Here is a 113,007-nt window from a genome sequence, read left to right as displayed (position 1 = left end):
TCTTTAACATACTTCTGGTACTCCGCGAACATCTCCTGTGACCTTGCAAACGAGCCGCCAACAGCGTTTCTGAGCCAGTGAACTTTGAAGCTCAGATCGATATTTTCCGGGTTAATTTCTTTCTCTTTGCACAGACGTTCGATTGCATTGAAGTAATCGATCATCGCGATAGATGAGTACCTTGAACGACCCATTTCCTTTGATTTTTCAGTGGATTCGCTGCGGATGTCATTCTGCACCTCTGGCGGGGTAGCATCGTTCAGGCTTTTTTCTTTATCATTTTCAATCATCATTTTTTTCCTGCGGCCGGAAGCTGGTTTGCAAAATATATGCTGATAAGATCGTTCAGAGCATTCAGAAGCGAGATACTGTCGATGCAAATATGAACGTTTCCATTCTCAAACAGGCGACACCGCCAGCCATTCTCATCACTGAACTCGCCTGTGAATTCTGTATTTCTCATGGCCGTCAGCCTGTCGACCATACTCAGCCCACCGCCGGTTGCAGGTGTTGGAGTATCAGAACAGATGCATACAATATTCTCAAAGTCGCGTAAACAAAAGTGATTGTCCTGCGAGAAACCGTTGTACCTCAGCACGTTCACACCAGGAAAAATCCCCCGAAGAACAAGCTTTTTTGGCATTGTATATTGCCTGGCATTGCTTTTGAAACTTCGGTCAAGCTTGTTGAGAACATCAACGAAACCTTCTGCAAGGGTGTCTCGTCTGTTAGCCAGTGCATGCTGTAATGTTCCCTTAACAATCTCCAGGGAAGCGACGGGCGGATCCGTACGAAGGGATTCGTTAAAGGCTTCTTTTTGCTTATGGTTCCAGTACCGGTCCATACCTGTTTCTTCAAAGAGCCTTTTCCACGTTTTACGGTCAATTTCCTTACGCCCCTCCTCGATGGTGCGATCCAGTGACGACGGAAGACCAAATGCGTTGGGCTGCATAATTCTGCTGGTGAAGAGAGAGAGACCGCACAGTTCCGACGCTTCCGAGATTAACCGCATCCCTTCTTCGAATTTCTGCATGGCCATATCCCGGGCGCTGATGAGCTGCCCTGTCCGGCTCGCCGGTACTGGCTCAGAACCCTGGTTTTGAGTCATTTTACACTCCATTTTGGTATGTCAGAACATTTTGATTTGAGCAAAGGTAGGTGTACACAGACATTAAAGTTGTCTCCTTTAACATGAAAAAGACTTTAAAGTTGTCTACTTCTTCAGATAGACCTACTTAACAGGATACTAAGTAGGTCATCTCCTTTCTCGCGTAGCATCTCTCGACGTTCACAGCAGAGGACACGTTTCAAAATGTCATCCAAAATTTTTTTCCATTATCTGACGTTGGGTGATTTTGATGGTCAGCGAGTAGAGGCTTTAACAATGTGGGTTGCCCTGAGCAAAGTAAGGGAAGTAGATGTACCAGAAATGTACGCGTTGCCTTGCATGAAGGGGGGCATCTTAAAGCTCATTGATTAAACAAACTCACTATGCCGCTACAAACAGCCCAAAACCGTCACTTGATAACGTGTTATTTAGATAAATTAATGCTCAGGGCTTTTAGCCAAACTGTCACTTGATGTAAGAATCCAGAACCTTCAGCACAACGTCCAGGTCTTCTTCTCGTTTCTGTTCTTCACTTTCATGAACAATATGTTCAGTCAAATGTCCTTTAATCACTTCACGCAATAAACCATTCACGGCACCACGTATGGCGGCTATTTGTTGCAGTACAGCGGCACATTCGTGAGGTTCATCAAGCATTTTTTTCAGCGCAGCAACCTGCCCCTGGATCTTGCTTGTACGTGCTTTCAGTTTTTGTTTATCGCGGATGGTATGTGACATGTGGGCTCTCACTCTCCTGGATATTTTATGTAACTATACCAGCGTTATTCTACTGGGGGGTAGTATATTTTACTGGGGGGGAGTAGAATCCGGCCTACACTTAATAACCAAGAATGATTCTCATGAACGAATTTACGACACTTCTTCAGCAAGGCAACGCATGGTTTTTCATCCCCAGCGCCATTCTGCTTGGCGCGCTTCATGGACTGGAGCCCGGGCACTCCAAAACAATGATGGCAGCATTCATCATTGCTATAAAAGGCACCGTACGTCAGGCCGTGATGCTGGGTGTCGCGGCAACATTGTCGCACACTGCAGTCGTATGGCTGATTGCTTTTGGAGGGATGTATATCAGTAATAAATTTACCGCAGAATCAGCCGAACCCTGGCTACAGATGGTCTCTTCAGTGATCATCCTTGGTACGGCTTTTTGGATGTTCTGGCGAACCTGGAGCGGTGAGAAAAACTGGCTGGAGGGAATGCAGGAGAATGAACATCATCACCATGACGAAACAAGGTTGATCGATACTGGCCATGGAAAAGTTGAACTGTCCATTTTTGAAGAAGGACAACTTCCCCACTGGCGGCTACGCACTCTTAGTGGCCAAAGATGGGCTTCTGAAGATATCTCATTAACCACACTTCGGGAAAACAGTACGATCTCTCAGACTTTTGAATTTGTTGATCATGGTGATTATCTGGAGTCAACATCTCCCATCCCTGAGCCTCACAGTTTCAACGTACGTCTGTCTCTGGGACATCGTGGTCATGTCCATGACTATGATGTGGCGTTCGCTGAACACGACCATGACCATGACCACTCTGAGCTTGATGGGCTGGATGTGAATTCGAAAGAGTATCAGGACGCTCACGAACTGGCTCATGCCAATGACATAAAACGCCGCTTCGACGGGAAAGAAGTAACCAACGGGCAAATCCTGATATTTGGACTGACAGGAGGGCTTATCCCTTGCCCGGCAGCTATAACTGTATTGTTGATCTGCCTTCAGCTTAAAGCGCTTACGCTGGGTGCCACACTGGTTGTTTGTTTCAGTATCGGCCTGGCATTGACCCTCGTAACGGTTGGAGTGGGTGCGGCGATCAGCGTTCGTCAGGTCGCCAAACGCTGGAGTGGCTTCAATACCATCGCCAGAAGAGCCCCCTATATTTCAAGCGCCCTGATTGCTGCTGTTGGGATTTACATGGGTATACATGGCTGGAATGGGCTGGTGCATTAACACCGGTACTGATGACACACACTCTGGGTACTTACAAAGTACATCCTAAGCGCCACCGTTGAGGTTATGAGCAGAAAAACCCGGAATATAAAGCTGCTCTTTCCGGGACTTGTTGCTGAGGCAGGGATTAAGTAACTGATTAAATCCATTCCCATAAGACTCAATGATAAATGAAAGAATAAAAAAAACGCTCCCGGACGGGAGCGTAAGCCAGTGACTTCGGCGTCAAATGAGGGTCTAACAAGTGGAGCTGCGGGTTAATTCTGGGTGATCTGGCTGCGATGCTTTTCAGCCTGCTGCTGATGAATAACGGAAGACTGACCATTATTCGCCTTCTCGTGCACAACAGCGGCTTTTTCATGCTCGTTCATTTCTGAAAATGACGTTGCTGATTCGTTGGTGGCCCCTGGTTTGCCTTTCATCATTTTTTTATGCATCTCCGCCATGTCCTGGTGGGCAGAAGCGTTGCCGTTTTGCATCATTTCATGGGACATTGCAGCCTGATCGTGTCCGCTCATATCCATCATTGTCATACTGTCTCCCTGAACAGCGCTTTTTTCAGAGGTTGACTGCATCTGATGGGCGGGTGCCTGGGCATTATTTACCTGGTCATGCATGTTCATTGTCTCTGCAGCCATGGCGGATGAAGCGACAGCCATAATGGCAACAAATGATACAAGGATCTTTTTCATGGTTGGGTCTCCGGTGTTTTCATACCCAAACAATCAACGGCTTATAACAGAGAAAGCATTTGATCTCAGGGCGGGTTATTCATCACTCCAGGAACCAGGCGATTGCGTTATCACTCTGTCCTGATTTATGTATGATTATAAAAAACCGCCTCTGTTTATCGCGTGACTGAATGATGACAATTTTGTCACCTTCCAGGTTTCTCCTGAAGAACGGGATTAATCCATTAACAGACGCACACTGAACACAATTTCCCGCCCCTGCTGTTCTGCTGACAGCTCGCCGCCGTGAGCATGAATGATCGACCTTGTAATTGATAATCCCAGCCCCGCGCCTTCCGTGTTGTAGAACCTTGATGAGTCTGCGCGATAGAACCGGTCAAACAAACGTTCCAGATTAGCGGGAACCTGGCCGGACATCGTATTCGTAATCATCACGTTCACACAGTCACTGTCACGCTCAAGGTGTATCGCTGTACAGGTGTTATCGGGAGAATACTTGATTGCATTGGAAAGCAGGTTACTGAAAGCACGTCGCAGCATATCGCTGTCTCCGGCAACAACGCCCTCTCCTTCAACGGTGATTGTCTTTCCTGTTTCGTCTGCCAGAGGCTCGAACAGCTCACGTAATTCATTCAGTTCGGCGGCCAGATCCACATCATGTTTATCCAGCTGCAGCAGACCATGCTCTGAACGTGCCAGAAAAAGCATATCACTGGTCATTCGTGACAACCTTTTCAGTTCTTCCAGGTTAGCGAATAAAATTTCGCGGTAATGCGAAACATCCCTTTCCTTAGCCAGTGCAAACTGCGTCTGCATCATCAGATTACTGACTGGCGTGCGCAGCTCATGCGCGATGTCAGACGAGAAATCTGACAGTTTCCGGAATGACCCCTCCAGGCGATCGAACATGTTATTGAACTCCTGCATGGTCTCAGAAATTTCCGGCGGAGCCAAATCGGGATTAAGACGCTGATCCAGGCTGTGTACGGTCATGGAGGAAGCCAGACTGGTCATTTCCCGTAGCGGTTTCAGACCAATACGTGTGGTCAGCCAGCCCAGAAAAACAGAAATAAAGACCAGACCGATATTGAACCAGAACAGCCAGGTACTGAGCTTATCCATAAACAGGGTGTGATACCCAGTATCCGTGGCAACCGTAATGATGACATGTTTGCTTTTACCCTGTTCCGGCGTCACGGCAACCCGCCGCGAGATACTGCGGTACACGGTGTTATTTTCTTCCGTCTGGATCATATAGTCGAGAATATCACCCGACTTATTAAGCAGGACCGCTGGAACAACAGAATTTTTGGCATAGAGTTCAACAATTTTTTCATTTTCCATGTTTTTTATAGAAATGAATAAACCATTGTGCCCTACCATCGCATCGTTTATTTTTTCTGATAATGACTTAATATCCGTTTTGTTCCGGAACGTCTCTGTTTTAAGAAACTCTTCGGTGAGCTGAAGTTTACCTGTCAGAAAATCGCGGTCCTGATTATCGAAATAGCCATTAAGGGTGCTAATCAGGATAAAACTTGATAACCACCATACCGTAAGCATCACCGCGGCTTTGTTGAATAAATCGAACTTTTGCTGAGTTGAAGGATCAGATCACGCATCTTCCCGACAACGCAGACCGTTCCGTGGCAAAGCAAAAGTTCAAAATCACCAACTGGCCCACCTACAATAAAGCCCTCATCAACCGTGGCTCCATAACTTTCTGGCTGGATGATGAAGCTATTCAGGCCTGGTATGAGTCAGCAACACCTTCTTCACGAGGCAGACCTCAGCGCTATTCTGACCTTGCCATCACGACTGTGCTGGTCATTAAACGCGTATTCAGGCTGACCCTGCGCGCTGCGCAGGGCTTTATTGATTCCATTTTTTCTCTGATGAACGTTCCGCTACGCTGCCCGGATTACAGCTGTGTCAGCAGGCGGGCAAAGTCGGTTAATGTCAGTTTCAAAACGCCCACCCGGGGTGAAATCGCACACCTGGTAATTGATTCCACCGGGCTGAAGGTCTTCGGTGAAGGCGAGTGGAAAGTCAAAAAGCATGGCCAGGAACGCCGCCGTATCTGGCGTAAGCTGCATCTCGCCGTTGACAGTAAAACACATGAAATCATCTGCGCTGACCTGTCGCTGAACAACGTTACGGACTCAGAGGCCTTCCCCGGGTTAATCCGGCAAACCCACCGGAAAATCAGGTCAGCCGCCGCCGATGGCGCTTACGATACCCGGCTATGTCACGATGAACTGCGGCGTAAGAAAATCAGCGCGCTTATCCCTCCCCGAAAAGGTGCGGGTTACTGGCCCGGTGAATATGCAGACCGTAACCGTGCAGTGGCTAATCAGCGAATGACCGGGAGTAATGCGCGGTGGAAATGGACAACAGATTACAATCGTCGCTCGATAGCGGAAACGGCGATGTACCGGGTAAAACAGCTGTTCGGGGGTTCACTGACGCTGCGTGACTACGATGGTCAGGTTGCGGAGGCTATGGCCCTGGTACGAGCGCTGAACAAAATGACGAAAGCAGGTATGCCTGAAAGCGTGCGTATTGCCTGAAAACACAACCCGCTACGGGGGAGACTTACCCGAAATCTGATTTATTCAACAAAGCCTCGTTAAGGTTAACCTAAGATTTCAGAATGATAATCTCTGCTTTGCAGCGAATAAGGCAATCATAATATTAGATTGAATTGTTGTAATTATCATCAATGTTTTTACTGGTTTACTATTTTCCGGAGGTGTTAATGCCTGTACTTTTCAGGGTGAAAGTTATTCCGCTGGTTTTACTTCTGGCAATGATCTTTGCGTTTTTACTTAACTGGCCAATATTGCTGCATTTTTACGAGATTTTGTCGCATTTAGAGCATGTCAAAATTGGTTTTGTCATTTCTATTCCCTTTGTTCTGGTTGCGGCGCTTAACGTTGTTTTTATGCCTTTCTCAGTTCGTTTTCTGCTGAAACCTTTCTTTGCTTTACTGTTTATCACTGGCTCACTGGTCAGTTATTCGACACTAAAATATAAAGTAATGTTTGATCAAACGATGATTCAAAACATTATTGAAACTAACCCCCAGGAAGCGCATTCCTATCTTAATGGCTCAATTATTATATGGTTCGTCTTTACCGGTATCCTTCCTGCCATCCTCCTTTTTTCAATAAAAATTCAATATCCTGAAAAATGGTATAAAGGCATTGCTTACCGTTTGCTCTCCGTGCTGGCATCGTTGAGTTTGATTGCAGGTGTTGCCGCACTTTATTATCAGGATTATGCCTCTGTCGGCCGCAATAACTCGACATTGAATAAAGAGATCATCCCGGCGAACTACGCTTACAGCACTTTCCAGTATGTTAAGGATACGTACTTTACGACTAAAGTGCCTTTCCAGACGCTGGGGAATGATGCTAAACGCGTCGTCGCTCACGAAAAACCCACGCTGATGTTCCTGGTGATTGGCGAAACGGCACGCAGCCAGAATTTCTCGATGAACGGTTATTCGCGTGATACCAATGCCTTTACCAGCAAATCCGGCGGCGTTATTTCGTTTAAAAATATGCATTCCTGCGGTACCGCTACCGCAATATCCGTTCCGTGCATGTTCTCGAATATGAATCGCACCGAGTACGACAGTAAAAAAGCATCTAACAGTGAAAATTTCCTCGACATCGTGCAGAAAACCGGTGTCTCGCTGTTATGGAAAGAGAACGATGGCGGTTGTAAAGGCGTATGTAGCCGCATCCCGACTGTCGAAATTAAGCCTAGTGATAACCCGAAACTGTGCGATGGCAAAACGTGCCATGACGAGGTGATGCTGGAAAACCTTGATGATGAAATCGCCAAAATGCCAGGTGATAAGCTTGTCGCCTTCCATATCATTGGCAGCCATGGACCGACTTATTACCTGCGTTATCCGGCTGAGCATCGCCACTTCATGCCCGAATGTGCACGTAGCGATATCGAAAACTGTACTCAGGAACAATTGGTCAACACCTACGACAACACCCTTCGTTATACAGACTATGTATTAGCTGAGATGATTGAAAAGCTAAAAAATTACAGCGATCAGTACAACACCGTGCTGCTTTATGTGTCCGATCATGGTGAATCATTGGGCGAAAGCGGGCTATATCTGCACGGCACGCCGTACAAACTGGCACCGGATCAGCAGACGCATATTCCGATGCAGGTCTGGATGTCACCGGGCTTTATCGCCGGGAAACACATCAACATGTCTTGCCTTGAAAATAATGCGGCGAAAAAATCATATTCCCACGACAACCTGTTCTCATCGATTTTGGGGCTGTGGGACGTAAGCACCAGCGTCTATAATCCTGACCGCGATTTGTTCCGCGAATGCCGTGGCTGGTAATGACTCCAACTTATTGATAGTGTTTTATGTTCAGATAATGCCCGATGACTTTGTCATGCAGCTCCACCGATTTTGAGAACGACAGCGACTTCCGTCCCAGCCGTGCCAGGTGCTGCCTCAGATTCAGGTTATGCCGCTCAATTCGCTGCGTATATCGCTTGCTGATTACGTGCAGCTTTCCCTTCAGGCGGGATTCATACAGCGGCCAGCCATCCGTCATCCATATCACCACGTCAAAGGGTGACAGCAGGCTCATAAGACGCCCCAGCGTCGCCATAGTGCGTTCACCGAATACGTGCGCAACAACCGTCTTCCGGAGCCTGTCATACGCGTAAAACAGCCAGCGCTGGCGCGATTTAGCCCCGACGTATCCCCACTGTTCGTCCATTTCCGCGCAGACGATGACGTCACTGCCCGGCTGTATGCGCGAGGTTACCGACTGCGGCCTGAGTTTTTTAAATGGCGGAAAATCGTGTTGAGGCCAACGCCCATAATGCGGGCGGTTGCCCGGCATCCAACGCCATTCATGGCCATATCAATGATTTTCTGGTGCGTACCGGGTTGAGAAGCGGTGTAAGTGAACTGCAGTTGCCATGTTTTACGGCAGTGAGAGCAGAGATAGCGCTGATGTCCGGCAGTGCTTTTGCCGTTACGCACCACCCCGTCAGTAGCTGAACAGGAGGGACAGCTGATAGAAACAGAAGCCACTGGAGCACCTCAAAAACACCATCATACACTAAATCAGTAAGTTGGCAGCATCACCTGGGTGTCTTACGATGTTGTGAGGCTGGCCTAATAGTTCTTCCTCAGTGAAACCACTGATTTTAATGAAGTCAGGATTAACGTACGTGATATGGCTTTGAGGGGAGGTAGTCGAAAGAATATTGGCATCTTTTGGGAGTTCTAAGTTTCGACCCGTCACTGGTAAATTCTGGCGCATAAGAACCTCAAGGGTTGGCTGTTTTATTTTATTGTTTTCGGCATTAAGCCCAATTTCTTGAGCGTTACGATAAAGCTAGCATGGAAACGATAGGTGCAAGCAAGTTAAGGGTTGCATCGCGCATGTCAATCTAGGCTATACCCTAACTTGATGTCAGGCAGGGCCGCGCCGCTTCGTCAGAATAGAGTCTGCTTTCCCATTTTTTGACACATGCCCGCGAAGGTTATAGATTTCAGCCTGACAGAAATGGGCTTTGAGGCACAACGGAACAGAAAGTGCACTTAAGCCGCCTTCAACCAAGGAGACATCGTGCAGGGGCACCGCATCGGCTACGTCCGGGTCAGCAGCTTTGACCAGAACCCGGAACGCCAGCTGGAACAAACCCAGGTGAGCAAGGTGTTCACCGACAAGGCATCGGGCAAGGACACCCAGCGCCCCCAGCTCGAAGCGCTGCTGAGCTTCGTCCGCGAAGGCGATACAGTGGTGGTGCACAGCATGGATCGGCTGGCCCGCAACCTCGATGACCTGCGTCGCTTGGTACAGAAGCTGACTCAGCGCGGCGTGCGCATCGAGTTCCTGAAGGAGGGCCTGGTGTTCACTGGCGAGGACTCGCCGATGGCCAACCTGATGCTGTCGGTGATGGGGGCCTTCGCTGAGTTCGAGCGCGCCCTGATCCGCGAGCGGCAGCGTGAGGGCATCGCCTTGGCCAAGCAGCGTGGCGCGTACCGGGGCCGCAAGAAAGCCCTGTCCGATGAGCAGGCTGCTACCCTGCGGCAGCGAGCGACGGCCGGCGAGCCCAAGGCGCAGCTTGCCCGCGAGTTCAACATCAGCCGGGAAACCCTCTACCAGTACCTCCGCACGGACGACTGACACATGCCGCGTCGCTTGATCCTCTCGGCCACGGAGCGGGACACCCTGCTTGCGCTGCCGGAAAGCCAGGATGACCTGATCCGCTACTACACCTTCAACGACTCCGACCTGTCGCTGATCCGCCAGCGACGCGGCGACGCCAACCGCCTCGGCTTCGCCGTGCAGCTCTGCCTGCTGCGCTACCCCGGTTACGCGCTGGGAACCGACAGCGAGCTGCCCGAGCCGGTCATCCTGTGGGTGGCGAAGCAAGTCCAGGCCGAGCCGGCGAGCTGGGCAAAGTACGGCGAGCGCGACGTGACCCGTCGCGAGCATGCCCAGGAACTGCGCACCTACCTGCAACTGGCCCCGTTCGGCCTGTCCGACTTCCGCGCCCTGGTGCGCGAGCTAACCGAGCTGGCCCAGCAGACCGACAAAGGCTTGCTGCTGGCCGGTCAGGCCCTGGAGAGCCTACGGCAGAAACGACGCATCCTGCCGGCGCTGAGCGTGATTGACCGGGCCTGCTCGGAAGCCATTGCGCGAGCCAATCGGCGGGTCTACCGCGCCCTGGTCGAACCACTCACGGACTCGCATCGGGCCAAGCTGGACGAGCTGTTGAAGCTCAAGGCCGGCAGCAGCATCACCTGGTTGACCTGGCTGCGCCAGGCACCGCTGAAACCCAACTCTCGGCACATGCTGGAACACATCGAGCGGCTGAAGACATTTCAGTTGGTGGACTTGCCCGAAGGCCTGGGCCGGCACATCCACCAGAACCGCCTGCTCAAGCTGGCCCGCGAGGGTGGGCAGATGACGCCCAAAGACCTCGGTAAGTTCGAGCCGCAGCGCCGCTACGCGACCCTGGCCGCCGTGGTGCTGGAGAGCACCGCGACCGTGATCGATGAGCTGGTCGATCTGCATGACCGCATCCTGGTCAAGCTGTTCAGCGGCGCGAAGCACAAGCATCAGCAGCAGTTCCAGAAGCAGGGCAAGGCGATCAACGACAAGGTGCGCCTGTACTCCAGGATCGGCCAGGCGCTGCTGGAAGCGAAGGAAAGCGGCAGCGACCCCTATGCCGCCATCGAGGCGGTGATTCCCTGGGACGAGTTCACCGAGAGCGTCAGCGAGGCCGAGCTGCTGGCCCGGCCGGAAGGCTTCGACCACCTGCACCTGGTCGGCGAGAACTTCGCCACCCTGCGCCGTTACACGCCGGCCTTGCTGGAGGTGCTGGAACTGCGCGCCGCGCCGGCCGCGCAAGGCGTGCTGGCAGCCGTGCAGACCCTGCGTGAGATGAACGCCGACAACCTGCGCAAGGTGCCGGCCGATGCACCCACGGCCTTCATCAAGCCGCGCTGGAAGCCGCTGGTGATCACCCCGGAAGGCCTCGACCGGAAATTCTACGAAATCTGCGCCCTGTCCGAGCTGAAGAACGCCCTGCGCTCCGGCGACATCTGGGTCAAGGGCTCGCGGCAGTTCCGCGACTTCGACGACTACCTGCTGCCGGCCGAGAAGTTCGCCGCACTCAAGCGCGAGCAGGCCCTGCCCCTGGCGATCAACCCGAACAGCGACCAGTACCTGGAAGAGCGTTTGCAGCTGCTGGACGAGCAGTTGGCCACCGTCACCCGCCTGGCCAAGGACAACGAGCTGCCCGATGCCATCCTCACCGAGTCAGGGCTGAAAATCACCCCGCTGGATGCGGCGGTGCCGGATCGGGCGCAGGCGCTGATCGACCAAACCAGCCAGTTACTGCCGCGCATCAAGATCACCGAACTGCTGATGGACGTGGACGACTGGACGGGCTTCAGCCGCCACTTCACCCACTTGAAGGACGGGGCCGAGGCCAAAGACAGGACGTTGCTGCTGTCCGCAATCCTCGGTGATGCGATCAACCTCGGGCTGACCAAGATGGCCGAGTCGAGCCCCGGCCTGACCTACGCCAAGCTGTCCTGGCTGCAAGCCTGGCACATCCGCGACGAAACCTATTCGGCGGCCTTGGCCGAGCTGGTCAACCACCAGTATCGCCACGCCTTTGCCGCCCACTGGGGCGACGGCACGACCTCATCCTCCGATGGCCAGCGCTTCCGCGCGGGTGGCCGGGGCGAGAGCACCGGGCACGTCAACCCGAAGTACGGTAGCGAGCCGGGACGGCTGTTCTATACCCATATCTCCGACCAGTACGCGCCGTTCAGCACCCGCGTGGTGAATGTCGGCGTCCGCGATTCCACCTATGTGCTCGACGGCCTGCTGTACCACGAGTCCGACCTGCGGATCGAGGAGCACTACACCGACACGGCCGGCTTCACCGATCACGTCTTTGCCCTGATGCACCTGCTAGGCTTCCGCTTCGCGCCGCGCATCCGCGACCTCGGCGAAACCAAGCTGTACGTGCCGCAGGGCGTGCAAGCCTACCCGACGTTGCGCCCGCTGATCGGCGGCACCCTGAACATCAAGCACGTGCGTGCCCACTGGGACGACATCCTGCGCCTGGCCAGCTCGATCAAGCAGGGCACCGTCACCGCCTCGCTGATGCTGCGCAAGCTCGGCAGCTACCCGCGCCAGAACGGACTGGCCGTGGCCCTGCGCGAGCTGGGCCGGATCGAGCGCACGCTGTTCATCCTGGACTGGCTGCAAAGTGTTGAACTGCGCCGCCGCGTGCATGCCGGCCTGAACAAAGGTGAGGCGCGCAACTCGCTGGCCAGGGCGGTGTTCTTCAACCGCCTTGGGGAAATCAGGGACCGGAGCTTCGAGCAGCAGCGCTACCGGGCCAGCGGCCTCAACCTGGTGACGGCGGCTATCGTGCTGTGGAACACGGTGTACCTGGAACGCGCCACCCAGGGGTTGGTCGAGGCCGGCAAGCCGGTGGACGGCGAGCTGCTGCAATTCCTGTCGCCGCTGGGCTGGGAGCACATCAACCTAACCGGCGATTACGTCTGGCGGCAGAGCCGCAGACTGGAAGACGGGAAGTTTCGGCCCTTACGGATGCCCGGAAAACCTTAGCGTACGATTTTTTCCGAATTCTGCGGGCTCCCCATCAACACGGATAAAGCGCCCGCCTATGGTCGCGCGCTTGCTCTGCTCAAACGCGAAGGCCGGTGCCCGTCTGACGTTGAACACCGACAGATTAAGTACCGGAACAACGTGATTGAATGCGATCATGGCAAACTGAAACGGATAATCGGCGCCACGCTGGGATTTAAATCCATGAAGACGGCTTACGCCACCATCAAAGGTATTGAGGTGATGCGTGCACTACGCAAAGGCCAGGCCTCAGCATTTTATTATGGTGATCCCCTGGGCGAAATGCGCCTGGTAAGCAGAGTTTTTGAAATGTAAGGCCTTTGAATAAGACAAAAGGCTGCCTCATCGCTAACTTTGCAACAGTGCCCTGGCCATTAATTTTGACCCACCCCAAGGTGGCCAACCGGCCAGAAATGCAGATAGGGTTCCCAGCCTTTTGGCAGGCCGGGAACCGTTCTGATGATGAGGTGGAACGTGATACACAAAATAAAATCATTACATGACGATGGCAAAGGACTTTCCATTCGGGCCATCAGCCGGGAGCTGGGCATCTCGCGCAACAGCGTGCGCAAGTATCTGCGTCAGGATGAAACAACCACTGCCCGCAAGCTGGATAACCCTGTCCGCAGCAAACAGCTCGACACCTACCGGGGATACCTGATCAGCTTGCTGGCCAGCTTTCCCGGGCTCAGTGCAGTCAAGATTGCCCGCAAGCTCAAGGAGAAACTGGGTGAGCTGCCGACCTCCGAGCGCAGTATTCGTCGTTACGTCAGCGCGCTGAAGGAAGAGGTTGCAACCGGTCAGCACCGATATTACGAGCCGGTGGTTGATGAGGTGCCGGGTGTGCAGTGCCAGGTTGACCCGGGCGAGCTGCGTAACGTGCTGATTGGTGGCGTGGAAACAGTGGTGCACTTTGTTGTGTTTGTGCTGGCGTACTCGCGGCTGATGTATGTGGGCCTGTCGTTTAAGCCGCTGGATACCCGGCAGTTCATCCAGCTGCATGACGAAGCGCTGCGCTACTTTGGCGGCATGCCTGAAGAGCTGGTGTACGACCAGACCAAGCTGGTGGTGATTGAGGAGAAATACCGGGAGCTGACCCTCAACGAGCGTTTTCATCAGTACGCCACCACAGCCGGCTTTCGTATCCATGCTTGCGAAGGCTATGACCCCGAGAGCAAGGGCAAGGTTGAAGCGGGCGTCAAATACGTCAAGCAGGACTGCTTTTACGGCGAGACCTTCCGTGATGAGCAGCACCTGCGCGAGCATGTGCATCACTGGCTGGACAAGGTCGCCAATGTGCGGGCACACGGCACCACAGGTGAGGCACCTCAGCTGCGTTTTGAACGTGACGAACAGGCTCTGCTCAAGCCCTACCTGTCACCCTCTTGCGTCACATCTGAAGCCCGTGAGACCCGCAAGGCGGATAAGACCGGACTGATCTCCTGGAAGGCCAACAAGTACTCTGTGCCCATGGCCTGGCAGCAAAGCCGTGTCGGTGTGCTGGAAGACGACAGCCAGCTGCATGTGATTGATCTACAAACTGGCGAAGTGATTGCCCAGCATGCGTTGGCGGGCGGCAAAGGTCAGATTATCAAAAACACCCACCACTACCGTGACCATGCCCAGCGCCGGCAGCAGCTGGAGCAGGACATTCAAGTACTGGTGGGCGACGAGGCACTCAGCCTGGCCTTGTGTGATCAGTTGCGGAGATCCTTGCCCAAGGTCTATAAGGATCAACTGTTCGCAGTACGCAACCTGCTGAGTAAGCACGCACCTGTTGAACGGGACATGCTGTTGAACCTGAGCCAGAAGCCGGGCCTGACCGCCCGACAGATCGAAGCGTATCTGGTGGCCACCCAGCTGGCCAGCCGGCGTGAGCGTCTGCCTGAGCCCGTGCCAGAGGCTCCGTCAGAGCTGGACTTGAGTGCATACCGACAGCTTGGCCGCTCGACTGGCCAGGAGGTGACCCATGGGCATGCTTGAACAGACTGCCGCCCAGTACCGTAGCCTGCGCATGACCTCCATCGCCGCAGAGCTCGCCCAGTTACTGGCCGAGGCCGAAGCCAGTGAAATGTCGTTCCTGAGCTTTGCACAGCGACTGGCTGAATACGAACTCCAGCAGCGTCAGGCCAACCGGGTACAGCGCAATTACAAGACGGCAGGCTTTCCTGCGCACAAGCATCTGGAGGGCTTTGACTATCGCCACCAGACCACCATCAGCAAGCGCCAGATCAACAGCCTGCTGGACTTCCGGTTCATCGACGAGCGCAACAACGTGATCTTCATCGGCCCGCCAGGCGTGGGCAAGACCCACCTGGCCATCGGGATTGGCCACAAGGCCGTCGAGGCCGGATACCGGGTATTGTTTCGCACCGCGCTGGAGTTGGTGGAAGAACTGGAGCTGGCAGAAATGAAGGGCGAGCTGAAAAAGAAAATCAGCCAGCTGAGCAAGGTCGACCTCTTGATCATCGATGAGCTGGGCTACCTGCCCATGACCCGGCAGGCCCGCTACAACCTGTTCCAGCTGATCAACAGTCTGTACGAATACCGGTCTATCATCCTGACCACCAACAAGGACTTCACCTGCTGGGGCGAGTTCTTCCACGACGACAACGTGGCAGTACCGATCATCGACCGAATCATCCATCACTCACACATCTTTATGCTGGGAGGAGAGAGCTATCGGCTGAAACAGAAAACAACGGGTTAAACGTGCAAGGGTGGGTCAATTTTATTGGCCAAAGGTGGGTCAAAATTAATGGCCATTGACAAATGGCAAGAAGCACAGGCTCCAAATGTGACTTTATGACGTCGACGACTATCCGCACCTGAGCGGATACCTCTGCGGGGACGGTGTGGTTCATGCATGACGCCTAACGTTTGACATGAGGGGCGGCCAAGGGCGCCAGCCCTTGGACGTCCCCCTCGATGGAAGGGTTAGGCATCACTGCGTGTTCGCTCGAATGCCTGGCGTGTTTGAACCATGTACACGGCTGGACCATCTGGGGTGGTTACGGTACCTTGCCTCTCAAACCCCGCTTTCTCGTAGCATCGGATCGCTCGCAAGTTGCTCGGCGACGGGTCCGTTTGGATCTTGGTGACCTCGGGATCATTGAACAGCAACTCAACCAGAGCTCGAACCAGCTTGGTTCCCAAGCCTTTGCCCAGTTGTGATGCATTCGCCAGTAACTGGTCTATTCCGCGTACTCCTGGATCGGTTTCTTCTTCCCACCATCCGTCCCCGCTTCCAAGAGCAACGTACGACTGGGCATACCCAATCGGCTCTCCATTCAGCATTGCAATGTATGGAGTGACGGACTCTTGCGCTAAAACGCTTGGCAAGTACTGTTCCTGTACGTCAGCAAGTGTCGGGCGTGCTTCTTCTCCGCCCCACCACTCGACGATATGAGATCGATTTAGCCACTCATAGAGCATCGCAAGGTCATGCTCAGTCATGAGGCGCAGTGTGACGGAATCGTTGCTGTTGGTCACGATGCTGTACTTTGTGATGCCTAACTTTGTTTTAGGGCGACTGCCCTGCTGCGTAACATCGTTGCTGCGTAACATCGTTGCTGCTCCATAACATCAAACATCGACCCACGGCGTAACGCGCTTGCTGCTTGGATGCCCGAGGCATAGACTGTACAAAAAAACAGTCATAACAAGCCATGAAAACCGCCACTGCGCCGTTACCACCGCTGCGTTCGGTCAAGGTTCTGGACCAGTTGCGTGAGCGCATACGCTACTTGCATTACAGTTTACGAACCGAACAGGCTTATGTCAACTGGGTTCGTGCCTTCATCCGTTTCCACGGTGTGCGTCACCCGGCAACCTTGGGCAGCAGCGAAGTCGAGGCATTTCTGTCCTGGCTGGCGAACGAGCGCAAGGTTTCGGTCTCCACGCATCGTCAGGCATTGGCGGCCTTGCTGTTCTTCTACGGCAAGGTGCTGTGCACGGATCTGCCCTGGCTTCAGGAGATCGGAAGACCTCGGCCGTCGCGGCGCTTGCCGGTGGTGCTGACCCCGGATGAAGTGGTTCGCATCCTCGGTTTTCTGGAAGGCGAGCATCGTTTGTTCGCCCAGCTTCTGTATGGAACGGGCATGCGGATCAGTGAGGGTTTGCAACTGCGGGTCAAGGATCTGGATTTCGATCACGGCACGATCATCGTGCGGGAGGGCAAGGGCTCCAAGGATCGGGCCTTGATGTTACCCGAGAGCTTGGCACCCAGCCTGCGCGAGCAGCTGTCGCGTGCACGGGCATGGTGGCTGAAGGACCAGGCCGAGGGCCGCAGCGGCGTTGCGCTTCCCGACGCCCTTGAGCGGAAGTATCCGCGCGCCGGGCATTCCTGGCCGTGGTTCTGGGTTTTTGCGCAGCACACGCATTCGACCGATCCACGGAGCGGTGTCGTGCGTCGCCATCACATGTATGACCAGACCTTTCAGCGCGCCTTCAAACGTGCCGTAGAACAAGCAGGCATCACGAAGCCCGCCACACCGCACACCCTCCGCCACTCGTTCGCGACGGCCTTGCTCCGCAGCGGTTACGACATTCGAACCGTGCAGGATCTGCTCGGCCATTCCGACGTCTCTACGACGATGATTTACACGCATGTGCTGAAAGTTGGCGGTGCCGGAGTGCGCTCACCGCTTGATGCGCTGCCGCCCCTCACTAGTGAGAGGTAGGGCAGCGCAAGTCAATCCTGGCGGATTCACTACCCCTGCGCGAAGGCCATCGGTGCCGCATCGAACGGCCGGTTGCGGAAAGTCCTCCCTGCGTCCGCTGATGGCCGGCAGCAGCCCGTCGTTGCCTGATGGATCCAACCCCTCCGCTGCTATAGTGCAGTCGGCTTCTGACGTTCAGTGCAGCCGTCTTCTGAAAACGACAAACAGCCAGAAAGGCTGTTACAGGCGATTTGATCTGCAACCTATTGGTTAAATTAATGTATCAAAAACGATGGTTTTTGTGACAGTCTTGAAAAGTCCTGACTTCTCCCGAAAAATGACTCCCCTCATGTAACAAAACTCGTTACTATATCAACATAACAATAACCCCATAACTAATTAGCGTGAAAAGAATGAAAATCGGCTATGCACGTAAATCTACGCATCTTCAGGATGTGGCGCACCAGGTTGACGAACTAACAAAAGCTGGATGTGAGCAAATCTATCAGGATCAGACCTCACGTAGCGGCCCCAAGCGCGACAAAAAAGGTGCGCCGGAACTGGAGAACTGCCTGAAAGCATTGCGCGAGGGAGATACCCTAGTAGTTTGGGCACTAGATCGGCTCGGCGGTTCATTGGGTCAAGTCATTACTTTACTCGACGACCTGAAGAAACGCGGAATAACTTTCATAGCCATCAAGGACAGAATAGACACAAATGCGCCAGTTATAGGGGAAATCTATACGCATCTGATGGCGATATTCTCTAGCTTTGAACGCAACCGCAATATTGAAAGAACGCGCTCAGGCCTTGCAGCTGCACGCGCAAGGGGCCGTGTGGGAGGGAGAAAACCGTCACTTTCTGAAGAAGATGTTAAACAAATTAGAATCTTACTTGCTGATCCTGAAATGACAGTTGGTGCAGTTGCTAAGCGCTTCAACGTTTCTCGCATGACTATTTATCGCTACACCACAAAATCATGAATGACCGCAGCATGGCGGTTTTATTTTCTTATGCCCGTCAGGGCATGGAAGGCGTCCGCGCCGGACTTAACCGGCCACCGGCCGCAAATCGCCGGAAACCGCAACGCTGACCGGATCGCCCGGCCCAGCCCCCTCCCTGTGTATTCGCATGTATCTGATCCCCCATTCGCAAATCAGTTGATCACTCACTCGCAAATTACTTGATCACCTCCAGCAGGAAGTTTGCATCACTTCAGGGAGCGAATAATTGTATCTCAGGGGCACTGTTGCAAAGTTAGCGATGAGGCAGCCTTTTGTCTTATTCAAAGGCCTTACATTTCAAAAACTCTGCTTACCAGGCGCATTTCGCCCAGGGGATCACCATAATAAAATGCTGAGGCCTGGCCTTTGCGTAGTGCACGCATCACCTCAATACCTTTGATGGTGGCGTAAGCCGTCTTCATGGATTTAAATCCCAGCGTGGCGCCGATTATCCGTTTCAGTTTGCCATGATCGCATTCAATCACGTTGTTCCGGTACTTAATCTGTCGGTGTTCAACGTCAGACGGGCACCGGCCTTCGCGTTTGAGCAGAGCAAGCGCGCGACCATAGGCGGGCGCTTTATCCGTGTTGATGAATCGCGGGATCTGCCACTTCTTCACGTTGTTGAGGATTTTACCCAGAAACCGGTATGCAGCTTTGCTGTTACGACGGGAGGAGAGATAAAAATCGACAGTGCGGCCCCGGCTGTCGACGGCCCGGTACAGATACGCCCAGCGGCCATTGACCTTCACGTAGGTTTCATCCATGTGCCACGGGCAAAGATCGGAAGGGTTACGCCAGTACCAGCGCAGCCGTTTTTCCATTTCAGGCGCATAACGCTGAACCCAGCGGTAAATCGTGGAGTGATCGACATTCACTCCGCGTTCAGCCAGCATCTCCTGCAGCTCACGGTAACTGATGCCGTATTTGCAGTACCAGCGTACGGCCCACAGAATGATGTCACGCTGAAAATGCCGGCCTTTGAATGGGTTCATGTACAGCTCCATCAGCAAAAGGGGATGATAAGTTTATCACCACCGACTATTTGCAACAGTGCCAATTAATTCTCCAACCTGTTTGGCGGCCATAGCATAAGCAATAGCTGAGCCAGCACCGCCTGTTCCAGCTAGATAGACTCTTTTACCTGTCACATCGAAGCCTCTTTTCAAAAGGCTCGATACGAAACCTTCACCATCGAGCATATCCCCATGTAGTTGGCCCTGAGCATTCCTCCTGATGACGTTGCATCCTCCGATTGCCATAGCAGATTCACTGGCTGAATCAATTAATGAAAGCGCATGTTGTTTGTGAGGCATCGTTATAATGGCACCACGAAAATTCTGAATACATTTCAGACCATTGACAGCGGTTTGCAGACCTACAGAGTTTATATGGAGAGGGACCATCAAAGTGTCGGGGATTTGTTTTTCAAGGATGGCGGCATTTATCATGAGTGGAGCGCTGACCTGAGCGATCGGGTCACCTATGATCGACAACAGTTGCAATTTACCACTAACAATACTGAGTTCATTCATCACTGATACCCGTATGTAAAATAAATTAACCAGACTATTTTACATAGGATTACATGAAAGACTGGTTTAATGGCAAGTAGAAATGCTGTATCAGCCACCTCAACAGGGGAAGACACATCTACATACAGTGATTGAAGGTTACGCCTTCAAATGCTCATATGTCAATAACGTAATTAGAGAATTTGTAGAAACCTACATGTCAGGCTTATTGCGAGATATAATAGATTTAAATTGTACTTTTAATACCTGATACAACGATAAATCTCCAAAATTTGGTGTAAATAATTATCTCATCTGTATTTTTTAGTGGAACATTCGTATTGTCCTGTCCCCCGTTGACTACACATTCTGAAGTGAGGGATGTCTGTTCTTAGAACGAAGCGGACAAGATGGCTGGGTTAGAGGTCCGCTGTGAGCGAAAAGCAGTCCTAATATTGCTGTACTTGTTGTGATTGAAAGACGGGTAGCCGGAAGTCGCCTTGACCCGCATGGCATAGGCCTATCGTTCCCACGATCAGCGATCGGCTCGTTGCCCTACGCCGCTCCAAAACCCGCGACGCAGCGCCGGCAGGCAGAGCAAGTAGAGGGCGGCACCTGCAATCCATGCCCACCCGTTCCACGTTGTTATAGAGGCCGCATAGATCGCCGTGAAGAGGAGGGGCCCGACGATCGAGGTCAGGCTGGTGAGCGCCGCAAGAGATCCTTGAAGCTGCCCCTGACGTTCCTCATCTACCTGCCTGGACAACACTGCTTGCAGCGCCGGCATTCCGATGCCACCCGAAGCAAGCAGGACCATAATCGGGAACGCCATCCATCCCCTTGTCGCCAAGGCAAGCAGGATGTAGCCTGCGCCGTCGGCAATCATTCCGAGCATGAGTGCCCGCCTTTCGCCGAGCCTGGTGGTTACAGGGCCGGTGATCATTGCCTGGGCGAGTGAATGTAGAATACCAAATGCGGCAAGCGAAATGCCGATCAAGCTCGTGTCCCAATGAAAGCGATCCTCGCCGAAGATGACCCAAAGCGTGGCCGGCGCCTGTCCGACGAGTTGCATGATGAAGAAGACAGCCATCAGGGCGGCGATGACGGTCATGCCCCGGACCCACCGGAACGAAGCGAGCGGGTTGAGAGCCTCCCGGCGTAATGGTCGACGTTCGCCTTTGTGCGACTCCGGCAAAAGGAAAATGCCCATCAGGAAATTGAGGCCATTCAAGGCTGCTGCGGCGAAGAACGGAGCATGGGGGGAGAAACTGCTCATCAGCCCACCGAGCACAGGTCCCGCGACCATCCCGAACCCGAAACAGGCGCTCATGAAGCCGAAGTACCGCGCGCGCTCATCCCCATCTGTGATATCGGCAATATAGGCGCCGGCTACCGCACCAGTCGCCCCGGTGATGCCGGCCACGATGCGCCCGATATAGAGAACCCAAAGGAAAGGCGCCGTCGCCATGATGGCGTAGTCGATAGCGGCGCCGGACAGCGAGACGAGCAAGACCGGCCGCCGGCCGAAACGATCCGATAGCGCACCCAGCACAGGCGCGCAGGCAAATTGCATCAACGCATACAGCGCCAGCAAAATGCCATAGTGGGCGGTGACGTCGTTCGAGTGAACCAGATCTCGCAGGAGGCCCGGCAGCACCGGCATAATCAGGCCGATGCCGACAGCGTCGAGCGCGACAGTGCACAGTATTACGATCAGGGGTCTGTTGGGTTTCACGTCTGGCCTCCGGACCAGCCTCCGCTGGCCTCCGGACCAGCCTCCGCTGGTCCGATAGAACTCACGGATCCTTTATCACTGATAAGTTGGTGGACATATTATGTTTATCAGTGATAAAGTGTCAAGCATGATAAAGTTGCAGCCTAATACAGTTATCCGTGTCGCCCTGGACCTGTTGAATGAGGTCGGCGTAGAGGCTCTGACGACACGCAAACTGGCTAAACGGTTGGGGGTTCAGCAGCCGGCGTTATACTGGCACTTCAGGAACAAACGGGCGCTGCTCGACGCACTGGCCGAAGCCATGCTGGCGGAGAATCATACGCATTCGGTGCCGAGAGTCGACGACGACTGGCGCTCATTTCTGATCGGGAATGCCCGCAGCTTCAGGCAGGCGCTGCTCGCTTATCGCGATGGCGCGCGTATCCATGCTGGCACGAGACCGGGCGCACCGCAGATGGAAGTGGTCGACGCGCAGCTTCGCTTCCTCTGCGAGGCGGGTTTTTCGGCTTGGGACGCCGTCAATGCGCTGATGACAATCAGCTACTTCACTGTTGGGGCCGTGCTTGAGGAGCAGGCCGGCGACAGCGATGCCGGTGAGCGCGGCGGCACCATTGAACAGGCTCCGTTGTTGCGGGCCGTGATAGACACCTTCGACGAAGCCGGTCCGGACGCAGTGTTCGAGCTGGGGCTCGCGGTGATTGTCGATGGATTGGCGAAAAGGAGGCTCGTTGCGAGGAACATTCAAGGGCCGAGAAAGGGTGACGATTGATCAGGACCGCTGTCGGAGCGCAACCCGCTCACTACAGCAGAGCCATATAGACAACATCCCCTCCCCCTTTCCACCGCCTCGTGCGCCTGGCGGGCAAGAGCCAGGGCGGCCGTCTTCACATTCTGCCCTGCGCAGATAAGATAGATTTAGCGTGGACTCAAGGCTCTCGCGAATGGCTCGCGTTGGAGGCTTTCATTGATACTTGTGGGGCACCGCAGGGAAATACCGGCTATGTCGTGCTGCGCATCGCAGCCTGCGCCCTTGACTTGTCTCGCCTCTCGGGACTCACCCCTTGATACTGAACAATATCGCCAGCAGCTTCAGTCCTGTCCCGATAACCACCCCGTGGTATCCACTCCGATTTCAGACTGCGGAACAGTCATTCTGCAAAGCATTATCCCAGCAGTTCCCGCTGCGGCTCATGCTGAGCATCATTCCATATTGAGCGGCCAGAATCCGGTACGGCAGGCTGCAATATTGGGTTCCCTGGTCCGAATGGAAAATTATACCTCCCGGGCAACCTCGGCCCTGCCAAGCCATTGCCAGCGCTTGTTTTTGCAAGCAGGCTGTTTGCTTCTGACGAGAACGCCCAGACCACTAATTTATCTGTATATATTCAAGTTTCATCTTGTTTCCCCATGTAAGTATCCCTGCAAAACGAACCATTCACTTTTAGAGATCCTCCGACATACTAATTATGTCCTCTGAGGAGATCTCCATGCGTAAAGTCCGATTCACCGAGCTGCAGACATTCGGCCGGCACTGTTGCAAATAGTCGGTGGTGATAAACTTATCATCCCCTTTTGCTGATGGAGCTGCACATGAACCCATTCAAAGGCCGGCATTTTCAGCGTGACATCATTCTGTGGGCCGTACGCTGGTACTGCAAATACGGCATCAGTTACCGTGAGCTGCAGGAGATGCTGGCTGAACGCGGAGTGAATGTCGATCACTCCACGATTTACCGCTGGGTTCAGCGTTATGCGCCTGAAATGGAAAAACGGCTGCGCTGGTACTGGCGTAACCCTTCCGATCTTTGCCCGTGGCACATGGATGAAACCTACGTGAAGGTCAATGGCCGCTGGGCGTATCTGTACCGGGCCGTCGACAGCCGGGGCCGCACTGTCGATTTTTATCTCTCCTCCCGTCGTAACAGCAAAGCTGCATACCGGTTTCTGGGTAAAATCCTCAACAACGTGAAGAAGTGGCAGATCCCGCGATTCATCAACACGGATAAAGCGCCCGCCTATGGTCGCGCGCTTGCTCTGCTCAAACGCGAAGGCCGGTGCCCGTCTGACGTTGAACACCGACAGATTAAGTACCGGAACAACGTGATTGAATGCGATCATGGCAAACTGAAACGGATAATCGGCGCCACGCTGGGATTTAAATCCATGAAGACGGCTTACGCCACCATCAAAGGTATTGAGGTGATGCGTGCACTACGCAAAGGCCAGGCCTCAGCATTTTATTATGGTGATCCCCTGGGCGAAATGCGCCTGGTAAGCAGAGTTTTTGAAATGTAAGGCCTTTGAATAAGACAAAAGGCTGCCTCATCGCTAACTTTGCAACAGTGCCCTTTCATCAACCTGCGTAGGGGCAGGCATAACCGGTTGGGAATTGCCCTTCAACTCACAACTGCCCGCTTTCTGGGAACCTTCTTGTCCGATCTCATGCAAATACCGCCCGGTGTCCAGTTTTATGTCGCAAGGCAACTTAACATCCGCTATCCAGAGATCATTTCCCGCTATGCTCAAAGGGAAAACACACGTTGGGAGCACCACGGGCTTATCAGGCAGCACTATAGCTATCATGATTTCGGTGATTTCCCGTGGTCGTTCAGACTGAAGCGATTGCTGTATACCCGTGCATGGCTCAGTAATGAACGCCCCGGACTGATGTTCGATTTTGCCACCGCGTGGTTGCTTCAAAATAAAGTGTTGTTGCCAGCCGCATCCACCCTGACGAGAGTCATTGGTGAAATCCGTGAGCGTGCGACCCGCCGCTTGTGGCGAAAATTGGCCGCGCTGCCAAACCGTTGGCAGACCGCACAACTGGCTGGGTTACTTGAAATCCCCGAAGGACAGCGACTCTCAGTGATGGAGCACCTAAAAAGAGGCCCTGTCACTATCAGCGGCCCCGCGTTCACTGAAGCACTTGAACGTTACACTCGCCTGCGCAGCCTGGAGTTTTCCTGTCTGAATTTCACTGGGCTGCCCGCCATACAGCTCCGCAATCTGGCACGCTATGCCGGAATGGCATCGGTGAAATATATCAGCAGAATGCCAGAAGAACGGCGGCTGGCGATCCTTACCGCATTCGTGAAAGCGCAAGAAATCTCGGCGCTGGACGAGGCCGTTGACGTGCTGGATATGCTGATCCTCAATATTACCCGGGAGGCGAAGAAAACCGGGCAGAAAAAGCGACTTAGGACGCTCAAGGATCTTGACCGCGCGGCGTTGCTGCTGGCGCGGGCATGCGCACTTTTACTTGATGAAGATACCGCCGATGATTTGCTGCGAAAGACCATATTCAGCAGTGTGTCTGTCGCCAGACTGGCAGAGTCCGTGGAAAAAGTGAATGAACTGGCCCGCCCCCAGGATACAAACTTTCAGGATGAAATGGTGGAGCAATACGGACGGGTAAGGCGTTTTTTGCCCGCACTACTGCGCGATCTGCACTTCCGTGCGGCCCCAGACGGTGAACATACCTTGGCTGCCATCCATTACCTGGCAGAGCTAAACGGCTCGAAAAAACGGATCCTGGACGATGCACCTGAACATATCATTTCAGGCCCTTGGAAACGCCTGGTGTACGATGCTGACGGTCGGATACAGCGAGCAGGTTACTCGTTGTGTCTGCTGGAGCGACTTCAGGATGCGCTACGCCGTCGTGACATCTGGTTGGAAAACAGCGATCGTTGGGGTGATCCGCGCCAAAAACTTCTTCAGGGGGAGGAATGGCAGGCGCAGCGGGTTCCAGTCTGCCGGGCATTGGGTCACCCCACTAATGGCAGTAAAGCATCGGAGCAATTGGCCGCTCAGTTAGATGAAACCTGGAAAACGGTGGCATCACGTTTTGATCGCAATACCGCCGTGGACATCTGCAATGAAGGTAAACATCCTTCGCTGACCATCAGCAGCCTGGATAAATTGGATGAACCACCGGCGCTGATACAACTGAGCAGCCGAGTCAGACAATTGCTTCCACCCGTTGACCTGACAGAACTGTTGCTCGAGATTGACGCCAGAACTGGCTTCACCCGTGAATTCAGCCATGTCAGCGAGTCAGGTGCCCGTGCGCAGGATCTGCATATAAGCCTGTGTGCGGTGATGCTGGCTGAGGCCTGCAATATCGGACATGAGCCGCTGATCAAGCACAATATCCCTGCACTGACTCGCCATCGTCTGAGCTGGGTGAAACAGAACTACATCCGAGCAGAAACGCTGGTTAGCGCCAATGCGCGGCTGGTTGATTTTCAGTCCTCGTTAGCGTTGGCAGGATACTGGGGGGCGGGGAGGTAGCCTCCGCTGATGGTATGCGTTTTGTCACGCCAGTGAAAACGGTGAATTCTGGCCCCAACAGAAAATACTTTGGTTCAGGGCGCGGCATCACCTGGTACAACTTTGTCTCTGACCAATATTCGGGTTTTCATGGCATAGTGATTCCTGGAACACTGCGGGATTCCATCTTTGTGCTGGAAGGGCTACTTGAGCAACAAACGGGACTAAACCCGGTTGAAATCATGACGGACACAGCAGGTACCAGTGACATTATCTTTGGCCTGTTCTGGCTACTGGGATACCAATTTTCACCTCGTCTGGCGGATGCGGGTGAGGCTGTGTTCTGGCGGGCCGACAAAGCAGCGAATTACGGGGCGTTGGACAAACTGGCGCGGGGTTGTGTTGACCTTTCTAAAATCGAAAGCCACTGGGATGAGATGATGCGGGTTGCCGGTTCGCTGAAGCTGGGCACTATTCATGCGTCAGAACTCATTCGATCGCTATTGAGAAGTACCCGACCGTCAGGGCTTGCTCAGGCAATAATGGAGGTCGGAAGAGTTAACAAGACACTGTATCTTCTCAACTATATTGATGATGAGGACTATCGTCGCCGGATCCTAACACAGTTGAACCGGGGTGAAGGCCGCCATGCCGTTGCAAGAGCCATCTGCTACGGTCAGCGTGGCGAGATCAGAAAACGTTACCGCGAGGGGCAGGAAGATCAGTTGGGTGCGCTGGGTCTGGTGACAAACGCAGTGGTGCTGTGGAATACGCTTTATATGCAGGAAGCCTTGTCGCACCTGCGCAGCATCGGGGAAGGGCCAGAGGATGAACATATCGCGCGGCTTTCGCCTCTGATGCACGGTCATATCAACATGCTGGGACATTATACGTTCACACTACCGGAGGATATTATGAAGGGGGAATTGAGGCCGTTAAATCTCAATTTAAACAATGAATTATCTCCTTAGCGTGGTTTTTTACATCATTGGCCCTCAAACCCCATGATGATGGTTTCGAAACGTCTTAAGGCCAAAGACTATCGAACGGTTTCCACGGGATTTAACGTCCTGAGCTCTAAGCCAGGGCTGATAACTTTGGCCATAGCCCACTCCTATGCCGTCACCTAGCGCATTTTCATAATCCAAATAGGATTTGAGACGCCTACCCCTACCCATGATCGTACCCAAAAAACGACATTGATACGTACCTATATGTGCATTTTATAGTCTCCAACCCTATAACCACACATTCAGTAAGCATACAACATTAGCGTCGTTTTTTGAGAATGGTTACAACTTTAGTGCTTTGTGTACAACTTTATTGTCTTCGGACAGTAGGACCCTCTAAAACCAATAGAATTTACGTAGAAACGCGTTTAGTAAAGGCTTTACTAATTACTAATGACTAACATATTAGCACTTTCAGATCTGTCAGCAATAACCCCGGGCGGCGAAATAATGAGAAGAGTTCTTCCGGAGAGCCTTTTCTTTCTATCTGATTGATTTTTAACACTTTTAAATGTCAGCTTTATGTAAACCTGTGGGATTTACTCCTAATTAAATCCCATAGTATGAAAATTAGGCATTTGCAAACCTTAATGACGTGACGTTGTCACGTAAATCAATGGAATTTAGTCTCTAGTAAAGAGTTAACTAGTGACTAACTGCCTGATCGGTGTGCTTGAACGGTGCACTTCAGGCCGGATATAAAAATTGATGAGAGATATACAGAAAATGATGGACCGGCTTAATAAGCCAGCCTTTCTTGGGATGATTGATGATGTTGAACACGCTATAAAGCGAAAATGCCCCTTTTTAACCTATAGGTTGGGCACTATGAGTAAGATACAATCAAATCGCCAGTCAGATGGCTAATTTCATTTTGACCAAAGCGGGCTATTTCAAGCGTTATCGCTGAGACGAGGCTTCAATGACAAGTACACTTGACCCATCACACAAGCAAATTGAAATGTGGCGCAGAGCTACCGGTTCCGAAGGTGGACTCAACGAATACCGCAACTGGGTTCTGGAAAATAGTATGAGATTTACAGCATACGGTATCCATACCGTTATCGTCGAAGGTGAGGCGAAGCATATAACAGCGCTTGATGATGTTACCCTCTGTAACGAGTGGGCGAAGCTTAAAAGAGAAAACAATAGGCTTTACGCAGCAAATGAAAAAATTTGCTCTGGCTGGCGTGGTTTTGTGTTGCGTTTGTTAGGAATAACACTGTCATGCAGAAAACCGGTCATCTTACTGGGGGCAGACGCGAAGAATCAAAATGATGCCGTGAAAGGGGCTGATTTGTAATTTTCAGGCGAGCCCACCGTTCTTAGAAAGCTGTTCTATGGGTATGTAAGGAAGATAATGTTCTCTGAACGCTCAGTACACTTAATCACTTCCTGTACAAAGGGCAAGAATCATCAGGGCCACGTCTGGCCGACATTGGACATAGATCCAAAACAAACCCCGGACGACGCAGCATATGCCTGGAGTAACATTGTAGACGACGCCAGAAGTAATCAGGCGGTACCGGCATTGTCCTTGTATTCAGGTAATCACTGGTCTACGGCAAAGGAAATTTTAAACTCAACCAGAAATCTGGAGTTGTGGATAATCTCTGCCGGGATGGGGTTTTTAAATAGTCGAGATCGGGTGCCCTCTTACGAGGCGACATTTCATCAAGTACCATTCAGGCATGATCTCTGGTGGAAAGCCATCACAAAATCACTAGGAAAGCATAACCGTTGCGCAACTATAAGCCAGTTAATGCAGTCCAGTCCGAATGATGAATATTTGATTGCGGCTTCGCCTGTTTATATTTCTGCTGTCCAGAATGACATCCTGAAGGGCATTGAGAGTTTGACTCATCCTCTTACGCAACTAACGATCGTGACATCAGGGGCATATGCTGGCCCACTTGAAGAATACTTAATTAAGAGTTCTTCTAGGATGATGAAAGAGCTAGAGTGCAATATGGTGTGCCTGAATATAAAACTGGCTCAATACATACTTAAAAGTGGTAGTCGTTAGAACTAGACTGTTAATGATACAATTCTCCTGTTATTTTATTTTTATAAAAGGTCTCAAATATGCTCAAAAACAGATTTTCTTTATTGTGTCTTGCTGTGGCATCGTCACTTACTCTTACTGCTTGCGATGTAGTTGATGCTGCCTATGACGAGACTTTAAATGATAATGCACCCGAAATTGTAATAGCTGGAGGATTCAAAATTGATATCCAAGGTAATGCAGTTCCGGTTGAGGGATATGATAATTGCTCTTTGAATACTCTTCAGGGAAGCGTTGATACGGATAAATCAAATTGTATTGTTCTGGATAGAACACGTAAAAAAGTACCGGTTCTAGTTCATTTGTCATCCGGTCCCGTCAAAGAAGAATGGAAGATCGAGCACCAGGTTGAAAAAACCAAATCCGGCAAAAATTTCATCCAAACTCGTATGATTAGACCTGACGGTAACTTTGTAGTGCCTGCATCCTCAGAACGAGGGATCTTTAGTGGCAAACATTACAGTCAAGCCAGCTAAGTCAAGTCTATCCGTTCAAACAGAAAAAGGTTTCTTAAAAATGACGTTATCCGCTGCATTGCAAGGCACTTTTAAAGAGATGAGGAAAGACAATACAGTAGGCATCACAGTTCAAACTTGTTCAGATATTTTTGACAGCAATGTTCCTCCGGCTTATGTTTTCTGGCTTTATCGTCTCAAAGCGGGAGAAACTTTGCCGCGCGGAAGGTTCTTCAGAAAAAGAAAGCCAATCATCAATGTTATGGCAGTTGTTCATGATGCTGCATTCGAAAAATAACTGCGCTATCAGGAAAGTTACTTTTATGAACGTAATTGCAGCTGGAATTTTTTGCTTTATTTTTTACCCTACAGCTTTCGCTTATGCTTGTTATAAAAAGAGATGGCTAGAGTGGATTTTTCTTACTTTAATTATAATTTTTGCTTCTGCCATTTCGATTCAACAATACAATGAAGCGAATTTTGTAAGTGAGTTAAATTACCCTATGTTTATCTCCGCCATATATGGCCTGTCACTGGCATGGTTTCCTTTTCCGATTGCTTATGTTGTTCTGCGCTTCCTTCTTGATGATTTACAGCATGAGTACCCTAAACAGTGAGCAGATTTTAAGACTCATGAACAACATCGAAAGCACGAAACAGTCTGCACAAGGAAGATAAGGAGTATTCTTAGCAAGATATCTTTGTACCTGAAGACATAAAGCTGGCATCTTTTTCCTTATAGAGTGTATTATGATTAAGTAAATCCTTATCAAAGAATTAGAAAGTGAGGTCGTATGTCTGAAGCACTCAAATCGTTAAACAATATTCGTACTCTTCGCGCCCAGGGCCGCGAGCTGCCTTTAGAAGTACTTGAGGAAATCCTCGAAAAGCTTAATGTCATTGTTGATGAGCGTCGTCAGGAAGAATCATCCAAAGCTGCCGAACTGCAAGCTCGTCAGGAGAAACTTGACGCCCTGCGTAAGTTAATGGAAGAAGATGGTATCAACCCGGAAGAGCTGCTTGGCTCATTCCAGGCCAAATCTACGGCTACCAAGAAAAGCCGTGAACCACGCCCGGCCAAATACTCATTTACTGATGAAAATGGCGAAACAAAAACGTGGACTGGACAGGGCCGTACCCCCAAAGCTCTGGCAGAACAAATTGCAGCCGGTAAAAGTCTTGATGATTTCCTGATCTAACTTTTGCCACCAGTTTTGATAGAGGCCACTTCGGTGGCCTTTTCTCATACGGAATCAATTTCAGGTACAGAACATATGAAAAATTCAGAACCTAAGAGCTGTGATCCCTATGTGGACAGTTTGATTAGAAATGCAGATGCAAAGTAAGCCAGGTCATTTCTCAAAATATTGAAGCCCTTACCATTCCTTATCGTTATCATCGCTGTATTCTTTTTTTGGGTATCGTTTTCCCGTTTATTATCCCAGGTCGCGTAAAACCTTTTTAAAGACTCTTCTTTACCAGATATGCTCCCTCACCGGGATGGTTTCAACCTCTTCAGTTTCCCATATTGGCAAAACCTTCAGGAAATAAGACGATACCCTCCACGCTTTCCATTAAAGCGGGATGACGACGCCCAGTTCTTACGACCAGACTCCACGTTTTCGATTAGGATGCCTTTGGGCCCTTCTAACGAGGCCACCTCAACAACTCGCACTTTCCGGATCAGTCTTGGATCCACTTCTTCCCAGATCTGGCCAACTGTAATATCTTTTTGGGTTTGCATTTAATCTCTCGCTGTCATTTAGTGAACAAGACTAATCCTCGCCGTGGTTCAGCTTATGGCTTTATTTACGCTGACGATCCTTAGCCTTAAATTTTTGCCATCGTATCCGAAGGTTTTCGATGTTAACCGGAACCTGCATGCGTGTCGTCTCTATCTCATTCCCATGCCATTTCAGGAGATCATCATCCAACTCCCGGGCCTCCCGGCTGAAGTAAATTTTCATAGTGTCAGGGTTTATGGCGCAATGGTCATTGTCGAACAGTGTATGGATATCACGGCGAAGTAAAATTCCGTTCGTTACGTCGGGAATGCCTTCTTCATGACGTGGCGTTAAGTGCGCGGCCTCAGTACGCCAGGGGGACCTTACGCCGGTGACAACACATCGCCCGTAGCAATTCAACCTAACATCCCGGGCGAAAGGACCTTGGTCAGGACTGGTGACAGAAGTACATTCCTGGCCCTCTTTGTAGATACGCTTCGGGAAGTCGATAGTGGTTTGAGCTGTTTGGGAAAGTGACACATACGTAACCCCTTTGTATCTCTTTATCCCACCATTAAAAGTGGTAGGAATCGAGCTGGTTATGGCCACCAGTTTCACATCGCCCATTTCGACGATCTTAAGGCTCTTATTAGCGGCTACATGTAACTGGATGAATTTACCTACGTACACATCATGGTTCTCATCTTGTCTTTCAACACACAGGGGTCGTCTCAGAATTCGGAAAATAAAGCACGCTAAGGCGTAGTCACCCCGTGACTCCCCCGCGCCGATGCAGCGAGCTTCGTTCCGTCTTGCAGTGACGCAATCAGCGGGCAGGAAACGTTCCCTTTCCGCGCATGGCAGGCGCACACCAGTTCAGACAGCACGGCCTCCATGCGTGCCAAGTCGGCCATCTTCTCGCGCACATCCTTGAGCTTGTGCTCGGCCAGGCCGCTGGCTTCCTCGCAATGGGTGCCATCCTCCAGCCGCAGTAGCTCGGCGATTTCGTCCAGGCTAAAGCCCAGCCGCTGGGCCGATTTCACGAACCGCACTCGTGTTACATCCGCCTCGCCATAGCGGCGAATGCTGCCATAGGGCTTGTCTGGCTCCGGCAGCAGGCCCTTGCGCTGGTAGAACCGGATGGTCTCCACATTGACCCCGGCCGCCTTGGCAAAAACGCCAATGGTCAGATTCTCAAAATTAATTTGCATATCGCTTGACTCCGTACATAACTACGGAAGTAAGCTTAAGCTATCCAAACCAAATTTGAAAGGACAAGCGTATGTCTGAACCACAAAAGTCTGAACCACAAAAGTCTGAACCACAAAAGTCTGAACCACAAAACGGGCGCGGCGCGCTCTTCGCCGGTGGGCTGGCCGCCATTCTTGCGTCGGCCTGCTGCCTGGGGCCGCTGGTTTTGATCGCCTTGGGGTTCAGCGGGGCATGGATCGGCAACCTGACGGTGCTGGAACCCTATCGCCCGATCTTCATCGGCGCAGCGCTGGTCGCGCTGTTTTTCGCCTGGCGGCGCATCTACCGCCCGGCGCAAGCCTGCAAACCGGGTGAGGTCTGCGCGATTCCCCAAGTGCGAGCTACTTACAAGCTCATTTTCTGGATCGTGGCCGCGCTGGTCCTGGTCTCGCTCGGATTTCCCTACGTCATGCCATTTTTCTATTAATCACAGGAGTTCATCATGAAAAAACTGTTTGCCGCCCTCGCCCTCGCTGCCGTTGTTGCCCCCGTGTGGGCCGCCACCCAGACCGTCACGCTGTCCGTGCCTGGCATGACCTGCGCCTCTTGCCCGATCACTGTCAAGCACGCGCTTTCCAAGGTTGAGGGCGTGAGCAAGACCGACGTAAGTTTCGACAAGCGCCAGGCCGTCGTCACCTTCGACGATGCCAAGACCAACGTCCAGAAGTTGACCAAGGCGACCGAGGACGCGGGCTATCCGTCCAGCCTCAAACGCTGATCCGTTAACCGAACTCGGGAGCGACACATGGGACTCATCACGCGCATCGCTGGCAAAACCGGCGCGCTCGGCAGCGTCGTTTCCGCGATGGGCTGCGCCGCCTGTTTTCCTGCCATCGCCAGCTTTGGCGCGGCCATCGGACTGGGCTTCTTGAGCCAGTACGAGGGGCTATTCATTGGCATCCTGCTGCCGATGTTCGCCGGCATCGCGTTACTCGCCAATGCTATCGCTTGGCTCAATCATCGACAGTGGCGACGCACGGCGCTCGGCACGATAGGCCCGATCTTGGTGCTGGCAGCGGTGTTTTTAATGCGGGCTTACGGCTGGCAGAGCGGTGGACTGCTCTATGTCGGCCTGGCCTTGATGGTTGGGGTGTCGGTCTGGGATTTCATCTCGCCAGCACATCGCCGCTGCGGGCCGGACAGCTGTGAATTGCCAGAACAACGTGGCTGACGGCAACAGCCGTAGCCACCACAGAAAAGGAAAAATACATGACCACCCTGAAAATCACCGGGATGACCTGCGACTCGTGCGCGGCTCACGTCAAGGAAGCCTTGGAGAAAGTGCCCGGCGTGCAATCGGCGCTGGTGTCCTATCCGAAGGGCACAGCGCAACTCGCCATTGAGGCGGGCACGTCATCGGATGCGCTGACTACCGCCGTGGCCGGACTGGGCTACGAGGCAACGCTTGCCGATGCGCCACCGACGGACAACCGCGCCGGCCTGCTCGACAAGATGCGCGGCTGGATAGGGGCCGCTGATAAGCCCAGTGGCAACGAACGCCCGTTGCAGGTCGTCGTCATTGGTAGCGGTGGAGCCGCGATGGCGGCAGCACTGAAGGCCGTCGAGCAAGGCGCGCAGGTCACGCTGATTGAGCGCGGCACCATCGGCGGCACCTGCGTCAACGTCGGTTGTGTGCCGTCCAAGATCATGATCCGCGCCGCCCACATCGCCCATCTGCGCCGGGAAAGCCCATTCGACGGCGGCATGCCACCCACACCGCCGACGATCTTGCGCGAGCGGCTGCTGGCCCAGCAGCAGGCCCGTGTCGAAGAACTCCGTCATGCCAAGTACGAAAGCATCCTGGACGGCAATTCAGCCATCACCGTTCTGCACGGTGAAGCGCGTTTCAAGGACGACCAGAGCCTTATCGTTAGTTTGAACGAGGGTGGCGAGCGCGTCGTGATGTTCGACCGCTGCCTGGTCGCCACGGGTGCCAGCCCGGCGGTCCCGCCGATTCCGGGCTTGAAAGAGTCACCCTACTGGACTTCCACCGAGGCCCTGGCGAGCGACACCATTCCCGAACGCCTTGCCGTAATCGGCTCGTCGGTGGTGGCGCTGGAGCTGGCGCAAGCCTTTGCCCGGCTGGGCAGCAAGGTCACGGCCCTGGCGCGCAATACCTTGTTCTTCCGTGAAGACCCGGCCATCGGCGAGGCGGTGACAGCCGCTTTCCGTGCCGAGGGCATCGAGGTGCTGGAGCACACGCAAGCCAGCCAGGTCGCCCATATGGACGGTGAATTCGTGCTGACCACCACGCACGGTGAATTGCGCGCCGACAAGCTGCTGGTCGCCACCGGCCGGACACCGAACACGCGCAGCCTGGCATTGGAAGCGGCGGGGGTAGCCGTCAATGCGCAGGGGGCCATCGTCATCGACAAGGGCATGCGCACCAGTAGCCCGAACATCTACGCGGCCGGCGACTGCACCGACCAGCCGCAGTTCGTCTATGTGGCGGCAGCGGCCGGCACTCGTGCGGCGATCAACATGACTGGCGGCGATGCGGCCCTGGACCTGACCGCAATGCCGGCCGTGGTGTTCACCGACCCGCAGGTCGCCACCGTGGGCTACAGCGAGGCGGAAGCACATCACGACGGGATCGAGACCGACAGTCGCCTGCTAACACTGGATAACGTGCCGCGTGCGCTTGCCAACTTCGACACACGCGGCTTCATCAAGCTGGTCATCGAGGAAGGTAGCGGACGGCTCATCGGCGTGCAAGCGGTGGCCCCGGAAGCGGGTGAACTGATCCAGACGGCGGTGCTCGCCATTCGCAACCGTATGACCGTGCAGGAACTGGCCGACCAATTGTTCCCCTACCTGACCATGGTCGAAGGGCTGAAGCTCGCGGCGCAGACCTTCAGCAAGGACGTGAAGCAGCTTTCGTGCTGCGCCGGATGAGGAAAAGGAGGTGTTCAATGAGCGCCTACACAGTGTCCCGGCTGGCCCTTGATGCCGGGGTGAGCGTGCATATCGTGCGCGACTACCTGCTGCGCGGATTGCTACGGCCGGTCGCGTACACCACGGGCGGCTACGGCTTGTTCGATGACACCGCGTTGCAACGGCTGCGCTTTGTACGGGCTGCCTTCGAAGCGGGTATCGGCCTGGACGCACTGGCGCGGCTGTGCCGGGCGCTGGATGCTGCGGACGGTGACGGTGCGTCTGCGCAGCTTGCCGTGTTGCGGCAACTCGTCGAGCGTCGGCGCGAGGCCCTGGCCAGCCTCGAAATGCAACTGGCCGCCATGCCAACCGAACCGGCACAGCACGCGGAGAGTCTGCCATGAACAGCCCAGAGCACTTGCCGTCTGAGACGCACAAACCGATCACCGGCTACTTGTGGGGCGCGCTGGCCGTGCTCACCTGTCCCTGCCATTTGCCGATTCTCGCCATTGTGCTAGCCGGCACGACGGCCGGCGCGTTCATCGGGGAGCACTGGGGTATTGCAGCCCTCACGCTGACCGGCTTGTTTGTCCTGTCTGTGACGCGGCTGCTGCGGGCCTTCAAGGGAAGATCATGACCGCTTCCCAGCCAGCCGAGAGTGGGCAGCTTTGAGCTTCGCTACCAATCTGGAGGAGTACCACCATGAACGCAAACGCCCCGAACACTGCCAGTTGCACCACCTGCTGCGTATGCTGCAAAGAAATTCCGCTCGATGCCGCCTTCACCCCGGAAGGCGCGGAATACGTCGAACATTTCTGCGGGCTGGATTGCTATGAACGCTTCCAGGCACGCGCCAAGGCCGCGACAGAATCTGACATTGCGCCTGTCCTGTCATTTTCAGAAGACGACTGCACCAGTTGATTGGGCGTAATGGCTGTTGTGCAGCCAGCTCCTGACAGTTCAATATCAGAAGTGATCTGCACCAATCTCGACTATGCTCAATACTCGTGTGCACCAAAGCGAGGTGAGCATGGCGACGGAGGCTCTGTTGCAAAGATTGGCGGCAGTCAGAGGTAGGCTGTCGCTCTGCGCCGATCAGGCGGCTGCTGCGAAATGGTGGTTGAGCATGCCCATGGCCTCCGTCAGCGCCGAGGGCCCAATGCCAAAAGCTCTCTCCACAAGGCGCACCTCGCCCCTGATGCCGGGCTGCAGGCACCAGGGGCGAGCCTGTCCTTTGCGCAGGGCTCGCATGACTTCGAATCCCTTGATCGTGGCATAGGCCGTGGGGATCGATTTGAAACCGCGCACCGGCTTGATCAGTATCTTGAGCTTTCCGTGATCGGCCTCGATCACGTTATTGAGATACTTCACCTGCCGGTGGGCCGTCTCCCGGTCCAGCTTTCCTTCGCGCTTCAATTCGGTGATCGCTGCACCATAGCTCGGCGCTTTGTCGGTATTGAGCGTGGCAGGCTTTTCCCAGTGCTTCAGGCCTCGCAGGGCCTTGCCCAGGAACCGCTTCGCTGCCTTGGCGCTGCGGGTCGGCGACAGGTAGAAATCGATCGTGTCGCCCCGCTTGTCGACTGCCCGGTACAGGTAGGTCCACTTGCCCCGCACCTTGACGTAGGTTTCATCCAGGCGCCAGCTCGGATCAAAGCCACGCCGCCAGAACCAGCGCAGCCGCTTCTCCATCTCCGGGGCGTAGCACTGGACCCAGCGATAGATCGTCGTATGGTCGACCGAAATGCCGCGTTCCGCCAGCATTTCCTCAAGGTCGCGATAGCTGATCGGATAGCGACAATACCAGCGCACCGCCCACAGGATCACATCACCCTGGAAATGGCGCCACTTGAAATCCGTCATCGTTCCGTCCGTCCAATCTCCGCCAAGCATGCTCAAGCTTCACGATTTTTGCAACAGAGCCCACACGAGTATTGAGCATAGTCGAGATTGGTGCAGATCACTTCTGATATTGAACTGTCAGGAGCTGGCTGCACAACAGCCATTACGCCCAATCAACTGGTGCAGTCGTCTTCTGAAAATGACATTTGGTATCTCTCATAAACGGATGTTTTTGAGAGAACTATCTTCGGCCTTCACACGCACGAAAGGCGGCGAAGCTCCGCCGTTAATCCGTCCGCCGGAGATCTCGCCCAGGCAGGCTGAAGGCCGAGCAAGCCTGACAGGCCCGAAAAGCCCGGCACGGGCGTCGGCGGCGATGACGGCGGCGGCATTATCCAGGGTTGATGATGGAAGTGGAGGATATCGACAACCTCTCGCGCAACCAAGACATCGCGGTCGGACTGCAAGTGATCTTGAAGCCACGGGCCCGTCCCACCCCGACATGGACCTCGATGCCCGAACGGACGTTAGATTTCGAGTTCTAGGCGTTCTGCGATGAAGGTTGGATCCCAGCCGGGATTGAAAGTGTCGACGTGGGTGAATCCGAGCCGCTCGTATAGGCCACGCAGGTTCGGGTGGCAGTCGAGCCGCAGCTTGGCGCACCCCTGCGTTCGCGCGGCATGGCGGCAAGCCTCGATCAGCGCGGAGCTGACACCCCGGCCCGCATGTGTCCGTCGCACCGCGAGCTTGTGCAGATATGCGGCCTCCCCCTTGAGGGCGTCGGGCCAGAACTCGGGATCCTCGGCCGACAAGGTGCAACAGCCGACGATGCCGTCGCTGCAACTCGCGACTAGGAGCTCGGATCTCAGGACGAAGGTCTCCGCGAATGTCCGGTCGATCCGCGCGACGTCCCAGGCGGGCGTTCCCTTGGCGGACATCCACGCCGCAGCGTCGTGCATCAGCCGCACAACCTCGTCGATATCACCCGAGCAGGCGACCCGAACGTTCGGAGGCTCCTCGCTGTCCATTCGCTCCCCTGGCGCGGTATGAACCGCCGCCTCATAGTGCAGTTTGATCCTGACGAGCCCAGCATGTCTGCGCCCACCTTCGCGGAACCTGACCAGGGTCCGCTAGCGGGCGGCCGGAAGGTGAATGCTAGGCATGATCTAACCCTCGGTCTCTGGCGTCGCGACTGCGAAATTTCGCGAGGGTTTCCGAGAAGGTGATTGCGCTTCGCAGATCTCCAGGCGCGTGGGTGCGGACGTAGTCAGCGCCATTGCCGATCGCGTGAAGTTCCGCCGCAAGGCTCGCTGGACCCAGATCCTTTACAGGAAGGCCAACGGTGGCGCCCAAGAAGGATTTCCGCGACACCGAGACCAATAGCGGAAGCCCCAACGCCGACTTCAGCTTTTGAAGGTTCGACAGCACGTGCAGCGATGTTTCCGGTGCGGGGCTCAAGAAAAATCCCATCCCCGGATCGAGGATGAGCCGGTCGGCAGCGACCCCGCTCCGTCGCAAGGCGGAAACCCGCGCCTCGAAGAACCGCACAATCTCGTCGAGCGCGTCTTCGGGTCGAAGGTGACCGGTGCGGGTGGCGATGCCATCCCGCTGCGCTGAGTGCATAACCACCAGCCTGCAGTCCGCCTCAGCAATATCGGGATAGAGCGCAGGGTCAGGAAATCCTTGGATATCGTTCAGGTAGCCCACGCCGCGCTTGAGCGCATAGCGCTGGGTTTCCGGTTGGAAGCTGTCGATTGAAACACGGTGCATCTGATCGGACAGGGCGTCTAAGAGCGGCGCAATACGTCTGATCTCATCGGCCGGCGATACAGGCCTCGCGTCCGGATGGCTGGCGGCCGGTCCGACATCCACGACGTCTGATCCGACTCGCAGCATTTCGATCGCCGCGGTGACAGCGCCGGCGGGGTCTAGCCGCCGGCTCTCATCGAAGAAGGAGTCCTCGGTGAGATTCAGAATGCCGAACACCGTCACCATGGCGTCGGCCTCCGCAGCGACTTCCACGATGGGGATCGGGCGAGCAAAAAGGCAGCAATTATGAGCCCCATACCTACAAAGCCCCACGCATCAAGCTTTTGCCCATGAAGCAACCAGGCAATGGCTGTAATTATGACGACGCCGAGTCCCGACCAGACTGCATAAGCAACACCGACAGGGATGGATTTCAGAACCAGAGAAAGAAAATAAAATGCGATGCCATAACCGATTATGACAACGGCGGAAGGGGCAAGCTTAGTAAAGCCCTCGGTGCGGCGGACATTATCCGCGAACAGGCTGAACAGCACGGCATTGCGCGGGTAACGGATGTCTGGCTGGAAGTCGGCGCACTGGCGGATGTTGAGGAGAGTGCACTGCATTTCTGTTTTGATATCGCCTGCCGTGATACCGTGGCGCAGGGCTGCACACTGCATATTGATGTTATCCCGGCACAGGCATGGTGCTGGGATTGCAGCCGTGAGGCCGAAATCATGCAGCACGCCGGATGCTGTCCGCACTGCGGCAGTGAACGGCTGCGCATCAGTGAAGGTGATGATTTGCGGGTAAAAAGCCTGGAAGGTGAGTGAGTTTTACGCCGCCGCCGTATTCAGCAGCCAGCGGGCGAATTGCTGCATGGCCGGGGTTTCCGTACGGGACTGTAACCGCGTCAGCCAGTAGCCGCCGAGGGTGATTTCTGCGGCAAACGGCTGTACCAGTGCGCCTGACTGTAACAGGCGGCTGAACATACATACCGGTGCGATCGCTACCCCGGCACCCAGTTGTGCCGCCTCGGCCATGGCCAGTGAGGTATCGAACACCATTACCGGCTGTGACGGGGAAGGCGGTGTGCCGCCCGCACAATCCAGCCAGCGGCTCCATTCATCCCGGCGGAATGAGCGCAGCAGGGTAAAGCGGTGAACATCATCCGGCTGCTGTAACTGTTCTGCAATGGCCGGTGAGCACAGCGGAGCGTGTGGTGCACTGAAAATCAGTTCCGCATCTGACTCATGCCACGCGCCGTTACCGAAACGGATCGTATAATCATGCCCTTCCGCCGCCGGGTCCACATGATTGTTATGGGTGGAGATATGCAGATCAATATGCGGATGGCTGTCATAGAATCCGGCCAGACGCGGCAGCAGCCAGCCTGCGGCAAATGTTCCCACCGCACCGACTTTCACCCGCTCACGGAACTGCCCGTGAGAAAAACACTCCAGAGTATCCGCAATCCGGTCAAACGCCTCATTGAGCACCGGCAGTAATCCCTCACCTTCATGGGTCAGCACCAGCCCGCGCGAGACGCGGGTAAACAGCACACAGCCGAGTTGTTCTTCCAGCGCCCTGACCTGCTGGCTGACGGCGGCATGGGTGACATTCAGCTCAATCGCCGCGCGGGTAAAACTGAGATGACGGGCGGCGGCCTCAAAGGCGCGCAGCGGGTTAAGGGGGAGATAACGTCTGACCATAATCCACCTGTAAGTTTTTCTTTAGGGCAGTTGAGTCTTCATAATGCCTCCTTTGAAGGGAAGGTATAACGTCGGCTGCGGCAGCAGAGAAACGGCATTCCGGCGGTAATACTCTGCTATAGCAGAATCTGCCTTGTTGTAGCGCGGAACTCAAGTGATATTTGCCTCTTGTGTTTGCATTCGAGCTAATCCGGCAGCACTATTACTCCCAAGGGTTCCAGCAGTTGCTCCTGTTGCCAGGCACAGATCTTGACTCCTTCGAGGTTGACCCGTCTGGGGTCGAGCCCATCCAGATCGGCAAAGGTCAGGTCACAGCCCCGCAGATTGACCTGTTGCCAACAGTCGCGGGAGAAGGTGCCGCGGCTGAGATCTGAGCCCATCAAGGAAGCGCCGCTGAGATTGGCATTGCTCCAGTTGTTTTCAAACAGCTCGCATTTTTCCAGGCATTGGCCACTCAAGTTGGTATAGGCCAGGTTGCAACCTGAGATATAAGCCGAGCAGAAGTACATCTTATGGCTGACTTGATTGTAGAAGCGGGCCCGGGAAAAGTTGGCGCCCTTGAGATCGCACTCCCTGAACTCTATGCCAAAGCAGTTGGCACCGCTGAAGTTGGCCAAAGACAGACGGCAGGCCTTGAAACTGGCATCGCGCAGATCGGCATAGCTGAAGTGACACCCTTCAACGGCGCCGCTTTCAATGAAACTGCAATCCTCGAAACTGGCATCCTGCAGCTGACAGTGGCTGAAGTCACACTGATAAAAGCGGCAGCGGCGAAAACGGCTGTCACTCAAATCCTGGCGTGAGAAATCCTCTTGCTGAAAAACTTTATCAATAATATCCATACGGCTTCCTTTAATCAGGGAGGGTGCTAACGGGTATAGGAAGTATAAACCACCTTTTTGCTCCTCATCCGAAGTATCTTACCTGAAATTCCCTCACTCGTTTACCGCTCAAGCCCCAATTTTAACTGCCGGTCCAGCCTAAACCGCTCTAATAAGGTTCGATTTGGCGGTAAAATCTCTAGCCTGATAGCTCGAGAGATACAAACTGCCCCACCGCCCCGTTTAAAAGTTGGCAGTGTTGAGCAGTGTTGGATTTGGGGTCGTCAGTCAAAGAGACGACTCTGTGATGGATCGAACAGGCTGGGAGTCAGTGGCGGCGCTCGTTCTGGTGGCAGCTCACGCTGCTTGGCGGCATTCGCCTTGGCTGTTTTCTGTTTCAGATGCTTGAGAATCTGCTCAATGACCTTCGGATCTTCGATGCTGGCAATCACTTTGACGTGACCGCCGCAGTGTTCGCAGACTTCAATATCAATATTGAAGACTCGCTTGAGGCGTTGCATCCAGGTCATGGCGCGGTGGCGCTCTGCAGGACTCTTGTCACGCCAGTTAGTATCGAGACCTTCCGATTTGTCGGGCTTCTTGCCCCGCTTGGCGGGTGTTACTTGAACTCGGTGTTTGCTGTTCGGTGCAAAGACGCCGTGGAAGCGTGTGAGGTTGACTCGCGGCTTAGGTACCAACGCAGCGAGTTTGGCGATGAAGTCCAGCGGCTCGAAGATCACATGGGTGGTGCCATTGCGGTACGGAGTTTTGAGCTCGTAACGCACCTGCCCATTGGCGGTTAATGCCAGACGTTTTTCTGAAACCGCTGGCCGACTAATGTAGCGACACAAGCGCTCAAGCTTATCCCGCTGATGCGCTTCGGCCATCACACCGGCGTGTAGCGAGAAACCAGCATGGTTGGCTACTCGACTGCTTGAGTCGGCTTTATCCTCACGCCCTGGCAAGGTTTGCAGGGTGAAGACTTTGCGCCCTTGCTGGGGGCCGACGGCAATGCGATACGTAACCGAAGCACCATGTAATTGAGTCAGCGTATCGTCTTCGCCCTCTTCCAGTGTCAACCACGTATTCTCGGCATCACGCTCCAAAATCCCACGCTTTTCCATGCAGCGAGCGATGCGATGGCTGAGGGTGTGAGCGAGCGTATTCAGCTCATCGTAAGTGGGTGCCTTGACACGATGGAAGCGTTGCTTGCCATAGTCATCTTCGGCATAGACACCATCGAGAAACAGCATGTGGTAGTGGACATTGAGATTTAGCGCGGAGCCAAAGCGTTGGATAAGAGTCACTGAGCCAGTTTGTGCAGAGGCTTTGGTGTAACCGGCTTTTTTGATCAGATGAGTTGAGAGTGTACGATAGACGATACTCAAGACCTGGCCCATCAGCTGGGGATGGCGAGCCAGCAAAAAGCGTAGCTGGAAAGGAAAGCTGAGCACCCACTGGCGAATGGGCTCCTTGGGGAAGACTTCGTCTATCAGCAGCGCCGCACTCTCGGCCATCCGGCGGGCACCGCAGCTAGGGCAAAAGCCGCGTCGTTTACAGCTGAAGGCGACCAGACGCTCGTGATGACAATCCTCGCAGCGAACCCGCATGAAACCATACTCCAGACGGCCACATTGGAGGAGGTCGTTGAATTCTTGTTGGATGTAGCGAGGCAGGTGTTGACCTTGGGCTTCGAGTGAGGCTTTGAAGGCTGGGTAGTGCTGCTCAACCAGCTGGTAGAGCAGCGTCTGGTCGGGTTGGTGGCGTTCGTAACCGTTTGTTTGAGTGGGCGATTGACTCGCCGTGGCGTTCCTTGCCAGCGACATGGGTATCCTCCGCTGATACTGTGGTTATGTACAGTATCAGCGGCTTGCGTTCAGACGTCCAGTCTGGCCCTAGACATCGCTAAATGCTTAACCCGCAATAGCCCTCACGAGTTGTTATCAGCCACTACCGGTTGAGCGAGAAGGTTTTGGGTTCAGGGTGCTATTGCTCCACCAATCACAATACTGAAGCCCCAACTGTTATCAGTTGGGGCTTTTTCTTGTCTGTTTGCGGCGGTTGCGTTTTATCGGTAGTCGTCGAGCTCTGCACCATCCCACATAAGAGCTTAACGGTGCGATCTTCAACGCCATCACACAAAACTTTCTTTTTCACGCACAGTCAACTTATTGGATGTTTTATTAACAACCCAAAAGGAGATATTTAGCGGGCGGCCGGAAGGTGAATGCTAGGCATGATCTAACCCTCGGTCTCTGGCGTCGCGACTGCGAAATTTCGCGAGGGTTTCCGAGAAGGTGATTGCGCTTCGCAGATCTCCAGGCGCGTGGGTGCGGACGTAGTCAGCGCCATTGCCGATCGCGTGAAGTTCCGCCGCAAGGCTCGCTGGACCCAGATCCTTTACAGGAAGGCCAACGGTGGCGCCCAAGAAGGATTTCCGCGACACCGAGACCAATAGCGGAAGCCCCAACGCCGACTTCAGCTTTTGAAGGTTCGACAGCACGTGCAGCGATGTTTCCGGTGCGGGGCTCAAGAAAAATCCCATCCCCGGATCGAGGATGAGCCGGTCGGCAGCGACCCCGCTCCGTCGCAAGGCGGAAACCCGCGCCTCGAAGAACCGCACAATCTCGTCGAGCGCGTCTTCGGGTCGAAGGTGACCGGTGCGGGTGGCGATGCCATCCCGCTGCGCTGAGTGCATAACCACCAGCCTGCAGTCCGCCTCAGCAATATCGGGATAGAGCGCAGGGTCAGGAAATCCTTGGATATCGTTCAGGTAGCCCACGCCGCGCTTGAGCGCATAGCGCTGGGTTTCCGGTTGGAAGCTGTCGATTGAAACACGGTGCATCTGATCGGACAGGGCGTCTAAGAGCGGCGCAATACGTCTGATCTCATCGGCCGGCGATACAGGCCTCGCGTCCGGATGGCTGGCGGCCGGTCCGACATCCACGACGTCTGATCCGACTCGCAGCATTTCGATCGCCGCGGTGACAGCGCCGGCGGGGTCTAGCCGCCGGCTCTCATCGAAGAAGGAGTCCTCGGTGAGATTCAGAATGCCGAACACCGTCACCATGGCGTCGGCCTCCGCAGCGACTTCCACGATGGGGATCGGGCGAGCAAAAAGGCAGCAATTATGAGCCCCATACCTACAAAGCCCCACGCATCAAGCTTTTGCCCATGAAGCAACCAGGCAATGGCTGTAATTATGACGACGCCGAGTCCCGACCAGACTGCATAAGCAACACCGACAGGGATGGATTTCAGAACCAGAGAAAGAAAATAAAATGCGATGCCATAACCGATTATGACAACGGCGGAAGGGGCAAGCTTAGTAAAGCCCTCGCTAGATTTTAATGCGGATGTTGCGATTACTTCGCCAACTATTGCGATAACAAGAAAAAGCCAGCCTTTCATGATATATCTCCCAATTTGTGTAGGGCTTATTATGCACGCTTAAAAATAATAAAAGCAGACTTGACCTGATAGTTTGGCTGTGAGCAATTATGTGCTTAGTGCATCTAACGCCGGAGTTAAGCCGCCGCGCGTAGCGCGGTCGGCTTGAACGAATTGTTAGACATCATTTACCAACTGACTTGATGATCTCGCCTTTCACAAAGCGAATAAATTCTTCCAAGTGATCTGCGCGTGAGGCCAAGTGATCTTCTTTTTGTCCCAGATAAGCTTGCTTAGCTTCAAGTAAGACGGGCTGATACTGGGCAGGTAGGCGTTTTATTGCCCAGTCGGCAGCGACATCCTTCGGCGCGATTTTGCCGGTTATTGCGCTGTACCAAATGCGGGACAACGTAAGCACTACATTTCGCTCATCGCCGGCCCAGTCGGGCTGCGAGTTCCATAGCTTCAAGGTTTCCCTCAGCGCCTCGAATAGATCCTGTTCAGGAACCGGGTCAAAGAATTCCTCCGCTGCCGGACCTACCAAGGCAACGCTATGTTCTCTTGCTTTTGTAAGCAGGATAGCTAGATCAATGTCGATCATGGCTGGCTCGAAGATACCCGCAAGAATGTCATTGCGCTGCCATTCTCCAAATTGCAGCTCGCGCTTAGCCGGATAACGCCACGGGATGATGTCGTCATGCACGACAAGGGTGACTTCTATAGCGCGGAGCGTCTCGCTCTCGCCAGGGAAAGCCGAAGCCTCCATAAGGTCATTGAGCAATGCTCGCCGCGTCGTTTCATCAAGCTTTACGGCCACAGTAACCAACAAATCAATATCGCTGTATGGCTTCAGGCCGCCATCCACTGCGGAGCCGTACAAATGCACGGCCAGCAACGTTGATTCCAGATGGCGCTCAATGACGCTTAGCACCTCTGATAGTTGGTTCGAAATTTCGATGGTCACCGCTACCCTCATGATGTCTAACACCTGAGTTAAGCCGCGCCGCGAAGCGGCGTCGGCTTGGACGAATTGTTAGGCCGCATATCGCGACCTGAAAGCGGCACGCAAGACCTCAACCTTTTCCGCCCCGAGTGAGGTGCATGCGAGCCTGTAGGACTCTATGTGCTTTGTAGGCCAGTCCACTGGTGGTACTTCATCGGCATAGTAAAAGTAATCCCAGATGATCGCCTCCCAGCTGTTACAACGGACTGGCCGCCCGGCGATGACGCCCTCAGCCGCCTCTGGGCACGAGCCCTGCGGAGCCTCCGCGATTTCATACGCTTCGTCTGCCCACCAAGCAGGTTCGCAGTCAAGTAACTCATCCCCGATCTCCGCTAAGAATCCATAGTCCAACTCCTCCATGACGCGCCCGCCGAGCATTTCAACTATTGCCTCGAGCTCGCCGCGCCTCTCGCCGGGAAACGTCAGATCAATATCATCGTGCTTGCGTGTTACACGCCCTAGCCGTGCATCGATCGCCCAGCCCCCACCGATCCAGAGCGGCAGATTTCGCTCATCTGCCGCAGCTAGAATTTTGTGTATCAATGTGACCTGCGTTGTGTCCATGCGGCCTAACTTTGTTTTAGGGCGACTGCCCTGCTGCGTAACATCGTTGCTGCTCCATAACATCAAACATCGACCCACGGCGTAACGCGCTTGCTGCTTGGATGCCCGAGGCATAGACTGTACAAAAAAACAGTCATAACAAGCCATGAAAACCGCCACTGCGCCGTTACCACCGCTGCGTTCGGTCAAGGTTCTGGACCAGTTGCGTGAGCGCATACGCTACTTGCATTACAGTTTACGAACCGAACAGGCTTATGTCAACTGGGTTCGTGCCTTCATCCGTTTCCACGGTGTGCGTCACCCGGCAACCTTGGGCAGCAGCGAAGTCGAGGCATTTCTGTCCTGGCTGGCGAACGAGCGCAAGGTTTCGGTCTCCACGCATCGTCAGGCATTGGCGGCCTTGCTGTTCTTCTACGGCAAGGTGCTGTGCACGGATCTGCCCTGGCTTCAGGAGATCGGAAGACCTCGGCCGTCGCGGCGCTTGCCGGTGGTGCTGACCCCGGATGAAGTGGTTCGCATCCTCGGTTTTCTGGAAGGCGAGCATCGTTTGTTCGCCCAGCTTCTGTATGGAACGGGCATGCGGATCAGTGAGGGTTTGCAACTGCGGGTCAAGGATCTGGATTTCGATCACGGCACGATCATCGTGCGGGAGGGCAAGGGCTCCAAGGATCGGGCCTTGATGTTACCCGAGAGCTTGGCACCCAGCCTGCGCGAGCAGCTGTCGCGTGCACGGGCATGGTGGCTGAAGGACCAGGCCGAGGGCCGCAGCGGCGTTGCGCTTCCCGACGCCCTTGAGCGGAAGTATCCGCGCGCCGGGCATTCCTGGCCGTGGTTCTGGGTTTTTGCGCAGCACACGCATTCGACCGATCCACGGAGCGGTGTCGTGCGTCGCCATCACATGTATGACCAGACCTTTCAGCGCGCCTTCAAACGTGCCGTAGAACAAGCAGGCATCACGAAGCCCGCCACACCGCACACCCTCCGCCACTCGTTCGCGACGGCCTTGCTCCGCAGCGGTTACGACATTCGAACCGTGCAGGATCTGCTCGGCCATTCCGACGTCTCTACGACGATGATTTACACGCATGTGCTGAAAGTTGGCGGTGCCGGAGTGCGCTCACCGCTTGATGCGCTGCCGCCCCTCACTAGTGAGAGGTAGGGCAGCGCAAGTCAATCCTGGCGGATTCACTACCCCTGCGCGAAGGCCATCGGTGCCGCATCGAACGGCCGGTTGCGGAAAGTCCTCCCTGCGTCCGCTGATGGCCGGCAGCAGCCCGTCGTTGCCTGATGGATCCAACCCCTCCGCTGCTATAGTGCAGTCGGCTTCTGACGTTCAGTGCAGCCGTCTTCTGAAAACGACAGGCGCGGCACGGGAATCAAGGCATTGCGATTCTCGAAAATAGTTCTTGAAATTCTATTCTTGATTGCATATCATCTCAACGAGTTTCGATAAGAAAGGATGCGCATGCGACCGTCTGTTGTGCTTGACATGAAGCGAAGCGCAGTGCGTGAAGCGGTAGGCCGCTTTCGCGCCGCGAACCCGCGCGTCTTCGGCTCGGTGCTGCATGGCACCGACCGGGATGGCAGCGACCTCGACCTGTTGGTCGATGCGCTGCCCGGTGCCACGTTGTTGGACTTGGGCGATTTGGAAGAAGAACTGAAATCGCTGCTCGGCGTTGACGTCGATCTGCTGACTCCCGGCGACCTGCCGCCGAAGTTCCGGGCCAAGGTGCTCGCGGAGGCGCAACCGATATGAGCGAGAACCGCCTGCCCGATTACCTCGACCACATTCAGCAGGCCGCAACCGATGCGCGCAGCTTCGTGGAAGGGATGGCCAAGGACGACTTCTTGGCCGACAAGCGCACCCAGCAGGCCGTCATCATGAGCCTGATCGTCATCGGCGAGGCGGCCACAAAGGTGATGGATGGCTACGTCGAGTTCACCCAGGCGCATGCCGACGTGCCGTGGCGCAGCATGCGCAATATGCGTAATCGCATGGCTCACGGCTATTTCGACATCAACCTCGATGTGGTGTGGGAGACGGTACAGGAATGGCTGCCGGCGTTGCTCCAGCAATTGCCCGCCGTGCGTCAGGATGCCGACGATGAAGACCGTAACGACAACTGTGAAAGAGGGATCTCCGATGACTGTTGAATCGAGAATATTTTCTGTAGCCGAGTATGTTCAGCCGTCCGAAGGCGAGCCTATTCGTTCCGTTGTGCTTGAAACCCGAGACTCAATTATCGTGGTTTGGCATGTCCATCCCGGGCAGGAAATTGCGGCTCACATTCATCCTCACGGCCAAGACACGTGGACTGTTTTGTCGGGAATGGCTGATTACTTTCAGGGCAATGGGATTGTTCGTGCCCTCAGGGAAGGTGAGATAGCCGTGGCAAGACCGGGCCAAGTGCACGGGGCGCGAAATACAGGTACCGAGCCATTTGTGTTCGTCTCGGTTGTGGCATCAGCCAATGCCGGTTTCGTATTGGCTGAGCGATAGAGCCCAATCTCTGGAGTTGGTCCAATGAGCGGTCGGGGAGATAGGTAACAGACATGCAGCGGACACGGCTGCTAAACCAGGTCGCAAACCTCCTTGCGTCGCAGCGTGCCGCAAGCGACGCGATCAATCGAATGGGGTCGGCATGAGACTGAACACCATCCAGTTCCCGACCGCGTAGCCGCCTGTCCTGCCGATCAGGTCTTGACCATCGACGCCTGGGATCAGTCCTGAATGTTCTTGGAGACCACTACGTTATGAGCCGCAGCCGCCGCAAAACACCCATCGTCGGGCACACGACCTGCGGCAGCGAGCGCGAGGACAAGAAGCTCTGGCATCAGCGCTGGCGCACCCGTGAGAGCACGGCGCTGACCAGCGCGTCGCCCGAAGCCCTGAGCGCCCATCTGCCCCTGCTGGAAAACCAGGCCAGCAGCGTCTGGTCGATGGGCAAGGATGGCCGCTCCTACTGGCCCGTCAAGCGCCAGGCCGCCACGGCGGATCGCATCGCCAATCACAAGGGACGCAACCCGCAAGAACGCGCCTCCCTGAAAAAGCGCCTGCTGCGCAAGTGGATGAGCAAATGAAGCTCTCCTTCCATCAGCACATTGCGCTGTTCTGGATGATCGGTGCTCCGGGCGTCTTCGCGCCCGTGATCGAGAACGCCAAGCGGCCCGATGCCGGCGCCGTCATGGCGTGGGGTGTCGCGATCGTGGCGGTGATGATCCTCTTCACCCCTTTGCTGCTGCGCTGTCCACCATTCCGGCGCTGGTATGGCCGGACGGATGCGCTGTCGGAGCGGCAGCGCCAGGCGCTTGCCGAGCGCGGCCTGCGCCGCTACTACCAGACCGCTTTCGATGACGGCTACGTGCCCCGCGTGATGCCCTACGTGTGGCGCATCATCTGGACGGTCGGCGGGTTGATGGCTGTGACCGCCGTACTGCCTACCAACACCGGACGGCCAGCCTTCGATGCCTTGGTGGTCTTCTCGACCTGGTATCCGATAGGCGTGATGCTGCTGGTTTTCGCGTCGAGGCCCCTTGGCCGGTTGATTCGCCAAAGAGCACAGGAGCGGCGGAAATGAGCACGTCAACCATCGAGGCGCTGGCCAGCGCCTGGGCAAGGATTGCCGAGGAAGCGGAATTCCCCGCTGACTACGAGGGGACTGCCACACCACAAGCGCATCGGGCTAGCGAAGCTATTCAGGAGCAGATTCGGGAGCGCATCGTCGCCACCAACGACATGCGGCTGTTCAGCCTGCTGCACCTGCTGGGTCAGGCGTCGCTGCGCATGGAGCAAGCGCTGTGGCCGGAGGATTACGAGCGGATGACGCGCGAGGTTGAGGAAGCCCTGCGGCAAGCCACCGACGCCAACGCCAGATCGTACACCCACGAAGAAGTGATGCAGGCGATGCAGGAACGCATCGACCGGGCGCGAGACAAGCCATGTTGATTGGCTATGCGCGCGTCTCGACGCAGGATCAGAACCTGGAGCTGCAACGCGAAGCCTTGAGCAAGGCCGGATGTAAAAAGGTCTTCGAGGACAAGGTGAGTGGCACGCGGGCAGACCGGCCTGGCTTGGCCAAGACGCTCGAAATGCTGCGCGAAGGCGATACTTTGGTCGTCTGGAAGCTCGACCGGCTGGGCCGGTCGGTCAAGCAACTGGTCGATCTGGTCGGCGATCTGCACAAGCACGGTGTCCAGTTCAGGAGCCTCACCGACTCCATCGACACCGGCACACCATCCGGGCGGTTCTTCTTCCACGTCATGGCGAGCCTTGCCGAAATGGAGCGCGAGCTGACCGTCGAGCGCACCCGCGCCGGGCTGGAAGTCGCCAAGCAGCTCGGCCGCAAAGGCGGCCGCAAGCCGAAGATGACCGACAGCAAGATCGAGTCGGCCAAGAAGCTGCTGGCCAGCGGGGTGCCGCCCAAGGACGTGGCCAAGAACCTCGGCGTGTCCATTCCGACGCTGTACCGCTGGGTGCCAGCCTCCACGCACGCTTAGCGTGCTTTATTTTCCGTTTTCTGAGACGACCCCTGCATGACCATTATCGCCGCATATTATTACAACGAAGGTAAGCGAGTCCGTGAAATCAGGCTCGATGAGCACGTCGAACTAAACGAGAATCGCTCGGGCTTCTGCTGGATCGCGCTTAGCGAGCCCACCGCAGACGAACTCAGCGCGATCCAGACGACGTATAACCTCCATCCTTTGGCGATCGACAACGCCATGCACCCGCTGTGCCCGCCCAAGCTCGAGGTCTACAACGATGAGTTGTACGTCGTCGCCCAGACCGCCGAGCTGGTCGGCGACCGGATCAGCTACGGCAAGATGGCGATCTTCACCGGTCACAATCACCTTATCACCGTGCGGCACGGCAATGCCGGAGCGCTGGGCAAACTTCGGGAGCAACTCGAGGCATCGCCGACGCAGTTCGGCAAGGGTGTCGACTATGTGCTGCACGCGATCTTGCACCGAGTGGTCGACCAGTATCTGCCCATCTTCGAAATGATCGAGGACGACGTCCTGGCGATGGAGCGACGGTCGCTGCACGATTTCCTCGAGCCAGAAGAGGTGGCGCGAATCTTCGAACTAAGGTCCGAACTCACGCGGTTCCAGCGCACGCTCGGGGCTATGGCCGAGCTGGTGCGAAAGCTCGTTCGCGGCCACTTTCCCTGCATCAGCGCCGAAATGACACCATATTTCCACGACGTCGCGGACCATGTCCACCGCGTGCAGTCCATGGTCGACGGCCTCCTGCTTGTCCTGTCCACGGTCTTCGAGGCCAGCAGCCTTCTGGAAGCGCAAAGGATCGGTGTGGTCACTCGCCAGCTCGCGGCCTGGGCGGCGATCTTGGCGGTCCCGACGGCGATCGCCGGAATATATGGCATGAACTTCAAGCACATGCCGGAACTGGACACGCCATATGGCTACTTCGTCGTGCTCGGAGTGATAGCGGTGTTCTGCCTTCTCCTATTCATGCGCTTCAAGAAGGCCAAGTGGCTATGAGTAACGCACTTCGCGAGCTTCTCCGTCCGCCGAGTCACAGCGCGCTTTGTGCGCGAGCGTGTCCAATCCAGTTCAAGATGAAGGTGCTTCCATGACCTCCCAGGTGACCGACGTTCTAGAAGCAGTCCAGTCATTCATCGCCAAAGGCTATGACCGCGAATACCGCGTCAAGGACGGCAATCTCGTCGATCTCGAACTAGGGTCAACCCTCGATGCATGCAGCATTCGCGTCGATGCGGCGTTGCGCCTCGAGAGCGGGGACGACGGCGAAGATGCCTCCAACATGGGGTTTGAGAGCCAATGGAACGAAAACGTACGCTAAGAAGTTAATTCATTGTTTAAATTGAAATTTAGTTCTCTCAGTTCCCCCTTCAAAATATCCTCCGGTAGCGTAAACGTATAATGCCCCAGCATATTGATATGCCCGTGCATCAGTGGGGACAACCGGGCGATATCTTCAACCCCGATTTCTTCTCCATTACTGCGTATCCAGCTCAGGGCTTCCTGCATATAAAGTGTGTTCCACAGTACCACTGCGTTAGTGACCAGGCCCAGTGCCCCCAGCTGATCTTCCTGACCTTCACGATAGCGCTTTCTGATCTCACCGCGCTGCCCGTAGCAGATCGCCCTCGCCACAGCATGGCGGCCTTCCCCCCGGTTTAGCTGCGTCAGGATCCGCCGACGATAATCCTCATCATCAATATAATTAAGAAGGTACAGCGTCTTGTTGACGCGCCCCACTTCCATGATCGCCTGTGCCAGCCCTGATGGGCGCGAGCTTTTCAGCAAAGAGCGAATGAGTTCTGAAGCATGAATGGTGCCCAGTTTCAGCGAACCGGCGGTTCGCATCATCTCATCCCACTGATCCTCGGCTTTCGACAGATCGGCACAACCACGTGCCAGTTCGTCCAGTGCACCGTAATTTGCCGATTTATCCACTCGCCAGAATACCGCTTCACCGGCATCGGCAAGCCGGGGGGAAAACTGGTATCCCAGCAGCCAGAAGAGGCCAAAAATAATGTCGCTGGTACCGGCTGTGTCTGTCATGATCTCAACCGGATTCAGCCCTGTCTGCTGCTCCAGAAGGCCTTCCAGCACAAAAATGGAATCTCGTAATGTGCCGGGGACAACGATGCCGTGGAATCCAGAGTACTGATCAGAGACGAAGTTGTACCAGGTGATGCCACGTCCGGAACCAAAATATTTTCTGTTAGGTCCTGAATTGACGGTTTTCACCGGCGTGACAAAGCGCATGCCATCAGCTGAAGCCACTTCGCCACCACCCCAGCGGCCAGCAAGCTCCAGTGTGGACTGAAAATCAACCAGGCGGGCATTGGCGCTGACCAGCGTTTCTGCCCGGAGGTAATTCTGTTTTACCCAGCTAAGCCGGTGGCGCGTCAGCGCCGGTATATTGTGCTTTATCAGCGGTTCCAGCCCGATATTGCAGGCCTCTGCCATCAGGACCGCGCACAGGCTGATGTGCAGATCCTGTGCCCGGGCCCCGGATTCACTGACATGCGTAAACTCACGTGTAAATCCCGTTCTGGCATCTATTTCAAGCAACAGTTCCGTCAAATCTACTGGCGGGAGTAGCAGCCTTACCCGACTGTTGAGACGATGCAACGATGTTGGCTCCTCCAGTTTCTCCAGGCTGCTGATAGTCAGGGAAGGATGTTTACCGTCATGGCAAATATGAACCTCCGCATTTCCTTCAAAGCGGGATGCGACGGTTTTCCAGGTTTCATCTAGCTGGACCGCCAACTGTTGCACGCCTTTATGTCCATCAGTGGGATGTCCCAGCGCCCGGCAAACGGGGACCCGCTGAGCCTGCCATTCTTCCCCCTGCAACAGCTTCTCGCGGGGATTTCCCCAGCGATCGCTGTTTTCGAGCCAGATGTCCCTTCGACGTAGTGCATCCTGAAGGCGCTCCAGCAGACAAAGCGAGTAACCGGCACGCTGTATCCGGCCCTCCGCATCGTATACCAGGCGTTTCCAGGGGCCGGTAATAATATGTTCAGGCGCATTGTCCAGGATGCGCTTTTTCGAGCAGTTCAGTTCGGTCAGATAATGAATGGCGGACAACGTATGTTCTCCGGCTGGCGCTGCCTGGAAATGCAGGTCGCGCAATACCGCCGGAAGAAAGCGCTTTACCCGCCCGTACTGCTCCACCATTTCGTCATGGAAATTGTTGTTCTGAGGCCGGGCCAGCTCATTTACCTTGCAGACGGATTCTGCCAGCCTGCTTTTCGGTATGCTGTTGAATATGGTCTCCCTCAGTTCAGCATCGTCAGCCTGTTCATCCAGCAACAATGAACATGCCCGCGCCAATATTAGCGCAGCACGATCAAGATCTTTAAGCGTCCTGAGCCGTTTTTTCTGCCCCGTTTTCTTCGCCGCACGAGTGATATCCAGTATCAGCATATCGAGCACATCAACGGCCTCATCCAGCGCCGCAGTCTCCTGCGCTTTAACGAATGCTGTGAGTACGGCCAGTTTTCTCTGCTGTGGCATTCGCGCGATATATTTTACCGACGCCATGCCTGCGTAACGGGCCAAATTACGCAGTTGTATAGCAGGCAGACCGGTAAAATTCAGTCGGGAAAATTCCAGGTTTCGCAGCCGGATATACCGCTCCAGCGCTTCGGTAAATGCCGGGCCGCTGACGGTGACCGGTCCCTTTTTCAGTTGCTCCAGCGGTGAAGTACGCTGCCCCTCAGGAATGTCCAGAAGATCCGTCACGCGGGCGGTCTGCCAGCTGTCCGGCAACGCGGCCAGTTTCTTCCACAGCCGCTGATTTGCCCGTTCGCGTATTTCACTGACGAGACGTACAAGTGTGGTTGCTCCGGGCAGCAGGACCTTATTCTGAAGCAGCCACGCGGTGGCAAAATCAAACATAAGGCCGGGTCGCTCATTACTGAGCCATGCGCGGGTGTACAGCAGGCGCTTCAGGCGGAAAGACCAGGGGAAATCGCCAAATTCATGGTAACCGTAATATTCCTTAATCAGCGCAGTATGCTCTCTGAGGGTGGTAACCCGTTCTGCGTAGCGGGTAAGGACTTCTGGACGGCGAATATTAAGCTGCACCGCGACAAATTGCTGAACACCTGGCAGAACCCGGGTTAAGTCTGTCAGAAAGGTGCCCAGAAAACGGGCGGTGGTGAGCTGAAGCGCAATTCCCAGCCGGTTATGCCTTCCCCGCCGCTGGTTAATGAAGGCAAGATCCCGCTCATCAAGATGAAAATAGCGCGCCAGCTGCACGTCATTGGGTTCTGCAACATAGCGACCATAATTCAGTTCCTGCTCAGTGGTCAGAAAATCGACGGGCATACCGGCCTCCCTGCCTGATGGTCATGAATTAACAATTTCGCAACCGTCCGAAATATTATAAATTATCGGACATCGTAAAACTGTTACATTAATATGTCTATTAAATCGTAAATTTGTAATAATAGACATGAGTTGTCCGATATTCGATTTAAGGTACATTTTTATGCGACTTTTTGGTTACGCTCGGGTCTCAACCAGTCAGCAGTCTCTTGATCTTCAGGTCAGAGCACTCAAAGACGCAGGTGTGAAAGCAAACCGTATATTTACCGATAAGGCATCCGGCAGTTCAACAGACCGGGAAGGGCTGGATTTGCTGAGGATGAAGGTGGAGGAAGGTGATGTCATTCTGGTTAAGAAGCTCGACCGTCTTGGCCGCGACACTGCCGATATGATCCAACTGATAAAGGAATTTGACGCTCAGGGCGTGGCAGTCCGGTTCATTGATGACGGGATCAGTACCGACGGTGATATGGGGCAAATGGTGGTCACCATCCTGTCGGCTGTGGCACAGGCTGAACGCCGGAGGATCCTAGAACGCACGAATGAGGGCCGACAGGAAGCAAAGCTGAAAGGAATCAAATTTGGCCGCAGGCGTACCGTGGACAGGAACGTCGTGCTGACGCTTCATCAGAAGGGCACTGGTGCAACGGAAATTGCTCATCAGCTCAGTATTGCCCGCTCCACGGTTTATAAAATTCTTGAAGACGAAAGGGCCTCGTGATACGCCTATTTTTATAGGTTAATGTCATGATAATAATGGTTTCTTAGACGTCAGGTGGCACTTTTCGGGGAAATGTGCGCGGAACCCCTATTTGTTTATTTTTCTAAATACATTCAAATATGTATCCGCTCATGAGACAATAACCCTGGTAAATGCTTCAATAATATTGAAAAAGGAAGAGTATGAGTATTCAACATTTTCGTGTCGCCCTTATTCCCTTTTTTGCGGCATTTTGCCTTCCTGTTTTTGCTCACCCAGAAACGCTGGTGAAAGTAAAAGATGCTGAAGATCAGTTGGGTGCACGAGTGGGTTACATCGAACTGGATCTCAACAGCGGTAAGATCCTTGAGAGTTTTCGCCCCGAAGAACGTTTTCCAATGATGAGCACTTTTAAAGTTCTGCTATGTGGTGCGGTATTATCCCGTGTTGACGCCGGGCAAGAGCAACTCGGTCGCCGCATACACTATTCTCAGAATGACTTGGTTGAGTACTCACCAGTCACAGAAAAGCATCTTACGGATGGCATGACAGTAAGAGAATTATGCAGTGCTGCCATAACCATGAGTGATAACACTGCTGCCAACTTACTTCTGACAACGATCGGAGGACCGAAGGAGCTAACCGCTTTTTTGCACAACATGGGGGATCATGTAACTCGCCTTGATCGTTGGGAACCGGAGCTGAATGAAGCCATACCAAACGACGAGCGTGACACCACGATGCCTGCAGCAATGGCAACAACGTTGCGCAAACTATTAACTGGCGAACTACTTACTCTAGCTTCCCGGCAACAATTAATAGACTGGATGGAGGCGGATAAAGTTGCAGGACCACTTCTGCGCTCGGCCCTTCCGGCTGGCTGGTTTATTGCTGATAAATCTGGAGCCGGTGAGCGTGGGTCTCGCGGTATCATTGCAGCACTGGGGCCAGATGGTAAGCCCTCCCGTATCGTAGTTATCTACACGACGGGGAGTCAGGCAACTATGGATGAACGAAATAGACAGATCGCTGAGATAGGTGCCTCACTGATTAAGCATTGGTAACTGTCAGACCAAGTTTACTCATATATACTTTAGATTGATTTAAAACTTCATTTTTAATTTAAAAGGATCTAGGTGAAGATCCTTTTTGATAATCTCATGACCAAAATCCCTTAACGTGAGTTTTCGTTCCACTGAGCGTCAGACCCCTACAAGCGTGGAACACATCTACGCCGCAGGCGACTGCACCGACCAGCCGCAGTTCGTCTATGTGGCGGCAGCGGCCGGCACTCGCGCCGCGATCAACATGACCGGCGGTGACGCGGCCCTGAACCTGACCGCGATGCCGGCCGTGGTGTTCACCGACCCGCAAGTGGCGACCGTAGGCTACAGCGAGGCGGAAGCGCACCATGACGGCATCAAAACTGATAGTCGCACGCTAACGCTGGACAACGTGCCGCGCGCGCTCGCCAACTTCGACACGCGCGGCTTCATCAAACTGGTGGTTGAAGAAGGCAGCGGACGACTGATCGGCGTGCAGGCAGTGGCCCCGGAAGCGGGCGAACTGATCCAGACGGCCGCACTGGCGATTCGCAACCGGATGACGGTGCAGGAACTGGCCGACCAGTTGTTCCCCTACCTGACGATGGTCGAAGGGTTGAAGCTCGCGGCGCAGACCTTCAACAAGGATGTGAAGCAGCTTTCCTGCTGCGCCGGGTGAGGACAAGGAGGTGTGCGATGAGCGCCTACACGGTATCGCAACTGGCCCATAACGCTGGGGTGAGCGTACATATCGTGCGCGACTACCTGGTGCGCGGCTTGTTACGGCCGGTGGCCTGCACCACGGGCGGCTACGGCGTGTTCGACGATGCGGCCTTGCAACGGCTGTGCTTCGTGCGCGCGGCCTTCGAGGCGGGTATCGGCCTGGATGCCCTGGCGCGGCTGTGCCGTGCGCTCGACGCAGCGGACGGCGCACAAGCCGCAGCGCAGCTTGCCGTGCTGCGCCAGTTGGTCGAGCGGCGGCGCGCGGCGTTGGCCCATCTGGACGCGCAACTGGCCTCCATGCCAGCCGAGCGGGCGCACGAGGAGGCATTGCCGTGAACGCCCCTGACAAACTGCCGCCCGAGACGCGCCAACCCGTTTCCGGCTACCTGTGGGGTGCGCTGGCCGTGTTGACCTGCCCCTGCCATCTGCCGATTCTCGCCGCCGTGCTGGCCGGGACGACCGCCGGTGCCTTCCTTGGCGAGCATTGGGGTGTTGCCGCGCTCGCGCTGACCGGCTTGTTCGTTCTGGCCGTAACGCGGCTGCTGCGCGCCTTCCGGGGCGGATCATGACGAGTTCGCAGCCCGCCGGATGGACGGCGGCCGAGTTGGCGCAGGCGGCGGCGCGCGGACAGCTTGACCTGCATTACCAGCCGCTGGTCGATCTGCGCGATCACCGGATCGCTGGCGCGGAAGCGTTGATGCGCTGGCGGCATCCGAGGCTTGGCCTGTTGCCGCCCGGCCAGTTCCTGCCGCTGGCCGAGTCGTTCGGCCTGATGCCGGAAATAGGCGCGTGGGTGCTGGGCGAGGCCTGTCGCCAGATGCACAAGTGGCAAGGACCGGCATGGCAACCGTTCCGTCTTGCCATCAATGTGTCCGCCAGCCAGGTTGGGCCAACGTTCGACGACGAGGTAAAGCGGGTGCTGGCCGATATGGCCCTGCCCGCCGAGCTTCTGGAGATCGAACTGACCGAATCGGTCGCATTCGGCAATCCAGCCCTGTTCGCCAGTTTCGACGCCTTGCGCGCCATCGGCGTGCGCTTCGCCGCCGACGACTTCGGCACCGGCTATTCCTGCCTGCAACATCTGAAATGCTGCCCCATCACCACATTGAAAATCGACCAATCCTTTGTCGCCAGGCTCCCGGATGATGCCCGTGACCAAACTATCGTGCGGGCGGTGATCCAGCTCGCGCACGGGCTGGGCATGGATGTCATTTTCAGAAGACGACTGCACCAGTTGATTGGGCGTAATGGCTGTTGTGCAGCCAGCTCCTGACAGTTCAATATCAGAAGTGATCTGCACCAATCTCGACTATGCTCAATACTCGTGTGCACCAAAGCGAGGTGAGCATGGCGACGGACACCCCACGGATTCCAGAACAAGGCGTGGCCACTCTGCCTGATGAGGCTTGGGAGCGTGCGCGCCGTCGTGCGGAGATCATCAGTCCGTTGGCGCAGTCGGAGACGGTCGGGCACGAAGCGGCCGATATGGCGGCTCAGGCGCTGGGCTTGTCTCGGCGCCAGGTATACGTTCTGATCCGGCGTGCCCGGCAAGGCAGCGGCCTCGTGACGGATCTGGTGCCCGGCCAGTCCGGTGGAGGTAAAGGTAAGGGGCGCTTGCCGGAACCGGTCGAGCGCGTCATCCACGAGCTACTGCAAAAGCGGTTCCTGACCAAGCAGAAGCGCAGCCTAGCGGCCTTTCACCGCGAAGTCACTCAGGTGTGCAAGGCTCAAAAACTGCGAGTGCCGGCGCGCAATACCGTGGCCTTACGGATCGCTAGCCTTGACCCGCGCAAGGTCATCCGCCGGCGGGAAGGCCAGGATGCCGCTCGTGACCTACAAGGTGTGGGCGGCGAGCCTCCTGCCGTGACCGCGCCGCTGGAGCAGGTGCAGATAGACCATACGGTCATCGACCTGATCGTGGTCGATGACCGCGACCGGCAACCTATTGGCCGCCCGTACCTGACCCTCGCCATCGACGTGTTCACCCGCTGCGTGCTCGGCATGGTCGTCACGCTGGAAGCGCCGTCTGCCGTTTCGGTTGGCCTGTGCCTCGTGCATGTCGCCTGCGACAAGCGCCCTTGGCTGGAAGGACTGAACGTGGAAATGGATTGGCAGATGAGCGGCAAGCCCTTGCTGCTCTACCTAGACAACGCGGCCGAGTTCAAGAGCGAGGCCCTGCGCCGGGGTTGCGAGCAGCATGGCATCCGGCTGGACTATCGCCCGCTGGGACAGCCGCACTATGGCGGCATCGTGGAACGGATCATCGGCACGGCGATGCAGATGATTCACGACGAACTGCCGGGAACGACCTTCTCCAACCCTGACCAGCGCGGCGACTACGATTCCGAAAACAAGGCCGCCCTGACGCTGCGCGAGCTAGAGCGCTGGCTCACATTGGCGGTCGGCACCTACCACGGTTCGGTGCACAACGGCCTGCTCCAACCGCCGGCCGCGCGCTGGGCCGAGGCCGTGGCGCGTGTCGGCGTACCGGCCGTCGTCACACGCGCTACTTCGTTCCTGGTCGATTTTCTGCCGATCCTCCGGCGCACGCTGACCCGCACCGGCTTTGTCATCGACCACATCCACTACTACGCCGATGCGCTCAAGCCGTGGATTGCGCGGCGTGAACGCTGGCCGTCCTTTCTGATCCGGCGCGATCCGCGCGACATCAGCCGTATCTGGGTCCTGGAACCGGAGGGACAGCATTACCTGGAAATTCCCTACCGTACCTTGTCGCATCCGGCTGTCACCCTCTGGGAACAACGGCAGGCGCTGGCGAAACTGCGGCAGCAAGGGCGCGAACAGGTGGATGAGTCGGCGCTGTTCCGCATGATCGGCCAGATGCGTGAGATTGTGACCAGCGCGCAGAAGGCCACACGCAAGGCGCGGCGTGACGCGGATCGCCGCCAGCACCTCAAGACATCAGCTCGGCCGGACAAGCCCGTTCCGCCGGATACGGATATTGCCGACCCGCAGGCAGACAACTTGCCACCCGCCAAACCGTTCGACCAGATTGAGGAGTGGTAGCCGTGGACGAATATCCCATCATCGACCTGTCCCACCTGCTGCCGGCGGCCCAGGGCTTGGCCCGTCTTCCGGCGGACGAGCGCATCCAGCGCCTTCGCGCCGACCGCTGGATCGGCTATCCGCGCGCAGTCGAGGCGCTGAACCGGCTGGAAGCCCTTTATGCGTGGCCAAACAAGCAACGCATGCCCAACCTGCTGCTGGTTGGCCCGACCAACAATGGCAAGTCGATGATCGTCGAGAAGTTCCGCCGCACCCACCCGGCCAGCTCCGACGCCGACCAGGAGCACATCCCGGTGTTGGTCGTGCAGATGCCGTCCGAGCCGTCCGTGATCCGCTTCTACGTCGCGCTGCTCGCCGCGATGGGCGCGCCGCTGCGCCCACGCCCACGGTTGCCGGAAATGGAGCAACTGGCTCTGGCACTGCTGCGCAAGGTCGGCGTGCGCATGCTGGTGATCGACGAGCTGCACAACGTGCTGGCCGGCAACAGCGTCAACCGCCGGGAATTCCTCAACCTGCTGCGCTTCCTCGGCAACGAACTGCGCATCCCGTTGGTTGGGGTAGGCACGCGCGACGCCTACCTAGCCATCCGCTCCGATGACCAGTTGGAAAATCGCTTCGAGCCGATGATGCTGCCGGTATGGGAGGCCAACGACGATTGCTGCTCACTGCTGGCCAGCTTCGCCGCTTCGCTCCCGCTGCGCCGGCCTTCCCCAATTGCCACGCTGGACATGGCTCGCTACCTGCTCACACGCAGCGAGGGCACCATAGGGGAACTGGCGCACTTGCTGATGGCGGCGGCCATCGTCGCCGTGGAGAGCGGCGAGGAAGCGATCAACCATCGCACACTCAGCATGGCCTGTCGACAACCTCTCGCGCAACCAAGACATCGCGGTCGGACTGCAAGTGATCTTGAAGCCACGGGCCCGTCCCACCCCGACATGGACCTCGATGCCCGAACGGACGTTAGATTTCGAGTTCTAGGCGTTCTGCGATGAAGGTTGGATCCCAGCCGGGATTGAAAGTGTCGACGTGGGTGAATCCGAGCCGCTCGTATAGGCCACGCAGGTTCGGGTGGCAGTCGAGCCGCAGCTTGGCGCACCCCTGCGTTCGCGCGGCATGGCGGCAAGCCTCGATCAGCGCGGAGCTGACACCCCGGCCCGCATGTGTCCGTCGCACCGCGAGCTTGTGCAGATATGCGGCCTCCCCCTTGAGGGCGTCGGGCCAGAACTCGGGATCCTCGGCCGACAAGGTGCAACAGCCGACGATGCCGTCGCTGCAACTCGCGACTAGGAGCTCGGATCTCAGGACGAAGGTCTCCGCGAATGTCCGGTCGATCCGCGCGACGTCCCAGGCGGGCGTTCCCTTGGCGGACATCCACGCCGCAGCGTCGTGCATCAGCCGCACAACCTCGTCGATATCACCCGAGCAGGCGACCCGAACGTTCGGAGGCTCCTCGCTGTCCATTCGCTCCCCTGGCGCGGTATGAACCGCCGCCTCATAGTGCAGTTTGATCCTGACGAGCCCAGCATGTCTGCGCCCACCTTCGCGGATCCTGACCAGGGTCCGCTAGCGGGCGGCCGGAAGGTGAATGCTAGGCATGATCTAACCCTCGGTCTCTGGCGTCGCGACTGCGAAATTTCGCGAGGGTTTCCGAGAAGGTGATTGCGCTTCGCAGATCTCCAGGCGCGTGGGTGCGGACGTAGTCAGCGCCATTGCCGATCGCGTGAAGTTCCGCCGCAAGGCTCGCTGGACCCAGATCCTTTACAGGAAGGCCAACGGTGGCGCCCAAGAAGGATTTCCGCGACACCGAGACCAATAGCGGAAGCCCCAACGCCGACTTCAGCTTTTGAAGGTTCGACAGCACGTGCAGCGATGTTTCCGGTGCGGGGCTCAAGAAAAATCCCATCCCCGGATCGAGGATGAGCCGGTCGGCAGCGACCCCGCTCCGTCGCAAGGCGGAAACCCGCGCCTCGAAGAACCGCACAATCTCGTCGAGCGCGTCTTCGGGTCGAAGGTGACCGGTGCGGGTGGCGATGCCATCCCGCTGCGCTGAGTGCATAACCACCAGCCTGCAGTCCGCCTCAGCAATATCGGGATAGAGCGCAGGGTCAGGAAATCCTTGGATATCGTTCAGGTAGCCCACGCCGCGCTTGAGCGCATAGCGCTGGGTTTCCGGTTGGAAGCTGTCGATTGAAACACGGTGCATCTGATCGGACAGGGCGTCTAAGAGCGGCGCAATACGTCTGATCTCATCGGCCGGCGATACAGGCCTCGCGTCCGGATGGCTGGCGGCCGGTCCGACATCCACGACGTCTGATCCGACTCGCAGCATTTCGATCGCCGCGGTGACAGCGCCGGCGGGGTCTAGCCGCCGGCTCTCATCGAAGAAGGAGTCCTCGGTGAGATTCAGAATGCCGAACACCGTCACCATGGCGTCGGCCTCCGCAGCGACTTCCACGATGGGGATCGGGCGAGCAAAAAGGCAGCAATTATGAGCCCCATACCTACAAAGCCCCACGCATCAAGCTTTTGCCCATGAAGCAACCAGGCAATGGCTGTAATTATGACGACGCCGAGTCCCGACCAGACTGCATAAGCAACACCGACAGGGATGGATTTCAGAACCAGAGAAAGAAAATAAAATGCGATGCCATAACCGATTATGACAACGGCGGAAGGGGCAAGCTTAGTAAAGCCCTCGCTAGATTTTAATGCGGATGTTGCGATTACTTCGCCAACTATTGCGATAACAAGAAAAAGCCAGCCTTTCATGATATATCTCCCAATTTGTGTAGGGCTTATTATGCACGCTTAAAAATAATAAAAGCAGACTTGACCTGATAGTTTGGCTGTGAGCAATTATGTGCTTAGTGCATCTAACGCCCGAATTAAGCCGCGCCGCGAAGCGGCTTCGGCTTGAAGGCTGTAATGGACTCTCCCCGCACCGCGTTTCTTCTATAAGACACGAGGTGTCTGTTTGCCGGGAGAGTGAAGATGAAACGCATTGCAATTGATTTGGCCAAGTCCGTTTACCAGGTTGCCGAAAGTATCCATGTCGGTCGGGTGGATCGTCGCAGGCGGCTCGATCCGGAGGCATTCTGGCGTTATGTACAGGAGCAGCCGGAGCCTGTCGAGTGGGTGATGGAGGCCTGCGGCACGGCTCACCACTGGGGCCGGTTGATGCAGGCGGCGGGGCATCGCGTGGTGCTGCTGCATCCGCGCTACGTGCGCGCCTACCGGCGGCGCAGTAAGACCGATCGCAACGACTGCGATGCGATCCTGGAGGCGGCTCGTTGCGAGGGCATCCGTCCGGTGCCGGTCAAAAGCGTGCAGCAGCAACAGGTGCAGCAGCTGCACAAAATGCGCGAGGCCTGGAAGAAGACCCGCGTCCAGCGCATCAACCTGCTGCGCGGCATCCTGCGCGAGATGGGCGTGGCCGCGCCCAACGGCACCCAGGCGTTCCTGCGTCAGGCCTGCGAGCTGATCGAGCGTCCGGAAGTCTGCGCCTTGCGCGGCGCGCTGCAGGTACTGTTGGCCGAGATCAGTCTCTACGAACAATCGATGCGCGAGTGCGAGGAGCAGCTGGCGCGCTGGCATGCCGACGACGAGATCGTGCACAGGCTCGACGAGGTCAGCGGCATCGGGCTGCTCACCGCCAGCGCCCTGAAAACGGCTGTCGGCACGCCCGAACGCTTCGCCAGCGGCCGGCATCTGAGCGCCTGGCTGGGCATGACACCCAACGAATACAGCAGCGGCGAGCGCCGCAAGCTCGGCCGCATCAGCTGCAAGGGCAATGTTTACGTGCGAACGCTGCTGATCCACGGCGCCCGCGCGGCGTTGCTGGCCGCCAAGCGCTGCCAGGCACGTACGCCGCAACGCCTGACCCAGCTGCAGCGCTGGGCCCTGCAGACGGCCGAACGCATCGGCCACAACAAGGCTGCCGTGGCCCTGGCGAACAAACTGGTGAGGATCTGCTGGGCGGTGTGGTGCCACGAACGCCGCTTCAGTGGCGACTGGCAGAGTGCAAGGCCCGCCTGACGGCGGGGTAATCAGGAAGACGCGTTATTTCTTGCGGTTGTGGTGAGAAGCGAGACTGTCGGAACAGGCGAGTCCTGCAGCGGAACAAGGCCGATAACAATCATGATCTTCGGGATCGTTTGAACGCTTGGCCCCCGCTGCGCGAACTACAGAATGGCCAGGGCGCAGCCCACGACAAGGCCGGATATACGAATGCAACCGCGCTGACGACAGGATCGAAAAAGCTTTCCTCACTGCTTGTGGGGAGAGTCCATATATGAATTGTTAGCGCCCACACCTCAGTGCGCGAGCTTGAGCGTGATGACCCCGGCAACAATGAGCGCCACGCCAAAGTACCGCGCAACTGATGTTGGATCTCCGTAGTAAAGAACGCCGACGAGGAAGGTGCCAGCCGCACCGATGCCCGTCCAAACAGCGTAGGCAGTACCGATGGGAATGTGCCGCTGAGCCAGCCATAGCAGAAAGCCACTCACGGCCATAAACGCGACCGCAATGCCAACACCACTCCATCGGGTTTCCGGTACCTGCGCCATCTTCAGTCCGACGGGCCAGCCAATCTCAAAGAGTCCAGCGAGGATCAGGTATATCCAGGCCATCGTGATCTCCGTTCGTGGGCGCTAACGCTTGAGTTAAGCCGCGCCGCGAAGCGGCGTCGGCTTGAACGAATTGTTAGACATTATTTGCCGACTACCTTGGTGATCTCGCCTTTCACGTAGTGAACAAATTCTTCCAACTGATCTGCGCGCGAGGCCAAGCGATCTTCTTCTTGTCCAAGATAAGCCTGTCTAGCTTCAAGTATGACGGGCTGATACTGGGCCGGCAGGCGCTCCATTGCCCAGTCGGCAGCGACATCCTTCGGCGCGATTCTGCCGGTTACTGCGCTGTACCAAATGCGGGACAACGTAAGCACTACATTTCGCTCATCGCCAGCCCAGTCGGGCGGCGAGTTCCATAGCGTTAAGGTTTCATTTAGCGCCTCAAATAGATCCTGTTCAGGAACCGGATCAAAGAGTTCCTCCGCCGCTGGACCTACCAAGGCAACGCTATGTTCTCTTGCTTTTGTCAGCAAGATAGCCAGATCAATGTCGATCGTGGCTGGCTCGAAGATACCTGCAAGAATGTCATTGCGCTGCCATTCTCCAAATTGCAGTTCGCGCTTAGCTGGATAACGCCACGGAATGATGTCGTCGTGCACAACAATGGTGACTTCTACAGCGCGGAGAATCTCGCTCTCTCCAGGGGAAGCCGAAGTTTCCAAAAGGTCGTTGATCAAAGCTCGCCGCGTTGTTTCATCAAGCCTTACGGTCACCGTAACCAGCAAATCAATATCACTGTGTGGCTTCAGGCCGCCATCCACTGCGGAGCCGTACAAATGTACGGCCAGCAACGTCGTAACGCCTGGCACAGCGGATCGCAAACCTGGCGCGGCTTTTGGTACAAAAGGCGTGACAGGTTTGCGAATCCGTTGCTGCCACTTGTTAACCCTTTTGCCAGATTTGGTAACTATAATTTATGTTAGAGGCGAAGTCTTGGGTAAAAACTGGCCTAAAATTGCTGGGGATTTCAGGAAAGTAAACATCACCTTCCGGCTCGATGTCTATTGTAGATATATGTAGTGTATCTACTTGATCGATCAGGCTTTTGTATATCTCCCCACCACCTGAAACAATGACATGATCCGTTATTTTCTTTAGGTTGGTTAAAGCATCTTTAATTGATGGAAAGATCACTACGTTCTCATTGTCAGATGTAAAACTTGAACGTGTTACGACCGCATACTTTCGGTTGGGTAATGCTCCCATTGATTCAAAAGTCTTGCGTCCAACCAACAGCCATTGGTTATAGGTAATAGCTTTAAACAGGAGCTGTTCACCTTTGGCACTCCATGGAATATCAGGGCCATTCCCGATAACTCCATTCTTCGATATAGCTACCATTAGTGATAGTTTCACAATTCTTCCTCAGAGGTTAACACCTGAGTTAAGCCGACTTGCGTAGTGGAGCCAAAGCCATGGCAAGCTCTTTCTGCCATGGCTTTGGTGTAACGAAGCAAGTTCGGCTTGAACGAATTGTTAGGCACCAACGCGGCGCCCCTCACAACGGTTTCCGGAAGCAGCGTACTTGAGCAACCTCCGTGAATCCAGCCGCCAGGTGCGCCGAGGTGCTTGCGCTGTTGGTAAGTTGAGTGTCGGAGGCGAATTCGGTGCATCCGCGACCACGAGCCCAATGCTCGGCGGCTTTTACCAGAGCTACACCTACGCCCTGACGCCGCGCACTTGGCACAACGTACCAACCCTCCAAGAACGCAACGTTGCCGGAGTAGCACTCCTCCGCATACGGGCGGATCGAAAGCTCGGCAAACCCTAGTGCTTCTCCGTCGGGTGCTACAGCAATGAGGACAGCAGCAGGCCGGGCGACTTTTCCGGACAGAAATTCTGCGATCTCTGACTGGTGCTCTTGACATGTGCCATCTGGCCACAGCTCACAGCGCATGCTTAGCCAACTGGCCGAATCGGTAGTTTCAACAGGCCTGACGAGCGGCGAACTATCCATTGGTGCCTAACGCCTGAGTTGAGGGGCTTTTGCGGAGTAGGCGCAGCCTGCGTAGCAAAAGTCCCGCTCCAACGATTTGTTATGCCGCATCTGCTACTCGGCGACTGAGCGATTTTTGTGTGCTTTGACAACGTTCGCTGTGTGCTGGAGCAAGTCTAGACCGCCCGGTAGACCGTGCCCGGGAATGACGACCTCTGCTTCCGGGTAGTGTTTTTGAATCCGCTCAACGGAGGTGGGCCATTCAGCCAGATCGGCATCGGCCACGTTCCCCGCAGACGTGCGTGACAACTCATGAACGGCACAACCACCGTATAGCACGTTCGCTGACGGGACGTATACAACCAGATTGTCGGTCGAATGCGCAGCACCAGGATAGAAGAGCTCTACTGGACCGAAGCGCACTGCGTCCCCGCTCGATGAGAGTCCTTCTAGAGAATGCGTGGGAATCTCGTTCCCCTCTGCCTCGGCTAGCCGGCGTGTCGACGGTGATGCGTACGTTGCCACCCCAGCCGCCCGAAGGACATCAACGCCGCCGACGCGGTCGTCATGAAAGTGCGTGGAGACTGCACGCGTTACGGGAAGTCCAATTTGCTTTTCAATCTCCGCGAGAAGTGCCGCTGTGTTTTTCGCACCCCACGCTGTATCAATCAAAAGCAACTCATCACCATCACGGACAATGAGACCATTGGACGGGTAGACCGCGCCATCAAACGACTGCGTTGCGATATGCGACCAAACACCATCGGCAATCTGGTAAAGTCGGACCTCTCCGACCGGAATTTCGTTGACTGTCGGATACTCACCACTCGGCTCCCCGGAATGGGCTAACGGACTTGCGACAGCCATGACAGACGCGGTCATGTAGACCAATAAACTACTAATAACTTTTAACATCAAGACTCCATAGGGGTGGGTGCGGCATAACTTTGTTTTAGGGCGACTGCCCTGCTGCGTAACATCGTTGCTGCTCCATAACATCAAACATCGACCCACGGCGTAACGCGCTTGCTGCTTGGATGCCCGAGGCATAGACTGTACAAAAAAACAGTCATAACAAGCCATGAAAACCGCCACTGCGCCGTTACCACCGCTGCGTTCGGTCAAGGTTCTGGACCAGTTGCGTGAGCGCATACGCTACTTGCATTACAGTTTACGAACCGAACAGGCTTATGTCAACTGGGTTCGTGCCTTCATCCGTTTCCACGGTGTGCGTCACCCGGCAACCTTGGGCAGCAGCGAAGTCGAGGCATTTCTGTCCTGGCTGGCGAACGAGCGCAAGGTTTCGGTCTCCACGCATCGTCAGGCATTGGCGGCCTTGCTGTTCTTCTACGGCAAGGTGCTGTGCACGGATCTGCCCTGGCTTCAGGAGATCGGAAGACCTCGGCCGTCGCGGCGCTTGCCGGTGGTGCTGACCCCGGATGAAGTGGTTCGCATCCTCGGTTTTCTGGAAGGCGAGCATCGTTTGTTCGCCCAGCTTCTGTATGGAACGGGCATGCGGATCAGTGAGGGTTTGCAACTGCGGGTCAAGGATCTGGATTTCGATCACGGCACGATCATCGTGCGGGAGGGCAAGGGCTCCAAGGATCGGGCCTTGATGTTACCCGAGAGCTTGGCACCCAGCCTGCGCGAGCAGCTGTCGCGTGCACGGGCATGGTGGCTGAAGGACCAGGCCGAGGGCCGCAGCGGCGTTGCGCTTCCCGACGCCCTTGAGCGGAAGTATCCGCGCGCCGGGCATTCCTGGCCGTGGTTCTGGGTTTTTGCGCAGCACACGCATTCGACCGATCCACGGAGCGGTGTCGTGCGTCGCCATCACATGTATGACCAGACCTTTCAGCGCGCCTTCAAACGTGCCGTAGAACAAGCAGGCATCACGAAGCCCGCCACACCGCACACCCTCCGCCACTCGTTCGCGACGGCCTTGCTCCGCAGCGGTTACGACATTCGAACCGTGCAGGATCTGCTCGGCCATTCCGACGTCTCTACGACGATGATTTACACGCATGTGCTGAAAGTTGGCGGTGCCGGAGTGCGCTCACCGCTTGATGCGCTGCCGCCCCTCACTAGTGAGAGGTAGGGCAGCGCAAGTCAATCCTGGCGGATTCACTACCCCTGCGCGAAGGCCATCGGTGCCGCATCGAACGGCCGGTTGCGGAAAGTCCTCCCTGCGTCCGCTGATGGCCGGCAGCAGCCCGTCGTTGCCTGATGGATCCAACCCCTCCGCTGCTATAGTGCAGTCGGCTTCTGACGTTCAGTGCAGCCGTCTTCTGAAAACGACACCATGTGCAAACGATGTCAGAATAGAGTTAAATTTCCTATTGATTGACATATTCCGTCAAAGGTAATAGATTTCATCCTGACACTTTTGCCTTTGGAGGCATCTTGCAAGGTCAACGCATCGGCTATGTCCGCGTCAGCAGCTTCGACCAGAACCCGGAACGGCAATTGGAGGGTGTTCAGGTGGCGCGGGTGTTCACCGACAAGGCTTCTGGCAAGGACACCCAGCGTCCCGAGCTGGAAAGGCTGCTGGCCTTCGTCCGCGAGGGCGACACCGTGGTGGTGCATAGCATGGACAGGCTGGCACGCAACCTTGATGACCTGCGCCGCATCGTCCAAGGGCTGACACAACGGGGCGTGCGCATGGAGTTCGTCAAAGAAGGGCTGAAGTTCACCGGCGAGGACTCACCGATGGCCAATCTGATGCTGTCGGTCATGGGAGCCTTCGCTGAGTTCGAGCGCGCCCTGATCCGCGAACGTCAGCGCGAGGGAATCGTGCTGGCCAAGCAGCGCGGTGCCTACCGGGGACGAAAGAAATCGCTGAACAGCGAACAAATTGCCGAGTTGAAACGGCGAGTTGCGGCAGGCGACCAAAAAACCTTGGTGGCCCGTGACTTCGGCATCAGCCGCGAAACCTTGTACCAGTACCTGCGGGAAGACTGACCATGCCACGCCGCTCAATCCTGTCCGCCACCGAGCGCGAAAGCCTGCTGGCACTGCCAGATGCCAAAGACGAACTGATACGGCACTACACGTTCAACGAAACCGACCTGTCGGTGATCCGTCAGCGTCGCGGCGCCGCGAATCGATTGGGCTTCGCTGTGCAGCTTTGCTACTTGCGATTCCCTGGCACCTTTTTGGGCGTCGATGAGCCTCCGTTTCCGCCCCTGTTGCGCATGGTGGCCGCGCAACTCAAGATGCCAGTGGAAAGTTGGAGCGAGTACGGCCAGCGCGAACAGACACGGCGGGAGCACTTGGTCGAGCTGCAAACGGTTTTTGGGTTCAAGCCCTTCACCATGAGCCACTATCGGCAAGCCGTGCATACATTGACCGAGCTGGCCTTGCAGACCGACAAAGGCATCGTGCTGGCGAGCGCACTTGTCGAGAATCTGCGGCGGCAGAGCATTATCCTGCCCGCCATGAATGCCATCGAGCGCGCAAGCGCCGAGGCCATCACCCGTGCCAACCGACGCATTTACGCGGCGCTGACCGATTCTTTGTTATCACCCCACCGTCAGCGCCTGGACGAACTTCTCAAGCGCAAGGACGGCAGTAAAGTGACGTGGCTGGCATGGCTGCGCCAGTCGCCTGCCAAACCGAACTCTCGCCACATGCTCGAACATATTGAGCGCCTGAAATCCTGGCAAGCACTTGATCTGCCCGCAGGCATCGAGCGGCAGGTTCACCAGAACCGCCTGCTCAAAATCGCTCGTGAAGGTGGCCAGATGACGCCTGCTGATCTGGCAAAGTTCGAGGTGCAACGACGTTATGCCACGCTGGTAGCGCTGGCCATCGAAGGCATGGCCACCGTCACCGATGAAATCATCGACCTTCACGATCGCATCATCGGCAAGCTGTTCAACGCGGCCAAGAACAAGCATCAGCAGCAGTTCCAGGCTTCCGGCAAGGCGATCAACGACAAGGTGCGGATGTATGGGCGCATCGGTCAAGCGTTGATTGAGGCCAAGCAAAGCGGCAGCGATCCGTTCGCCGCCATCGAGGCCGTTATGCCCTGGGACACCTTCGCCGCCAGCGTCACCGAAGCGCAAACATTGGCGCGGCCTGCCGACTTTGATTTCCTGCACCACATCGGTGAAAGCTATGCCACGCTACGCCGCTACGCGCCGCAGTTCCTGGGCGTGCTCAAATTGCGGGCTGCGCCCGCCGCCAAGGGTGTGCTCGATGCCATCGACATGCTGCGCGGCATGAACAGCGACAGCGCGCGCAAGGTGCCCGCCGATGCGCCAACCGCATTCATCAAGCCGCGCTGGGCAAAGCTGGTTCTGACCGACGACGGCATCGACCGGCGTTACTACGAGTTATGCGCCCTGTCGGAGCTGAAGAACGCGCTGCGCTCCGGTGATGTCTGGGTGCAGGGTTCTCGCCAGTTCAAGGACTTCGACGAATACCTGGTGCCGGTCGAGAAGTTCGCCACTTTGAAGCTGGCCAGCGAATTGCCGCTGGCAGTGGCCACCGACTGCGACCAATACCTGCATGACCGGTTGGAATTGTTGGAGGCGCAACTCGCCACAGTCAACCGCATGGCTGCGGCCAACGACTTACCGGATGCCATCATCACCACCGCGTCAGGCCTGAAGATCACGCCGCTGGACGCGGCAGTACCAGACGCCGCGCAAGCCATGATCGACCAGACAGCTATGCTGCTGCCGCACCTCAAAATCACCGAGTTGCTGATGGAGGTCGATGAATGGACGGGCTTCACCCGCCACTTCACACACCTGAAGACCAGCGACACGGCCAAGGACAAAACCTTGCTGTTGACGACGATCCTGGCCGACGCGATCAACCTGGGTCTGACCAAAATGGCCGAATCCTGCCCTGGCACCACCTACGCCAAGCTGTCTTGGCTGCAAGCCTGGCACATCCGCGATGAAACCTATTCGACGGCGCTGGCCGAGCTGGTGAATGCGCAGTTTCGGCAACCCTTCGCCGGCAACTGGGGTGACGGCACCACGTCATCGTCGGACGGCCAGAACTTCAGAACCGGCAGCAAAGCAGAAAGCACTGGTCATATCAACCCGAAGTATGGAAGCAGTCCAGGACGGACTTTCTACACCCATATCTCCGACCAGTACGCGCCCTTCAGTGCCAAGGTGGTCAACGTGGGCATTCGTGATTCAACTTACGTGCTTGATGGCCTGCTGTACCACGAGTCGGACTTGCGCATCGAGGAACACTACACCGACACGGCAGGCTTCACCGATCACGTGTTTGGCTTGATGCATTTGCTGGGATTTCGCTTCGCGCCGCGTATCCGTGACTTGGGCGAAACCAAGCTATTCATCCCCAAGGGCGATGCCGCCTATGACGCGCTCAAGCCGATGATTAGCAGCGACAGGCTGAACATCAAGCAAATACGCGCCCATTGGGATGAAATTCTGCGGCTGGCCACCTCCATCAAGCAAGGCACGGTAACGGCTTCGCTGATGCTGCGCAAACTCGGCAGCTACCCGCGCCAGAACGGCTTGGCCGTGGCGTTGCGCGAGCTGGGGCGCATCGAGCGCACGCTGTTCATTTTGGATTGGCTGCAAAGCGTGGAGCTGCGCCGCCGCGTCCATGCGGGGCTGAATAAGGGCGAGGCGCGCAACGCGCTGGCCAGGGCGGTCTTCTTCTACCGATTGGGTGAAATCCGCGACCGCAGTTTTGAGCAGCAGCGCTACCGGGCCAGCGGCCTCAATCTGGTGACGGCGGCCATCGTGTTGTGGAACACGGTATATCTGGAGCGTGCCACCAGTGCTTTGCGTGGCAACGGCACGGCGCTGGACGACACATTGTTGCAATATCTGTCGCCGCTGGGGTGGGAGCACATCAACCTGACCGGCGATTACCTATGGCGCAGCAGCGCCAAGGTCGGTGCGGGGAAGTTTAGGCCATTGCGACCGCTGCCACCGGCTTAGCGTGCTTTATTTAATGAGATGGTCACTCCCTCCTTCCCGGTACTATGCTGAGGACAGGCTTTCATTCGGAGAACTATCATGGAAAACATTGCGCTCATTGGTATCGATCTGGGTAAAAACTCTTTCCATATTCATTGCCAGGATCGTCGCGGGAAGGCTGTTTACCGTAAAAAATTTACCCGGCCAAAGTTGATCGAATTTTTGGCGACATGCCCCGCTACAACCATCGCAATGGAAGCCTGTGGCGGTTCTCACTTTATGGCACGCAAGTTGGAAGAGTTGGGGCATTCCCCAAAGCTGATATCACCACAATTTGTCCGCCCGTTCGTTAAAAGCAATAAAAACGACTTTGTCGACGCCGAAGCTATTTGTGAAGCTGCATCGCGTCCGTCTATGCGTTTTGTGCAGCCCAGAACGGAATCTCAGCAGGCAATGCGGGCTCTGCATCGTGTCCGTGAATCCCTGGTTCAGGATAAGGTAAAAACAACCAATCAAATGCATGCTTTTCTGCTGGAATTTGGCATTAGCGTTCCCCGAGGAGCTGCCGTTATTAGCCGACTGAGTACCATTCTTGAGGATAATAGTTTGCCTCTTTACCTCAGCCAGTTATTGCTGAAATTACAACAGCATTATCACTATCTTGTTGAGCAGATTAAAGATTTGGAATCCCAGTTGAAACGAAAGTTGGACGAAGATGAGGTTGGACAGCGCTTGCTGAGCATTCCCTGCGTCGGAACACTGACAGCGAGTACTATTTCAACTGAGATTGGCGACGGGAAGCAGTACGCCAGCAGCCGTGACTTTGCGGCGGCAACAGGGCTTGTACCTCGGCAGTACAGCACGGGAGGTAGGACGACATTGCTGGGAATTAGTAAGCGAGGTAATAAAAAGATCCGAACTTTGTTGGTTCAATGTGCCAGGGTATTCATACAAAAACTGGAACACCAGTCTGGCAAATTGGCCGATTGGGTCAGGGATTTACTGTGCCGGAAAAGCAACTTTGTCGTCACTTGTGCTCTGGCAAACAAGCTGGCCAGAATAGCCTGGGCCCTAACGGCACGACAGCAAACTTATGTAGCATAACGGCAGAAATACACCGGTTTAAAGAATTACTGATCTGGTTTTGCGAATACTGATATTGATGATACTAACGGCCCACCGGCCTGTTGAGGAACCTGTAAAACGGAAAGGCTCATTGAAGCCGTATATTTTCTGGAGGTTCATCAGGCGCGGAACTCATCAAGGCGCGGGAATAAAATCCCATTCAGACGCCGGATAGATTCAAGCAAGCCAACTTGTCGTCAAAATCGGTGTTGCAAAAACGGGAGTGACCATAGATTCCGTTTTCTGAGACGACCCCATCTACGTCAGGTTTCCGCTTTGGTTCGCTGGTGGCCGTCTCAGCTTGTTTTAGGGTGGAACGTGGATAGGCCAGGTTATATGCTGCGCCTGTGGTCATTTGCTCGATGACCGCAGGTGCATAACCTTCTGCTTCCAGCTTACGATATGCAGCCCGGTAGTCTCTTTGGGTTTTCAGCGGGTATATCTTTCCGCCTTTACCATCGAAAGCGATAAACCAGAAATCGTCCGTGCCAGTTTCCAGATTTCTGCAACGTTTCAGATGCCATCCGCCTTCTCTCGCCCAGATGGTACGGTTATTTCTGGCATTCGTTTTGTCATAACCGTTCTCGTCAAGCCAGCTATCAAAGCTGGTCAGCCCCAGATCCTGAACCTCCAGAGAAGGCACTCGAATGACCTGCAAGGTATGGCGGGGTCTTGGCTCTCTCATCTTGATCTCTTCCTAGCGCTGGTCTGGGAAATACGGATATTGCGGGCCATATTCATAGTCATGCGGGCCTGGCTCAACTTCCCAGAATGGACGGCCGCTAATTGTCTTTGGACCGCGCTCGTTTACGATGTCTTCTACATCCTGAATATTAAATGGCATCGTTGCCAGTAACAGCTGATCTTCGGGTGTCAGCGTCACAGTTGCACCGTCGATACGGCTGTAAAGGTCGGCAAACTGTTTACCTGCACCGTGCAACCGGTGCTCCGCTACACTTCTGATTGCGTGTAAGTCCAGCTCCGCCGCTTCCATGCGATCCACGTATAGTTTCATTTCTTTACGCAAAGCGCTCAGCTCACGGGCTTTAATAAACCCGCAGGCGTACCCACCCAGGGCGATAACTGCAATGATTGCTAAAATTGCCATTTTTTTCTCTCACGTGATTGCGGCCGTTACTCTAGTCTTAATGTGAAGTCTGGGAATTCGCTGGATGTTAAGTACGTTTTCATCCCCAGACTGACAGATGCTAAGGCGCGATCCCAACACTCCATTTGTAAGTATCAGGCCCATCTTCTCCGCTGGTGGCATCTGCTACAATCTGTGCATAACGTTCTCCAGCAAGTTCTCTTACCATCTGATCCACGACCCATTGCAGATGATGCATTTCATCGGTTCCGCCGTAACGACAAGCCAACTCAATAGCCCGCTCTATTCTTTTTTGTTCTTCAGTCATACTGAATCCTCACGCTTACATCAGCTATTCTGAAAACATGCACACTATAAATTGCGGCTGTCATTTCTCAGCCAGGCGCCTGCATTGCTGCCTCATTCCATCAAAAATACTTTCCGCAAGCTGCTGGGGGAACTGGTCCGGAAGAAGCCCGCTAACACGTTCAATGACACCCGGGGTTCTGGCGATGATTTCCTCTATCATCGCCTCTGTCTGCTGTTTACTCAGGCCGGTTATCTCACCATGCCTGATCCAGTGGCGTCGTTGTATTCGATATATCTGGTAATAGTTGCTACTGCCACGTACGGCCATCGCCAGTTTGCACTTCTGCCAGGATATCTGATTGTTCCCATGACCGATCACCGGCCATGCCGACAACACATCATAGAGTGGTGTAAGGTGATAACGTCCCTGTGGCCCAATAGAAATACTGAAATTTTTAGCGTGGCCATCTGTTGCGGCCATCATCCAGAAAACTATCTGCGTCATAAAAAACTGCGCTTTGTCACGCTCAGCACGGTCTGAATTACTCAGAACTTCCATAATTTCCGATATACCTGGCCCGCCGTCCGCCTGATATTTTCGTAATGGCGAAATGCCCAGGGCCTGACACATATCCTCCTGGGGTAAACGAATGATCCATTGTCCGTTTCCTGACCATTTTCGGTCAAAACGTTCTACCACCAGCGCTTTCTGATCTTCAAAGTGAGCAATCTGCGTTCTTGCCACGGGGAGCCCGTACTGTTCGAGAAGTACCGAGCAGAGCCATTCATTTTCAACCGACGAGCGCATGTCGGCTTTCATGTTCCCCACAAGTCCGAGCGGTAGCTTGAATATATGCGTCGTTGGTGTATTACCCTCCGGCATACACCACCGATCTTCATGCCACAGTAGGGCTGTTTTCTCCTGAGCACCGGCAATAGATAAACGTAAGTCGTCGTTATCTTCTGGCCTGCCCGGTAGCAATGTCTCCGTGGTATTACGCAAAGTTGCCGCAATTTCTGATTCAGTAAGCGGGTGATACTTCACGGAATATAAATCTGTGGGTTCATCTCCGTCATGAAGCAGCTGTATCGCGCCCACGCAGTCTTTTCCCAGCTCCGTCAGAAGATCAAAAGGCTCCAGGCTATCGGCCTTGTAACGCATTGCCAGACGTCTGCGTATGCCTTCGCTGTCCGGGAGTAAATTATCAAAATAGTCACGTACCACATTTCCACGCCAGACCTGGTTCCCGGGAGTAAAAGGAAGGGACAATGACAGCGGCCTTCCCTGTTCGTCTGCACTCCAGTCAGGAAGGTATTGTAAGCTGTCTACCCCTTTACTTTTTTCCCAGTATCCGACTTTGATTCCGTTCATCCAGATTGCCAGACGCTGCTGTTTCCGGCTCATATCGTTACCATTTCTCCTGTCGTGCAGGTGAGTTTGATTTAAGCATTTCTTCCGTCTGCTTCCCCTCTGAAGAGGCGGTTGTCGAGGAGAAGCTGATTTTTACGCCCAGGATAGAAAACACCTTGAATAGCCGTTCAATGCTCGCACTGGCAGGGTTGGCTTCCAGACGTGAGTATGTCTGTTGAGTGACCCCTAACCTTTCGGACAGGTCTTTTTGCGTCAGGCCATTCGCCTTGCGAAAACCAATGAGCAAGGGACGCAACTGGTTGAGCGTGTTTAACGGGTAATCATTATTGATCATAAGCTGGCCTCAGTAGTTCCTCTGATACACCTTGTACGCTGTTTTCTAAACATACACCCTAAAAGCTGTAATATCAAATTAACAGCCTAAAAGCTGTTAAATAGAGAGTACAACCTTTAGGCTGTTACTAAGTGGCAGCATAAATCTTTATGAGGTTTGATATGAGAGAACTATCAATAATAAGCCGTTACGCTCGTACAGCATCCGGTAAGAGAGCTGACAGATCAGGATCATCGGTAAACGAGAAGCGGAGTATCTTATGGCCCTGTTGTGAGCTGTATAAATAACTACGAGCTACTCTCTGCCTCGGGGAGGAGGCAGAGAGAGTATTAAAAGCAAAGGCAGACATTTTTAGCAGCTGGTGGGCTATGGGGTTCCGGAGGTGCTCCGGTGAATGTTACTTGACTGGCAAGTTTCCTGCTATGATGGTCAATGCCTCGATGCTGTCTATATTGTTCTGAAGCCGTTCCAGTTCTGCCTTTTCAATACCGGCCCAAAGCTTTAAGTGTCGCTGATAAAGGGACCACTTGAGTGAGTGAAAACCATTCCAGGCCAACCCCATCCAGGAGGCGTAATTCGCATTGAGAATATTGCCGGTGATATACATTTTACCTGCGTTAACAGCACTGGAAGTTCCATAACCCAGGGCAAGCATCATCCGGAAGCGTGGATTTAGCCGCAACGGCATGGTATCCAGTAAGGTCTCCCCAAAAGCTCCTTTTCCCAGCGATACCTGTTTCGCCACATAGAAAACCCGCATCAAAACTTCCATTATGCTCATCGGAATACTTGTCACGATAAACTGACGAAAGTCATACCCGTTGACATACATGTACTCTATTTGTTTGCCGAAGTTAGAACTCCCCACAGGGATCCCCTCAAGCATACGAAGTAGCCCCATAAAAGGAGCCGGTAACCCCATGCCACGGTTTCCTTTTGCTGAGGGGGCATTAACATCCGATGCCAGGTGTCCAAACATTCTGGCGATGAGCCTGAAAATATTGGTTTCGTCTGTAACGCCTTTACTGGAAGGATAAACCACGATCTGTCCATTCTGAACCACCGTACAGGTCCCGTTCAGCATATCCTTTATACCGAAAATAATGCCCAGTACGGGATCGTGTGACAAAGCTCTTAAGCGGTGATTTGTGGGAGACAAAACGCCACCGGCCGCACCCACTAAATCGCTGCTGATCGAACTGTCTGGTGCCCCTATAGGGAACAAATCTGAGAGTTTTGTACTCAGGTCCTCCGGCAAAATGGCATTGAAGGCTTTCTGCACCTGTTTATTGAAAATACCATCCACTTCTGCCGTAAAGCTCACCGTAGGTTTTGGCGGGGCTCTGACGCAAAGTAAATCCAGCATGGATGCTATGAGCCCGCATCCGCAGGCAATAGCATAATCCCAGGCGTCGAGTGCGTAGCGATCATTAAATTCTTTAATATGATTCTGGATCCGGGCATCTACAACAGCCAAGTCATCCGTGGAGAGTATTGTGGCCAGTCCAATATCACCGCATACACGCTGGTTAGCCTCGCTATATATAGTCTTGAGACCAGTAGAATGCATGGCAGTATCTGAAGGGGTCATTTCTCGCAGATGATGTTCTTTAAGCGCCAGATGCTCCGCTTCATCAAGTTCAGTGCCGCTGATTAGCCCGGTCAACTGTGCCTTAAGGCTCTCTATATCACTGTTAATTGTCTCGTGAGCGTTCGCGATATCCTGACCACGGAGCTGAATATAACGGATGGCCCTGAACTCATCATCATAAGGAGACTGACTCATGTGTTTACCTCACCGCGACCAGGCTACCTTTTGGAGCTTTCTTAGTAAGCATGTCGATTGTTGCCTTGATGCCAGCAATTTCTGCCTTAAAATATTCCGCATTCGACATCAACCTTTCCTGAACTTCGTAGAGCTTTTGGATGGCCTGACTAAGGGCGGCTGTCAGTTTCGCATTTTTTTTGTGTTTCACTATCGCGTACCCGCCAATCCCTAACACAGCTACAGGTGCGGCCAATACCGCAATGCCTGCAACCATACCGCCACCGACGATAGACCCTGCTGTAGCGAGCCCGGAGGTTATGCCTGCTGCTGACACTCCCGTTGTACCAAGCGTATAGAGAGCACCGAAGGAAGCCGCTGCGCCTACGCCTGACCCCGCCAAAGCTGCTGCGCCCTCAGTAATACCCGGGAACTTATTTTCAAGCGCCTGAAGAGCACTTGTAACTTCATCCATTGCCTTCTTGCGAATTTTTTCGAGCTCTTCAGTTTCGGTAGCGTCCATTACAGGCCTCGTATTCATAACTTGCTGTGTGATAGGTGAAAAAGAGCACCATAAAAGTGATGAAGAAATCATGACTTACTATTGTGGCACTTTCGAGTTCATGTTTGTCAGTTTCAATGCTGTTGCTGTTAGTAAGGGCAGACGCCATATCGGGCAGACCCAAAATAACTATCGTGCCAGCGTCATTTTGGAACTGACTTTGCTAAAAATCAGTAGCGGACTGAACAGACATGTGTGGATTTGAATCTGGGCAGGTTCCAGACATTATTCCAACCAGACTTCCAATGACAAAATGCTCGTCATTCTCGGAGACGACATAGGGTCCACCAGAGCAACCATCGGTGTTGAAATGTGCTATTACAAAGCGAGTTGTGAGATGTTGGGGAGAATGATTTGAGCAATTTAAAGGCCAAATGCCTGAAACTTCACCAGGGAATGTCGAAATTGTTGTCTCATTCATTGGATATCCGACACCCAATGTACCCATGCCAGCTGCGGGAGCCAGGACCTTAAAGTAACTACTTACAGGCTGTTGTATTCCAGCTGGTAATACGATTTCTGCACTGTCAACAAACGGAATGCCGTCTTTAAAGTCTGCCCTGTCATTAGCCTCATTGAGAATGAAATCGACTAGAACAGGCTCTTCGTTCACCAGTCCTTGATGGTTAAGAAATTTGACGTAAAGTTTAAGTGTATTGCTGACGGGATAAATTTTTCCAAGAGCATTGGTAACAACATGGGCTGCGGTGAGAATCTTTTGCTGCTGACCATTATCGAAACCAAACGCAGTTGCTTCGAGATGGCTACTAAAATGAGGATCATTGCTTACATAGATTTTACAAACGTAGTTTTCAAACATTATTTCCTCCTTTTGCCGGTACCTAATCAGTTACACGGCTGCATGTTATAAACAACTAAACTCGCTTCCTGATATTTGAGTTTGTATGTTTTGCCAGGCACCAGCTCACCTCTGAAACACGGTTAGTCTCCTCCATGACATGGTTATGGCGATGGTCAGAAACTGTTATCGACGAAAGGCTGGAATTCCTTTAATGGCATTATCCATTTCAAGTCGTATGTCCTGAACGGGAGCGTATATTTTTATGATTCCAGATCTTAACCCTGAAACATTCCCCGTATCAAAACTGACCCGTTACAGATAAGTCACCACCGGTGCTGTCGATTAATTTAGTGAATTGCATGTCCTCATCCCATAAAGGGTAGGGCCTACCCCCGGCATCGAGCAAACCTGACCACCCTGCCCTTATTAAGACCCCACATGCGGCAATGGTGCCCTGTCCACGCCGCCCGCGAACTTTGAGGAAATGGGGAGAAAATAAAAAGAAAACAAAAAGTTATCGGCTGAAGTACCGGCGCAGATCGGGAATCAGGCGAAGCCTGACAGCACGTTAGGGCCTGGCAGGGGGCTTGAGGGATGAGGACATGCAATTGTGATAACCTTCCCGCCACGGGGTCGGTTAAATTCGTATCCTGCCGGTGCAATTCCAACGGCCGCGTTACCAGTTCGCCGGGTAGCATGGCCAGCAAAGCCAGGCATCGAGCACCCGGGTTTCACTGACGGCCGCTGCATAGACGCCGGTATCCGGGAAGAAATAAACCGGGGTGGCGTTGTTCAGCTGGTCGCCTTCATCGGCCAGAGCGCCGATCACCTCATGAGGCTTAAGCAGCATATCCGTTAAATATTCATCCGGGTGGATGGCATTCAGCGATATGGCCATCTCCAGAAATTCATCCAGGGTATGGCGGGTACGATACCCCCGGAAAACCTCGTATGAAGGCGTGACGCATTCACCATCCAGGGAACAGGCATCGTAACCGGCCAGCTGCTCTTCGGTGAGTCCGGAGGCATGCTTTGCCACAAGATTCGTAAATTGCTCTTTATCGTCCATCACAATCCTTACGCTGTAGGGGCCTGTTTGTGTTATCACTGCTTCCGGTTTTTACTTCGCACAACCCGGCAGGTATCCGGTCGCCCGGGCGTCCTTTGCGGTCTTGTTCGCCCTTCGCCTGAATTACGTCAAATCCCTTTCACTACCCGGCCGCAGGGTGACACCTCCCCTTTTCTCCGGAAGCGAAAGAGGAAGAACAGTTTAACAGCCCGGATCCTCAATAATTTTCGCGTAACGGACTAAATAACCGGTTTATGCAGCTTCTGATAACCACAGACCGCGATAGAATAAAACGTCTGGTGAGGAACCGGAGTGTTATGTAAGCGGGGGGTTTAACTGGGTATCTGTGTAGTCCTATTTAGCCAGATATCCCGAATAAAAACCTCAACGATTAGGTAAACGAAATGGATGGATTCTGGTCGATGTTCTGTTTGTTTGTCGTGGTAGTTTCACTGCATAAAGCCCTTTCTGTAGCAGCAGCACGAGCAGACGCAGCAAAATTAAATATGCTTCTCAGAATGAGAAAGTTTAAAAAGTAGCTTTCAAGACATCTGAGAATTCTTTTAAATCCTCAGAGGAAGTTATATGTTTAGGCTATTTGCAAACTAAGGTTGGAATTCCATCATTCTAGCCTTAGATCTTTGATCAAGTGAAGTTGCTCACTTGGTTGGATTTTACCGTTTCCTGACGGCTTTTCAGAAGCGAGGGCTGGTTGGAATGCCTTCCAGCTAGAAGTCTTGCAGATGCTCTCCGGGCATTAACTCATTGTCGAATCTGCACCAGTATCACTAGGTTGTTGAGCGGGCGATTAGCTTTTTCACTGAGCCGCTGTACACTCGACTGCTTCAAGAAGCACTACTTACCATTTGCCTGCCGTAAGGTCTGTTCTTAGCTGGATTTTTTTGGGAGGATACGCAGTCATGACAACTCAATCCAGCTCAATACAATACGCTTACGCGCTAGACGGCGAGGGCACCCTCACGCACATTGGCGCTGCCCTGCGCTCACATACTTACACCTGCCCAGGTTGTAAGAGCCCCCTGACCCCGGTAATGGGCGAGTTCAACGCTAAGCACTTTCGCCATTCGGAAGAATGCTGTGCCCTTGAAACCTATCTTCACAAGTGCGGCAAAGAAGCATTCTTCTATCGCTACCAACAAGCTCTCAGCCGTGAAATGCCTATTAGCCTTGAGCTGGAGCGCCGGGTTGCCTGTAATGGTTCTCGTTTAGCCTTGGTTAGAGACGAAGCACGTCAGTGCGTAAAATCCGTGCCTGCACGCTACAACTTGACTCAATTTTTCGATCAGGCAGAGCTGGAAAAACACGATAAGGTCACAGGGCTGCGACCAGACGTGATGTTGTATGATACGACTGGCGAAAGGCGTTGCTACGTAGAGATTTGTGTCACACACCCCTGCTCTCAAGACAAGATCGAAGCCGGTATCCCGATTCTTGAGTTTAAGGTCCAATCTGCCTCTGATATTCAGATGTTGCTTACCGGGGCCTACTCGATCAAGGAGAAGATCCTGAGAGTATTCAACTGGCTTCCCCCGTTTCAATCTGTGGACACCTGTAGCGGCGTCTGCTCAGTAGGTAACGTGGATATGTCTGTCTGGAGTTTAAGTGGTTCCGGCCGACTCAACGAACAAACGATGCCGCTCGCTGAAGTGGATTTAACAATCAATTCTGACGTGAACACATGGCCTAGATCGTTAGGGGCCGCTGAGCTGGCTGATAACTTACGAGCTTTTATCCGTCACGCCGATCCTCATTCACTATTTCCCAACTGCATTATGTGCGAGCAAGCAGGCCGATGGGAGGATGGCTATCTGCAATGTCACAGTAAGGCAAAGATCGTTCCCTACACCGAGGCCCGTCAGTGCGCCAATTACAAGGTTAAGGCATGACCAAAAGACTGACTTGGGAGCAGAAAAGTATTGTCAGCCATGACACCGGACATGCGTTGGTAAAAGCCGTACCTGGTAGCGGGAAAACAACCACACTTGTAAAGCGCGTTGAGCGGCTGGTCAAGACGGGAACTGATCCTCGCTCCATTCTGATCCTGATGTACAACAAGTCGGCGCAGGTGAGCTTCACGGAGAACTTGAAGACGGCACTGATGTCGAGCGTGATTCCAGAAATCCGCACGTTCCACAGCTTGGCCTTAAAGATTGTTGGTTACGGAGAACGCCAACAGATAATCAAGAAGAAAGACCTCATTACTCCAAGCGACTACCGCTATGAGCAACTGGTAAAGCAAGCCTACCGCTATGGCTTTGACCATGAGGCGAATTATATTGACCCCAATGAAATTGAAAACTTCGAGCTGTTTATTGCTCGCTGCCGGGCGGCGGCCGTAACTCCTGTTGATGCTGCCAATGATCCAACGTTCAGCAACATCAAACGGGAGTTTATTCACGCCTATGGCCGCTATTGTGAGCTGCTGGAGGAAAACAGTCTGCGAACCTTTGATGACTGTTTGATTGAGGCTGTCGCACTGTTGCGTAATGACAGCAGCCTTGGTGCCCACTTCAAGCACATCATTGTTGATGAATATCAGGACGTTAACCTGATACAGCATGACATGACCCGCTTGCTATCTAAGTCGGATACGTCGGTTATGGCTGTTGGTGATGTTAACCAGTGTATTTATGAGTGGCGTGGTGCTCGACCAGACTTTATCGGCGGACTGTTTGAAAGGCACTACCCGAATACGAAGGTGTTTCAACTGTCATGCACGTTCAGATTTGGCCATGAGCTTTCCTTGATGGCTAACTCGGTAATTCGGCGCAACTCTACAAAGCTGACCAAGCTTTGTGTCAGTCATCCTAGCACCCCCAAAACAGAGGTCAGATTGCACTTTGATAACTGCCTATCCAAGGTGCTATCAAACCTCTCGGTGAGCAGTGGAACACAAGCCATATTGTCCCGCACTAAGGCGAACCTTGCTGAGGCGGAAATTGCTTTACGCCTGTGTGGGCTACCTTATCGCTACCTCAATGGTTCAAGCGCATTACACACCCGCACCGAAATCGGGATACTGGTAGTTGGCGTCTTGCTGTCTGTGTACGGCGATCTGCGGCTACTGGAAAACCATCCCAACAAACAAGCGATTGTTTACGGCTTTCTGAAGGAGGCTGGTTTTAGATGGCAGAAAGGGCAATTCAAAGCGGCGCTCAGTGGATTGATGGCTCCGCACGCCGACCTATGGTCTGCTCTAGGTCAGTTATTCGAGGGCGCACAATACCAAAAAGATCGGCTGGGCAGGCTCGCCACTATCTGCCAGAAAGACGGAGAGGAAACGCCTGCTATCGATGTGTTACGACGCCTGAGTATGGAGGGTTTCATTGATAGTGTTGGCTCTGAGGGTGTAACTCGCACTGGATCGAACGACCAGCAACGAGGGGTCGTGAGGATCGGGGAGCTACTTGACTCCAGTAAGATCGATTCCCGCACGTTTTTAAACCTTATCTTGAATCCAGGCGAGGCTGCTACTGACTGCGATCCCTTCATCCTTTCCACACTGCATGGTTCCAAGGGGCTGGAGTGGGATAACGTAATACTGATCGGGCTGAATGAGCAGGAATTTCCTGGCGGCAAACCCGATGATGTTTACAGCGTTCGCACATCGATGAACACCCCTCCGGCCGAAGAGGAAATCGAGGAGGAACGTCGGCTGTTTTATGTCGGTATCACTCGCACAAAACAGCAGCTAAATCTGGTGGTCCCTCTTGATGAAGGGCTTGCGCGGTGGCTCAAAAACCGCTGGGATAGCACCCCGAAGAAGTCACCGATAGCTACTCGCTTCGTCTATGAGGCTGGCTGGACTGCTTGTGCGGTTACCAGTGATGCGATCTATAACAGCACGGTAGAGAAACAGAAGGCTGACTTCAGCAAGTTTCACCAATGGTATCTAAGAGATCTTCAGCGGCTAAAAGTCTAGGGCTACCGATACTTTTCGATTTCAGACAGGTGCTCGTTATCCAGATCAATTGTGGCTTTTCTTTCAGAAGCGAGCTTCTTCGCTCGCTTTGCATACTGAAGCCCCTTGGCTGGCTGCTCTCCGCGTAGGATCTGTTCAGCCTGCTTGCTCGTGCTGTGCCCCAGAAAGCGTTCGTACTGCTCGTCAGATACCTCAGTGCCGATCAGTCGTTCGATCCAGCCGCTTTTCGGCGGGTAACTTACGCCCAGCGCAAGCAACTGCCTTTTCTGTACCCACTATTTCCGGCGCGGCCGGCTTCAATCAAGGCTTTGGTTAGAACTACAGCCATTTGGGGACTCTCATACACAAACCTGAACCATGCGGGTCTGATTGGCGGTCAAGATAGCAGCGCATCGAAATCAACACTGAACTCTGCTTCTAAGAACTCAATCGTGGCTGGTTGGCTATCGAGCGATGCTTCCCGTGTAGACTCCAGTGCGCACTCCAATCGACGCAGCAGAGTAAACGGCAAAATGATCTTGCCGAAGTCGGTATGCTTGAAATCCCCCCCCACAGGTCTTCCGCGTTCTTCCAAATGAAATCAGCTTGCGAAGCAGCCGAACCTACGAACTCTGCCATCTTGGCCTCCAACCAACTTTTGCACGAAACGGCACATCTTCCAAAAGAGGGTTGTCAACCAAGTTTTGCACAAAACGGACTTTGATCCATTTCTAACTAAAATCTACAATCCAACCTCAGATTGCAAATAGCCTATGTTTATTACAGATGGTATGGTTCGTGTTTTTGTTTATTCGATGGCAACTGTACTCTTTCTGCCGCTTGGCTTGTTGAAAAGCACGTGGTGGTTTTCACCATTGTTTGCGATAGCTGCTATTGATTACTTAATGTTTCTGCGTCGACAAGGCTAGTTGCTGAACCTCATACCTCAGAGCAATCTGTATGTTTTTTACACCACTGGTTAAAAGGTCAGGCTACGTTCCTGACGTTTTTTAAAAAACAGTTTTATGTTTGATGCGTTACTGGTCTGTCTGGTAACCCAGTGGTACATTACCATTATTAAGGCTGGCTGGCGGTGGTGCATCATGCTTAAACGACCCTCTCTGAGCGTACTTTCCGACAGTCCTGTGCACCGCACCACTTACCCGGCAGGCCTATGTCTTGGTTATTCTTCGTTGTACCTTTTTCTTCAGCTTTATCCCTGACATGTCTGTCTGAACAGTTCTAAGCAAACCGGAATGTTGTCATGGCCAAAGTACAAGGGCTCTTTGTTGGATACCGAAAATTCGCTGTTGATCGTGACTGGCTTCGTCAGCAGGAAGAACAACGTTATCGGGATCGCCAGCGACAATTTGATGAATGGTCCAGGAAATGGGTCACTGTAACCAGGCTCAAAGAGACTCGTTTATGGACTGACGGAGCCATCAGGCGATGGTTGGGTGAACCTCAGCAGCAGGGTAAATATAAAGTTTTCCCCGTTGAAGCGGTTTTGGCTGCTGAGAAGTTGAATGAGTTTCGGCTCTGGCTTAAACCCCGACTGGAAAAGAAACGTGCCCAGCACCACCACTTTTTAATTCCATTTCTGTAAAGTAGAAACAACGGCAGTTCCGGCCGCATTCAAGGCTTCGGCATCTGGTCAGAAATAAAGCGCCATTTTTCAGTATAAGGGAGGTTAGATAGTGGAAGGTATTGAGACACTGAGTTTGCAGCTTGATGAGAATGAAACTATGGCCCTTGCTCAATTAGTTAAACGTCTGAGCTGGAGCGATCTTCGTGGCTGTGCTGTGAGTGACGAAGAAGCCTGGGTAATGAAAAGCGCAATTGAAAAATTACAACAGGCGTTAAGGGAAGAAGGTTATGCGCCTCGATGAGGCTGGCTTCGTTCTTTATTCCGATAACAAATTTGCTTAAGGACTAACTATGAGCCAGCACTGGTATGAGGTGAAAAGCAATCAGGGAATTGTTCAGGTGATTGTTGGGAGAAGATATTAATGTAATGCGTTTCTGCATTACATCAAGCAGATTAGCTTTTTCTGGTCAAAATAGACGATGTGATTTTTCTTTAGCCGAAGTCCATCCGCTCCCCACGCAACCGGTAAAGGTTCGCAGGTTTAATAAAGATAGGTTTCGTATCTCCCTAAGGGTGGGATAGGTAAACTCATAATGGCATCTGTGTTTACTATGTAAGTATTCGGGTAAAATTCATCTAATACAGTAAAGTTTAGTTTCTTACAAAAGCTTAATAAATATGGGTTTTTCACGTCTTCTATTACAACATCGCACCAGGGATTCGATTCACAGCAAAGCTTCAGAAAAGACTTAAACCATCCCTTGTTTTGTATTTCTTCCGGAAGCCGTACCACATGTATGGTCAGACAATCTCCATGATAACGATTAGTACTTTGTCTAAGCCCTACAACAATCCCCTTTTCTTGAATCTGTACACCTGCCTGATGCTCTTTCATGTCGGGCGTATAGTGCCTTGCTCTGTTTAACCAGGCCACCAGCTGCTGAGCCGTACTTGGTGATTCTTCAGCTATCCATTTCAGGTACTTGATGCGGTCCATATGCGCCTCCCTGTACGATTTCCAATGAACAAAGGCTCTACAGTATTAAGCTGCTGTAGAGCTCATTCAACCAAGCTCAAACTGTGCGTATTAAAGGATGCCTAACCTTTTTGTTTCATCGATCCACGGTCTGAATTCTTCCAGTAGATTATCATATAACTTTTCATCGCTAATCGAACCGAAATCATCCATGGCAAAGAAGTGGGTGTTATCAACCCGGCGGTCAGTAAAGTCATCCAGATTTTTGAGGATACCGTAGCTTGAACCACCCAGGCCGACAAACTTCCAGAAGATGGGGTAGTTGGCAGAACGCCGGATTGCATCTTTAATCGCCCGGGTCTTGCTGATCCCGCCATCGGTAATAAATACAACATACACCGGGATTTTCGAGTCCTTAAAGTAGTCGACTATTTCTTCCATCACAGGAGGCTCGTTGTTTGTCCCTCCGAGGCCCGGCAGGTTCTCCCAGGCTGAACGCTTTCCAGCCCCGCGAATGGACTGAATATATGTGTCCAGGTTGTCCAGTGTGACGTTTGGATACTTCTTATGCTTCTCTCCAAATCCCCAGACATCCATTTCACCGTCGTCGTCGAACTGGGCGGCAAGAACGGCGATGCGGTCCAGCACAGACTGAACGTTACCCTTACTGAACTGGCCACTCATTGAGCCGGATGCGTCAAGTACAAATGCAACCGCTGCCTCAAGGGTGTCCAGTTTATTTTTAGTAAGACTGACCGAGGCTTTTTTAGCGAGGCTTACAAGGCGCGGAGATCTGGTTTCCAGTTTCTTTTCCAGACTGATACGAGCAGGCTTTGCTGGCTGCGGAGCTGGCTGTGCGACATCAACGCCATAGCTAATGGCCAGAGGCTCAAGACCACCGTTGAAACCCTGCCCGAGCGCACGAAGCTTCCAGGCGCCATTGTGCCGATATACTTCACCCAGGATAATTGCTTTCTCACTGCGGCCCTGAGTCTCAGCCTGGAACTCAGCGATTCCTTGAGCCTGCATGCTCAACGAACTGAGCCCACTGATGGTATCTTCACCATCAATGACAACGGTGATCGCAATTTTACTGATGTTCGCAGGAACACGATCCAGTGCTATCTCAATGCTGGACTGCTGAGAACCGGTAACGAGCTTTACTGCCCCTTCAGGAGAAGACAGATTATTGTAAAAGATAAAGTCAGAATCGCCGCTGACCTTTCCCTGAGCATTAAGCAGGAACAGGCAGGTATCGGGTTCGCCTTTAAAGCCGGATTTGGTAGGGTACTGAAGATTCAGCCTGATCGCAGATTGCTGAAGTGGTATGTTTTGTCCGGATTGTAGATTCACATTAACTCTCCTGATTTTTGATTATTTTAAAGCGCAGCGTTTATATAGGTTCCCCTGGCTTAGTTCAGGACGCTGGATTTCTGGTGAGGCGTATATATGGTGTGACACCATATTTCATCACGTTGAAGTTTCTATACCTGTTGAATTGGAATTTCCATTGGTCGGGTATTTTATCTTCCAGAACCCGTGCCTTCATAAGTCGCAAACGTAACATATATCAGAGGGGCATGCTGTTGATATAAGGCACGGAATACAGGCTTTAACCAGCAACCAGAGAAAAATCCGTTTCCTGCCTTTAAAAGGCTCACGTCAGAATTAACATCTCTCTGCTTTCTGAGATTCCCGAACCCTTTCTGCCCCCCCCCTCCTGATAGCGGATCGCAACCAAAAAAAACCCCGGCATTGCCGGGGTATGATTCAGCGTTATTTTAGATGTTAACGCCGTGCTGGGAGGCAAGAGCCGCCAGGCCACCGGCAAAGCCCTGACCGACAGCTTTAAACTTCCACTCAGCGCCATGACGATACAGTTCACCGAAGACCATAGCGGTTTCGGTTGAGGCATCTTCAGACAGATCGAAACGGGCAATTTCCGTGCCGTTGTCGTTGTTGTAAACGCGCATGAAGCTGTTGCTCACCATGCCGAAGTTTTGTTTACGCGCTTCTGCATCATAGATGGTAACGGCAAACACCAGTTTTTTGATATCTGCTGAGACTTTGGTCAGATCGATTTTGACCTGCTCATCGTCGCCGTCGCCTTCACCGGTACGGTTGTCGCCCTGGTGCTCTACCGCGCCATCAGGGCTGGTTTTGTTATTGAAGAAAATGAAATGCGCATCTGACAACACTTTACCGTCTTCGCCTACTGCGAACACGGAAGCGTCCAGGTCAAAACCCTGACCATCGGTTACACGGGCATCCCAGCCTAGGCCAACCATAGCAACATTCATGGTTGGTGCTTCTTTGGTCAGAGATACATTGCCGCCTTTTACGAGAGAAACTGCCATTTTTAGCTCCTGCAAACAGTTGAATGAGGGCTGCATTAACAGCCCCGGGTAGAAAAGTTACTTTTTGATCAGGACGCGTTAATGCCGTACTGAGCACATACAGATGCCAGACCACCAGCATAACCCTGACCTACTGCGCGGAATTTCCACTCACCATTGTGGCGATACAGCTCGCCGAACAGCATGGCAGTCTCAGTGGACGCATCTTCGGTCAGATCGTAGCGAGCAACTTCAGTCTGGTTATCGTCATTAACCAGACGAATAAACGCACCGGATACCTGACCAAAGCTCTGGCGACGAGCCTGAGCATCGTGGATGGTCACAACGAAGATGATCTTGTCAACTTCAGACGGGACGGCGTCCAGTTTAATTTTCAGCGATTCATCATCACCATCGCCCTCACCGGTGCGGTTATCGCCGGTGTGCGTTACGGAACCGTCGGATGACGTCAGGTTGTTATAGAAGATGAAATCTGAATCGCCGCGCACTTTGCCGTTTGAGGCCAGCAGGAATGCTGAAGCATCCAGGTCAAAGTCCTGACCGTCTGTTGAACGCGCATCCCAGCCAAGGCCCACCAGGACGTTTTTCATTGACGGAGCTGCTTTACTTAGGGAGACGTTCCCGCCTTTGGAAAGAGAAACACTCATAAAATAACCTCTTCGATTAGTAATTGTTCAGGTTAACACTTAAGGGGATTAACTCCCCTTTTCCTCAGATTCAGGTTTGCCCGGGAACATGACGCTTGCGAGAATGCCCAGCGCCAGTACACCCAGTACAACATACAGGCTGGTTGTTGCCGCGATGCTGTAACCATGATGCCAGATGTGATCGGTCGCATTCAGGCCGAGTTTTGCCGCGATGAAGAACAGCAGCACGATAACGGCCTTCTCCAGATGAACCAGGTACTGTTTCAGTGCCTCAAGGACAAAGTACAGAGTACGCAGGCCCAGGATAGCAAACATCATGGCACTATAGACGATAAGCGGTTCACGACTGACGGCAATGATTGCCGGTACCGAGTCAAACGCGAACATTACGTCCGAGAGTTCAACCACAGCCACACACAGGAACAGCGGGGTCGCATACAGCGCCGCTTTTTTACCACGGCCAATGGTGACATCGCTGTTTTCTGGTTTCGCCAGTTCAGCATCCACTTCCTTCTGGTTAAGCAGGAAGGCATGCCCTCTGAGCTTCGGCCAGATAGGGAAGAAGCGTTTAACCATGCGGTAAGCCAGATGCTGGGAGTAATCCTCAATTTCATCATCGTCATCACCGCTTTTAAGCATCATGACCGCTGTCCAGGCAACGATAATAGCGAAGACAACTTCAACATACGGCCCCAGACTCAGCAGGCTCGTACCGATGGCGACAAAGATGCCCCTGAAGACAATGGCACCAATGATCCCCCAGTAGAGAACACGGTGGCGATAACGATCCGGAACGGCGAACCAGGAGAAGATGGCCATCATGACGAACAGGTTATCGACCGACAGCACTTTCTCCAGCGCATAACCCGTGACAAACAGACTGGCAACCTCAGCACCGTGGTGGATATAGAGGAAACCGGCAAATGCCATCGCAACCACAACCCAGAATACGGACCAGAGCGCCGCACTCTTCAGCGAAATAGGCTTGTCATCACGGTGCATAAACAGGTCAATAAAGATGGCACCGACTGAAAGCGCAATAAAAACAATGACCGTTTCAGTCGGGAAGCCGATGTGTGTGGAAACCATATTTTACCCTTAGGGATGTGGATCAGAGGCCAAATTCAGCCGGGTCGAAGCCCAACGCGATAGCGATCTCGCGGGAGGCCAGTTTCTCGTCCTGATCGAAGTTACCGTCACTTTTCGCAACGGCAATACCAACACGTAAGGCCAGCTGAGCGGCCTCAGGCTGATCTTTCAGCGCCAGGATGTATTTCATGGTTTCGCCCTTGCCGATTTCAACATCGAAATCGAAGCTTGAAACCAGTTTATTGAAGAACTCAATCACCTCATTGGTATCGAAGACCTTCAGCTCTTCTGAAGAGCGCAGAAAGCCCATCATTTTCTGCTTTTCTTCCGAACTTACGCCGTCACTCGATACGGCAATACGGGCACATACAGCAACGGTGCCCTGCATGAATTTTTTGTTTTTGAAACGGCCAACCTGGCGGGTCAGTTCGTCACGGCCTGAGTTAATGGCACCTTTAACTTTGTCGAAAAAGCTCATACCTGTTTCCTTTGTTGCTGTGTTATTTAGAACCGGCGCTCCAGCGAAATCCCCAGCCAAATGCCCGGTCCATTTCGTCCTGGCCTTTGAAGTACTGGTTAATTCGCTCGACTTTAATTGCGCCGTTTTCGTTTACGAGTCTGGCAATGGCGCACAATGTGCGACGGTTTTCACCTTCGGTCAGGCGGGTCTCAATGGGCGGTTGATCCGGCACATGAATGGTGACCACACCATCAGTCTTGTCCCAGCTGGGAACACCTTCATAAATAAAGGCGTAAATCAGCACTTCGCGGATATGCTTCCATTCACGTCCATTGATATGCAGCCACTCGCCGTCTGATACATCACCCGTCCGGTCATCGCCCTTGAGCTGAACATACGGTTCATCGCGATAATCACCGAATGCATTACCGAGCGCCTGAATGACCGATTTATACCCGTCCTGAAGCTCAACAAAGGCCCCCAGATCCAGGTCGATTCCTTTGGAGCCGAACATGCCTGCAAAGCCTGATTTGCCGCTGCCCCGGTGCCAGTTCAGGTTGATCCGGATTTCACCGAAGTTATCCCGTTTGGTCAGGCTGATTGCAGGCTTCTCTTTTGTCAGCGATACCTTGCTCAGGCTGATTTTTGTCTCAACTGGCGGAGGGGTTACAACCGGAGGAGTCGGGGCTGCGGGAGCCGGTTCGTCGGCAATATTTACGCCGAAATGCTCTGCCAGCGGTTTAAGTCCACCGTTGAACCCCTGCGCAACGAAGCGGAATTTCCAGTCATTATTACGACGGTAAAATTCACCCAGAATTAAGGCTGCTTCCTGACGGCCGCTCAGTTCGACACTGCCGCTAACCAGGCCGGTAGCCCCTTGCTCCACGTCGATGGAAAGATTACGAAGACCGGACGCCGTCTGCCCACCGTCACAGGTCACGGTGAACGCAATTTTCTGGACATCAGGTTTCAGCCGGTTGAGCGCGACAGTAAAGGTTGAGTACTGGCCTTCACTGACCAGGCTGACGGTACCATCATCGTTACGTGGCTGACCATAAAACACCATGTCCGCATCACCCTGCACCTTCCCGTCGGCATACAGGCGAAACGCCGAAGCATCCACCTGGCCGCCCGAGGTGATCCGGACCCGCAACTCCTGGGCTGGAACGGGGGCATTGCCCCCCGGCGTCAGGTTCATTAGCGAATAACCGCTGAAACGATATCGGAGTGCATATCGTCAATTGTGCGGCCGCGACAGGCATGGCCAAGGGCGGTAAAGTCCCAGTTGCCGTTATTACGGCGCAGCGAAGAAATAACGATCCCGGTATGTGAGCCCTGCTCAGTCAGCTTGTAGCGAGCCAGCTCTTTGCCGGTTTGATCGACAACGCGGCAGAACGCGTTTTCGACGTCATTGAACGACTGACCACGGAAGCTGTTTACCGTAAACGCCAGGTATTCAACGTTTGCAGGCAGTCGGGAGAGGTTGACATTAATCACCTCATCGTCACCGTCACCTTCACCGGTCAGGTTATCGCCACTGTGCACAACAGCGCCGCAGGTGGATTCCAGTTTGCGGAACCAGATGGTGTCAATTGTTTTACCGGTGCTGTCCATTAATACGCAGCCAGCATCGAGATCGATTGAGTCGTTGCCTCCAAACAATCCTCCAAGAAGACCTTTTTTCTTAACCGGATCCCAACCGAGACCGAAATGAAGCTGGCTTAATGCAGATGATTCTTTGCTGAGTGATACCGTCTGGTTCTTAACTAATGAAACCATGTTTTATTCCTTAAAATGGTAATGACCGAGACAATCAAAGGTATATTTAGTAACTGACGAAGAAAATCATATCATGATGAAGTTCTCTGACAAGGGAAATTTTGGTAGTTTTCTGTAAAAACACAAAAAGAAATCCTTTTCAGGGTGTTAATTTTCTAAGTTTAATTTAAATATCAATGTGTTATCAGGAATCCAAAAAACCTGACGCACTCCATAACCACAGGAGTTATTAATCATATTATGATTGACATGTAGCTTAGACACTCATAGACTCACTTCTCAATCATAAATTTGCATGGCGTTCCGGATAATTAAAAAAAATGAACAAGAAAATTTGGTTTATGGAAGGTTTATCCTCCCAGCGAGATATTATTCAGGGGGTAAAATCATTTGCAAAAAAAAATAATTTTGCCATTACCGTTTTTGCCTCCCACCGTAACGAAAGAAATGAAATCCTTTCCGTTGCCGACTATTCTTTGACTGAACCTGAAGATCCTCAAAAACGTCTTCAGTTTATCCAGGAAACCATTCAGTCCTACGGCATCCACCATATTCATACTGGCCGTAACAGCCAGTGGTTTGAAGAACACCGTTCAGCCATTGAATCGACCGGTGCCACCCTTACTACCGGTGCAACGGGCGTCGACTGGTTAACTCTGGCTGACGAAAAAGTTACTTTTGCTCAGTTTATGGAGCAAAAGGGTCTCCCGGTCGTACCATCCTGGCGGGTGAATACGCTGGCAGAATTAAAAACACACCTCGCGGCCCCGCCGTTCACTGACAGCCCGGTATGCGTGAAGCCGGTGACGGGTATCTATGGCATGGGATTCTGGCGCTTTGATGACAGTGCTTCGCCTATGGCCGTCTTTAATCATCCCGAACATCGTCTGGTCAGTCCGCAACAGTATATTGCAGCAGCATCAGCTGCTGAGTCGTTTAAACCCCTTGTTTTGATGCCGTACCTGCCAGGCCCGGAATTTTCCGTCGATATCCTCGCGGATAAGGGCGAAATACTCGCAGCCGTGGGACGCCGTAAGGAAGGGGTTATCCAGTATCTGGTAAACGAAGGAAGCGCCTGGGAACTGGCGTGTGACTGCGCCAGGGTTATGAAGGCCGACGGGCTGGTGAATGTTCAGACGCGAAACGATGTGAATGGCAACCCGGTGCTGCTTGAAACCAACATGCGTCCGTCAGGGGGGGTGGGTTATACCCTTCACAGCGGGGTGAACCTTCCTGGGTTATTTGCTGCCTTTAAGCTCGGTCTGATGTCTGAAGATATGGTGCGCCAGAGCGCTAAAAACACCTTTTCTCCGGTTGCGGTGAGATCCATTACGGATGTAATTGCATACCCGGAATCACTCTCTAACCTTCTGAATTAAGGCGTATTTATGTCTGATATCCTCGAAGATATGATTTATCGCCGTACCCTCTCATGCGGTACGATTCAGGTAACCCGCGACCAGGGTGAAGTTTCGCTCGATGACCTGTTTGACATCGCTGAAAGACGTAACCCGAAACGCGCCTTTCTGTTTGTCAGCAAAGTACTCGGCAGGCACATTCCCGTGCCACCCTCAGTCATGCGGCAGGCCTACAGACAGCTTGCCAGCCAGTTCCCCTCGACACTGACAGGACCCGTACTGTTTATCGGTATGGCTGAAACCGCCGTTGGGCTTGGGGCCGGTGTATTTGATGAAGTGCGCCACCAGCATCCTGAATCTGTCTATCTGACCTCTACCCGTCACCCGGTTGATGGCACGTTGCTTTGCGAGTTCAAGGAAGAACACAGCCACGCCACCGATCATCTGATCTATCTGCCAGATGATGAAGAGAAAAGACGTCGTGTTACCAACGCACGAACGCTGGTTTTGATTGATGACGAGGCAACCACCGGTAATACCTTTATTAACCTGCTTTCAGCCCTGCGTAATACCGGCAAGCTTCAACATATTGAACAGGTTATAGCCGTTACGCTTACCGACTGGAGTGGCAAAGCCTTGTCCGAGCGCAGCACCTTACCAGTCACTTCGGTTTCTCTTGTAAGCGGTAAGTGGGGATGGACCCCATTACCTGATGCACCTGTCCCGGACATGCCGAAAGTCAACGTAACTTCACGAGGAGAATGGGACATCCAGGGAAAACAGTCCTGGGGCCGACTGGGGATGCTCGCACCTGCGGCCGATCTCGGCCATGAGGTCTCCGTCCACAAGGGGGAACGTATTCTGGTTCTCGGGACCGGGGAATTCGTCTGGGAGCCGTTCCTGCTTGCTGAACGGCTCGAAGCTGCCGGAGCACAGGCATTTTATGGATCGACCACCCGCTCCCCTATCGCCGTTGGTTATGCCATTGAGTCCGCCATTTCCTTTACGGATAACTACGGGCTGGGCATCCCCAATTTTGTCTATAACGTCGCCCACCAGCAGTTTGACCGCATTCTTGTGTGTACTGAGACACCCGCAGAAAGTATTGACACGCAGCTTCTTAAAGCGCTGGCTGAGGTTGCGGCCGTCGTGGAGATTGTTACCTATGAATAAACCCGTTGTTCTGAGCGACCTTGACGACACGCTCTTTCAGACCCGTCGTAAAATGGTGGACGAGCTGGCCCTGGAGCCATTCCGTACCGGTGCCGTTGATCGCACCCTGAATCCACGAAGCTTTATGACGGAAGAACAGTCCATGTTGGTGGACTGGCTCCTGGAGCAGGCTGAACTCATACCCGTTACCGCACGGGGAACTGAAGAAATCAGCCGCGTACGGATCCCTTTCCACTCCTGGGCAATCACCACTCACGGGGCCGTCATTCTCACGCCAGAAGGCAAACCCGACGAGGAGTGGAAGGCCCATATGCTCGGCCAGCTGGCTCCCTATCAGGAAAAGCTGACATCGATGCAGCGTCTGATCACTGAAATGATGGACGCAAAAGGGATCAATGCCTGGGCAAGGCTGAACTTCGAATACGGTGAAACGGCGGTTTATATGGTGATGAAGCACCGCGACAGCACCCGCCTTGACGAGCTCAATGCCATTGCAGATGAGATAGAAACGGTGTTTCCGACCGAGGGCTTCTACATCCACCGCAACAGTAATAACGTGGCCTGGCTTCCCACCGCGGTTGAGAAAGGGCTGGCAGTCAGATGGCTTCTTGAAAAACTTCGGGCTGAACGCGGAGTCTTCCCCGTAATTGGTCTGGGCGACAGCCTGAGCGATCATCGTTTTATGAAACTGTGCAGCTGGTTTGGCATCCCGCGTCAGAGTCAGTTTGCAGATGCCATTTCACAGCGAATTTTTGGAGAAAATTAAAATGCAGCCACATGACACATTTACCGGCTCATACCAGCCCGGTGACGTGGAATTTCTGCTAAAGCCGGTAGTCATTGAGATGACGCCGGTTGAGCAAAAAGAAGAGCTGATTCAGTCAGGGAAGAAACATTATTCGGACATGCTCAGTCAGGAGCCAGCGCCAACACAATGGCATCTTGATTTGTTTCACCGGGCGCTGGATCGGGGCGCAGAGAGACTTGCAAAAGAAGTCACACAGCTCGCTATTGCTCTGGCCGAACGCTTCGGTGATGAGCCCATTGTACTGGCCAGTCTCGTCAGAGCTGGCGTGCCGCTCGGCGTTATGCTGCACCAGGCCCTGCGTGACATGGGGAAAACCTCATGGCATTACGGTATCAGCATTATCCGGGATCGTGGAATTGACGGTGCAGCCCTCGACGTCATTGAAGAGCGCCATGGTACCAGCGGTATTGTCTTTGTTGACGGATGGACAGGTAAAGGCGCAATTACCGGAGAGCTTGTACGCGCACTGAAAGATCGCCCGGGCTATCCTGAGCAGCCGCGACTGGTTGTCCTGGCCGATCCCTGTGGCTGCTCCTGGCTTGCAGCCAGTGATGATGACTGGCTCATTCCTTTTGGCATCATGGGTGCGCCGGTATCAGGCCTGATCTCCCGGTCAGTATGGTCCTCTGAAGGATTACATGGGTGCATGGTTTGCGAGCATCTCAGTGAATTCGAATGCAGCCGGATGCTTGTCGATACCGTCGCCCATTTCCGTAAGAAGTTAACCCCGTCATCCCTCGCTACCCTGAGCTGGAATATGGAGTCAGCCCGGGTCTTATGGCAGACAAGTCGCGACGTTATCGCGTTCCTGGCCGATGAATTTAAAGTGGACAGCGTCAATCGTATTAAACCCGGTATTGCTGAAGCAACCCGGGCTGTATTACGTCGGGTACCGGACCATGTATTTGTGCGTTCTATTGACGACCCGGACGTTGCCTTGCTTGTAGGGCTTGCTCGTGAAAAGGGAATAGTTGTTACAGAAATGGGGGGAACCCTCGGCCAGTATCGGGCTGTAACCATTATCAAGAAGGTACTCTGATGAAAAATCGTCTTTCTCCCTGGAATCTGGGAGCCACGCTATACATGCCTGCAACACGGGAAGATATTGCTGATGCCGTCCTGCACGGGAAAATCCCGGGTTTGCGCTCTCTGGTGATTTGCCTGGAGGATGCTGTCAGTGAAGCAGACATCCCCATCGCCCTCAAAAATCTGGAGCACCTGCTGCACGAGCTCAGTAACAGCATGCGTAGCCTGGGTAAAAATGACTGGCCTCTGGTGTTCATTCGCCCTCGGCATGCCGAAATGGGCAGATGGTTAAAAGCGCATTATGATCTTTCCGCTGTCGATGGGTTTGTGTTGCCGAAATTTACCCTCAGTTCGTTAGCTGAATGGTGGGATATCATGGGCGGGACTCACCTGTGCATGATGCCAACGCTGGAAACAGAAGACGTCTTTGACGTGGTTCAGATGCGCGAGCTGGCCACTCGCCTGGTGGAACATCCCTGCCACGACCGCATTATTGCGCTTCGAATCGGCGGCAACGATCTTATGAACGTTGTGTCGCTTCGCCGCCCCCGGGACCTGACGCTGTATGACAGCCCGATGGGCTACGTCATCAAAATGCTCGTTTCAGTCTTCGGCCCGCGTGATTTTGCCCTGACCGCGCCCGTATGTGAGCATATTGACGATCATGCCGTTATGGCCAGAGAGCTGGCTCTTGATATGGCACATGGGCTTGTTGGGAAAACGGCCATTCACCCGGGTCAGATAGAGGTCATTCAAAACGCGCTGATGGTCACTCAGGGTGAGTATTCTGACGCTCTGCGGATCCTGAACTCTACCCAGGCCGTGTTTAAGTCGCAGGGAGCAATGTGTGAACCCGCCACACATCGCCGCTGGGCGGCTGGCATTCTGGACAGAGCTCGTTTTTATGGGTTACAGAACGAGCAAAGCGCTGATGGAATCAGATTACTTACCGTGACCCAGCATCATTAAGGAAATCATAATGGGGTTCAGGTTCAGAAAGTCGATCAACATTATTCCTGGCGTTCGCCTCAACCTGAGTAACGGTGCACCGAGCCTGAGTGTCGGGCCGAGAGGTGCTTCCGTTTCTTTTGGTAGCCGGGGGACCTATGCCAATCTGGGCTTGCCCGGTACCGGGCTGAGTTACCGTACCCGGCTTGACCGGGCCGCGCGTTCCGGAGGTGGAAACCGGACGGCAACCGACCCGGGGCTCAGACAGGCGCTTGAGCAGGAAGCCGCTGAACTCATGTCAGCGGTAACCGCAATCCGTAATATTCACGAGCTGACGCCGGATCCAAAAACAGGCATCAGCTGGGCAGAGCTGGAAGCAGTATACCTGCATAACAGAACGTCGCCTTTTCAGGTTCCGGCACCGGTGCGTCCAGAAAAGCCAGACTACCTTGCATTGCCGGAAAAGCCTGCCGAGAGCGAAGGCATTAGTTTTCTGGGTAAATGGTTTGAATCGGAATCAGCTAAAGCTGAGCGCCACGCCGAAAATCTTCGCCGGTGGCAGCAGGAGCTGATTGATGTGGAGCGTGAGAATACCCTTCGACAGCACCGGTACCAGCAACAACGGACGGCCTGGGCCGAACAGTATGCAAACTGGAAGTTTGAAGCAGAAGAACATGAAAAACGGCTCGCCACGGCTCAGGCAGATGCCCGGCAGCAGTTCCGGACAGACGCCGCGTTTTTCGAATCATACCTGGCGGGTGTGCTGGCAGAAACTGAATGGCCGCGTGAAACGATTGTTGCATTTGAAGTAAAGCCGGAGCTATCAGCAGTCCTGCTGGACGTTGATTTAGCTGAGATTGAAGATTTCCCTGATAAGATTTACGGCGTTAATGCCCGGGGCACGGAGCTGACGGAAAAAGCCATGACGCAAAAAGCCGTACGCGAAAACTATGCCCGCCACGTCCATGGCTGCTTGTTCCGCCTGGTCGGTATCGTTTTACATACGCTACCTTTCGACAACGTGATTGTGTCAGGCTTTACGCAACGGGTCAGTAAGCGGACCGGCTATCTGGAGGATGAGTATATCCTGTCCTGCAAATGCACTCGCAGCCAGATGTCGTCAGTAAATTTTGCAGGCATAGAACACATTGATCCGGTTGAAGCGTTAGGCGATCACCCGGTTATTCGAAAGATGAGCAGTACCTTCATTTTTCAGCCTATTGAACCACTAACCCTTTAAGCAGGCTAAATCTTACGATGCAATTAAATACCAGACAGGCCCGGATTTTTAAGCTTGCCAACTTACTGGGCACCGGCAAGCCCGTTTCCGCTGCCGACATTATAACCAGTCTGGAATGCTCAGAGCCGACATTAACCCGGGCCCTCAAAGAGCTACGCGAGTCATATTCTGCGGAGATCAAATACAGCAAGGCAGGTCATTCCTACCATCTCGTTAATCCGGGCCAGCTGGATAAAAAGACCCTTCGCCGGATGAATGAAGCGCTCGCACAGAATGCTGAACTGAAAACCGGTGAGTCTACAGGGAAGGTCGTACTCGATAAGGATAAAAAAACAGCCGTGTCCTTATCGCTACGCATGCGGATCTTAAGAAAAATTGACCGTCTGGCTGCGCTGAGTGGCTCGACCCGAAGTGAAGCGGTAGAGAAGCTGGCTCTGCACTCCGTTGACGAACTGATAAAAGAATACAGCGCTAAAAAGTCCTGACGCTAAATCTCAGACCGGGGTGAAAACCCCGGTTTTGTCATATTTTACCTCTGTATTGGCGTGACGTAGTTTTGATCTATTCTCCTCCCGCAATGCCAGCAGCGCCTTACTGACTACAAAACCTGGTGTCTTGACATCCTCTTGTGCTACACATCAATCTTTGGGCGTTTTACACTCCATTCATGCAGATCTGTGATGTATGATGAATTTCATACATAAGACAGTTTATTTGTCCGAGTTTTTTCAGAAATCTTATATTCCAGTCCGGTCTGAATTATTTTTCTGTTGATAAGAGGCCATTCACATGTCGGTAATTCTATGGTGGTTAACTTATTTCTTTAATGCCGCTTCTGAGTATTTAATCTCCACCCGACAGATGTCGTGCCGTTTTATCAAATCAACAAACCCTGGCCTCTTCCTGAAACTACTCTCCTCTTCCGATCTCTTAAGAAGGAATTACATTTGAGACGCTTACCCGTATATCTGCTACTCGACACGTCCGGCTCTATGCACGGAGAGCCTATCGAAGCGGTTAAAAATGGCGTTCAGACGCTGCTTACCACGCTGAAACAGGATCCGTATGCACTCGAAACGGCTCACGTGTCAGTGATCACCTTTGATTCTTCAGCCCGACAGGCAGTCCCCCTGACAGACCTCCTGAGTTTCCAGATGCCAGCACTAACAGCCAGCGGCACCACGTCTCTTGGCGAAGCGCTTTCCCTCACGGCCAGCTCCATTGCCAAAGAAGTACAGAAAACGACGGCTGACACTAAAGGTGACTGGCGTCCCCTTGTATTCCTGATGACGGATGGAAGTCCGAATGATGACTGGCGTAAAGGCCTGAATGACTTTAAAGCGGCCAGAACCGGCGTTGTTGTGGCATGTGCAGCCGGGCATGATGCCGATACCAGCGTCCTCAAAGAAATCACTGAAATCGTGGTTCAGCTCGATACAGCTGACAGTTCGACGATTAAAGCTTTCTTTAAATGGGTCAGTGCGAGCATTTCGGTAGGCAGTCAGAAAGTGGAGTCCAGCAAAAAAGAAGTGATCGGTCTTGAAGACCTGCCACCGCCGCCGCCAGAAGTAAATGTGGTCTTATAATTTTATTGATTAAGGGGATATCATGTCTGTCAGTCTGAGCAAAGGCCAGGGCGTAAGCCTGAAAAAAAATGAATACGATCTCTCGTCCGTTACTATCGGCCTCGGTTGGGATATTAATGAGGAAAAGAAAGGTTTTCTCGGCGGGATCTTTGGTAAAAAAGAAGAAGAATACGACCTTGATGTGATCGCTTTCCTGTGTAATTCAGCCGGAAAGGTGACCGATCTCGGCAATGTGGAAAATGGTAAACCAACGCTTGTGAATGGCGATATCATCTTTTTCAACAGCCTTCGCCATAAGTCAGGCAATATCTGGCTGACGGGCGATAACCGAACCGGAGCCGGTGACGGTGACGATGAGCAAATTATTGTGCGCCTGAATTCCCTTGACGCTCAGTACGAGAAAATTGTGTTCATCGTTCAGATCTACAATGGTGAAAAGCTCCAGCAGCACTTTGGTAAAGTTCAGAATGCCTTCATCCGGGCAGTAGATGCCCGTAATATTGAAATGGCACGATTCGATCTTTCTGGCGGACCCGCCTTCGCCAGCCAGCGCTCCATGGTCTTTGCCGAGCTGATACGCGAGGCTACAGGCTGGAAACTCAGGGCAATTGGTGAGCCTTCAGAATCAGATTCGTTTGTCTCGCACCTGAGGAATTACATGTGATGCGCCGCCTGCCTGTTTACCTTGTTATCGACACATCCGGCTCGATGCGCGGTGAGTCAATCCATTCCGTTAACGTTGGAATTCAGGCGATGCTTAGCGCTCTTCGCCAGGATCCCTACGCCCTCGAAAGCGTTCATATCTCCATTATCACCTATGACAATGAGGCGCGTGAGTTCATTCCTCTCACGCCGCTGGAAGACTTCCAGTTTTCTGACATCGTTGTGCCAAGCGCAGGCGGGACGTTCACCGGTGCTGCCCTTGAATGTCTGATGCAGTGTGTTGAACGGGATGTACGTCGCTCAGATGGTGATACCAAAGGAGACTGGCGTCCTCTGGTATTCCTGATGACTGATGGAACCCCTTCTGATGCCCTGGCGTACGGTGAAGCGGTAAAAGCGATTCGCGGCCGGGGATTCGGATCCATCATTGCCTGCGCCGTTGGTCCTAAAGCAGGCCATGAGCACTTAAAACAGCTCACCGATAAGGTTGTGTCTCTGGAGACGCTAGATTCAACCGCGTTTGCAGGTTTCTTTAAATGGGTATCGGCCAGCGTGTCTTCCGGCAGCACAAGCGCGGGGATTAATAACGGAACTGATACCCTTCCCCCTCCTCCACCAGAAATCCAGCTGGTGCTCTGACAGACAGAAAGGTGCTGTTTCCGGGCAGCACCTTTCTGTACAGCAACGTTTTCTGCTGGCCGTACCAGCCGTACGAGGAAAATTATGAGACGCCTTCCCGTGTTTTTTGTCCTGGACTGTTCAGAGTCCATGATTGGTGAAAACCTGAAAAAAATGACTGATGGTCTGCAAATGATCGTCGGAGATTTAAGAAAGGATCCACACGCACTTGAAACAGCCTGGGTCTCGGTAATCGCATTTGCCGGTGTAGCCCGTACGATTGTACCTCTTCACGAAATTGCCTCGTTCTACCCTCCCCGCCTTCCCGTTGGCGGCGGTACGAGCCTTGGAGCTGCATTGCGTGAGCTGACCGTGCAAATTGATACCCAGGTCAGAAAAACCACTCATGAGGCTAAAGGCGACTGGAAACCCGTCGTGTATCTCCTTACCGACGGACGTCCGACTGACGACACAACCGCAGAAGTGAAGCGCTGGAAGGATCACTACGCGAGTAAAGTGAATCTCATTGCCGTTGGCCTGGGGCCGTCAGCGGACCTGAATATCCTGCGGCAACTGACAGAGAATGTCATGCTGTTCACCGAATCTCAGGAAGGGGACTTTACCCGCTTCATCAAATGGATCACGGCCTCGGTTACGGCGCACAGCCGCAGCGTCGGGGACGACAAACAACCTGAGCTCAGCCAGACTGAATACATAGTCCGGCTGGCCAAGGACGAGCCAGTAAAAGCGTACGACGAAAACTGCGTTACGCTTACCGGCCGTTGCAGCAAGACCCGTCGTCCGTACCTGATGAAGTATGAACGGCCACCAGCAAGGGTTTCCGGGCTCGATTTCAGTCTGAACCTGAACAGCTTTAATATTGCCGGATGCTATCCCATCGATGAGGACTATTTTGCGTGGTCAGATGCCACCGCTACCGGTTTGCAGGTAAATACCAGCGAACTGCATGGCGTACCGGGTTGCCCCCACTGCGGTAATGCCAGTGCGTTTGCCCTGTGCTCATGCGGAAAGTTGCTGTGTATTGACGGCCCGGATGACGTGATCTGCCCGTGGTGTGAAACAGGCCTGTCATTCAGCAATGATGGCGGAAACACTAACTTCGACGTAAACAGAGGGAGAGGTTGATGTCGCAAAATGCTTTACTTGAAGAGAAGATTATCCGCTTAGTTCTGTCTGAGCTGGGCCACCCTGTTGAAGGTGAGCGGCTTTTACTTCTATCGCAGGACCCATCCCTTACCGAAGAAATTATGCGGCTTAAAGAGCGGATTGAGAGCCTTGCACAGGGTTTATCTGCGCGGGTTAGCGAAGGTGATAACGACGCAGAGATTGCCGCCTCGTCAGCATCCAGTCTTTCCGATCAGCAACAAACGGTCGTAAGTGTTGCTGATAACCCGGGCATTGACGCTACCGATACATCAGCACTGCAACCCCTGCCAGAAAATGAGCCTCATCCTCCGTTCTGGAAGCTGATGCCTTATTACGAATTTGATAAACCAGCACAGAGGGAAGACGAAAACCTGTCTTCCCTGGTATTAAAACCCGGGCAGATACCGACAGGCCAGCAGCGGGCCAGCTTAGCTGTGCCACCTGCCGTTCCCCCGGGAGCTAAAATAACGATCCCCAACGCCCGCGCAGGCGAACGTTTCTCTTCGCCGGTTGCTATCGTTCTGGGTGAGGGCCAGCAGGCTACTGTCAGGGACGTTGTCTTTCCCCGGAACATTGGCCTGTCTTTTGACAAAGAACAGGAGTTGCTGACAGGTACTCCCACCGAAAGCGGCGATATAGAGCTTTCAGTAATCTGGTCATGCACGTCGCACGACGAATGTGAAACAAAACAGCTATTTATAATCAATCCCGATCCGAGAAGCCTGTGGAAGGTGGTAGAGCCACCAGCAGACGCTCCCTACCCTAAGTCCCATCTGGACGCTGCTGGCCTGGTCAGGGGTGATATACGTATTGCTGCCGCCAGTCGCCGGGGACGCTCTCATGAGCATGCCGGAAGCTTCAGAGATGACGACTTCTACATCAACCACTGCCAGGAAACAGGATGGTCTGTCATGCTGGTCGCAGACGGAGCCGGTAGTGCGGTAAATTCCCGGGAAGGCTCCCGGATTGCAGTCAAAACGGCTGGCGATTACCTTTTAAATCAGCTCAGTGGTGTGAAAGGCGTCCATTTAAAGCAGCACATCACGGCGTGGGAAGGGAGCGATCAGCAGGCAACAATAAACGCCATGCTTCATCATTTTAAACAGGCAGCTACGCTCGCGGTCAACAGTATCCAGAACGAAGCCATTTGTGCAGAACAACCTGTGAAATCCTATTCAACAACCCTTCTGGCAACTGTAGCGCTACGAACTGATAACGAGCTGTTTGCGGCTGCATTCTGGCTTGGTGATGGTGCGATAGGTGCATACAGCCCTTCCGGTAAAGTCAGGATACTGGGAAATCCCGATAGCGGAGAATACGCAGGACAAACCCGTTTCCTTGACCAGAGCATTATCGCAGACCCCTCGTTTAGCGGCCGCATCAGCGTGGGTAAATGGAATGATGTATCTCACTTGATCCTCATGACAGACGGCGTCTCAGACCCTCTGTTTGAGACGGATAATGGGCTTCGCAGTGACGAAAAATGGACCCGTCTCGTTGATGAGCTCAACCCTGTCCTTACAGACGCCAGTATTGCGCCTGAGAGGTTAGGCGACTGGCTTAACTTTTTCTCCACAGGGAACCATGATGACCGCACTATTGCGGTGTTGTGGTAAGGGATACGCTTTTTCGGTGATCAATATGGCAAATATCGTTACGTGCAAAACAAAGGACGGCGAAACAGTCCAGTATGTTGACGAGGTAATTGGTTCGGGCTCGATGAAGGATGTTTACTTTTCGCCTGATAAATCATACGTCGTCGCTTTTTATCATAAACCGCAGAACGAGCAGGCCCGGGATCGGATTGATATGATCACCGGACGCTACAGGCAAAACATTTTTGGCCAGTCCGGAGGTGAATACTGGAAGGACCTGTTTTGCTGGCCGACCCATGTTGTTGAGCATGGGCATAAAATCGGCATCGTGGTTCCAACCTACAAAAGCTACTTTTTCTTTAAATACGGCTCTAAAAACGATGATTTTCTTGGCATAAAAGGTCGTGAAAAGGAAGGCAAATGGTTTGCCAGCGCCAGCAACCAGAACAAATTTCTCGACCCACGTGAACGAGGCAATACGCTTACCTATCTCAAGGTCTGTCTGCTGCTGACAAGAGCCGTCAGAAGGATGCATGCGGCAGGTCTCTGTCACAGCGATCTAAGCTATAAAAACGTGCTTATCGATCCAGAAATGGGACATGCCTGCATCATTGACGTAGACGGCCTGGTTGTCCCTGGAAAGTATCCTCCCGACGTGGTGGGCACCCCGGATTTTATCGCTCCGGAAGTGGTGAAAACCAGTCATCTTTCCAAAGAGGATCCGAACCGCGTATTGCCAAGCATTACTACTGACCGTCATGCGCTGTCGGTGCTTATCTACATGTATCTGTTCTTCCGTCATCCGCTACGTGGCGGAAAAATACATGACATGTCGGATGAAGTACGTGATGAGACCTTATCTATGGGTGAGAAGGCACTCTTCATTGAACATCCGACAGACAAAAGCAATGCAGTCAAAGTCAGTCAGCTATCGTCCTTTTCACTGCCCTGGGCTGACCCGGAGAAAATTCCTTACACCATCATGGGCCCTTATCTGACACCTTTGTTTGAGCGCGCCTTTATAGATGGCTTACACGATGCCACTAAACGCCCGACCGCCGATGAGTGGGAAAGCGCCCTGGTTAAAACAGTCGATCTGATACAGCCCTGCCAGAACAAGGCGTGTGAACAGAAATGGTACGTTTTCTCGGGTAAGACAAAGCCGGTTTGTCCCTACTGCGGTACGCCATACAAGGGTAAATTACCGGTTCTAAATTTATATTCTTCCCGAAAGGAAGGCAGTTATCGTCCTGACGACCACCGGTTGATGGTGTGGAGCGGGCAGTCAATCTATGCGTGGCATGTGAATCGCCTCATTGCGCCAAATGAGCGTACAACCGATTTGCAAAGGAAACGAGTTGGGTATTTTGTTTTCCATAACGATCAGTGGTGGTTAGTAAATGAAGGCATAAATGGGCTTATGTCATTACCGGATAAACGACAGATTGCCATTGGGGAAAAAATTGAACTGACGAATAACGCTCAGTTTGTTCTGTCAAAGGAGGAAGGCGGCAGGCTGGTCGTCGTTCAGTTAGTAGAAAACTAACGGACGCCCATAACGACTAAAACGTTCTGGCAGCATACTGAACCTGTTTAATGAATCACTATATTAAGCTGTGTCAAATTTAAGCTGCCAGAAAAACTGACTGTCTGTGCCGGATATGCGGTACACCTCCTGCGGCAAGGGTTTAATGCGCAAAGCCCAATTTATTTATAAGAGTGAATAGTTTTGTGGCTCTACCCTGCCGCTCTCCTTTCCTGTGTCATGGTTTTTAACATCTGAAATACTGACATTGTTAAGCCGGTGATTGTATAAGGCGATGCGGACAATCTCATGAAGATATTCAAGTTCGTTTTGTGTCAAGGACTGGCCTTCCTGGGTTTTTGAAATCATTTCCTGCCAGCAGATCAGTCTTTCGTAACTGACATGTTCGCTGTTTTCCAGGCAGTGCAACCTGAAATAGCGAAGGAACAAAGGAAATTCATCGGTCTGAGCGATGTCATAAGCCCGAACCGTTAACCTACACAGACATACAATCGTATCCTGCTGTAACCTGACTAACGCGTTATGACTGCCCGGAAGGATATCAGGCAATTTCATCTTACAGTCAGCAAGGCGCTGAAGAAGAGGCCCTTCCTCTGAAGGCTCCCGTCCCCGATACTCCTGAAGAGGTTCAGATTCAAGTTCATGCATTAATGGATGATATAGCCATTCCCGGGAACTGGTCTCATCAATGATCAGGCTTTCAATGCACTCACTGTATGTTGTTTTACGTCGCCCGAGCTGCACCTGACTGATTTCATATTCAATATCTGGAAGATCGATACGCAATGCGGCAACTCTTTCGGAAGGATGAAGGTGGTCAAAGGTTAACTTCGCAGAAATGCTACGATCCCTGTCCAGAAAGACGGCCACACATAAATCATTAACCTTTACGAACAGATCAGCTGTGCCTCCGAACATACTGCCGCTTCCAATAACCTCATTCAGTGAAACCGGCCCACCATCGTCGCCAGCGAGAAGATTTGGGAAACCAAGAACCTGGTGCTCGTTGATGACTTCAATAATTTTTCCCCGGATGGCTTCCATCAGACCATCACAGTCACCGGCTACAGCAGTACTGTGTGAGAAATGCCAAAGCTTGACCTCCCCCTGCTTTGCTAACAGATCAGTTTTGCAAGCGGGGCAGATGCAGTTACAGTCGATACCCCGGCTGACCTCTGTAATATCTAAAAAGAGTCCTGATTCTCTCTGGAGTCCAAATGGAATACCAAATGTGTAACTCTTACGCATGGCTGCACCCCGTTTTTGATAATTATTCAAACTATATCCGAAATAACGGAGGAGGATTTCTGTAAAACGAATTAAAAGAAATGATTTTTTAGTTTTCCAGATTAATGTTTGACAAGAATCAAATGAGAGCCTTACAAATATGGAGAGAGAAGTTTAGGTAAAGTAACTTTTATCACAACTTCTAAAATTAAGGAGAATATCGGATGTATTTAGCAGTGGGCTTGGCTTATGATTAAAGTCTTTCTCCGAACTTAATAAGAAAGTTAAAAAGACAGGCTATTACAGTGCCTTTAGCCCCGAAAGGGGCATAAACTATTTTCAAATCCAGACACAGTCTTTTTGTTGTGCCAATATCAATAATTACTCGCGAACAAAGGTCCACACACTCGCAGGAACTTTGTCATATAACTTTTTCATTGTCAGTTCAGCTTTACGATGATCATAAGCACCAGAAATTTCAAGAGAGGCGACACCCGAGTTTTTTTCACATAACCTTTCAAATACTTTTTCGAGCGTTTCGAACGAACTACACTTACGGAATTTCATTAAATAAGACTGCTTTGTGTCAGACATAATCAACCTTCTTTAGACAGGCCTCAACTGGCCAGGGATAATCTTAATATCATTTTTCACTTAAGCCTAACGATTTCACAACCTTTTTCGTTGTTTCCACCCTGTTCATAACCAGGTACATGAGTGCTAAAATGACTGTAAATAAAACCAGTGTATCCCGGTGAGCAGGATGAAGAATCAATCAGTGATCAGACAGTTTTCGGAAAGCGAATTGCATCAGCAGCTGGAAACGTTCGGCAACCATGATAAACAGCTTTCACGCTTGATCCGTTACTTTTCCCATCTGAGATACAACACAGCTAAAACCTATCTGCACTGGCTACGAGTATGGAACGAATGGTATCAGGCGAATGCCCGGTTGCATACAGACTGGCCAGTAAGTTCGCTCCCCGTGTCTGAGGAAGCTCTGCTGGCGTTTATGGGGCATCTTGAAGGCAAATTGTCACGAAGCAGCATAAACAGCTGTCTTCAGGCCTTAAACAGTATCCATAAAAAAGGGCTTAACCTGCCCGGGATTATTACGTCTGAAGCATGGTACATGCTGGAAGCCTTAAAACAATCGGAAGCCCGGAAGCGAAAGACGACTAAACAGGCAACTCCCTTTCTTATTGGCGATCTCAAGGCTCTGATAAAGTTACGCAGTACTACAAACTCAGTTCGTAAGCTTCGTGACCTGTGCCTGATCTGGACAGGCTTTGAAACACTGCTCCGTTCATCCGAAATTCGCCGTATACGTCTGAAAGATCTGTCTCTGGATAGTATGACCGGTGAATTTAACCTGACGGTATACCGTACAAAAACGAACATCAGTACACTTCTTACCTACCGGCTGACACGTCAGTTAACTAACTGCCTCTTGAGATTGATGAACCTTGTGAAAATGGATCAGCACAGTCATCCGGATGAATACCTTTTCCAGGCCGTAAATTTCCATGATACAGGCTATATGCCACCCGGCTGGAAGCTTCGGAGTAAAGGGAATGAGCTATCTGAGCTTCTTAAACGGCATAACCTGCCCTACCGTGCTAAACAAAGTCTTCTGAACGATGAAGATGAGGAAGACACTGTGGACGATGCCGGTATGCTCAGCAAAAATTCCCTTTTACGGGCATTTAAAGAAATGTGGAATGAGCTTTATCCAAATGAGACTAAAACCCGTTACTGGACAGGGCACAGCGTTCGTGTAGGCGGTGCGATACAGCTGGATATTGAAGGTTACTCGCTACCACAGATTATGGAAATGGGGAACTGGTCGAATGAAGAAATGGTTATGCGCTACATTCGCAATATTGAAGCTGGTAAAAAAGCCATGATCAAGCTTATGCGAAATGCCTTTGATGAATAGCGCCCTCACGGGCGCATAACTTTATTTTTTCTTGAACGGGTTAAGTCTGGTGAGATTAGAGAGTGCCCCTCCCGGAGGCAAAATTCCCGTCCTTTTATATTTGTACACGCCATTTAATTTCATTGTCTGGATTCCAAGATTAATAAGCGTGACAAGTTTAAGGGTATACAGGAGTGTAAATTGGGGAGCAACCTGAATAAAAACTAATAACAAGCCTGCACACATTACACGTAGCCATGCCGCGTACTCCATGCTCAGCGGACGCTTGAAATAGAATCTTTCGAGCAAATCAACTGTCTTATTACTGATCCACGCCGCCGCCACTGAGAGTAACAACACGATGCACACCATAATGCCCAGTTCCATTTTCACTCCCTTCTCTTTTAGTCTGTTTAAGTTGAGGCTTAGCCACAGTAGTTTTGTTTTTTGCTTTTTTCTTAGGTTTGGTATGGTGAAACAGAAAACAATCCACCATTACCCAACCATTTTTATATCGAGCCACCAGCATCTTCTGGCTGGGGTAATGAGCATGAAACAGCATTTTCACGTCCATGGTGCCCATCAACGACTGTTTGCGCTTTAGCTCATCCTCAGCCATCTGAAATTCTTGTAAGAATTCTGAAGACAGACGCTGACGCAGAATTCTTATGGCACTGGAGTTTTCATCATTCTTTGCCAGGTGCCCGAAGCGTACAAGTGCCTTGTGGGTTATCTGGATGGGTCCCAGATGAGAGCTGAGCTGTTCGTACTGCCAGAAGTAGGTCAAATCCACCTTAACCCAGCTGATGCTGTCCAGCAGAGCCTCGTTCATGATGGTTCCGGACATAGGTACCATTGTCAGCCTGGCCAGACGCATATGTATGTAGTCCGTAAGCAACCTCAGCGACTCAGGAACGTTTTTATTGAGTAGGAGATGCTGAAGCACCGGGGTTGCGGTCTGCCAACACAGATTGCGCCCGTCAGGCAGGAAAGCAAACTTTTGATCGTCAGGCGCAGAGTTCGAAGCGTTTTCCTTACGAAGCAAAAAATAATGGCCGCACAGCAGCTCTGCTCTTACCTGGTCCTCGTCAGGGTCATGTCGGGCTTTACTTAGATCAACGGTTAGCACAACGCGGTTAATCGCATCAGCGTGATATTTTTTTACCCAGACGCAGACACGATAGAGACGCTCATCGATTTTCTGGCTGGCTGTGGAAATCCATTGCATTGTTGTTCCTTAATTTTCGGGGCTGACAATGAAAATGCCCAGCTCAGCCCCCGGCACGAGTTCTGTATATTTCAGGCTCAGCTTCCGTTGGTTGGACGGACCCTGGCTGTTTTCAGGAGCCCAGTCAGAGAGCGTTTTTAATTGAGGTATGTTGCCTGCTGCGAAAATGGGCAAGGATGCTTTTACTACTGAATAATCAGTCTCAGCATATTTATTCCCGTTTCGTTCCTGCCCTTCAGGCCTAAATGCAAAAATGTG

General features: G+C 53.5%; 117 protein-coding genes and 11 pseudogenes (2 of these 128 running past the window's edge). 69 read left to right on the top strand and 59 right to left on the bottom strand.

The annotated features are described in order from the left end of the window. From DBR02_RS24520 to rcnR, 3 genes are all read right to left on the bottom strand, one after another. Positions 1-293, bottom strand: partial view of a hypothetical protein gene (locus DBR02_RS24520; protein ID WP_001572381.1) — the 5' end (the start) only. Its footprint begins 913 nt before the window's first position; the window shows 293 of its 1,206 coding nt (coding positions 1-293); the start codon lies at positions 291-293; its stop codon lies off the left edge, out of view. After that, positions 290-1,108, bottom strand: coding sequence for a DUF4942 domain-containing protein (locus tag DBR02_RS24515; RefSeq protein WP_044704764.1), 819 nt, complete (start codon positions 1,106-1,108; stop codon positions 290-292). Before DBR02_RS24515 ends, DBR02_RS24520 begins: the two co-directional genes overlap by 4 nt. A gap of 465 nt (positions 1,109-1,573) precedes the next feature. Then, positions 1,574-1,846 carry a Ni(II)/Co(II)-binding transcriptional repressor RcnR gene (rcnR, locus tag DBR02_RS24510; protein WP_000019951.1) on the bottom strand — a complete coding sequence of 91 codons (273 nt, stop codon included), beginning with the start codon at positions 1,844-1,846 and terminating at the stop codon, positions 1,574-1,576. 122 nt (positions 1,847-1,968) lie between these two features. Between rcnR and DBR02_RS24505 the strand changes: the two genes are divergently transcribed. After that, positions 1,969-3,084, top strand: a complete 1,116-nt coding sequence (locus DBR02_RS24505) for a nickel/cobalt efflux protein RcnA (protein WP_001572377.1) — start codon at positions 1,969-1,971, stop codon at positions 3,082-3,084. Between the two features lie 257 nt (positions 3,085-3,341). Here the strand turns inward: DBR02_RS24505 and DBR02_RS24500 are convergent, their stop codons facing one another. Both DBR02_RS24500 and pcoS read right to left on the bottom strand, forming a co-directional pair. Next, positions 3,342-3,776: a hypothetical protein gene (locus DBR02_RS24500; RefSeq protein ID WP_000723070.1), complete on the bottom strand. Its 435-nt coding sequence runs from the start codon at positions 3,774-3,776 to the stop codon at positions 3,342-3,344. A 216-nt stretch (positions 3,777-3,992) separates the two neighbouring features. Further along, a complete protein-coding gene (pcoS, locus tag DBR02_RS24495) occupies positions 3,993-5,339 on the bottom strand; it encodes a copper resistance membrane spanning protein PcoS (RefSeq protein ID WP_107535690.1) in 1,347 nt (448 codons plus the stop codon). Positions 5,340-5,377: 38 nt separating this feature from the next. Between pcoS and DBR02_RS24490 the strand changes: the two genes are divergently transcribed. Together DBR02_RS24490 and DBR02_RS24485 are read left to right on the top strand one after the other, a co-directional pair. After that, positions 5,378-6,346 (top strand): IS5-like element IS903B family transposase, encoded by a 969-nt coding sequence (locus tag DBR02_RS24490; RefSeq protein ID WP_000654804.1) that lies wholly within the window; start codon positions 5,378-5,380, stop codon positions 6,344-6,346. Positions 6,347-6,534: 188 nt separating this feature from the next. After that, entirely contained in the window at positions 6,535-8,157 is a 1,623-nt protein-coding gene (locus DBR02_RS24485) for an MCR-9 family phosphoethanolamine--lipid A transferase (RefSeq protein ID WP_044704969.1), read from the top strand. A 10-nt stretch (positions 8,158-8,167) separates the two neighbouring features. On the opposite strand, the gene DBR02_RS24480 is transcribed toward DBR02_RS24485, so the two are convergent. Further along, positions 8,168-8,865 (bottom strand): IS1-like element IS1B family transposase gene (locus DBR02_RS24480; protein WP_095033700.1). Its coding sequence is split into 2 segments (ribosomal slippage): positions 8,168-8,616 and positions 8,616-8,865, totalling 699 coding nucleotides; the frame shifts between segments, so codons are not numbered across the junction. Positions 8,866-8,920: 55 nt separating this feature from the next. Beyond that, positions 8,921-9,097, bottom strand: a pseudogene (locus tag DBR02_RS24470) (PAS domain S-box protein); the annotation flags it as partial. 309 nt (positions 9,098-9,406) lie between these two features. Here DBR02_RS24470 and DBR02_RS24465 point away from each other — a divergent pair. The 5 genes and pseudogenes from DBR02_RS24465 to istB all read left to right on the top strand — a co-directional run bounded on the left by DBR02_RS24465 (position 9,407) and on the right by istB (position 15,668). Further along, a complete protein-coding gene (locus tag DBR02_RS24465) occupies positions 9,407-9,967 on the top strand; it encodes a recombinase family protein (protein WP_001161490.1) in 561 nt (186 codons plus the stop codon). Between the two features lie 3 nt (positions 9,968-9,970). After that, positions 9,971-12,937 carry a Tn3-like element TnAs1 family transposase gene (locus DBR02_RS24460; RefSeq protein ID WP_001138014.1) on the top strand — a complete coding sequence of 989 codons (2,967 nt, stop codon included), beginning with the start codon at positions 9,971-9,973 and terminating at the stop codon, positions 12,935-12,937. A gap of 33 nt (positions 12,938-12,970) precedes the next feature. Further along, positions 12,971-13,273: pseudogene (locus DBR02_RS24450) on the top strand (IS6-like element IS26 family transposase); the annotation flags it as partial. 159 nt (positions 13,274-13,432) lie between these two features. Continuing rightward, complete coding sequence (gene istA / locus DBR02_RS24445) at positions 13,433-14,941, top strand: IS21-like element ISCfr8 family transposase (RefSeq protein ID WP_077249983.1); 1,509 nt, start codon at positions 13,433-13,435, stop codon at positions 14,939-14,941. After that, a complete protein-coding gene (gene istB / locus DBR02_RS24440) occupies positions 14,928-15,668 on the top strand; it encodes an IS21-like element helper ATPase IstB (RefSeq protein ID WP_012695455.1) in 741 nt (246 codons plus the stop codon). Before istA ends, istB begins: the two co-directional genes overlap by 14 nt. A 227-nt stretch (positions 15,669-15,895) precedes the next feature. On the opposite strand, the gene DBR02_RS24435 is transcribed toward istB, so the two are convergent. Then, the gene (locus DBR02_RS24435) at positions 15,896-16,450 is read right to left on the bottom strand and encodes an aminoglycoside N-acetyltransferase AAC(6')-Ib3 (protein ID WP_032488579.1); all 555 of its coding nucleotides are present in this window, start codon (positions 16,448-16,450) and stop codon (positions 15,896-15,898) included. Between the two features lie 176 nt (positions 16,451-16,626). Between DBR02_RS24435 and intI1 (DBR02_RS24430) the strand changes: the two genes are divergently transcribed. Both intI1 (DBR02_RS24430) and DBR02_RS24420 read left to right on the top strand, forming a co-directional pair. Continuing rightward, entirely contained in the window at positions 16,627-17,640 is a 1,014-nt protein-coding gene (gene intI1 / locus DBR02_RS24430) for a class 1 integron integrase IntI1 (protein ID WP_000845054.1), read from the top strand. A 392-nt stretch (positions 17,641-18,032) separates the two neighbouring features. Next, on the top strand, positions 18,033-18,602 hold the full coding sequence (locus tag DBR02_RS24420) for a recombinase family protein (protein ID WP_001749988.1): 570 nt from the start codon (positions 18,033-18,035) through the stop codon (positions 18,600-18,602). 311 nt (positions 18,603-18,913) lie between these two features. Here DBR02_RS24420 and DBR02_RS24415 read toward each other — a convergent pair whose 3' ends face one another. The 3 genes from DBR02_RS24415 to tet(A) form a co-directional block, all read right to left on the bottom strand. Continuing rightward, entirely contained in the window at positions 18,914-19,618 is a 705-nt protein-coding gene (locus tag DBR02_RS24415) for an IS6-like element IS26 family transposase (RefSeq protein WP_001067855.1), read from the bottom strand. A gap of 36 nt (positions 19,619-19,654) precedes the next feature. Then, the gene (locus DBR02_RS24410; RefSeq protein ID WP_013851371.1) at positions 19,655-20,158 is read right to left on the bottom strand and encodes a shikimate dehydrogenase family protein; all 504 of its coding nucleotides are present in this window, start codon (positions 20,156-20,158) and stop codon (positions 19,655-19,657) included. Between the two features lie 514 nt (positions 20,159-20,672). Continuing rightward, positions 20,673-21,872 (bottom strand): tetracycline efflux MFS transporter Tet(A), encoded by a 1,200-nt coding sequence (gene tet(A), locus DBR02_RS24405; RefSeq protein ID WP_031942321.1) that lies wholly within the window; start codon positions 21,870-21,872, stop codon positions 20,673-20,675. A 127-nt stretch (positions 21,873-21,999) separates the two neighbouring features. On the opposite strand from tet(A), the gene tetR reads away from it, so the two are divergent. Continuing rightward, positions 22,000-22,641 (top strand): tetracycline resistance transcriptional repressor TetR, encoded by a 642-nt coding sequence (tetR, locus tag DBR02_RS24400; protein ID WP_013851373.1) that lies wholly within the window; start codon positions 22,000-22,002, stop codon positions 22,639-22,641. 363 nt (positions 22,642-23,004) lie between these two features. Here the strand turns inward: tetR and DBR02_RS27185 are convergent. Further along, a pseudogene (locus DBR02_RS27185) lies at positions 23,005-23,208 on the bottom strand (DDE-type integrase/transposase/recombinase); the annotation flags it as partial. A 254-nt stretch (positions 23,209-23,462) separates the two neighbouring features. On the opposite strand from DBR02_RS27185, the gene DBR02_RS24380 reads away from it, so the two are divergent. Then, the gene (locus tag DBR02_RS24380) at positions 23,463-24,167 is read left to right on the top strand and encodes an IS6-like element IS26 family transposase (RefSeq protein ID WP_001067855.1); all 705 of its coding nucleotides are present in this window, start codon (positions 23,463-23,465) and stop codon (positions 24,165-24,167) included. Between the two features lie 54 nt (positions 24,168-24,221). After that, a pseudogene (locus tag DBR02_RS24375) lies at positions 24,222-27,115 on the top strand (Tn3 family transposase); the annotation flags it as partial. Between the two features lie 36 nt (positions 27,116-27,151). Here DBR02_RS24375 and DBR02_RS24370 read toward each other — a convergent pair. Continuing rightward, a pseudogene (locus DBR02_RS24370) lies at positions 27,152-27,322 on the bottom strand (TnsA endonuclease N-terminal domain-containing protein); the annotation flags it as partial. Positions 27,323-28,076: 754 nt separating this feature from the next. Here DBR02_RS24370 and DBR02_RS24365 point away from each other — a divergent pair. The 6 genes from DBR02_RS24365 (at position 28,077) to DBR02_RS24340 (ending at position 30,873) form a co-directional block, all read left to right on the top strand. Then, positions 28,077-28,457 carry a hypothetical protein gene (locus DBR02_RS24365; protein WP_001371925.1) on the top strand — a complete coding sequence of 127 codons (381 nt, stop codon included), beginning with the start codon at positions 28,077-28,079 and terminating at the stop codon, positions 28,455-28,457. A 57-nt stretch (positions 28,458-28,514) separates the two neighbouring features. After that, complete coding sequence (locus tag DBR02_RS24360; RefSeq protein WP_001447900.1) at positions 28,515-29,180, top strand: hypothetical protein; 666 nt, start codon at positions 28,515-28,517, stop codon at positions 29,178-29,180. Between the two features lie 59 nt (positions 29,181-29,239). Next, positions 29,240-29,695 carry a hypothetical protein gene (locus DBR02_RS24355; protein WP_000916941.1) on the top strand — a complete coding sequence of 152 codons (456 nt, stop codon included), beginning with the start codon at positions 29,240-29,242 and terminating at the stop codon, positions 29,693-29,695. Beyond that, a complete protein-coding gene (locus tag DBR02_RS24350; RefSeq protein WP_223152485.1) occupies positions 29,667-29,972 on the top strand; it encodes a hypothetical protein in 306 nt (101 codons plus the stop codon). Before DBR02_RS24355 ends, DBR02_RS24350 begins: the two co-directional genes overlap by 29 nt. 25 nt (positions 29,973-29,997) lie before the next feature. Beyond that, entirely contained in the window at positions 29,998-30,291 is a 294-nt protein-coding gene (locus DBR02_RS24345) for a hypothetical protein (protein ID WP_001100635.1), read from the top strand. A 177-nt stretch (positions 30,292-30,468) separates the two neighbouring features. Next, entirely contained in the window at positions 30,469-30,873 is a 405-nt protein-coding gene (locus DBR02_RS24340; RefSeq protein WP_001287391.1) for an H-NS family histone-like protein, read from the top strand. Positions 30,874-31,479: 606 nt separating this feature from the next. On the opposite strand, the gene DBR02_RS24330 is transcribed toward DBR02_RS24340, so the two are convergent. Continuing rightward, on the bottom strand, positions 31,480-32,088 hold the full coding sequence (locus tag DBR02_RS24330; protein WP_000289256.1) for an HNH endonuclease signature motif containing protein: 609 nt from the start codon (positions 32,086-32,088) through the stop codon (positions 31,480-31,482). A gap of 65 nt (positions 32,089-32,153) precedes the next feature. Next, entirely contained in the window at positions 32,154-32,609 is a 456-nt protein-coding gene (gene merR, locus DBR02_RS24325; RefSeq protein ID WP_001166628.1) for an Hg(II)-responsive transcriptional regulator, read from the bottom strand. A gap of 71 nt (positions 32,610-32,680) precedes the next feature. Here merR and merT point away from each other — a divergent pair, with 71 nt between their 5' ends. The 8 genes and pseudogenes from merT to DBR02_RS27180 form a co-directional block, all read left to right on the top strand. After that, positions 32,681-33,076, top strand: a complete 396-nt coding sequence (gene merT / locus DBR02_RS24320) for a mercuric ion transporter MerT (RefSeq protein WP_001294653.1) — start codon at positions 32,681-32,683, stop codon at positions 33,074-33,076. A 15-nt stretch (positions 33,077-33,091) separates the two neighbouring features. Continuing rightward, on the top strand, positions 33,092-33,367 hold the full coding sequence (gene merP / locus DBR02_RS24315) for a mercury resistance system periplasmic binding protein MerP (RefSeq protein ID WP_000732275.1): 276 nt from the start codon (positions 33,092-33,094) through the stop codon (positions 33,365-33,367). 27 nt (positions 33,368-33,394) lie between these two features. Then, on the top strand, positions 33,395-33,820 hold the full coding sequence (gene merC, locus DBR02_RS24310; protein WP_000522996.1) for an organomercurial transporter MerC: 426 nt from the start codon (positions 33,395-33,397) through the stop codon (positions 33,818-33,820). Between the two features lie 38 nt (positions 33,821-33,858). Next, positions 33,859-35,544: a mercury(II) reductase gene (gene merA, locus DBR02_RS24305; protein WP_107535689.1), complete on the top strand. Its 1,686-nt coding sequence runs from the start codon at positions 33,859-33,861 to the stop codon at positions 35,542-35,544. A gap of 17 nt (positions 35,545-35,561) precedes the next feature. Continuing rightward, on the top strand, positions 35,562-35,927 hold the full coding sequence (gene merD / locus DBR02_RS24300; protein ID WP_001277466.1) for a mercury resistance co-regulator MerD: 366 nt from the start codon (positions 35,562-35,564) through the stop codon (positions 35,925-35,927). Further along, entirely contained in the window at positions 35,924-36,160 is a 237-nt protein-coding gene (merE, locus tag DBR02_RS24295; RefSeq protein WP_001087807.1) for a broad-spectrum mercury transporter MerE, read from the top strand. Before merD (DBR02_RS24300) ends, merE (DBR02_RS24295) begins: the two co-directional genes overlap by 4 nt. A 50-nt stretch (positions 36,161-36,210) precedes the next feature. Beyond that, positions 36,211-36,408, top strand: a pseudogene (locus DBR02_RS24285) (DUF3330 domain-containing protein); the annotation flags it as partial. Positions 36,409-36,413: 5 nt separating this feature from the next. Then, positions 36,414-36,479 (top strand): annotated as a pseudogene (locus tag DBR02_RS27180) (EAL domain-containing protein); the annotation flags it as partial. Between the two features lie 139 nt (positions 36,480-36,618). Here the strand turns inward: DBR02_RS27180 and DBR02_RS24270 are convergent. The 5 genes and pseudogenes from DBR02_RS24270 to DBR02_RS24245 form a co-directional block, all read right to left on the bottom strand. Continuing rightward, positions 36,619-37,383 carry an IS6-like element IS6100 family transposase gene (locus DBR02_RS24270; RefSeq protein ID WP_001389365.1) on the bottom strand — a complete coding sequence of 255 codons (765 nt, stop codon included), beginning with the start codon at positions 37,381-37,383 and terminating at the stop codon, positions 36,619-36,621. A gap of 117 nt (positions 37,384-37,500) precedes the next feature. Further along, a pseudogene (locus DBR02_RS26710) lies at positions 37,501-37,569 on the bottom strand (EAL domain-containing protein); the annotation flags it as partial. Between the two features lie 320 nt (positions 37,570-37,889). After that, complete coding sequence (locus DBR02_RS24260; protein ID WP_000376623.1) at positions 37,890-38,390, bottom strand: GNAT family N-acetyltransferase; 501 nt, start codon at positions 38,388-38,390, stop codon at positions 37,890-37,892. A 127-nt stretch (positions 38,391-38,517) separates the two neighbouring features. Beyond that, positions 38,518-39,357: a sulfonamide-resistant dihydropteroate synthase Sul1 gene (gene sul1, locus DBR02_RS24250; RefSeq protein WP_000259031.1), complete on the bottom strand. Its 840-nt coding sequence runs from the start codon at positions 39,355-39,357 to the stop codon at positions 38,518-38,520. Next, positions 39,351-39,686, bottom strand: a complete 336-nt coding sequence (locus DBR02_RS24245; RefSeq protein ID WP_052238321.1) for a DMT family transporter — start codon at positions 39,684-39,686, stop codon at positions 39,351-39,353. The genes sul1 (DBR02_RS24250) and DBR02_RS24245 overlap by 7 nt, the downstream gene beginning before the upstream one ends. On the opposite strand from DBR02_RS24245, the gene hypA reads away from it, so the two are divergent. Then, the gene (hypA, locus tag DBR02_RS24240) at positions 39,579-39,944 is read left to right on the top strand and encodes a hydrogenase maturation nickel metallochaperone HypA (RefSeq protein WP_025999322.1); all 366 of its coding nucleotides are present in this window, start codon (positions 39,579-39,581) and stop codon (positions 39,942-39,944) included. The genes DBR02_RS24245 and hypA overlap by 108 nt on opposite strands. 3 nt (positions 39,945-39,947) lie before the next feature. Here the strand turns inward: hypA and ampR are convergent, their stop codons facing one another. From ampR to aadB, 7 genes are all read right to left on the bottom strand, one after another. Continuing rightward, positions 39,948-40,823 (bottom strand): LysR family transcriptional regulator AmpR, encoded by an 876-nt coding sequence (gene ampR, locus DBR02_RS24235; protein WP_004193231.1) that lies wholly within the window; start codon positions 40,821-40,823, stop codon positions 39,948-39,950. A 185-nt stretch (positions 40,824-41,008) separates the two neighbouring features. Next, the gene (locus DBR02_RS24230; protein WP_012579084.1) at positions 41,009-41,665 is read right to left on the bottom strand and encodes a quinolone resistance pentapeptide repeat protein QnrA1; all 657 of its coding nucleotides are present in this window, start codon (positions 41,663-41,665) and stop codon (positions 41,009-41,011) included. A 263-nt stretch (positions 41,666-41,928) separates the two neighbouring features. After that, positions 41,929-43,470 carry an IS91-like element ISCR1 family transposase gene (locus DBR02_RS24225; protein WP_000050481.1) on the bottom strand — a complete coding sequence of 514 codons (1,542 nt, stop codon included), beginning with the start codon at positions 43,468-43,470 and terminating at the stop codon, positions 41,929-41,931. Positions 43,471-43,874: 404 nt separating this feature from the next. Beyond that, positions 43,875-44,714 carry a sulfonamide-resistant dihydropteroate synthase Sul1 gene (gene sul1, locus DBR02_RS24220; protein WP_000259031.1) on the bottom strand — a complete coding sequence of 280 codons (840 nt, stop codon included), beginning with the start codon at positions 44,712-44,714 and terminating at the stop codon, positions 43,875-43,877. Then, positions 44,708-45,055 (bottom strand): quaternary ammonium compound efflux SMR transporter QacE delta 1, encoded by a 348-nt coding sequence (locus DBR02_RS24215; protein WP_000679427.1) that lies wholly within the window; start codon positions 45,053-45,055, stop codon positions 44,708-44,710. The genes sul1 (DBR02_RS24220) and DBR02_RS24215 overlap by 7 nt, the downstream gene beginning before the upstream one ends. A gap of 163 nt (positions 45,056-45,218) precedes the next feature. Beyond that, positions 45,219-46,010: an ANT(3'')-Ia family aminoglycoside nucleotidyltransferase AadA2 gene (locus DBR02_RS24210; protein WP_001261740.1), complete on the bottom strand. Its 792-nt coding sequence runs from the start codon at positions 46,008-46,010 to the stop codon at positions 45,219-45,221. 57 nt (positions 46,011-46,067) lie between these two features. Continuing rightward, the gene (aadB, locus tag DBR02_RS24205) at positions 46,068-46,601 is read right to left on the bottom strand and encodes an aminoglycoside nucleotidyltransferase ANT(2'')-Ia (protein WP_000381802.1); all 534 of its coding nucleotides are present in this window, start codon (positions 46,599-46,601) and stop codon (positions 46,068-46,070) included. Between the two features lie 145 nt (positions 46,602-46,746). On the opposite strand from aadB, the gene intI1 (DBR02_RS24200) reads away from it, so the two are divergent. The 10 genes from intI1 (DBR02_RS24200) to DBR02_RS24150 all read left to right on the top strand — a co-directional run bounded on the left by intI1 (DBR02_RS24200) (position 46,747) and on the right by DBR02_RS24150 (position 52,425). After that, positions 46,747-47,760: a class 1 integron integrase IntI1 gene (intI1, locus tag DBR02_RS24200; protein ID WP_000845054.1), complete on the top strand. Its 1,014-nt coding sequence runs from the start codon at positions 46,747-46,749 to the stop codon at positions 47,758-47,760. 306 nt (positions 47,761-48,066) lie between these two features. Further along, positions 48,067-48,357 (top strand): nucleotidyltransferase family protein, encoded by a 291-nt coding sequence (locus tag DBR02_RS24190; RefSeq protein ID WP_001247892.1) that lies wholly within the window; start codon positions 48,067-48,069, stop codon positions 48,355-48,357. After that, entirely contained in the window at positions 48,354-48,755 is a 402-nt protein-coding gene (locus DBR02_RS24185) for a HepT-like ribonuclease domain-containing protein (protein ID WP_001293886.1), read from the top strand. The genes DBR02_RS24190 and DBR02_RS24185 overlap by 4 nt, the downstream gene beginning before the upstream one ends. Further along, positions 48,745-49,101, top strand: a complete 357-nt coding sequence (locus tag DBR02_RS24180) for a cupin domain-containing protein (RefSeq protein WP_003465043.1) — start codon at positions 48,745-48,747, stop codon at positions 49,099-49,101. Before DBR02_RS24185 ends, DBR02_RS24180 begins: the two co-directional genes overlap by 11 nt. A 254-nt stretch (positions 49,102-49,355) precedes the next feature. Then, positions 49,356-49,682, top strand: coding sequence for a hypothetical protein (locus DBR02_RS24175; RefSeq protein ID WP_006812576.1), 327 nt, complete (start codon positions 49,356-49,358; stop codon positions 49,680-49,682). Next, the gene (locus tag DBR02_RS24170; protein WP_003100856.1) at positions 49,679-50,179 is read left to right on the top strand and encodes a hypothetical protein; all 501 of its coding nucleotides are present in this window, start codon (positions 49,679-49,681) and stop codon (positions 50,177-50,179) included. Before DBR02_RS24175 ends, DBR02_RS24170 begins: the two co-directional genes overlap by 4 nt. After that, on the top strand, positions 50,176-50,547 hold the full coding sequence (locus tag DBR02_RS24165; RefSeq protein WP_003100853.1) for a hypothetical protein: 372 nt from the start codon (positions 50,176-50,178) through the stop codon (positions 50,545-50,547). The genes DBR02_RS24170 and DBR02_RS24165 overlap by 4 nt, the downstream gene beginning before the upstream one ends. Beyond that, positions 50,541-51,098, top strand: a complete 558-nt coding sequence (locus DBR02_RS24160) for a recombinase family protein (protein ID WP_003100847.1) — start codon at positions 50,541-50,543, stop codon at positions 51,096-51,098. Before DBR02_RS24165 ends, DBR02_RS24160 begins: the two co-directional genes overlap by 7 nt. A gap of 36 nt (positions 51,099-51,134) precedes the next feature. Further along, positions 51,135-52,103 (top strand): magnesium and cobalt transport protein CorA, encoded by a 969-nt coding sequence (locus DBR02_RS24155; protein ID WP_032640602.1) that lies wholly within the window; start codon positions 51,135-51,137, stop codon positions 52,101-52,103. A 91-nt stretch (positions 52,104-52,194) separates the two neighbouring features. Then, the gene (locus tag DBR02_RS24150) at positions 52,195-52,425 is read left to right on the top strand and encodes a hypothetical protein (protein ID WP_227649764.1); all 231 of its coding nucleotides are present in this window, start codon (positions 52,195-52,197) and stop codon (positions 52,423-52,425) included. On the opposite strand, the gene DBR02_RS24145 is transcribed toward DBR02_RS24150, so the two are convergent. Then, the gene (locus tag DBR02_RS24145; RefSeq protein ID WP_047721822.1) at positions 52,422-55,430 is read right to left on the bottom strand and encodes a Tn3 family transposase; all 3,009 of its coding nucleotides are present in this window, start codon (positions 55,428-55,430) and stop codon (positions 52,422-52,424) included. The two genes, DBR02_RS24150 and DBR02_RS24145, sit on opposite strands and share 4 nt — an antisense overlap. Positions 55,431-55,593: 163 nt before the next feature. On the opposite strand from DBR02_RS24145, the gene DBR02_RS24140 reads away from it, so the two are divergent. From DBR02_RS24140 to DBR02_RS24100, 8 genes and pseudogenes are all read left to right on the top strand, one after another. Continuing rightward, a complete protein-coding gene (locus DBR02_RS24140) occupies positions 55,594-56,151 on the top strand; it encodes a recombinase family protein (protein WP_001235713.1) in 558 nt (185 codons plus the stop codon). Between the two features lie 182 nt (positions 56,152-56,333). Continuing rightward, complete coding sequence (locus DBR02_RS24135) at positions 56,334-57,194, top strand: broad-spectrum class A beta-lactamase TEM-1 (protein ID WP_000027057.1); 861 nt, start codon at positions 56,334-56,336, stop codon at positions 57,192-57,194. 148 nt (positions 57,195-57,342) lie between these two features. Continuing rightward, a pseudogene (locus tag DBR02_RS24130) lies at positions 57,343-57,852 on the top strand (mercury(II) reductase); the annotation flags it as partial. A gap of 17 nt (positions 57,853-57,869) precedes the next feature. Continuing rightward, positions 57,870-58,232: a mercury resistance co-regulator MerD gene (gene merD / locus DBR02_RS24125; RefSeq protein ID WP_001277456.1), complete on the top strand. Its 363-nt coding sequence runs from the start codon at positions 57,870-57,872 to the stop codon at positions 58,230-58,232. Next, entirely contained in the window at positions 58,229-58,465 is a 237-nt protein-coding gene (merE, locus tag DBR02_RS24120; RefSeq protein ID WP_000993386.1) for a broad-spectrum mercury transporter MerE, read from the top strand. The genes merD (DBR02_RS24125) and merE (DBR02_RS24120) overlap by 4 nt, the downstream gene beginning before the upstream one ends. Positions 58,466-58,500: 35 nt before the next feature. Then, on the top strand, positions 58,501-59,169 hold the full coding sequence (locus tag DBR02_RS24115; RefSeq protein ID WP_001300294.1) for an EAL domain-containing protein: 669 nt from the start codon (positions 58,501-58,503) through the stop codon (positions 59,167-59,169). Positions 59,170-59,243: 74 nt separating this feature from the next. Then, the gene (locus DBR02_RS24105; protein ID WP_000179844.1) at positions 59,244-60,923 is read left to right on the top strand and encodes a Mu transposase C-terminal domain-containing protein; all 1,680 of its coding nucleotides are present in this window, start codon (positions 59,244-59,246) and stop codon (positions 60,921-60,923) included. Between the two features lie 2 nt (positions 60,924-60,925). Then, positions 60,926-61,918: a TniB family NTP-binding protein gene (locus DBR02_RS24100; RefSeq protein WP_001381192.1), complete on the top strand. Its 993-nt coding sequence runs from the start codon at positions 60,926-60,928 to the stop codon at positions 61,916-61,918. Here DBR02_RS24100 and DBR02_RS24095 read toward each other — a convergent pair. From DBR02_RS24095 to DBR02_RS24080, 3 genes are all read right to left on the bottom strand, one after another. Further along, positions 61,887-62,387: a GNAT family N-acetyltransferase gene (locus DBR02_RS24095; RefSeq protein WP_000376623.1), complete on the bottom strand. Its 501-nt coding sequence runs from the start codon at positions 62,385-62,387 to the stop codon at positions 61,887-61,889. The two genes, DBR02_RS24100 and DBR02_RS24095, sit on opposite strands and share 32 nt — an antisense overlap. Positions 62,388-62,514: 127 nt before the next feature. Beyond that, positions 62,515-63,354: a sulfonamide-resistant dihydropteroate synthase Sul1 gene (gene sul1, locus DBR02_RS24085; protein WP_000259031.1), complete on the bottom strand. Its 840-nt coding sequence runs from the start codon at positions 63,352-63,354 to the stop codon at positions 62,515-62,517. Then, positions 63,348-63,695, bottom strand: coding sequence for a quaternary ammonium compound efflux SMR transporter QacE delta 1 (locus DBR02_RS24080; protein ID WP_000679427.1), 348 nt, complete (start codon positions 63,693-63,695; stop codon positions 63,348-63,350). The genes sul1 (DBR02_RS24085) and DBR02_RS24080 overlap by 7 nt, the downstream gene beginning before the upstream one ends. A gap of 222 nt (positions 63,696-63,917) precedes the next feature. Here DBR02_RS24080 and DBR02_RS24075 point away from each other — a divergent pair, with 222 nt between their 5' ends. Continuing rightward, a complete protein-coding gene (locus DBR02_RS24075) occupies positions 63,918-64,961 on the top strand; it encodes an IS110 family transposase (protein ID WP_032492010.1) in 1,044 nt (347 codons plus the stop codon). Between the two features lie 278 nt (positions 64,962-65,239). On the opposite strand, the gene smr is transcribed toward DBR02_RS24075, so the two are convergent. The 5 genes and pseudogenes from smr to DBR02_RS24050 all read right to left on the bottom strand — a co-directional run bounded on the left by smr (position 65,240) and on the right by DBR02_RS24050 (position 68,408). Beyond that, positions 65,240-65,557, bottom strand: coding sequence for a multidrug efflux SMR transporter Smr (smr, locus tag DBR02_RS24070; protein WP_032491400.1), 318 nt, complete (start codon positions 65,555-65,557; stop codon positions 65,240-65,242). 80 nt (positions 65,558-65,637) lie between these two features. Next, positions 65,638-66,351, bottom strand: a pseudogene (locus tag DBR02_RS24065) (AadA family aminoglycoside 3''-O-nucleotidyltransferase); the annotation flags it as partial. A gap of 88 nt (positions 66,352-66,439) precedes the next feature. Next, positions 66,440-66,913: a trimethoprim-resistant dihydrofolate reductase DfrA1 gene (gene dfrA1, locus DBR02_RS24060; protein ID WP_000777555.1), complete on the bottom strand. Its 474-nt coding sequence runs from the start codon at positions 66,911-66,913 to the stop codon at positions 66,440-66,442. A gap of 142 nt (positions 66,914-67,055) precedes the next feature. Then, positions 67,056-67,514, bottom strand: a complete 459-nt coding sequence (gene aac(6')-Il / locus DBR02_RS24055; protein ID WP_013263788.1) for an aminoglycoside N-acetyltransferase AAC(6')-Il — start codon at positions 67,512-67,514, stop codon at positions 67,056-67,058. Positions 67,515-67,607: 93 nt separating this feature from the next. Next, the gene (locus DBR02_RS24050; protein WP_032492008.1) at positions 67,608-68,408 is read right to left on the bottom strand and encodes a subclass B1 metallo-beta-lactamase VIM-4; all 801 of its coding nucleotides are present in this window, start codon (positions 68,406-68,408) and stop codon (positions 67,608-67,610) included. Between the two features lie 166 nt (positions 68,409-68,574). Here DBR02_RS24050 and intI1 (DBR02_RS24045) point away from each other — a divergent pair, with 166 nt between their 5' ends. The 4 genes from intI1 (DBR02_RS24045) to DBR02_RS24025 all read left to right on the top strand — a co-directional run bounded on the left by intI1 (DBR02_RS24045) (position 68,575) and on the right by DBR02_RS24025 (position 74,509). Continuing rightward, positions 68,575-69,588, top strand: a complete 1,014-nt coding sequence (gene intI1, locus DBR02_RS24045) for a class 1 integron integrase IntI1 (protein ID WP_000845054.1) — start codon at positions 68,575-68,577, stop codon at positions 69,586-69,588. 305 nt (positions 69,589-69,893) lie between these two features. Continuing rightward, positions 69,894-70,451 (top strand): recombinase family protein, encoded by a 558-nt coding sequence (locus DBR02_RS24035; protein ID WP_001162012.1) that lies wholly within the window; start codon positions 69,894-69,896, stop codon positions 70,449-70,451. A 2-nt stretch (positions 70,452-70,453) separates the two neighbouring features. Then, the gene (locus DBR02_RS24030; RefSeq protein WP_001138073.1) at positions 70,454-73,426 is read left to right on the top strand and encodes a Tn3 family transposase; all 2,973 of its coding nucleotides are present in this window, start codon (positions 70,454-70,456) and stop codon (positions 73,424-73,426) included. A 78-nt stretch (positions 73,427-73,504) separates the two neighbouring features. Next, the gene (locus DBR02_RS24025; RefSeq protein WP_000427623.1) at positions 73,505-74,509 is read left to right on the top strand and encodes an IS110-like element IS4321 family transposase; all 1,005 of its coding nucleotides are present in this window, start codon (positions 73,505-73,507) and stop codon (positions 74,507-74,509) included. A gap of 181 nt (positions 74,510-74,690) precedes the next feature. Here DBR02_RS24025 and DBR02_RS24020 read toward each other — a convergent pair whose 3' ends face one another. The 9 genes from DBR02_RS24020 to DBR02_RS23975 form a co-directional block, all read right to left on the bottom strand. Continuing rightward, a complete protein-coding gene (locus tag DBR02_RS24020) occupies positions 74,691-75,173 on the bottom strand; it encodes a hypothetical protein (RefSeq protein ID WP_001139512.1) in 483 nt (160 codons plus the stop codon). 54 nt (positions 75,174-75,227) lie between these two features. Continuing rightward, a complete protein-coding gene (locus tag DBR02_RS24015) occupies positions 75,228-75,638 on the bottom strand; it encodes a hypothetical protein (RefSeq protein WP_000985909.1) in 411 nt (136 codons plus the stop codon). 100 nt (positions 75,639-75,738) lie between these two features. After that, on the bottom strand, positions 75,739-75,945 hold the full coding sequence (locus DBR02_RS24010) for a hypothetical protein (RefSeq protein WP_000134171.1): 207 nt from the start codon (positions 75,943-75,945) through the stop codon (positions 75,739-75,741). A gap of 60 nt (positions 75,946-76,005) precedes the next feature. Beyond that, entirely contained in the window at positions 76,006-77,331 is a 1,326-nt protein-coding gene (locus DBR02_RS24005; protein ID WP_000088044.1) for a type II toxin-antitoxin system HipA family toxin, read from the bottom strand. 4 nt (positions 77,332-77,335) lie between these two features. After that, entirely contained in the window at positions 77,336-77,629 is a 294-nt protein-coding gene (locus tag DBR02_RS24000) for a helix-turn-helix transcriptional regulator (protein WP_012477377.1), read from the bottom strand. A 400-nt stretch (positions 77,630-78,029) separates the two neighbouring features. After that, the gene (locus tag DBR02_RS23995; RefSeq protein ID WP_012695445.1) at positions 78,030-79,418 is read right to left on the bottom strand and encodes a hypothetical protein; all 1,389 of its coding nucleotides are present in this window, start codon (positions 79,416-79,418) and stop codon (positions 78,030-78,032) included. A 4-nt stretch (positions 79,419-79,422) separates the two neighbouring features. Further along, positions 79,423-79,920, bottom strand: coding sequence for a membrane protein (locus DBR02_RS23990; protein WP_000340139.1), 498 nt, complete (start codon positions 79,918-79,920; stop codon positions 79,423-79,425). Positions 79,921-80,122: 202 nt separating this feature from the next. Next, entirely contained in the window at positions 80,123-80,779 is a 657-nt protein-coding gene (locus tag DBR02_RS23985; RefSeq protein ID WP_000462754.1) for a trypsin-like serine protease, read from the bottom strand. Between the two features lie 658 nt (positions 80,780-81,437). Beyond that, positions 81,438-81,830: a hypothetical protein gene (locus DBR02_RS23975; protein WP_000341066.1), complete on the bottom strand. Its 393-nt coding sequence runs from the start codon at positions 81,828-81,830 to the stop codon at positions 81,438-81,440. Positions 81,831-82,750: 920 nt separating this feature from the next. Between DBR02_RS23975 and DBR02_RS23970 the strand changes: the two genes are divergently transcribed. Both DBR02_RS23970 and DBR02_RS23965 read left to right on the top strand, forming a co-directional pair. Next, positions 82,751-83,737 carry a hypothetical protein gene (locus tag DBR02_RS23970; protein WP_000211823.1) on the top strand — a complete coding sequence of 329 codons (987 nt, stop codon included), beginning with the start codon at positions 82,751-82,753 and terminating at the stop codon, positions 83,735-83,737. After that, positions 83,734-85,773, top strand: coding sequence for an ATP-dependent helicase (locus DBR02_RS23965; RefSeq protein ID WP_000166877.1), 2,040 nt, complete (start codon positions 83,734-83,736; stop codon positions 85,771-85,773). Before DBR02_RS23970 ends, DBR02_RS23965 begins: the two co-directional genes overlap by 4 nt. Before the next feature lie 2 nt (positions 85,774-85,775). Here the strand turns inward: DBR02_RS23965 and DBR02_RS23960 are convergent, their stop codons facing one another. Both DBR02_RS23960 and DBR02_RS23955 read right to left on the bottom strand, forming a co-directional pair. Further along, the gene (locus tag DBR02_RS23960) at positions 85,776-86,030 is read right to left on the bottom strand and encodes a hypothetical protein (RefSeq protein ID WP_000880375.1); all 255 of its coding nucleotides are present in this window, start codon (positions 86,028-86,030) and stop codon (positions 85,776-85,778) included. A 140-nt stretch (positions 86,031-86,170) separates the two neighbouring features. Next, positions 86,171-86,391: pseudogene (locus DBR02_RS23955) on the bottom strand (type I restriction-modification system subunit M N-terminal domain-containing protein); the annotation flags it as partial. A 625-nt stretch (positions 86,392-87,016) separates the two neighbouring features. Here DBR02_RS23955 and DBR02_RS23950 point away from each other — a divergent pair. Next, positions 87,017-87,358 (top strand): hypothetical protein, encoded by a 342-nt coding sequence (locus DBR02_RS23950; RefSeq protein ID WP_001151572.1) that lies wholly within the window; start codon positions 87,017-87,019, stop codon positions 87,356-87,358. A 91-nt stretch (positions 87,359-87,449) separates the two neighbouring features. Beyond that, the gene (locus DBR02_RS23945; RefSeq protein WP_000398479.1) at positions 87,450-87,641 is read left to right on the top strand and encodes a DUF7706 family protein; all 192 of its coding nucleotides are present in this window, start codon (positions 87,450-87,452) and stop codon (positions 87,639-87,641) included. 240 nt (positions 87,642-87,881) lie between these two features. On the opposite strand, the gene DBR02_RS23940 is transcribed toward DBR02_RS23945, so the two are convergent. The 8 genes from DBR02_RS23940 to DBR02_RS23900 all read right to left on the bottom strand — a co-directional run bounded on the left by DBR02_RS23940 (position 87,882) and on the right by DBR02_RS23900 (position 94,648). Next, positions 87,882-88,337 carry a hypothetical protein gene (locus tag DBR02_RS23940; protein WP_000374058.1) on the bottom strand — a complete coding sequence of 152 codons (456 nt, stop codon included), beginning with the start codon at positions 88,335-88,337 and terminating at the stop codon, positions 87,882-87,884. A gap of 90 nt (positions 88,338-88,427) precedes the next feature. Continuing rightward, positions 88,428-89,669 carry a vWA domain-containing protein gene (locus tag DBR02_RS23935; protein ID WP_001053340.1) on the bottom strand — a complete coding sequence of 414 codons (1,242 nt, stop codon included), beginning with the start codon at positions 89,667-89,669 and terminating at the stop codon, positions 88,428-88,430. Between the two features lie 428 nt (positions 89,670-90,097). After that, complete coding sequence (locus tag DBR02_RS23925; protein WP_000301247.1) at positions 90,098-90,673, bottom strand: TerD family protein; 576 nt, start codon at positions 90,671-90,673, stop codon at positions 90,098-90,100. A gap of 68 nt (positions 90,674-90,741) precedes the next feature. Next, positions 90,742-91,320: a tellurium resistance membrane protein TerD gene (terD, locus tag DBR02_RS23920; RefSeq protein ID WP_000116680.1), complete on the bottom strand. Its 579-nt coding sequence runs from the start codon at positions 91,318-91,320 to the stop codon at positions 90,742-90,744. A 48-nt stretch (positions 91,321-91,368) separates the two neighbouring features. After that, the gene (terC, locus tag DBR02_RS23915) at positions 91,369-92,409 is read right to left on the bottom strand and encodes a tellurium resistance membrane protein TerC (protein ID WP_000255079.1); all 1,041 of its coding nucleotides are present in this window, start codon (positions 92,407-92,409) and stop codon (positions 91,369-91,371) included. A 22-nt stretch (positions 92,410-92,431) separates the two neighbouring features. Then, complete coding sequence (locus DBR02_RS23910; protein WP_000007449.1) at positions 92,432-92,887, bottom strand: tellurite resistance TerB family protein; 456 nt, start codon at positions 92,885-92,887, stop codon at positions 92,432-92,434. 22 nt (positions 92,888-92,909) lie between these two features. Beyond that, on the bottom strand, positions 92,910-94,067 hold the full coding sequence (locus DBR02_RS23905) for a TerD family protein (RefSeq protein WP_044704557.1): 1,158 nt from the start codon (positions 94,065-94,067) through the stop codon (positions 92,910-92,912). Beyond that, positions 94,067-94,648: a tellurium resistance-associated protein TerZ gene (locus DBR02_RS23900; protein WP_000254137.1), complete on the bottom strand. Its 582-nt coding sequence runs from the start codon at positions 94,646-94,648 to the stop codon at positions 94,067-94,069. The genes DBR02_RS23905 and DBR02_RS23900 overlap by 1 nt, the downstream gene beginning before the upstream one ends. Before the next feature lie 320 nt (positions 94,649-94,968). Here DBR02_RS23900 and DBR02_RS23895 point away from each other — a divergent pair, with 320 nt between their 5' ends. The 13 genes from DBR02_RS23895 to DBR02_RS23835 all read left to right on the top strand — a co-directional run bounded on the left by DBR02_RS23895 (position 94,969) and on the right by DBR02_RS23835 (position 108,376). Beyond that, the gene (locus DBR02_RS23895) at positions 94,969-96,027 is read left to right on the top strand and encodes an ATP-grasp domain-containing protein (protein WP_012695441.1); all 1,059 of its coding nucleotides are present in this window, start codon (positions 94,969-94,971) and stop codon (positions 96,025-96,027) included. A gap of 9 nt (positions 96,028-96,036) precedes the next feature. Beyond that, a complete protein-coding gene (locus tag DBR02_RS23890; RefSeq protein ID WP_001280115.1) occupies positions 96,037-97,179 on the top strand; it encodes a phosphoribosyltransferase domain-containing protein in 1,143 nt (380 codons plus the stop codon). Next, positions 97,172-97,945 carry a hypothetical protein gene (locus DBR02_RS23885; protein WP_001040058.1) on the top strand — a complete coding sequence of 258 codons (774 nt, stop codon included), beginning with the start codon at positions 97,172-97,174 and terminating at the stop codon, positions 97,943-97,945. Before DBR02_RS23890 ends, DBR02_RS23885 begins: the two co-directional genes overlap by 8 nt. A 1-nt stretch (position 97,946) precedes the next feature. Beyond that, positions 97,947-99,026 (top strand): cysteine protease StiP family protein, encoded by a 1,080-nt coding sequence (locus DBR02_RS23880; RefSeq protein ID WP_001585166.1) that lies wholly within the window; start codon positions 97,947-97,949, stop codon positions 99,024-99,026. Then, positions 99,026-99,982 carry an HpcH/HpaI aldolase/citrate lyase family protein gene (locus tag DBR02_RS23875; RefSeq protein ID WP_011152965.1) on the top strand — a complete coding sequence of 319 codons (957 nt, stop codon included), beginning with the start codon at positions 99,026-99,028 and terminating at the stop codon, positions 99,980-99,982. Before DBR02_RS23880 ends, DBR02_RS23875 begins: the two co-directional genes overlap by 1 nt. 10 nt (positions 99,983-99,992) lie before the next feature. Continuing rightward, positions 99,993-101,201, top strand: coding sequence for a DUF4236 domain-containing protein (locus DBR02_RS23870; protein ID WP_011152964.1), 1,209 nt, complete (start codon positions 99,993-99,995; stop codon positions 101,199-101,201). Between the two features lie 17 nt (positions 101,202-101,218). Further along, complete coding sequence (terW, locus tag DBR02_RS23865; protein WP_001176767.1) at positions 101,219-101,686, top strand: tellurium resistance protein TerW; 468 nt, start codon at positions 101,219-101,221, stop codon at positions 101,684-101,686. Positions 101,687-102,148: 462 nt separating this feature from the next. Then, entirely contained in the window at positions 102,149-102,787 is a 639-nt protein-coding gene (locus tag DBR02_RS23860; protein WP_001253657.1) for a vWA domain-containing protein, read from the top strand. Positions 102,788-102,809: 22 nt separating this feature from the next. Next, on the top strand, positions 102,810-103,451 hold the full coding sequence (locus tag DBR02_RS23855; protein ID WP_000116681.1) for a TerD family protein: 642 nt from the start codon (positions 102,810-102,812) through the stop codon (positions 103,449-103,451). Further along, complete coding sequence (locus DBR02_RS23850) at positions 103,451-104,089, top strand: vWA domain-containing protein (protein ID WP_001253658.1); 639 nt, start codon at positions 103,451-103,453, stop codon at positions 104,087-104,089. The genes DBR02_RS23855 and DBR02_RS23850 overlap by 1 nt, the downstream gene beginning before the upstream one ends. Positions 104,090-104,173: 84 nt before the next feature. Continuing rightward, on the top strand, positions 104,174-105,214 hold the full coding sequence (locus tag DBR02_RS23845; protein ID WP_001253656.1) for a TerY-C metal binding domain-containing protein: 1,041 nt from the start codon (positions 104,174-104,176) through the stop codon (positions 105,212-105,214). Next, a complete protein-coding gene (locus DBR02_RS23840; RefSeq protein WP_107535687.1) occupies positions 105,214-106,851 on the top strand; it encodes a PP2C family serine/threonine-protein phosphatase in 1,638 nt (545 codons plus the stop codon). The genes DBR02_RS23845 and DBR02_RS23840 overlap by 1 nt, the downstream gene beginning before the upstream one ends. Before the next feature lie 25 nt (positions 106,852-106,876). Further along, positions 106,877-108,376, top strand: a complete 1,500-nt coding sequence (locus DBR02_RS23835; protein ID WP_001284318.1) for a helix-hairpin-helix domain-containing protein — start codon at positions 106,877-106,879, stop codon at positions 108,374-108,376. Positions 108,377-108,541: 165 nt separating this feature from the next. On the opposite strand, the gene DBR02_RS23830 is transcribed toward DBR02_RS23835, so the two are convergent. Next, complete coding sequence (locus DBR02_RS23830; RefSeq protein ID WP_001232447.1) at positions 108,542-109,624, bottom strand: competence protein CoiA family protein; 1,083 nt, start codon at positions 109,622-109,624, stop codon at positions 108,542-108,544. A gap of 360 nt (positions 109,625-109,984) precedes the next feature. Then, positions 109,985-110,197, bottom strand: a complete 213-nt coding sequence (locus tag DBR02_RS23825; protein WP_001285422.1) for an Hha/YmoA family nucleoid-associated regulatory protein — start codon at positions 110,195-110,197, stop codon at positions 109,985-109,987. 169 nt (positions 110,198-110,366) lie between these two features. Between DBR02_RS23825 and DBR02_RS23820 the strand changes: the two genes are divergently transcribed. Continuing rightward, a complete protein-coding gene (locus tag DBR02_RS23820; protein ID WP_000795949.1) occupies positions 110,367-111,542 on the top strand; it encodes a tyrosine-type recombinase/integrase in 1,176 nt (391 codons plus the stop codon). 301 nt (positions 111,543-111,843) lie between these two features. On the opposite strand, the gene DBR02_RS23810 is transcribed toward DBR02_RS23820, so the two are convergent. Then, on the bottom strand, positions 111,844-112,749 hold the full coding sequence (locus tag DBR02_RS23810) for a hypothetical protein (protein WP_001198595.1): 906 nt from the start codon (positions 112,747-112,749) through the stop codon (positions 111,844-111,846). Positions 112,750-112,758: 9 nt separating this feature from the next. Continuing rightward, positions 112,759-113,007: the end of a DNA replication terminus site-binding protein gene (locus DBR02_RS23805; protein WP_000119428.1), read on the bottom strand. The gene runs 714 nt beyond the window's last position; 249 of the gene's 963 nt are visible here — the last part of the coding sequence; its start codon lies off the right edge, out of view; its stop codon occupies positions 112,759-112,761.

Origin of the sequence: Enterobacter cloacae complex sp. (genome assembly GCF_900322725.1) — a bacterium.
GTDB lineage: Bacteria > Pseudomonadota > Gammaproteobacteria > Enterobacterales > Enterobacteriaceae > Enterobacter > Enterobacter quasihormaechei.
Note: the sequence above shows the minus strand (reverse complement) of the source record. Positions and strands in the feature narration are given on the sequence as shown.

Excerpts from the sequence above, each read along its gene's own strand:
- DBR02_RS24515 (WP_044704764.1), bottom strand. The coding sequence starts at position 1,108 with ATGACTCAAAACCAGGGTTCTGAGCCAGTACCGGCGAGCCGGACAGGG.
- rcnR (WP_000019951.1), bottom strand. The coding sequence starts at position 1,846 with ATGTCACATACCATCCGCGATAAACAAAAACTGAAAGCACGTACAAGC.
- DBR02_RS24505 (WP_001572377.1), top strand. The coding sequence starts at position 1,969 with ATGAACGAATTTACGACACTTCTTCAGCAAGGCAACGCATGGTTTTTC.
- DBR02_RS24500 (WP_000723070.1), bottom strand. The coding sequence starts at position 3,776 with ATGAAAAAGATCCTTGTATCATTTGTTGCCATTATGGCTGTCGCTTCA.
- pcoS (WP_107535690.1), bottom strand. The coding sequence starts at position 5,339 with ATGCTTACGGTATGGTGGTTATCAAGTTTTATCCTGATTAGCACCCTT.
- DBR02_RS24485 (WP_044704969.1), top strand. The coding sequence starts at position 6,535 with ATGCCTGTACTTTTCAGGGTGAAAGTTATTCCGCTGGTTTTACTTCTG.
- DBR02_RS24460 (WP_001138014.1), top strand. The coding sequence starts at position 9,971 with ATGCCGCGTCGCTTGATCCTCTCGGCCACGGAGCGGGACACCCTGCTT.
- istB (WP_012695455.1), top strand. The coding sequence starts at position 14,928 with ATGGGCATGCTTGAACAGACTGCCGCCCAGTACCGTAGCCTGCGCATG.
- intI1 (WP_000845054.1), top strand. The coding sequence starts at position 16,627 with ATGAAAACCGCCACTGCGCCGTTACCACCGCTGCGTTCGGTCAAGGTT.
- DBR02_RS24420 (WP_001749988.1), top strand. The coding sequence starts at position 18,033 with ATGAAAATCGGCTATGCACGTAAATCTACGCATCTTCAGGATGTGGCG.
- DBR02_RS24415 (WP_001067855.1), bottom strand. The coding sequence starts at position 19,618 with ATGAACCCATTCAAAGGCCGGCATTTTCAGCGTGACATCATTCTGTGG.
- DBR02_RS24410 (WP_013851371.1), bottom strand. The coding sequence starts at position 20,158 with ATGAATGAACTCAGTATTGTTAGTGGTAAATTGCAACTGTTGTCGATC.
- tetR (WP_013851373.1), top strand. The coding sequence starts at position 22,000 with ATGATAAAGTTGCAGCCTAATACAGTTATCCGTGTCGCCCTGGACCTG.
- DBR02_RS24380 (WP_001067855.1), top strand. The coding sequence starts at position 23,463 with ATGAACCCATTCAAAGGCCGGCATTTTCAGCGTGACATCATTCTGTGG.
- DBR02_RS24365 (WP_001371925.1), top strand. The coding sequence starts at position 28,077 with ATGACAAGTACACTTGACCCATCACACAAGCAAATTGAAATGTGGCGC.
- DBR02_RS24360 (WP_001447900.1), top strand. The coding sequence starts at position 28,515 with ATGTTCTCTGAACGCTCAGTACACTTAATCACTTCCTGTACAAAGGGC.
- DBR02_RS24355 (WP_000916941.1), top strand. The coding sequence starts at position 29,240 with ATGCTCAAAAACAGATTTTCTTTATTGTGTCTTGCTGTGGCATCGTCA.
- DBR02_RS24345 (WP_001100635.1), top strand. The coding sequence starts at position 29,998 with ATGAACGTAATTGCAGCTGGAATTTTTTGCTTTATTTTTTACCCTACA.
- DBR02_RS24340 (WP_001287391.1), top strand. The coding sequence starts at position 30,469 with ATGTCTGAAGCACTCAAATCGTTAAACAATATTCGTACTCTTCGCGCC.
- merR (WP_001166628.1), bottom strand. The coding sequence starts at position 32,609 with ATGCAAATTAATTTTGAGAATCTGACCATTGGCGTTTTTGCCAAGGCG.
- merT (WP_001294653.1), top strand. The coding sequence starts at position 32,681 with ATGTCTGAACCACAAAAGTCTGAACCACAAAAGTCTGAACCACAAAAG.
- merP (WP_000732275.1), top strand. The coding sequence starts at position 33,092 with ATGAAAAAACTGTTTGCCGCCCTCGCCCTCGCTGCCGTTGTTGCCCCC.
- merC (WP_000522996.1), top strand. The coding sequence starts at position 33,395 with ATGGGACTCATCACGCGCATCGCTGGCAAAACCGGCGCGCTCGGCAGC.
- merA (WP_107535689.1), top strand. The coding sequence starts at position 33,859 with ATGACCACCCTGAAAATCACCGGGATGACCTGCGACTCGTGCGCGGCT.
- merD (WP_001277466.1), top strand. The coding sequence starts at position 35,562 with ATGAGCGCCTACACAGTGTCCCGGCTGGCCCTTGATGCCGGGGTGAGC.
- merE (WP_001087807.1), top strand. The coding sequence starts at position 35,924 with ATGAACAGCCCAGAGCACTTGCCGTCTGAGACGCACAAACCGATCACC.
- DBR02_RS24270 (WP_001389365.1), bottom strand. The coding sequence starts at position 37,383 with ATGACGGATTTCAAGTGGCGCCATTTCCAGGGTGATGTGATCCTGTGG.
- DBR02_RS24260 (WP_000376623.1), bottom strand. The coding sequence starts at position 38,390 with ATGGACAGCGAGGAGCCTCCGAACGTTCGGGTCGCCTGCTCGGGTGAT.
- sul1 (WP_000259031.1), bottom strand. The coding sequence starts at position 39,357 with ATGGTGACGGTGTTCGGCATTCTGAATCTCACCGAGGACTCCTTCTTC.
- ampR (WP_004193231.1), bottom strand. The coding sequence starts at position 40,823 with ATGGTCAGACGTTATCTCCCCCTTAACCCGCTGCGCGCCTTTGAGGCC.
- DBR02_RS24230 (WP_012579084.1), bottom strand. The coding sequence starts at position 41,665 with ATGGATATTATTGATAAAGTTTTTCAGCAAGAGGATTTCTCACGCCAG.
- DBR02_RS24225 (WP_000050481.1), bottom strand. The coding sequence starts at position 43,470 with ATGTCGCTGGCAAGGAACGCCACGGCGAGTCAATCGCCCACTCAAACA.
- sul1 (WP_000259031.1), bottom strand. The coding sequence starts at position 44,714 with ATGGTGACGGTGTTCGGCATTCTGAATCTCACCGAGGACTCCTTCTTC.
- DBR02_RS24215 (WP_000679427.1), bottom strand. The coding sequence starts at position 45,055 with ATGAAAGGCTGGCTTTTTCTTGTTATCGCAATAGTTGGCGAAGTAATC.
- DBR02_RS24210 (WP_001261740.1), bottom strand. The coding sequence starts at position 46,010 with ATGAGGGTAGCGGTGACCATCGAAATTTCGAACCAACTATCAGAGGTG.
- aadB (WP_000381802.1), bottom strand. The coding sequence starts at position 46,601 with ATGGACACAACGCAGGTCACATTGATACACAAAATTCTAGCTGCGGCA.
- intI1 (WP_000845054.1), top strand. The coding sequence starts at position 46,747 with ATGAAAACCGCCACTGCGCCGTTACCACCGCTGCGTTCGGTCAAGGTT.
- DBR02_RS24190 (WP_001247892.1), top strand. The coding sequence starts at position 48,067 with ATGCGACCGTCTGTTGTGCTTGACATGAAGCGAAGCGCAGTGCGTGAA.
- DBR02_RS24185 (WP_001293886.1), top strand. The coding sequence starts at position 48,354 with ATGAGCGAGAACCGCCTGCCCGATTACCTCGACCACATTCAGCAGGCC.
- DBR02_RS24180 (WP_003465043.1), top strand. The coding sequence starts at position 48,745 with ATGACTGTTGAATCGAGAATATTTTCTGTAGCCGAGTATGTTCAGCCG.
- DBR02_RS24175 (WP_006812576.1), top strand. The coding sequence starts at position 49,356 with ATGAGCCGCAGCCGCCGCAAAACACCCATCGTCGGGCACACGACCTGC.
- DBR02_RS24170 (WP_003100856.1), top strand. The coding sequence starts at position 49,679 with ATGAAGCTCTCCTTCCATCAGCACATTGCGCTGTTCTGGATGATCGGT.
- DBR02_RS24165 (WP_003100853.1), top strand. The coding sequence starts at position 50,176 with ATGAGCACGTCAACCATCGAGGCGCTGGCCAGCGCCTGGGCAAGGATT.
- DBR02_RS24160 (WP_003100847.1), top strand. The coding sequence starts at position 50,541 with ATGTTGATTGGCTATGCGCGCGTCTCGACGCAGGATCAGAACCTGGAG.
- DBR02_RS24155 (WP_032640602.1), top strand. The coding sequence starts at position 51,135 with ATGACCATTATCGCCGCATATTATTACAACGAAGGTAAGCGAGTCCGT.
- DBR02_RS24150 (WP_227649764.1), top strand. The coding sequence starts at position 52,195 with ATGACCTCCCAGGTGACCGACGTTCTAGAAGCAGTCCAGTCATTCATC.
- DBR02_RS24145 (WP_047721822.1), bottom strand. The coding sequence starts at position 55,430 with ATGCCCGTCGATTTTCTGACCACTGAGCAGGAACTGAATTATGGTCGC.
- DBR02_RS24140 (WP_001235713.1), top strand. The coding sequence starts at position 55,594 with ATGCGACTTTTTGGTTACGCTCGGGTCTCAACCAGTCAGCAGTCTCTT.
- DBR02_RS24135 (WP_000027057.1), top strand. The coding sequence starts at position 56,334 with ATGAGTATTCAACATTTTCGTGTCGCCCTTATTCCCTTTTTTGCGGCA.
- merD (WP_001277456.1), top strand. The coding sequence starts at position 57,870 with ATGAGCGCCTACACGGTATCGCAACTGGCCCATAACGCTGGGGTGAGC.
- DBR02_RS24105 (WP_000179844.1), top strand. The coding sequence starts at position 59,244 with ATGGCGACGGACACCCCACGGATTCCAGAACAAGGCGTGGCCACTCTG.
- DBR02_RS24095 (WP_000376623.1), bottom strand. The coding sequence starts at position 62,387 with ATGGACAGCGAGGAGCCTCCGAACGTTCGGGTCGCCTGCTCGGGTGAT.
- sul1 (WP_000259031.1), bottom strand. The coding sequence starts at position 63,354 with ATGGTGACGGTGTTCGGCATTCTGAATCTCACCGAGGACTCCTTCTTC.
- DBR02_RS24080 (WP_000679427.1), bottom strand. The coding sequence starts at position 63,695 with ATGAAAGGCTGGCTTTTTCTTGTTATCGCAATAGTTGGCGAAGTAATC.
- DBR02_RS24075 (WP_032492010.1), top strand. The coding sequence starts at position 63,918 with ATGAAACGCATTGCAATTGATTTGGCCAAGTCCGTTTACCAGGTTGCC.
- smr (WP_032491400.1), bottom strand. The coding sequence starts at position 65,557 with ATGGCCTGGATATACCTGATCCTCGCTGGACTCTTTGAGATTGGCTGG.
- DBR02_RS24050 (WP_032492008.1), bottom strand. The coding sequence starts at position 68,408 with ATGTTAAAAGTTATTAGTAGTTTATTGGTCTACATGACCGCGTCTGTC.
- intI1 (WP_000845054.1), top strand. The coding sequence starts at position 68,575 with ATGAAAACCGCCACTGCGCCGTTACCACCGCTGCGTTCGGTCAAGGTT.
- DBR02_RS24030 (WP_001138073.1), top strand. The coding sequence starts at position 70,454 with ATGCCACGCCGCTCAATCCTGTCCGCCACCGAGCGCGAAAGCCTGCTG.
- DBR02_RS24025 (WP_000427623.1), top strand. The coding sequence starts at position 73,505 with ATGGAAAACATTGCGCTCATTGGTATCGATCTGGGTAAAAACTCTTTC.
- DBR02_RS24015 (WP_000985909.1), bottom strand. The coding sequence starts at position 75,638 with ATGGCAATTTTAGCAATCATTGCAGTTATCGCCCTGGGTGGGTACGCC.
- DBR02_RS24010 (WP_000134171.1), bottom strand. The coding sequence starts at position 75,945 with ATGACTGAAGAACAAAAAAGAATAGAGCGGGCTATTGAGTTGGCTTGT.
- DBR02_RS24005 (WP_000088044.1), bottom strand. The coding sequence starts at position 77,331 with ATGAGCCGGAAACAGCAGCGTCTGGCAATCTGGATGAACGGAATCAAA.
- DBR02_RS23995 (WP_012695445.1), bottom strand. The coding sequence starts at position 79,418 with ATGAGTCAGTCTCCTTATGATGATGAGTTCAGGGCCATCCGTTATATT.
- DBR02_RS23990 (WP_000340139.1), bottom strand. The coding sequence starts at position 79,920 with ATGGACGCTACCGAAACTGAAGAGCTCGAAAAAATTCGCAAGAAGGCA.
- DBR02_RS23985 (WP_000462754.1), bottom strand. The coding sequence starts at position 80,779 with ATGTTTGAAAACTACGTTTGTAAAATCTATGTAAGCAATGATCCTCAT.
- DBR02_RS23975 (WP_000341066.1), bottom strand. The coding sequence starts at position 81,830 with ATGGACGATAAAGAGCAATTTACGAATCTTGTGGCAAAGCATGCCTCC.
- DBR02_RS23970 (WP_000211823.1), top strand. The coding sequence starts at position 82,751 with ATGACAACTCAATCCAGCTCAATACAATACGCTTACGCGCTAGACGGC.
- DBR02_RS23965 (WP_000166877.1), top strand. The coding sequence starts at position 83,734 with ATGACCAAAAGACTGACTTGGGAGCAGAAAAGTATTGTCAGCCATGAC.
- DBR02_RS23950 (WP_001151572.1), top strand. The coding sequence starts at position 87,017 with ATGGCCAAAGTACAAGGGCTCTTTGTTGGATACCGAAAATTCGCTGTT.
- DBR02_RS23940 (WP_000374058.1), bottom strand. The coding sequence starts at position 88,337 with ATGGACCGCATCAAGTACCTGAAATGGATAGCTGAAGAATCACCAAGT.
- DBR02_RS23925 (WP_000301247.1), bottom strand. The coding sequence starts at position 90,673 with ATGGCAGTTTCTCTCGTAAAAGGCGGCAATGTATCTCTGACCAAAGAA.
- terD (WP_000116680.1), bottom strand. The coding sequence starts at position 91,320 with ATGAGTGTTTCTCTTTCCAAAGGCGGGAACGTCTCCCTAAGTAAAGCA.
- terC (WP_000255079.1), bottom strand. The coding sequence starts at position 92,409 with ATGGTTTCCACACACATCGGCTTCCCGACTGAAACGGTCATTGTTTTT.
- DBR02_RS23910 (WP_000007449.1), bottom strand. The coding sequence starts at position 92,887 with ATGAGCTTTTTCGACAAAGTTAAAGGTGCCATTAACTCAGGCCGTGAC.
- DBR02_RS23905 (WP_044704557.1), bottom strand. The coding sequence starts at position 94,067 with ATGAACCTGACGCCGGGGGGCAATGCCCCCGTTCCAGCCCAGGAGTTG.
- DBR02_RS23900 (WP_000254137.1), bottom strand. The coding sequence starts at position 94,648 with ATGGTTTCATTAGTTAAGAACCAGACGGTATCACTCAGCAAAGAATCA.
- DBR02_RS23895 (WP_012695441.1), top strand. The coding sequence starts at position 94,969 with ATGAACAAGAAAATTTGGTTTATGGAAGGTTTATCCTCCCAGCGAGAT.
- DBR02_RS23890 (WP_001280115.1), top strand. The coding sequence starts at position 96,037 with ATGTCTGATATCCTCGAAGATATGATTTATCGCCGTACCCTCTCATGC.
- DBR02_RS23885 (WP_001040058.1), top strand. The coding sequence starts at position 97,172 with ATGAATAAACCCGTTGTTCTGAGCGACCTTGACGACACGCTCTTTCAG.
- DBR02_RS23880 (WP_001585166.1), top strand. The coding sequence starts at position 97,947 with ATGCAGCCACATGACACATTTACCGGCTCATACCAGCCCGGTGACGTG.
- DBR02_RS23875 (WP_011152965.1), top strand. The coding sequence starts at position 99,026 with ATGAAAAATCGTCTTTCTCCCTGGAATCTGGGAGCCACGCTATACATG.
- DBR02_RS23870 (WP_011152964.1), top strand. The coding sequence starts at position 99,993 with ATGGGGTTCAGGTTCAGAAAGTCGATCAACATTATTCCTGGCGTTCGC.
- terW (WP_001176767.1), top strand. The coding sequence starts at position 101,219 with ATGCAATTAAATACCAGACAGGCCCGGATTTTTAAGCTTGCCAACTTA.
- DBR02_RS23855 (WP_000116681.1), top strand. The coding sequence starts at position 102,810 with ATGTCTGTCAGTCTGAGCAAAGGCCAGGGCGTAAGCCTGAAAAAAAAT.
- DBR02_RS23850 (WP_001253658.1), top strand. The coding sequence starts at position 103,451 with ATGCGCCGCCTGCCTGTTTACCTTGTTATCGACACATCCGGCTCGATG.
- DBR02_RS23845 (WP_001253656.1), top strand. The coding sequence starts at position 104,174 with ATGAGACGCCTTCCCGTGTTTTTTGTCCTGGACTGTTCAGAGTCCATG.
- DBR02_RS23840 (WP_107535687.1), top strand. The coding sequence starts at position 105,214 with ATGTCGCAAAATGCTTTACTTGAAGAGAAGATTATCCGCTTAGTTCTG.
- DBR02_RS23835 (WP_001284318.1), top strand. The coding sequence starts at position 106,877 with ATGGCAAATATCGTTACGTGCAAAACAAAGGACGGCGAAACAGTCCAG.
- DBR02_RS23830 (WP_001232447.1), bottom strand. The coding sequence starts at position 109,624 with ATGCGTAAGAGTTACACATTTGGTATTCCATTTGGACTCCAGAGAGAA.
- DBR02_RS23825 (WP_001285422.1), bottom strand. The coding sequence starts at position 110,197 with ATGTCTGACACAAAGCAGTCTTATTTAATGAAATTCCGTAAGTGTAGT.
- DBR02_RS23820 (WP_000795949.1), top strand. The coding sequence starts at position 110,367 with ATGAAGAATCAATCAGTGATCAGACAGTTTTCGGAAAGCGAATTGCAT.
- DBR02_RS23810 (WP_001198595.1), bottom strand. The coding sequence starts at position 112,749 with ATGCAATGGATTTCCACAGCCAGCCAGAAAATCGATGAGCGTCTCTAT.